This window comes from Idiomarina sp. OT37-5b, from assembly GCF_002968395.1.
Lineage (GTDB): Bacteria > Pseudomonadota > Gammaproteobacteria > Enterobacterales > Alteromonadaceae > Idiomarina > Idiomarina aquatica.
In genome coordinates, this window is record NZ_CP027188.1 from 1,843,578 (window position 1) to 1,958,671 (window position 115,094).

Annotated in this window: 113 protein-coding genes, 11 tRNA genes, 1 other RNA gene and 1 pseudogene (2 of these 126 cut by a window edge); 51 read left to right on the forward strand and 75 right to left on the reverse strand. The window is 51.2% G+C overall.

The window, feature by feature from the left end; genetic code table 11:
* From C5610_RS08615 to C5610_RS08645, 7 genes are all read right to left on the reverse strand, one after another.
* Positions 1-167: the 5' portion of an oxaloacetate decarboxylase subunit gamma gene (locus tag C5610_RS08615; protein WP_105306813.1), read on the reverse strand. Its footprint begins 82 nt before the window's first position; 167 of the gene's 249 nt are visible here — the first part of the coding sequence; its start codon is at positions 165-167; its stop codon lies beyond the left edge, outside the window.
* Between the two features lie 128 nt (positions 168-295).
* Positions 296-372: transfer RNA gene (locus C5610_RS08620), tRNA-Arg, on the reverse strand.
* Positions 373-394: 22 nt separating this feature from the next.
* Positions 395-471, reverse strand: a tRNA-Arg gene (locus C5610_RS08625).
* 25 nt (positions 472-496) lie between these two features.
* Positions 497-589: transfer RNA gene (locus C5610_RS08630), tRNA-Ser, on the reverse strand.
* A gap of 197 nt (positions 590-786) precedes the next feature.
* Positions 787-978 (reverse strand): carbon storage regulator CsrA, encoded by a 192-nt coding sequence (gene csrA, locus C5610_RS08635; protein ID WP_105306814.1) that lies wholly within the window; start codon positions 976-978, stop codon positions 787-789.
* 119 nt (positions 979-1,097) lie between these two features.
* Positions 1,098-3,701 (reverse strand): alanine--tRNA ligase, encoded by a 2,604-nt coding sequence (alaS, locus tag C5610_RS08640; protein WP_105306815.1) that lies wholly within the window; start codon positions 3,699-3,701, stop codon positions 1,098-1,100.
* Between the two features lie 70 nt (positions 3,702-3,771).
* Positions 3,772-4,260: a regulatory protein RecX gene (locus C5610_RS08645; RefSeq protein WP_105306816.1), complete on the reverse strand. Its 489-nt coding sequence runs from the start codon at positions 4,258-4,260 to the stop codon at positions 3,772-3,774.
* A gap of 42 nt (positions 4,261-4,302) precedes the next feature.
* Here C5610_RS08645 and C5610_RS08650 point away from each other — a divergent pair, with 42 nt between their 5' ends.
* Together C5610_RS08650 and C5610_RS08655 are read left to right on the forward strand one after the other, a co-directional pair.
* Positions 4,303-5,031 (forward strand): SIMPL domain-containing protein, encoded by a 729-nt coding sequence (locus tag C5610_RS08650; protein WP_105306817.1) that lies wholly within the window; start codon positions 4,303-4,305, stop codon positions 5,029-5,031.
* A 111-nt stretch (positions 5,032-5,142) separates the two neighbouring features.
* Entirely contained in the window at positions 5,143-6,972 is a 1,830-nt protein-coding gene (locus C5610_RS08655) for a tetratricopeptide repeat-containing diguanylate cyclase (protein ID WP_105307764.1), read from the forward strand.
* Here the strand turns inward: C5610_RS08655 and C5610_RS08660 are convergent.
* From C5610_RS08660 to C5610_RS08695, 8 genes are all read right to left on the reverse strand, one after another.
* Positions 6,911-7,915 (reverse strand): agmatine deiminase family protein, encoded by a 1,005-nt coding sequence (locus C5610_RS08660; RefSeq protein WP_105306818.1) that lies wholly within the window; start codon positions 7,913-7,915, stop codon positions 6,911-6,913. The genes C5610_RS08655 and C5610_RS08660 overlap by 62 nt on opposite strands.
* A 1-nt stretch (position 7,916) precedes the next feature.
* Complete coding sequence (rluB, locus tag C5610_RS08665; RefSeq protein WP_105306819.1) at positions 7,917-8,789, reverse strand: 23S rRNA pseudouridine(2605) synthase RluB; 873 nt, start codon at positions 8,787-8,789, stop codon at positions 7,917-7,919.
* Positions 8,782-9,357 carry an SMC-Scp complex subunit ScpB gene (gene scpB / locus C5610_RS08670; protein ID WP_410054408.1) on the reverse strand — a complete coding sequence of 192 codons (576 nt, stop codon included), beginning with the start codon at positions 9,355-9,357 and terminating at the stop codon, positions 8,782-8,784. The genes rluB and scpB overlap by 8 nt, the downstream gene beginning before the upstream one ends.
* Entirely contained in the window at positions 9,335-10,147 is an 813-nt protein-coding gene (locus C5610_RS08675) for a segregation and condensation protein A (RefSeq protein ID WP_105306820.1), read from the reverse strand. Before C5610_RS08675 ends, scpB begins: the two co-directional genes overlap by 23 nt.
* An 11-nt stretch (positions 10,148-10,158) precedes the next feature.
* Positions 10,159-10,782 (reverse strand): L-threonylcarbamoyladenylate synthase, encoded by a 624-nt coding sequence (locus C5610_RS08680; RefSeq protein WP_105306821.1) that lies wholly within the window; start codon positions 10,780-10,782, stop codon positions 10,159-10,161.
* Positions 10,783-10,796: 14 nt separating this feature from the next.
* A complete protein-coding gene (locus C5610_RS08685) occupies positions 10,797-11,624 on the reverse strand; it encodes a PHP domain-containing protein (protein WP_105306822.1) in 828 nt (275 codons plus the stop codon).
* 1 nt (position 11,625) lies between these two features.
* The gene (locus C5610_RS08690) at positions 11,626-13,650 is read right to left on the reverse strand and encodes an NADPH-dependent 2,4-dienoyl-CoA reductase (protein WP_105306823.1); all 2,025 of its coding nucleotides are present in this window, start codon (positions 13,648-13,650) and stop codon (positions 11,626-11,628) included.
* 69 nt (positions 13,651-13,719) lie between these two features.
* A complete protein-coding gene (locus tag C5610_RS08695) occupies positions 13,720-14,427 on the reverse strand; it encodes a hypothetical protein (protein ID WP_262339833.1) in 708 nt (235 codons plus the stop codon).
* A 120-nt stretch (positions 14,428-14,547) separates the two neighbouring features.
* Here C5610_RS08695 and C5610_RS08700 point away from each other — a divergent pair, with 120 nt between their 5' ends.
* The 12 genes from C5610_RS08700 (at position 14,548) to C5610_RS08755 (ending at position 27,169) form a co-directional block, all read left to right on the forward strand.
* Complete coding sequence (locus C5610_RS08700; protein ID WP_105306824.1) at positions 14,548-16,086, forward strand: S10 family peptidase; 1,539 nt, start codon at positions 14,548-14,550, stop codon at positions 16,084-16,086.
* A 263-nt stretch (positions 16,087-16,349) separates the two neighbouring features.
* Positions 16,350-17,978 (forward strand): anthranilate synthase component 1, encoded by a 1,629-nt coding sequence (locus C5610_RS08705; RefSeq protein WP_105306825.1) that lies wholly within the window; start codon positions 16,350-16,352, stop codon positions 17,976-17,978.
* Positions 17,975-18,601: a glutamine amidotransferase-related protein gene (locus tag C5610_RS08710; protein ID WP_105306826.1), complete on the forward strand. Its 627-nt coding sequence runs from the start codon at positions 17,975-17,977 to the stop codon at positions 18,599-18,601. The genes C5610_RS08705 and C5610_RS08710 overlap by 4 nt, the downstream gene beginning before the upstream one ends.
* Positions 18,602-18,611: 10 nt before the next feature.
* Positions 18,612-19,625, forward strand: coding sequence for an anthranilate phosphoribosyltransferase (trpD, locus tag C5610_RS08715; protein WP_105306827.1), 1,014 nt, complete (start codon positions 18,612-18,614; stop codon positions 19,623-19,625).
* Complete coding sequence (gene trpCF, locus C5610_RS08720) at positions 19,618-21,072, forward strand: bifunctional indole-3-glycerol-phosphate synthase TrpC/phosphoribosylanthranilate isomerase TrpF (protein ID WP_105306828.1); 1,455 nt, start codon at positions 19,618-19,620, stop codon at positions 21,070-21,072. Before trpD ends, trpCF begins: the two co-directional genes overlap by 8 nt.
* A complete protein-coding gene (gene trpB, locus C5610_RS08725; protein WP_105306829.1) occupies positions 21,069-22,277 on the forward strand; it encodes a tryptophan synthase subunit beta in 1,209 nt (402 codons plus the stop codon). The genes trpCF and trpB overlap by 4 nt, the downstream gene beginning before the upstream one ends.
* Positions 22,277-23,077, forward strand: coding sequence for a tryptophan synthase subunit alpha (gene trpA, locus C5610_RS08730; RefSeq protein WP_105306830.1), 801 nt, complete (start codon positions 22,277-22,279; stop codon positions 23,075-23,077). The genes trpB and trpA overlap by 1 nt, the downstream gene beginning before the upstream one ends.
* 29 nt (positions 23,078-23,106) lie before the next feature.
* Positions 23,107-23,649: a septation protein IspZ gene (gene ispZ / locus C5610_RS08735; protein WP_105306831.1), complete on the forward strand. Its 543-nt coding sequence runs from the start codon at positions 23,107-23,109 to the stop codon at positions 23,647-23,649.
* The gene (locus C5610_RS08740; RefSeq protein WP_105306832.1) at positions 23,649-23,951 is read left to right on the forward strand and encodes a YciI family protein; all 303 of its coding nucleotides are present in this window, start codon (positions 23,649-23,651) and stop codon (positions 23,949-23,951) included. Before ispZ ends, C5610_RS08740 begins: the two co-directional genes overlap by 1 nt.
* Before the next feature lie 12 nt (positions 23,952-23,963).
* The gene (locus tag C5610_RS08745; RefSeq protein ID WP_105306833.1) at positions 23,964-24,812 is read left to right on the forward strand and encodes an alpha/beta fold hydrolase; all 849 of its coding nucleotides are present in this window, start codon (positions 23,964-23,966) and stop codon (positions 24,810-24,812) included.
* A 43-nt stretch (positions 24,813-24,855) separates the two neighbouring features.
* The gene (locus C5610_RS08750; RefSeq protein ID WP_105306834.1) at positions 24,856-26,124 is read left to right on the forward strand and encodes an MgtC/SapB family protein; all 1,269 of its coding nucleotides are present in this window, start codon (positions 24,856-24,858) and stop codon (positions 26,122-26,124) included.
* Positions 26,125-26,353: 229 nt separating this feature from the next.
* Positions 26,354-27,169, forward strand: coding sequence for a UDP-2,3-diacylglucosamine diphosphatase (locus C5610_RS08755; protein ID WP_105306835.1), 816 nt, complete (start codon positions 26,354-26,356; stop codon positions 27,167-27,169).
* A 50-nt stretch (positions 27,170-27,219) separates the two neighbouring features.
* Here C5610_RS08755 and katG read toward each other — a convergent pair whose 3' ends face one another.
* The gene (gene katG, locus C5610_RS08760) at positions 27,220-29,484 is read right to left on the reverse strand and encodes a catalase/peroxidase HPI (protein WP_105306836.1); all 2,265 of its coding nucleotides are present in this window, start codon (positions 29,482-29,484) and stop codon (positions 27,220-27,222) included.
* Between the two features lie 243 nt (positions 29,485-29,727).
* Here katG and C5610_RS08765 point away from each other — a divergent pair, with 243 nt between their 5' ends.
* Positions 29,728-31,299, forward strand: a complete 1,572-nt coding sequence (locus C5610_RS08765; protein ID WP_105306837.1) for a methyl-accepting chemotaxis protein — start codon at positions 29,728-29,730, stop codon at positions 31,297-31,299.
* A 3-nt stretch (positions 31,300-31,302) separates the two neighbouring features.
* Positions 31,303-33,357, forward strand: coding sequence for a putative bifunctional diguanylate cyclase/phosphodiesterase (locus tag C5610_RS08770; RefSeq protein WP_105306838.1), 2,055 nt, complete (start codon positions 31,303-31,305; stop codon positions 33,355-33,357).
* Here C5610_RS08770 and arsJ read toward each other — a convergent pair.
* The 4 genes from arsJ to C5610_RS08790 are packed head-to-tail and all read right to left on the reverse strand — an operon-like array spanning position 33,354 to position 37,281.
* Positions 33,354-34,577 carry an organoarsenical effux MFS transporter ArsJ gene (gene arsJ, locus C5610_RS08775; protein ID WP_105306839.1) on the reverse strand — a complete coding sequence of 408 codons (1,224 nt, stop codon included), beginning with the start codon at positions 34,575-34,577 and terminating at the stop codon, positions 33,354-33,356. The genes C5610_RS08770 and arsJ overlap by 4 nt on opposite strands.
* Positions 34,577-35,572 carry an ArsJ-associated glyceraldehyde-3-phosphate dehydrogenase gene (locus C5610_RS08780; RefSeq protein WP_105306840.1) on the reverse strand — a complete coding sequence of 332 codons (996 nt, stop codon included), beginning with the start codon at positions 35,570-35,572 and terminating at the stop codon, positions 34,577-34,579. The genes arsJ and C5610_RS08780 overlap by 1 nt, the downstream gene beginning before the upstream one ends.
* 10 nt (positions 35,573-35,582) lie before the next feature.
* A complete protein-coding gene (arsB, locus tag C5610_RS08785) occupies positions 35,583-36,602 on the reverse strand; it encodes an ACR3 family arsenite efflux transporter (protein WP_105306841.1) in 1,020 nt (339 codons plus the stop codon).
* Positions 36,589-37,281 (reverse strand): metalloregulator ArsR/SmtB family transcription factor, encoded by a 693-nt coding sequence (locus tag C5610_RS08790; RefSeq protein WP_241970643.1) that lies wholly within the window; start codon positions 37,279-37,281, stop codon positions 36,589-36,591. The genes arsB and C5610_RS08790 overlap by 14 nt, the downstream gene beginning before the upstream one ends.
* Before the next feature lie 391 nt (positions 37,282-37,672).
* Here C5610_RS08790 and C5610_RS08795 point away from each other — a divergent pair, with 391 nt between their 5' ends.
* Both C5610_RS08795 and C5610_RS08800 read left to right on the forward strand, forming a co-directional pair.
* Positions 37,673-39,160, forward strand: coding sequence for a SulP family inorganic anion transporter (locus C5610_RS08795; protein WP_105306843.1), 1,488 nt, complete (start codon positions 37,673-37,675; stop codon positions 39,158-39,160).
* 24 nt (positions 39,161-39,184) lie between these two features.
* On the forward strand, positions 39,185-40,036 hold the full coding sequence (locus tag C5610_RS08800; protein ID WP_105306844.1) for a universal stress protein: 852 nt from the start codon (positions 39,185-39,187) through the stop codon (positions 40,034-40,036).
* A 40-nt stretch (positions 40,037-40,076) separates the two neighbouring features.
* On the opposite strand, the gene C5610_RS08805 is transcribed toward C5610_RS08800, so the two are convergent.
* The 3 genes from C5610_RS08805 to C5610_RS08815 form a co-directional block, all read right to left on the reverse strand.
* The gene (locus C5610_RS08805) at positions 40,077-40,721 is read right to left on the reverse strand and encodes a class I SAM-dependent methyltransferase (protein ID WP_105306845.1); all 645 of its coding nucleotides are present in this window, start codon (positions 40,719-40,721) and stop codon (positions 40,077-40,079) included.
* A gap of 39 nt (positions 40,722-40,760) precedes the next feature.
* On the reverse strand, positions 40,761-42,101 hold the full coding sequence (locus C5610_RS08810; protein ID WP_105306846.1) for a diguanylate cyclase domain-containing protein: 1,341 nt from the start codon (positions 42,099-42,101) through the stop codon (positions 40,761-40,763).
* 237 nt (positions 42,102-42,338) lie between these two features.
* On the reverse strand, positions 42,339-42,815 hold the full coding sequence (locus tag C5610_RS08815) for a hypothetical protein (RefSeq protein WP_105306847.1): 477 nt from the start codon (positions 42,813-42,815) through the stop codon (positions 42,339-42,341).
* Positions 42,816-43,022: 207 nt separating this feature from the next.
* Here C5610_RS08815 and C5610_RS08820 point away from each other — a divergent pair, with 207 nt between their 5' ends.
* Together C5610_RS08820 and C5610_RS08825 are read left to right on the forward strand one after the other, a co-directional pair.
* Positions 43,023-44,018, forward strand: coding sequence for a threo-3-hydroxy-L-aspartate ammonia-lyase (locus tag C5610_RS08820; RefSeq protein WP_105306848.1), 996 nt, complete (start codon positions 43,023-43,025; stop codon positions 44,016-44,018).
* The gene (locus C5610_RS08825; protein ID WP_105306849.1) at positions 44,008-45,135 is read left to right on the forward strand and encodes a DSD1 family PLP-dependent enzyme; all 1,128 of its coding nucleotides are present in this window, start codon (positions 44,008-44,010) and stop codon (positions 45,133-45,135) included. Before C5610_RS08820 ends, C5610_RS08825 begins: the two co-directional genes overlap by 11 nt.
* 23 nt (positions 45,136-45,158) lie before the next feature.
* On the opposite strand, the gene C5610_RS08830 is transcribed toward C5610_RS08825, so the two are convergent.
* Genes C5610_RS08830 through C5610_RS08840 form a run of 3 tightly spaced genes read right to left on the reverse strand, consistent with a single transcriptional unit; the run spans position 45,159 to position 49,292 of the window.
* Positions 45,159-46,058, reverse strand: a complete 900-nt coding sequence (locus tag C5610_RS08830; protein ID WP_105306850.1) for a TIGR01777 family oxidoreductase — start codon at positions 46,056-46,058, stop codon at positions 45,159-45,161.
* Positions 46,059-46,111: 53 nt separating this feature from the next.
* Positions 46,112-48,622, reverse strand: a complete 2,511-nt coding sequence (locus C5610_RS08835) for an ABC transporter permease (protein ID WP_105306851.1) — start codon at positions 48,620-48,622, stop codon at positions 46,112-46,114.
* Positions 48,612-49,292: an ABC transporter ATP-binding protein gene (locus tag C5610_RS08840; protein WP_105306852.1), complete on the reverse strand. Its 681-nt coding sequence runs from the start codon at positions 49,290-49,292 to the stop codon at positions 48,612-48,614. The genes C5610_RS08835 and C5610_RS08840 overlap by 11 nt, the downstream gene beginning before the upstream one ends.
* Positions 49,293-49,367: 75 nt before the next feature.
* On the opposite strand from C5610_RS08840, the gene C5610_RS08845 reads away from it, so the two are divergent.
* A complete protein-coding gene (locus C5610_RS08845) occupies positions 49,368-49,925 on the forward strand; it encodes an arylesterase (protein WP_241970644.1) in 558 nt (185 codons plus the stop codon).
* Positions 49,926-50,511: 586 nt separating this feature from the next.
* Here the strand turns inward: C5610_RS08845 and C5610_RS08850 are convergent.
* From C5610_RS08850 to gltX, 6 genes are all read right to left on the reverse strand, one after another.
* Positions 50,512-50,587 (reverse strand) — tRNA-Glu (locus tag C5610_RS08850).
* A 28-nt stretch (positions 50,588-50,615) separates the two neighbouring features.
* A tRNA-Glu gene (locus C5610_RS08855) sits at positions 50,616-50,691 on the reverse strand.
* A gap of 32 nt (positions 50,692-50,723) precedes the next feature.
* Positions 50,724-50,799, reverse strand: a tRNA-Glu gene (locus C5610_RS08860).
* Between the two features lie 32 nt (positions 50,800-50,831).
* A tRNA-Ala gene (locus C5610_RS08865) sits at positions 50,832-50,907 on the reverse strand.
* Between the two features lie 137 nt (positions 50,908-51,044).
* The gene (gene can, locus C5610_RS08870; RefSeq protein WP_105306853.1) at positions 51,045-51,698 is read right to left on the reverse strand and encodes a carbonate dehydratase; all 654 of its coding nucleotides are present in this window, start codon (positions 51,696-51,698) and stop codon (positions 51,045-51,047) included.
* 24 nt (positions 51,699-51,722) lie between these two features.
* A complete protein-coding gene (gene gltX / locus C5610_RS08875) occupies positions 51,723-53,132 on the reverse strand; it encodes a glutamate--tRNA ligase (RefSeq protein ID WP_105306854.1) in 1,410 nt (469 codons plus the stop codon).
* Between the two features lie 215 nt (positions 53,133-53,347).
* Between gltX and C5610_RS08880 the strand changes: the two genes are divergently transcribed.
* Positions 53,348-53,423 (forward strand) — tRNA-Val (locus C5610_RS08880).
* Between the two features lie 36 nt (positions 53,424-53,459).
* Positions 53,460-53,535: transfer RNA gene (locus C5610_RS08885), tRNA-Val, on the forward strand.
* 8 nt (positions 53,536-53,543) lie between these two features.
* On the opposite strand, the gene C5610_RS08890 is transcribed toward C5610_RS08885, so the two are convergent.
* Positions 53,544-54,416, reverse strand: coding sequence for a LysR family transcriptional regulator (locus tag C5610_RS08890; RefSeq protein WP_105307768.1), 873 nt, complete (start codon positions 54,414-54,416; stop codon positions 53,544-53,546).
* A 141-nt stretch (positions 54,417-54,557) separates the two neighbouring features.
* On the opposite strand from C5610_RS08890, the gene C5610_RS08895 reads away from it, so the two are divergent.
* Positions 54,558-55,676, forward strand: coding sequence for an S-(hydroxymethyl)glutathione dehydrogenase/class III alcohol dehydrogenase (locus C5610_RS08895; protein ID WP_105306855.1), 1,119 nt, complete (start codon positions 54,558-54,560; stop codon positions 55,674-55,676).
* A gap of 11 nt (positions 55,677-55,687) precedes the next feature.
* On the forward strand, positions 55,688-56,518 hold the full coding sequence (fghA, locus tag C5610_RS08900; RefSeq protein WP_105307769.1) for an S-formylglutathione hydrolase: 831 nt from the start codon (positions 55,688-55,690) through the stop codon (positions 56,516-56,518).
* A gap of 40 nt (positions 56,519-56,558) precedes the next feature.
* Here fghA and C5610_RS08905 read toward each other — a convergent pair whose 3' ends face one another.
* From C5610_RS08905 to C5610_RS08925, 5 genes are all read right to left on the reverse strand, one after another.
* On the reverse strand, positions 56,559-58,397 hold the full coding sequence (locus C5610_RS08905; protein ID WP_105306856.1) for a methyl-accepting chemotaxis protein: 1,839 nt from the start codon (positions 58,395-58,397) through the stop codon (positions 56,559-56,561).
* An 82-nt stretch (positions 58,398-58,479) separates the two neighbouring features.
* Positions 58,480-58,980 (reverse strand): DUF2919 family protein, encoded by a 501-nt coding sequence (locus tag C5610_RS08910; protein ID WP_105306857.1) that lies wholly within the window; start codon positions 58,978-58,980, stop codon positions 58,480-58,482.
* Positions 58,925-59,119, reverse strand: a complete 195-nt coding sequence (locus C5610_RS08915; RefSeq protein WP_105306858.1) for a DUF2061 domain-containing protein — start codon at positions 59,117-59,119, stop codon at positions 58,925-58,927. Before C5610_RS08915 ends, C5610_RS08910 begins: the two co-directional genes overlap by 56 nt.
* A 100-nt stretch (positions 59,120-59,219) precedes the next feature.
* Positions 59,220-61,253, reverse strand: a complete 2,034-nt coding sequence (gene uvrB / locus C5610_RS08920) for an excinuclease ABC subunit UvrB (RefSeq protein ID WP_105306859.1) — start codon at positions 61,251-61,253, stop codon at positions 59,220-59,222.
* The gene (locus C5610_RS08925; protein WP_105306860.1) at positions 61,246-62,604 is read right to left on the reverse strand and encodes an MATE family efflux transporter; all 1,359 of its coding nucleotides are present in this window, start codon (positions 62,602-62,604) and stop codon (positions 61,246-61,248) included. Before C5610_RS08925 ends, uvrB begins: the two co-directional genes overlap by 8 nt.
* 133 nt (positions 62,605-62,737) lie before the next feature.
* On the opposite strand from C5610_RS08925, the gene C5610_RS08930 reads away from it, so the two are divergent.
* From C5610_RS08930 to C5610_RS08940, 3 genes are all read left to right on the forward strand, one after another.
* Positions 62,738-63,931 (forward strand): pyridoxal phosphate-dependent aminotransferase, encoded by a 1,194-nt coding sequence (locus C5610_RS08930; RefSeq protein ID WP_105306861.1) that lies wholly within the window; start codon positions 62,738-62,740, stop codon positions 63,929-63,931.
* 769 nt (positions 63,932-64,700) lie between these two features.
* Positions 64,701-64,777: transfer RNA gene (locus C5610_RS08935), tRNA-Asn, on the forward strand.
* 29 nt (positions 64,778-64,806) lie between these two features.
* A tRNA-Asn gene (locus C5610_RS08940) sits at positions 64,807-64,883 on the forward strand.
* A gap of 176 nt (positions 64,884-65,059) precedes the next feature.
* On the opposite strand, the pseudogene C5610_RS08945 reads toward C5610_RS08940, so the two are convergent.
* A pseudogene (locus tag C5610_RS08945) lies at positions 65,060-65,908 on the reverse strand (glycosyltransferase family protein); the annotation flags it as partial.
* A gap of 18 nt (positions 65,909-65,926) precedes the next feature.
* The gene (locus tag C5610_RS08950) at positions 65,927-66,475 is read right to left on the reverse strand and encodes a phosphatase PAP2 family protein (protein ID WP_222842993.1); all 549 of its coding nucleotides are present in this window, start codon (positions 66,473-66,475) and stop codon (positions 65,927-65,929) included.
* Positions 66,476-66,660: 185 nt separating this feature from the next.
* On the opposite strand from C5610_RS08950, the gene rsxA reads away from it, so the two are divergent.
* From rsxA to nth, 7 genes are read left to right on the forward strand one after another with little or no spacing between them, the layout of a single operon-like run.
* On the forward strand, positions 66,661-67,245 hold the full coding sequence (gene rsxA, locus C5610_RS08955; protein ID WP_105306862.1) for an electron transport complex subunit RsxA: 585 nt from the start codon (positions 66,661-66,663) through the stop codon (positions 67,243-67,245).
* Positions 67,242-67,826: an electron transport complex subunit RsxB gene (gene rsxB, locus C5610_RS08960; RefSeq protein WP_105306863.1), complete on the forward strand. Its 585-nt coding sequence runs from the start codon at positions 67,242-67,244 to the stop codon at positions 67,824-67,826. The genes rsxA and rsxB overlap by 4 nt, the downstream gene beginning before the upstream one ends.
* Positions 67,827-67,835: 9 nt before the next feature.
* On the forward strand, positions 67,836-69,464 hold the full coding sequence (gene rsxC / locus C5610_RS08965) for an electron transport complex subunit RsxC (protein WP_105306864.1): 1,629 nt from the start codon (positions 67,836-67,838) through the stop codon (positions 69,462-69,464).
* 2 nt (positions 69,465-69,466) lie between these two features.
* Positions 69,467-70,537, forward strand: a complete 1,071-nt coding sequence (rsxD, locus tag C5610_RS08970) for an electron transport complex subunit RsxD (RefSeq protein WP_105306865.1) — start codon at positions 69,467-69,469, stop codon at positions 70,535-70,537.
* Positions 70,527-71,186: an electron transport complex subunit RsxG gene (gene rsxG, locus C5610_RS08975; protein WP_105306866.1), complete on the forward strand. Its 660-nt coding sequence runs from the start codon at positions 70,527-70,529 to the stop codon at positions 71,184-71,186. Before rsxD ends, rsxG begins: the two co-directional genes overlap by 11 nt.
* Complete coding sequence (locus tag C5610_RS08980) at positions 71,179-71,871, forward strand: electron transport complex subunit E (RefSeq protein ID WP_105306867.1); 693 nt, start codon at positions 71,179-71,181, stop codon at positions 71,869-71,871. Before rsxG ends, C5610_RS08980 begins: the two co-directional genes overlap by 8 nt.
* Before the next feature lie 4 nt (positions 71,872-71,875).
* A complete protein-coding gene (gene nth / locus C5610_RS08985) occupies positions 71,876-72,511 on the forward strand; it encodes an endonuclease III (RefSeq protein WP_105306868.1) in 636 nt (211 codons plus the stop codon).
* Here nth and C5610_RS08990 read toward each other — a convergent pair.
* Entirely contained in the window at positions 72,508-73,431 is a 924-nt protein-coding gene (locus tag C5610_RS08990; RefSeq protein ID WP_105306869.1) for a flagellar protein MotY, read from the reverse strand. The genes nth and C5610_RS08990 overlap by 4 nt on opposite strands.
* Positions 73,432-73,589: 158 nt before the next feature.
* Between C5610_RS08990 and rnt the strand changes: the two genes are divergently transcribed.
* Entirely contained in the window at positions 73,590-74,225 is a 636-nt protein-coding gene (gene rnt / locus C5610_RS08995) for a ribonuclease T (RefSeq protein ID WP_105306870.1), read from the forward strand.
* A 52-nt stretch (positions 74,226-74,277) separates the two neighbouring features.
* Here rnt and C5610_RS09000 read toward each other — a convergent pair whose 3' ends face one another.
* Positions 74,278-74,883 carry a peroxiredoxin gene (locus C5610_RS09000; protein WP_105306871.1) on the reverse strand — a complete coding sequence of 202 codons (606 nt, stop codon included), beginning with the start codon at positions 74,881-74,883 and terminating at the stop codon, positions 74,278-74,280.
* Positions 74,884-74,999: 116 nt separating this feature from the next.
* A complete protein-coding gene (locus tag C5610_RS09005; protein WP_105306872.1) occupies positions 75,000-75,341 on the reverse strand; it encodes a Grx4 family monothiol glutaredoxin in 342 nt (113 codons plus the stop codon).
* Between the two features lie 201 nt (positions 75,342-75,542).
* Here C5610_RS09005 and C5610_RS09010 point away from each other — a divergent pair, with 201 nt between their 5' ends.
* Positions 75,543-76,124 carry a superoxide dismutase gene (locus C5610_RS09010; protein WP_105307771.1) on the forward strand — a complete coding sequence of 194 codons (582 nt, stop codon included), beginning with the start codon at positions 75,543-75,545 and terminating at the stop codon, positions 76,122-76,124.
* Between the two features lie 80 nt (positions 76,125-76,204).
* On the opposite strand, the gene fadR is transcribed toward C5610_RS09010, so the two are convergent.
* Complete coding sequence (gene fadR, locus C5610_RS09015; protein WP_105306873.1) at positions 76,205-76,915, reverse strand: fatty acid metabolism transcriptional regulator FadR; 711 nt, start codon at positions 76,913-76,915, stop codon at positions 76,205-76,207.
* Between the two features lie 149 nt (positions 76,916-77,064).
* Here fadR and dsbB point away from each other — a divergent pair, with 149 nt between their 5' ends.
* The gene (gene dsbB / locus C5610_RS09020) at positions 77,065-77,580 is read left to right on the forward strand and encodes a disulfide bond formation protein DsbB (RefSeq protein WP_105306874.1); all 516 of its coding nucleotides are present in this window, start codon (positions 77,065-77,067) and stop codon (positions 77,578-77,580) included.
* On the opposite strand, the gene C5610_RS09025 is transcribed toward dsbB, so the two are convergent.
* From C5610_RS09025 to C5610_RS09075, 11 genes are all read right to left on the reverse strand, one after another.
* Entirely contained in the window at positions 77,560-78,003 is a 444-nt protein-coding gene (locus tag C5610_RS09025) for a YcgN family cysteine cluster protein (protein WP_105306875.1), read from the reverse strand. The genes dsbB and C5610_RS09025 overlap by 21 nt on opposite strands.
* 8 nt (positions 78,004-78,011) lie before the next feature.
* The gene (locus C5610_RS09030) at positions 78,012-79,055 is read right to left on the reverse strand and encodes a lytic transglycosylase domain-containing protein (RefSeq protein ID WP_262339837.1); all 1,044 of its coding nucleotides are present in this window, start codon (positions 79,053-79,055) and stop codon (positions 78,012-78,014) included.
* Positions 79,052-79,297: a YcgL domain-containing protein gene (locus C5610_RS09035; protein WP_105306877.1), complete on the reverse strand. Its 246-nt coding sequence runs from the start codon at positions 79,295-79,297 to the stop codon at positions 79,052-79,054. Before C5610_RS09035 ends, C5610_RS09030 begins: the two co-directional genes overlap by 4 nt.
* A 21-nt stretch (positions 79,298-79,318) precedes the next feature.
* Complete coding sequence (gene rnd / locus C5610_RS09040) at positions 79,319-80,479, reverse strand: ribonuclease D (protein WP_105306878.1); 1,161 nt, start codon at positions 80,477-80,479, stop codon at positions 79,319-79,321.
* Complete coding sequence (gene fadD, locus C5610_RS09045) at positions 80,476-82,146, reverse strand: long-chain-fatty-acid--CoA ligase FadD (protein WP_105306879.1); 1,671 nt, start codon at positions 82,144-82,146, stop codon at positions 80,476-80,478. The genes rnd and fadD overlap by 4 nt, the downstream gene beginning before the upstream one ends.
* 85 nt (positions 82,147-82,231) lie before the next feature.
* Positions 82,232-83,113, reverse strand: coding sequence for an alpha/beta fold hydrolase (locus C5610_RS09050; protein ID WP_105306880.1), 882 nt, complete (start codon positions 83,111-83,113; stop codon positions 82,232-82,234).
* Positions 83,113-83,706 carry a Slp family lipoprotein gene (locus tag C5610_RS09055; protein WP_105306881.1) on the reverse strand — a complete coding sequence of 198 codons (594 nt, stop codon included), beginning with the start codon at positions 83,704-83,706 and terminating at the stop codon, positions 83,113-83,115. The genes C5610_RS09050 and C5610_RS09055 overlap by 1 nt, the downstream gene beginning before the upstream one ends.
* 27 nt (positions 83,707-83,733) lie before the next feature.
* On the reverse strand, positions 83,734-84,033 hold the full coding sequence (locus C5610_RS09060; protein WP_105306882.1) for a hypothetical protein: 300 nt from the start codon (positions 84,031-84,033) through the stop codon (positions 83,734-83,736).
* Positions 84,034-84,106: 73 nt separating this feature from the next.
* Positions 84,107-84,850, reverse strand: coding sequence for a tRNA (adenosine(37)-N6)-threonylcarbamoyltransferase complex dimerization subunit type 1 TsaB (gene tsaB, locus C5610_RS09065; RefSeq protein WP_105306883.1), 744 nt, complete (start codon positions 84,848-84,850; stop codon positions 84,107-84,109).
* On the reverse strand, positions 84,825-86,762 hold the full coding sequence (locus tag C5610_RS09070) for an ATP-dependent DNA helicase (RefSeq protein WP_105306884.1): 1,938 nt from the start codon (positions 86,760-86,762) through the stop codon (positions 84,825-84,827). Before C5610_RS09070 ends, tsaB begins: the two co-directional genes overlap by 26 nt.
* A gap of 145 nt (positions 86,763-86,907) precedes the next feature.
* Positions 86,908-87,165: a hypothetical protein gene (locus C5610_RS09075; protein WP_105306885.1), complete on the reverse strand. Its 258-nt coding sequence runs from the start codon at positions 87,163-87,165 to the stop codon at positions 86,908-86,910.
* A gap of 376 nt (positions 87,166-87,541) precedes the next feature.
* Between C5610_RS09075 and hisG the strand changes: the two genes are divergently transcribed.
* From hisG to hisIE, 8 genes are read left to right on the forward strand one after another with little or no spacing between them, the layout of a single operon-like run.
* On the forward strand, positions 87,542-88,435 hold the full coding sequence (hisG, locus tag C5610_RS09080; RefSeq protein WP_105306886.1) for an ATP phosphoribosyltransferase: 894 nt from the start codon (positions 87,542-87,544) through the stop codon (positions 88,433-88,435).
* 11 nt (positions 88,436-88,446) lie between these two features.
* Positions 88,447-89,760, forward strand: coding sequence for a histidinol dehydrogenase (hisD, locus tag C5610_RS09085; RefSeq protein ID WP_105306887.1), 1,314 nt, complete (start codon positions 88,447-88,449; stop codon positions 89,758-89,760).
* Positions 89,757-90,827, forward strand: coding sequence for a histidinol-phosphate transaminase (gene hisC / locus C5610_RS09090; protein ID WP_105306888.1), 1,071 nt, complete (start codon positions 89,757-89,759; stop codon positions 90,825-90,827). Before hisD ends, hisC begins: the two co-directional genes overlap by 4 nt.
* A complete protein-coding gene (gene hisB, locus C5610_RS09095) occupies positions 90,824-91,900 on the forward strand; it encodes a bifunctional histidinol-phosphatase/imidazoleglycerol-phosphate dehydratase HisB (protein ID WP_105306889.1) in 1,077 nt (358 codons plus the stop codon). The genes hisC and hisB overlap by 4 nt, the downstream gene beginning before the upstream one ends.
* Positions 91,897-92,490, forward strand: a complete 594-nt coding sequence (gene hisH, locus C5610_RS09100; protein ID WP_105306890.1) for an imidazole glycerol phosphate synthase subunit HisH — start codon at positions 91,897-91,899, stop codon at positions 92,488-92,490. The genes hisB and hisH overlap by 4 nt, the downstream gene beginning before the upstream one ends.
* A complete protein-coding gene (gene hisA / locus C5610_RS09105; protein WP_105306891.1) occupies positions 92,484-93,221 on the forward strand; it encodes a 1-(5-phosphoribosyl)-5-[(5-phosphoribosylamino)methylideneamino]imidazole-4-carboxamide isomerase in 738 nt (245 codons plus the stop codon). Before hisH ends, hisA begins: the two co-directional genes overlap by 7 nt.
* Positions 93,203-93,988: an imidazole glycerol phosphate synthase subunit HisF gene (gene hisF / locus C5610_RS09110; protein ID WP_105306892.1), complete on the forward strand. Its 786-nt coding sequence runs from the start codon at positions 93,203-93,205 to the stop codon at positions 93,986-93,988. The genes hisA and hisF overlap by 19 nt, the downstream gene beginning before the upstream one ends.
* A gap of 25 nt (positions 93,989-94,013) precedes the next feature.
* Positions 94,014-94,622: a bifunctional phosphoribosyl-AMP cyclohydrolase/phosphoribosyl-ATP diphosphatase HisIE gene (gene hisIE / locus C5610_RS09115; RefSeq protein WP_105307772.1), complete on the forward strand. Its 609-nt coding sequence runs from the start codon at positions 94,014-94,016 to the stop codon at positions 94,620-94,622.
* On the opposite strand, the gene C5610_RS09120 is transcribed toward hisIE, so the two are convergent.
* The 17 genes from C5610_RS09120 to C5610_RS09195 all read right to left on the reverse strand — a co-directional run bounded on the left by C5610_RS09120 (position 94,619) and on the right by C5610_RS09195 (position 109,188).
* Positions 94,619-95,995 (reverse strand): MATE family efflux transporter, encoded by a 1,377-nt coding sequence (locus C5610_RS09120; RefSeq protein WP_105306893.1) that lies wholly within the window; start codon positions 95,993-95,995, stop codon positions 94,619-94,621. The two genes, hisIE and C5610_RS09120, sit on opposite strands and share 4 nt — an antisense overlap.
* A gap of 16 nt (positions 95,996-96,011) precedes the next feature.
* Entirely contained in the window at positions 96,012-96,794 is a 783-nt protein-coding gene (locus C5610_RS09125; RefSeq protein ID WP_105307773.1) for an alpha/beta fold hydrolase, read from the reverse strand.
* Positions 96,795-96,801: 7 nt separating this feature from the next.
* Positions 96,802-97,218, reverse strand: a complete 417-nt coding sequence (locus tag C5610_RS09130; RefSeq protein ID WP_105306894.1) for an MAPEG family protein — start codon at positions 97,216-97,218, stop codon at positions 96,802-96,804.
* Between the two features lie 76 nt (positions 97,219-97,294).
* Entirely contained in the window at positions 97,295-97,942 is a 648-nt protein-coding gene (gene adk, locus C5610_RS09135; protein WP_105306895.1) for an adenylate kinase, read from the reverse strand.
* 114 nt (positions 97,943-98,056) lie between these two features.
* Positions 98,057-99,970 (reverse strand): molecular chaperone HtpG, encoded by a 1,914-nt coding sequence (gene htpG, locus C5610_RS09140; RefSeq protein WP_105306896.1) that lies wholly within the window; start codon positions 99,968-99,970, stop codon positions 98,057-98,059.
* A 72-nt stretch (positions 99,971-100,042) separates the two neighbouring features.
* Positions 100,043-100,654 (reverse strand): recombination mediator RecR, encoded by a 612-nt coding sequence (gene recR, locus C5610_RS09145; protein WP_105306897.1) that lies wholly within the window; start codon positions 100,652-100,654, stop codon positions 100,043-100,045.
* A 12-nt stretch (positions 100,655-100,666) separates the two neighbouring features.
* Positions 100,667-100,993, reverse strand: coding sequence for a YbaB/EbfC family nucleoid-associated protein (locus C5610_RS09150; RefSeq protein WP_105306898.1), 327 nt, complete (start codon positions 100,991-100,993; stop codon positions 100,667-100,669).
* Positions 100,994-101,008: 15 nt separating this feature from the next.
* A complete protein-coding gene (gene dnaX, locus C5610_RS09155) occupies positions 101,009-102,913 on the reverse strand; it encodes a DNA polymerase III subunit gamma/tau (RefSeq protein WP_105306899.1) in 1,905 nt (634 codons plus the stop codon).
* A gap of 22 nt (positions 102,914-102,935) precedes the next feature.
* A complete protein-coding gene (locus C5610_RS09160) occupies positions 102,936-103,463 on the reverse strand; it encodes an adenine phosphoribosyltransferase (protein WP_105306900.1) in 528 nt (175 codons plus the stop codon).
* A 42-nt stretch (positions 103,464-103,505) separates the two neighbouring features.
* Complete coding sequence (locus C5610_RS09165; protein ID WP_105306901.1) at positions 103,506-103,883, reverse strand: PleD family two-component system response regulator; 378 nt, start codon at positions 103,881-103,883, stop codon at positions 103,506-103,508.
* Positions 103,884-103,925: 42 nt separating this feature from the next.
* On the reverse strand, positions 103,926-104,048 hold the full coding sequence (locus C5610_RS13750; RefSeq protein WP_262339843.1) for a hypothetical protein: 123 nt from the start codon (positions 104,046-104,048) through the stop codon (positions 103,926-103,928).
* Positions 104,049-104,174: 126 nt separating this feature from the next.
* Positions 104,175-105,458, reverse strand: coding sequence for a tetratricopeptide repeat protein (locus C5610_RS09170; protein ID WP_241970646.1), 1,284 nt, complete (start codon positions 105,456-105,458; stop codon positions 104,175-104,177).
* A gap of 15 nt (positions 105,459-105,473) precedes the next feature.
* Positions 105,474-106,088 carry an energy transducer TonB gene (locus C5610_RS09175; protein WP_105306903.1) on the reverse strand — a complete coding sequence of 205 codons (615 nt, stop codon included), beginning with the start codon at positions 106,086-106,088 and terminating at the stop codon, positions 105,474-105,476.
* A 1-nt stretch (position 106,089) separates the two neighbouring features.
* The gene (locus C5610_RS09180) at positions 106,090-106,491 is read right to left on the reverse strand and encodes an ExbD/TolR family protein (RefSeq protein ID WP_105306904.1); all 402 of its coding nucleotides are present in this window, start codon (positions 106,489-106,491) and stop codon (positions 106,090-106,092) included.
* Between the two features lie 12 nt (positions 106,492-106,503).
* Positions 106,504-107,028, reverse strand: a complete 525-nt coding sequence (locus tag C5610_RS09185; RefSeq protein WP_105306905.1) for a MotA/TolQ/ExbB proton channel family protein — start codon at positions 107,026-107,028, stop codon at positions 106,504-106,506.
* A 4-nt stretch (positions 107,029-107,032) separates the two neighbouring features.
* Positions 107,033-108,403, reverse strand: coding sequence for a MotA/TolQ/ExbB proton channel family protein (locus C5610_RS09190; RefSeq protein WP_105306906.1), 1,371 nt, complete (start codon positions 108,401-108,403; stop codon positions 107,033-107,035).
* Positions 108,400-109,188 (reverse strand): DUF3450 domain-containing protein, encoded by a 789-nt coding sequence (locus C5610_RS09195; RefSeq protein WP_105306907.1) that lies wholly within the window; start codon positions 109,186-109,188, stop codon positions 108,400-108,402. Before C5610_RS09195 ends, C5610_RS09190 begins: the two co-directional genes overlap by 4 nt.
* Before the next feature lie 491 nt (positions 109,189-109,679).
* On the opposite strand from C5610_RS09195, the gene priC reads away from it, so the two are divergent.
* Together priC and C5610_RS09210 are read left to right on the forward strand one after the other, a co-directional pair.
* On the forward strand, positions 109,680-110,186 hold the full coding sequence (priC, locus tag C5610_RS09205) for a primosomal replication protein PriC (RefSeq protein WP_105306909.1): 507 nt from the start codon (positions 109,680-109,682) through the stop codon (positions 110,184-110,186).
* Positions 110,187-111,095, forward strand: a complete 909-nt coding sequence (locus tag C5610_RS09210) for a histone deacetylase (RefSeq protein ID WP_105306910.1) — start codon at positions 110,187-110,189, stop codon at positions 111,093-111,095.
* 15 nt (positions 111,096-111,110) lie between these two features.
* On the opposite strand, the gene ffs is transcribed toward C5610_RS09210, so the two are convergent.
* From ffs to C5610_RS09225, 3 genes are all read right to left on the reverse strand, one after another.
* Positions 111,111-111,207: signal recognition particle sRNA small type (gene ffs, locus C5610_RS09215), an RNA gene on the reverse strand.
* Between the two features lie 92 nt (positions 111,208-111,299).
* Positions 111,300-112,046 (reverse strand): enoyl-CoA hydratase-related protein, encoded by a 747-nt coding sequence (locus tag C5610_RS09220; protein ID WP_105306911.1) that lies wholly within the window; start codon positions 112,044-112,046, stop codon positions 111,300-111,302.
* 59 nt (positions 112,047-112,105) lie between these two features.
* Complete coding sequence (locus tag C5610_RS09225; RefSeq protein WP_241970647.1) at positions 112,106-113,140, reverse strand: beta-ketoacyl-ACP synthase 3; 1,035 nt, start codon at positions 113,138-113,140, stop codon at positions 112,106-112,108.
* Positions 113,141-113,340: 200 nt separating this feature from the next.
* On the opposite strand from C5610_RS09225, the gene C5610_RS09230 reads away from it, so the two are divergent.
* The 3 genes in view from C5610_RS09230 to C5610_RS09240 are tightly spaced (at most 21 nt apart) and all read left to right on the forward strand, a layout consistent with a single transcriptional unit that may run on beyond the window.
* A complete protein-coding gene (locus tag C5610_RS09230) occupies positions 113,341-113,880 on the forward strand; it encodes a YajG family lipoprotein (RefSeq protein WP_105306913.1) in 540 nt (179 codons plus the stop codon).
* Positions 113,881-113,901: 21 nt separating this feature from the next.
* Positions 113,902-114,498, forward strand: a complete 597-nt coding sequence (locus C5610_RS09235; RefSeq protein WP_105307774.1) for a peptidylprolyl isomerase — start codon at positions 113,902-113,904, stop codon at positions 114,496-114,498.
* On the forward strand, positions 114,498-115,094 hold the beginning of the coding sequence (locus C5610_RS09240; RefSeq protein ID WP_187346263.1) for an AmpG family muropeptide MFS transporter. Its footprint extends 735 nt past the window's final position; only the first 597 of its 1,332 coding nucleotides appear in the window; the start codon lies at positions 114,498-114,500; the stop codon falls past the right edge of the window. Before C5610_RS09235 ends, C5610_RS09240 begins: the two co-directional genes overlap by 1 nt.

Below are 115,094 nucleotides of genomic sequence, written 5' to 3' on the forward strand. Positions count from 1 at the left end.
TGAGAGGAATCTGGAGCCGAAGATGGCGTGCGCTGCGGCACAGGTTCAGGATGCGGAATTAGCCGCCCCATCAATGCCATAACAACGATCAGTAGTAACAGAAACGCCAGCACGGCGCCCATACCAACCAGCATGATTTCTGCAGCGTTGACAAATAACTCAGTCACGTTCACTCCTGCTTTGGTAGCCTAAAATGTTATAAAAAGATTAAAGACTATGGTAGCAGGCTTAGCAAGCAGATAAAGAGATATATAACCGGTATAAAGAGATAAAATATTGGGGAAAAACTAAGAAATGGCGCGCTCGGGAGGACTCGAACCTCCAACCGCCTGGTTCGTAGCCAGGTACTCTATCCAGTTGAGCTACGAGCGCATCATCGGGGTGTGTGTGAAATTGGCGCGCTCGGGAGGATTCGAACCTCCGACCGCCTGGTTCGTAGCCAGGTACTCTATCCAGCTGAGCTACGAGCGCGCTGATTTCAACGTCTAAACGTTACTGGCGGAGAGGGAGGGATTCGAACCCTCGATAGGGCTATAAACCCTATACTCCCTTAGCAGGGGAGCGCCTTCAGCCACTCGGCCACCTCTCCGTAACGTTGTGGCGTGCATTCTAGCGAGGTTGGAAATAATGTCAATCGCTTTTTTCCATCTCTGCGTTCAAGTGTGGGATATTTAACCATCTCGACCAGTTTTCAGGCAAAACCGGCCAAAAAAGACAAAAGCCAGCTTAACGCTGGCTTTTTCATTTAGTGTTTTTACTCGGGCAAGCGGAACGGTATTGTCTGACTTATTCGTCAGTGGTCTGGCCGTCGTCCTTTTCAGACTGAATGCGCATATAGATTTCTTCCCTATGCACAGACACCTCTTTTGGGGCATTCACTCCAATACGAACTTGATTGCCTTTTACTCCGAGCACTGTAACGGATACATCATCACCAATCATTAGAGTCTCACCGACTCGGCGTGTCAAAATCAACATAACTTGCTCCTTCAATACTGTCCCGCTTCACCACGAATTAGAACGTTTCCCTAAGCTACTGATTGGCAGTCTAACAATATCCGCGACAATTACACTATAACGAAACATATATAATCTCGTTAACTTTTAAGTTCGTTTTGTAACCAACTTGTCGCTGTTGCCAATGCTTCGCTCAGGTGCTCAGGTTGTGAACCGCCGGCTTGCGCCATATCCGGACGGCCGCCACCTTTGCCACCTACGACATTCGCGGCTTGATTAACCAAATCTCCTGCTTTCACGCGTTTGGTTAAATCTTTCGTAACCCCAGCAATCAAGCTCACCTTATTAGCTTGCGCTGTAGCAAGTAATACGACACCTGACCCCAATTGGTTCTTCAAATCGTCGACTAAACCGCGCAGTGCTTTCGGATCAGTTTGCTCAAGTTCGGCAACAATTGCTTTGACACCACCAATGTCTGTTACTTGATTAATTAGACCACCACTGGCCTGTTGCGCAAGTTTTTGCTGCAATTGTTCTTTCTGCCGCTCCAGTTCTTTTGCGCGAGACTGCAGTTGCGCCACTTTCTCCGGAACCGATTCGTGGTCGGTTTTAAACTCTGCAGCCAACTGGTCAAGCAAGCGTTGCTGGCCGAGCGTGTAATCCACCGCCGCTGCGCCAGTAACCACTTCGATACGGCGTACACCCGAGGCAATACCGGTTTCATTGATAATACGGAACAAACCAATATCGCCCGTTGCGCGAACGTGGGTACCGCCACACAGTTCCATCGACACGTCACCCATACGCACCACGCGCACATCGTCATCGTATTTCTCGCCAAACAACGCCATAGCACCGGCCTGTTTGGCGTCTTCAATGTTCATCAGCTGCGTGCTGAGTTCAATATTGGCACGGATCTGCGCATTGATCTGTCGCTCCAGTTCGGCAATCTGTTGTTTACTGACTGGCTCAAAGTGGGAAAAGTCAAAACGCATCCGTTCGGCTTCAACCAACGAGCCTTTTTGGTTTACGTGCTCGCCGAGTAGCTTTCGCAGCGCTGCGTGCAGCAAATGCGTGGCCGAGTGATTGCGGCGAATATTATCGCGTCGCTGTGCGTCAACTTGAGCTTCGACGCGATCATTACGTTTGATTGCGCCATGAGCTTTACCGTGATGCGCAATCGCCTTACCAATGTATTGGGTATCGCTTACTTCAAACTCACCGTCGGCCAGCAACAGCCGCCCGGTATCACCCACCTGACCGCCGCTTTCGGCATAAAACGGGGTTGCTGACAAAATCACGATACCTTCATCACCGGCCGCCAGTTCGTCCACCGACTCGCCATTTTTGAACAGCTCGACAACCGTCGAATGTCCTTCATTGCTGTCATAGCCGAGGAATTCACTCTGCTGCGATGATTTCAGTTGGCTGTTGTAGTCAACGCCAAACTGTGAACTTTGTTGTGCGCGTTGACGCTGTTCTGCCATCGCCTGCGCAAAACCCTCTTCGTCGATGGTCAGCTTCTGCTCGCGGGCGATGTCTGCGGTTAAATCCATCGGGAAGCCATAGGTGTCATACAATTTAAACACCACATCTCCGGGAATCACTGTACCCTCAAGGCCGGCAATTTCTTCGTTCAGAATCGTCAGACCGCGCTCGAGTGTCTTCGCAAACTGCTGTTCTTCACGATGCAACGCATCTTCGATAATTTGGCGCTTTTCACTCAGTTCGGGATAAGCATCTCCCATCTGATTAATAAGCTCAGCCACCAATTTATAGAAAAACGCCTGTTTGGCCCCCAACAAATGACCGTGACGCACAGCACGACGGATGATACGGCGTAGCACGTAACCGCGGCCTTCGTTAGACGGCATAACACCATCGACAATTAAAAACGAACAGGAGCGAATATGATCAGCAATGACGCGCAGCGATTTGCTCTCGGTATCATCCACACCAACCGCCTGTGCAGCCGCTTTTATCAGCGCCTGGAACGTATCGGTTTCGTAGTTACTGTGAACACCCTGTAAAATCGCAGCAATACGTTCCAATCCCATGCCCGTATCAATCGATGGATCCGGTAGGGGTTCTAATGTGCCATCAGCCTGACGGTTATACTGCATGAACACCAGGTTCCAGATTTCGATGTAACGGTCACCGTCTTCTTCCGGCGTACCCGGAGGGCCGCCCCAAACCTCAGGGCCATGATCATAAAACACTTCTGAGCACGGGCCACAGGGGCCGGTATCACCCATTGACCAGAAATTATCTTTTTCACCAATACGGGAAATTCGATCTTCAGGCACTCCGATTTCTTTTGCCCAGATATCATAAGCTTCATCATCTTCGGTAAAGACAGTCACCCACAGCTTTTCTGCCGGTAACTTGAGCTCTTCGGTTAAGAACTGCCAGGCGTACTGAATAGCTTCACGCTTAAAGTAATCACCAAAACTAAAGTTACCCAGCATTTCAAAGAAGGTGTGATGACGGGCTGTGTAACCAACGTTTTCCAAATCGTTGTGTTTGCCCCCGGCACGCAGGCACCGTTGTGCAGAGGTCGCTCGCGTATAGCGGCGCTTGTCGGTTCCCAGAAATACATCTTTAAAGGGCACCATACCGGCATTCGTAAACAATAAGGTCGGATCATTACCGGGAATCATTGACGCTGACGGTACACGTTCATGTCCCCGTTCAGCAAAAAACTGTAAAAACTTCTCACGAATTTGGGCGCTATTCATGCTCATTTAACATCCTATTGAACTTCTGCCTGAACCGAATTTGACTGTCTAGATTATCACGAAGCGAAAGCCTCGCCTAGCGTTCGAGTTCGCCGAGTACGGCGAAAATCTCATCGCCATTGAAGCCTTTTTGCTGCAAGTAGCGCACGCGCTTTGCCCACTGTTTGCGATCCTCCGGTGCCGAGTCACCAAATTTTTTCTGGTGCGCGGCGCGGCAACGACTGCGCCAGTCCGGCTGTTGCTGTTCCAGAACTGCCTCAACCAGTTCGCGCGCAATACCGCGCTGTTGTGTGGCCTGCGCCACGATTTTTAATCGTCCTTGGCCCTGCATAAGTTTGTCGCGAACAAAGCTCTCCGCAAATCGTTCATCGCTCTGCCACCCCTCAGCCTGTAACCAGTCAAGCAGCTCTGCAACCGCTGCGCTTGACCAGCCTTTTTTAACCAACTTCTGACGCAATTCAAAACGGCTGTGCTCGCGCCGGGTCAGTAGCCGAAAAGCGCTGTCTTTCAGTGCTTGAGTATCATCCGATACGGTTTTATCGCTTGCTGAGGAACTTTCATCCATAGCGGGACTCCAACTGATTAAATTAAAAGAAGAGAGGTGATAATGAAACACTCCGATCCATTTTGGAAACCAACCCTGATATTAACAGTTTGTCTGGCGTTGCTCATTTCTTTTACTTCCTTCGCGCAGTCATATTCTGCGAGCGACAACACCCACGGCCTGCGAGTATCCGGTTCCGCCAGTGTCAGTGCGGTACCTGACCAGGCGTCACTGACCTTCACCATCGAACAACGCGGCAATAAACTCAGCTCGTTAAAGACACAAGTCGACCAATATACCACTGCGCTGATTGATGACTTGCGTCAACGTGACATACCGGATCGCAACATTCGTTCCTACCAGTTGAATGTTTATCCGCAGTACGATACCTCCGGCGATGGTAAGCGTGAACAAAGCGGTTTTGTCGTGATGCGGTCACTGGAAGTTACGCTACCGTCACTGGAGCTCTATGACCAAATCATTGATTTAGCACTGGCACAGGGGGTGACCCGTGTTGGTCAGGTACAGTTTGAGGTATCTAATCAACAACAACTGTATCAACAAGCGCTGCAACAGGCCTTTAAGAATGCCCGTCAAAAAGCCACCTTTATTGCTGATACGGCCGGCGTCATTATCGACGGTGTCCTACGCATCGAAGAACAGTCGATGTCGCAGCCAATCATGATGCAAATGGCGGAGCTTGATACTCGCTCAAAGTCTCCCTCATTGCCCGGCGAACAACAGATTGAAGCACGACTGAATGTCATATTTTCCATTAAAAACACAAACTAAGCGGGACAAGCGTATGCCGCTGTACTACAATTTGTTAACAAATCATCTGCCAACGACTCCGTGACGTCAATACCACGCTTTATCGCATTGTATGTTTTAGCATTCGTTGCAATGGCCTTCAGCGTTGCCGGCAGCGCCGCCGAACCCTGGCAGAAATGGCGGGTTGACGCCAGCAATCATCCGCAACGCTGGCTCAATACCACACAGGAATGGATTCAAACATACGATCGTGATCGTCAATTCAAAGACCTCGCCCTCGCTTACGCAATTCGGGTAGAGGCGCTGCGCTATTCCGGTGACGAAGATCATGTCCAGGCTGCCATTGAAGAAGGGCTGCGCTTCGCCAAACTGGCCGATTACCCTACCGCAACATCACTGCTACGGATTAATCAAGGTTGGTATTTTATCCAGCGTGGTATGCTTAAACGCGCCGCCAGCAGTGCCATTTATGCCATCGAAGCCGCAAAAGATGCCGACAACAGTAATCTCATTATCGAAGCGGAAATACTTCAAGCCCAGGTTTTTCATGAGTCCGGTGATGTCGCCCGCGCGCTTGAAATCCTCGAGGCATTGGAGCAACAACGCTACTCCGATCTCCCCCGTCTGCAAATGGAGTTCCATGGGCTGATAGGTGCCATCTACCTTGAAATTGGTGCGTACGATATCGCTTTGCAACACATGCACGATACCCTGTCGATTGCCCAGCAACATCTTGGTGACTGGGATGTTTCGGTCGCTCAGTACAATCTTGGCCGAGCCTATTCGCTCACCTCGGATTATCAGAAAGCCAGACAGTATTTTAATCAGGCGCTGGCGTCGAGCCGCAAAATCGACGACCAATTGGGCATTGCTTATGCGCTGCAACGACTTGCGGAGATCGAAGATACCCAAGGTAATGAGCAACGTGCGCTGCAACTGATAGAACGTGCACTCCCGGTTTTTAAAGCGGCCGGAGCCCACCCGATGGAGGCGCAGGCGTGGCTCGCAAAAAGTGAAATTCATTTGGAGCAACAACAAATCATCAGTGCCGAACAGACACTGCAAGCGGCACAGTCATTAATCAACACGCTCAATGATACCAAGCTGTTACAGCGCCTTTACGAACTGCAATCACGGTTATTCCAGCAACAGCAAGACTATCAGCAGGCACTGGCGGCCTATCAGCAATCCGTCGACTATCTGTTGCAACACCAACAGACACTGCAGAATAAGCAAATTCAGGAAATCATGGTACGTCTGGAGATTCGTGAGCAAGAAGCCACCAATGAGCTACTGCAAAAAGAGAATCAGTTGCAACAGTTGCAATTACAGGAGCAGCGGACCTCCAATTATCTGATGTTATGGCTACTGTTTTCCGGTGCCGCCATCGTTCTGCTGATCAGCTATTTTCTTTATCAACAGATGCGGGCGCGTCGCCGTTATGCCGAGCTTGCACTGAAAGATGATTTAACCGGCGCACCGAACCGTCGTGCCATTGTCCGGCAATGTCAGCTCGGGCTGGAAGCGGTCGCGCACGGACAGCACCAACTTGCTCTAGCGGTTGTCGATTTCGATTTCTTTAAACAAATTAATGACTCGTTTGGCCATGACGTCGGTGACGCAGTGCTGCAACGTTTTGCTGAGGTTACTCAGGATTGTTTACGCAGTCAGGATAAATTCGGCCGTCTTGGCGGTGAGGAGTGGCTGTTGGTACTGTATGATGCAACCGAACAGGATGCGGAACTGATTTTCAACCGTCTACTCAACCGCATCAACGAGCAACCCATCCGCGGCTTGCCCGAAAGCTACCGCATTACCTTCAGTATGGGCTTTGCAACCGCCACGGCATCGGACACCTTCGAGACCTTATATAAGCGAGCTGACGATGTCCTTTACGATGCTAAGGAGCATGGTCGACAACGGTTAAAGATTGCGCCAGCGGCCGCGGTAGCGAGTGACTGATACAGTGTAGTCCGCCACCGCCAAGTACAAACTCGCGCGCATTCACCGTCATTATCCGATAGTCCGGCAGCGCTGACTTCAGTATGCTCAGCGCGATATCGTCCTCAGCCAGTCCGTACTGAGGCAATACCAAATGATGACCGACCACAATCACGTTCACGTAACTGCACAACAACGCCACGGATGTGTCACGTTTCATCACCCCCGCTGCTGATTTCAGTCCCGATCGTTCAGGGGATGTCGGCCATTGCGGGTAAGGCAGCGGCAGCGCAATTTGGCGAATATGATCGGGTAACAGCGCCAGCTGTTGCTGGACAAGCCGGCAGGCAGGATAATCCGGGTGTTCAGGGTCGTCAGTAGCACTGTAGATCAACGTTGTATCATTAATAAACAACGCCAGATTATCAATATGGCCAAAGGTTTCATCAGCGCTGAGACAGGTTTCGATAAAAACGGGTCGCAACGGTGCAAAATCTTCTGCGATGCGCTGTTTCAGTTGTGCGGCGGGATAGCCGGGATTGCGCTTGCACAAACTGGTAAAACCGACCAATAGCCATTCACCGTTATGGCTGAACATGCCGCCCTCACCCGTCCAATCGGTGCCGGTCACGACCTCACCAAACAGCTGCTTTGACAACCTTGCATCCTGCTCAATATGCGACTGTACGCCCCCCCAACCGTCAAATTGCGGTAACAGCCCGCGCCAATCGTCGCGGGTGTCATCAATAAACCATAACGGCAGCGTATCGCGTAACCAGATGTCGTCATAAGCCACCGTTTCAGGGGTTAAACAGCAGACATCGATAACCGCTGACAGATTGTCGCGCAGATTACTCAGGGCTTGTTGAGCAGGTTTCGCCTGGTCACGCCAGACATCATCACGGAAAGGTACGGCGAGCAGCAGTTGCTGTTCGCCGGCATACTCTTTAAACCAATGGCGCATACTATTTTTTCGGCTTGTTTGCGCGTGGCTTCTGTTGTTTTAACTGTTGTTTGCGTTTCGCGGTCGCTTTACGAATTTTACCAAATCGCCGCTGCTTCGATTCTTTGTGGCGAGGATCAATAAATGAACGTTGTTCAGCCGGCAGTTTAACTTGCTTGCGCAAATAGTTAACTTCCTCCAGCGACAACTCTGTCCAGCCCCCCTGCGGGAGCCCCGATTCTAATGGAATGTCGCCATAACGAACACGGATCAGACGACTGACCTGAACTTCCTGAGATTCCCATAACCGGCGGACTTCACGATTACGTCCCTCGCTTAAGGTAACGTGGAACCAACGGTTAATACCTTCGCCGCCAGCCGCTTTGATGGTATTAAATTTCGCCGGCCCGTCTTCCAGTTGCACACCTTTGCGCAGACGTTGCAACATAGCTTCATCCACTTCACCAAAAATACGCACGGCATACTCGCGCTCAATCTGCTGACTTGGGTGCATCAATCGGTTGGCCAGTTCACCGTCGGTGGTAAACAACAATAATCCAGACGTATTAACATCCAGGCGACCAACCGCCACCCAGCGCGCGCCGGACATTTTCGGTAACCGGTCATAAACCGTCGGGCGGCCTTCAGGATCTTTACGTGTACACAGTTCGCCCTCAGGCTTATGATACATCAGCACCCGGCAGATCACGGCCTCTTCCGGCTTAATCTGTACTTCGTGCCCATCAATCCGCACCTGAGCATCGGCATCAATACGTTCGCCAAGTCGCGCCACTTTGCCGTTAACGCGAATGCGTCCGGCAGAAATTTTTGCTTCAATTTCGCGCCGTGAACCGTGGCCAGAACGTGCCAATACTTTTTGTAACTTTTCAGTCATTCAGGAAATCTCTCTCGTTAGTCGCTGTCTCAGCGGTACGTTTTTCATCCGGTGAATCAATCACCGGCAATTCATCCAAAGTTTTTAAATTAAAATCATCTAAAAATTCGTTGGTGGTTGCATAAAGTTGCGGGCGTCCCGGCACCTCTTTTACTCCCACCACTTTAATCCAGCCTCGCTCCTGCAGCGTTTTCATAATATTGCTGCTGACACTGACACCACGAACTTGTTCAATTTCACCACGGGTTATCGGTTGCCGATAAACGATCAGCGCCAAGGTTTCCAATAACGCTTGCGAATAACGTGGTGGTTTTTCCTGCCACAAACCCGCCAGCCGCTGCCCAAGTTCCGCCCGTGTCTGGAAGCGATATCCGGACGCCACCTGCACCAATTGCACACCACGTTCCTGATAGTCTTGTTGCAGTTCATCCAACGCTTTCTTTACCGCCGTCAATGACGTTTCGCTGTCATTCAGCAACAATTGCCGCAATTGTTCCGCCGATAATGGCTGCGGATGAGCAAACAACGCGGCTTCTAATAACTGTTTAAGCTGATTCGAATTCATCATGTTGGCGTTTTAAGCGAATGTGAATGTCACTCATTGGCTCCATTTGCGACAATTCTATCATTGATTCCTTCACAAGTTCCAAAATTGCTAAAAAACTAACCACAGCCCCTGCTCGACCCTCACTGCGTTTGAATAAGCGTGAGAAGCTGACGTAATGGTTGTGTTGTAGCAACTCTAAGACCTGACTCATCCGAGCCCGGGTGGACAACTGTTCGCGTTTGATTTGGTGGTGAGCCTGCAGCTTGATGGTATTGAGTACCCGACTGAACGCCAGCGTCAAATCCTCCAGCGTCACCTCCGGTGGTGGCACTGTTACATAGTCTTTGGCATCGGTTTTTATCTCACTTAACCAACTGTCACGACCAATCTGCGGCTGTTGCTCAATAAATTCCGCACCACGTCTTATCGCCTCATACTCTTGCAGTCGCCGCACCAGCTCGGCGCGCGGATCGTCCTCTTCTTCATCCTCTTGCGGAGGCTTGGGTAATAACAGTCGACTTTTGATTTCCGCCAGCATTGCCGCCATCACCAGGTAATCGGCCGCCAACTCCAGTTTCAACTCTTTCATCATTTCGACGTATTCAACATACTGTCGGGTGATGGTCAGTACCGGGAGCTCAACAATATCCAGTTTTTGCCGTCGGATCAGATACAGCAATAAATCCATCGGTCCGGAAAACGTTTCCAGAATCACTTCCAGCGCATCCGGAGGGATGTAGAGGTCTTCCGGTTTCTCAATGACCGGCTCGCCGCGCACAAATCCAAGTGGTAACGACTGCTGTTCCGGCATGGTGTTGTTGTTCAAAAGTCGAACGGTTCGGTGTCACCGGCGCCTTCACGACGGATGGTCGGCGCTCCCTCAGACAGATCCACTACCGTGGTGGGATGCTCGGCTTTATTACCACCGTCAATGATCAAATCAACCAGCTTTTCCAACCGCGCTCGAATCTGATGAGGATCGGCTTCCGCTAACTCACTGTCGTCCAGGATCAAACTGGTCGACATCAGCGGTTCATTGAGTTCTTCCAATAATGCCAGCGCAATGCGGTTCGTCGGCACGCGGATACCAATGGTTTTCCGTTTGGGGTTTAACAAGCGTTTCGGCACTTCTTTGGTACCCTTAAGAATAAAGGTGTAAGGCCCCGGCGTGTTGTTTTTCAGCAAACGGAACGCATCGTTGTCGACACGAGCATAAATCGACAGTTCCGACAAATCGCGACACATCAGCGTAAAATTATGGTCTTTATCGATATTACGTATCTGGCAGATGCGATCAACACCCTGCTTGTTACCCAGTTGACAGCCAATCGCATACCCCGAATCGGTGGGGTACACCAGCACCCCGCCACGGCGAATAATATCGACAGCCTGCTGTACTAATCGTTTTTGTGGATTATCAGGATGAATTTCAAAATATTGGCTCATTTACGCCTCCAAGCTTAGGTGGGCAACCATTCACTCCATATTGGCACACACTGCTCCGGCAGACAAAGGTTTTTGCCGAGGTCTCGCCAGCCATTGGGGTGATGAAAATCCGAGCCCTGCGAGGCTTTTAACTGATAATCCGTGGCAAATTCAGCCAGTGCATTACGCTGTCCCAGCGGTTGCTGACTGATACTGACTTCGATGCCGTCCAGCCCCCAACTTTTGGCTTCCTGACACAGCTTGCGCAGCCACTTATTCGATAGTTTGTAGGCATGCGGATGTGCCAAAACGGCGTCACCGCCCGCGGCGTGGATAGCGGCAATAGCGGTTTCAATGTCACACCATTGTGCTTTTACATAGGCGCTGTTGCCCTTGCCAATGTATCGGTCAAACGCTTGCTGCGGACGCTCTACCACCCCCTTTTCGACCAGCGCGTCGGCAATGTGCTTGCGGGTCGGCATTGCGCTTATCCGACACTCTTCACGAGTCAGCATCACACCCCGTTTTTCGAGTTTTTCCAGCATCTGCGTAAAGCGTTGTTCGCGAGCCTGTTGCTGGCGCTGCAACAACTGTTGCAGCGCTGGGTGATGACAATCAACGTTTAAACCGACGATATGAATTTCGAACGCATGCCATTGACAACTGAGTTCGACACCGCCAACTAGCGTTAACGGTAACGGCTGTCGCTGCAGATAATCCGCCGCCGCGAGGCTACCGTCGACAGTATCGTGGTCGGTGATCGCCAGTACATCAATGTCGTTGGCAACGGCGCGCTGCAAAAGCTCATCCACCGCCAACTGGCCATCGGAGTAATTACTGTGGCAATGCAGATCAATCCTCATATCAGAGTTCAATCGCCAATTCGGTGCCCTGCCGGATAGCCCGCTTAGCATCAAGTTCGGCCGCCACGTCGGCGCCACCAATAAGATGTACCGACTGCCCGGCCTCCAACAATTGTTGCTGCAAATCACGCATCGGCACCTGACCGGCACAAATGATGACATTATCCACGCTCAGCAAGGTGCGTTCGCCATTGCGTTCGATCTCGATTCCCTCGGGCACAATTCGATGATAAGTGACACCGTTCCACATGTGCACATTTTTGCTTTTCAGTTCGCTCCGGTGTACCCAACCTGAGGTCTTACCCAGCCCTTTACCGACTTTCGAGTCTTTTCGCTGTAACAACCACACCTCCCGCGGACTTGATTCCGGCTGCGGCGCTTGCAGGCCGCCACGTTGCTGGTACGATTTATCGATGCCCCAGCGCCGCGACCATTCAGCTTCATCCAGTGACAGTGATTTTTCGGTGGTCAAATATTCGGAAACATCAAAACCAATACCACCGGCACCAATAACGGCCACTTTAGAGCCCACCGCTTTGTGATCGCGCAGCACATCCAGATAGCCCAATACGTGCGGCAGTTCAACGCCCGGAATATCAATTCGCCGAGGCACCACCCCGGTCGCCAAAACCACCTCATCAAAATTACCTGCCAGCAGTCCATCTGCTGATTGTGCCTGGCCGAGTTTGAGGTGTACGCCGGTGTCCTTCAGGCGCTCAGAAAAATAGCGGATGGTTTCGTAGAACTCTTCCTTACCCGGAATTTGCTTCGCGTAATTAAACTGCCCACCAATCGCATCGGCTTTATCAAATAAATGCACGTCGTGGCCGCGCTCGGCCGCCGTGCAGGCAAACGCCAGTCCAGCCGGACCCGCACCAACCACCGCCACCCGCTTCTTACGTTTGGCTTGGGTGACCACCAACTCGGTCTCGTAGCAGGCGCGAGGATTCACCAGACAACTGGCGCGTTTGTTTTCAAACACATGATCCAGACAGGCCTGGTTGCAGGCAATGCAGGTATTAATTTTGTCGGCCTGCTGACGTTGTGCTTTATTGACGAATTCAGGATCGGCCAGCAGCGGCCTCGCCATCGACACCATATCCGCTTGCCCGGACGCCAGAATGGTTTCCGCAATCTCCGGTGTATTAATTCGGTTTACCGCCACCACCGGCACCGTCAGTTCACGGCGCACTCGCTCGGTTATCCAACTGAACGCCGCTCGCGGTACAGAGGTCACGATGGTTGGTACCCGAGCCTCATGCCAGCCAATGCCGGTATTGATGATGGTGACACCGGCCTGCTCCAGTGCTTTGCCTAACTGCAACACCTCATCCAGAGTATGACCATCTTCCACTAGATCCAGCATCGATAGCCGGAAAATAATAATAAAGTCATTGCCGACCCTGGCGCGTAAGGCATCAACAATTTCCAGCGCCAGGCGCATGCGGTTTTCAAACGAACCACCCCAGCCATCATTGCGCTGATTAGTGCGCGGACACAAAAATTGATTGATCAGATAACCTTCCGACCCCATCACTTCAACACCGTCATAGCCCGCTTTTTGCGCCAAGCGAGCGGCGCGCGCATAGTGTTTGATGGTGTTAGCGATCTGCCGTTCACTCATTGCTTTAGGTTTAAACGGGTTGATCGGTGCTTTTACCGCACTCGGAGCAAGGCTGAACGGATGATAACTGTAACGTCCGGCATGCAGGATCTGCATGCAAATTTTAGCGCCGTATTGGTGCACACGTTCGGTCACCTTGCGATGCTTAGCAACGTGCCACGGACGCGACATTTCACTGCCAAACGGCGCCAAACGGCCACGAAAATTGGGGCTGATACCGCCGGTAACAATCAACCCGACACCACCGCGGGCGCGTTCTTCATAAAACGCAGCGAGTTTATCAAAACCGCCTTTTTCTTCTTCTAACCCTGTGTGCATAGAGCCCATAAGCACGCGGTTTTTCAGTTGCGTAAAGCCCAAATCCAGTGGTTCAAACAGATGCGGATAAGATGATTGTGTCACGACAGCCTCTTTTTAAACGGGTGTTTGATTTTTACCACACTTTACTCGCAACGGCGACGTTGCTCAAGTTTAAAACGCTAATGCTTCACGCATTAAAAACCGCGTCAGTGCCGGTCCGTTAACCTGAATAGTATCTGAACCTTGCCGCCATTGCCGCAATAGCTGTTCAATGATCGGAAAAATCAGTGCTTTAATTTCGGCGTCCGTGCTGTTGCTGCGATCAAGTTCCTCAATAATAAGCTCGGGTACATGCACACTGGCGATTGGTTCACCGCGATCGAACAGATTAATGGTGACATCGGTAAACTGCAGTTGCTCTAACTGCCAACTGACGGGCTCGTCGCTCGCCTGTGCCGGCTGATAGCGAGGTTTCTGTAATTGCTGCAGCTTATCCAACAGTTGGTGAAGATTAGACTGTCCAGTGCCATAGTAGGCCAACGTTAACTGCGCTCCCGATAAACGTAACTGTTTGATCGCAACCCGCTGTTGCCCGAGTGACTGCCAGTCTCCGGCCAGTTCGATCTGGTCGGCAATGATCAATTGATTCAAGGGCTCGGACAATTGTGCCACCCGGGTTGCCAGCCGCACCTGGCGTGCGCTCAGTTCATCGGTCAGTCCATTAACCGTCAGCTCGCCGAGGTGCAGATCGGCATTTAATTGCGTTGCCGCTGACTCGGTCAGTTGTTGAGACAGCCGCTGCGAAATACTTTGCTGGGCATGTCCGGCAAAGCTCAGCAAACTGACGAACAGAAAAAATAAGGAAGTCGCGTATCGCATGGTCTGATTTACCTGTTTGTTGCCACGTATCGTAAAAGCCCGGGTAATAATCGCATAATCTTTGACGCCTGCGCGTAAAAGTTTGTTAATCTGAGACAACAAAAACAAAGGAGAAGCTCAATGAAAACATCTCTCGCGTTAGTTGCCGGGTTGTCACTGCTGGGTTCAGTAGCAACAGCGCCGGTCGCATACGCACAACAAAATCCCGCAGAACACTTGCGCCAAATCGCCATCGAAACCACCTCTGTTACGGAACACAGCGTTGAAATCAATGGCGAAACGGTCGATTACACGGCAACCGCAGGCACCCTGCCGGTTTGGAATGACGAAGGGCATCCGACCGCAACGTTATTTTACACCTATTATCAACGCGAGGACGTTGATAACCGAGCCGAGCGTCCGATTGTTTACTCCTTTAATGGCGGCCCGGGTTCAGCCTCGGTGTGGATGCATCTGGCCTATACCGGCCCTAAAGTCCTTAACTTAAGTGACGAAGGCTACCCAGTTCAGCCTTATGGCGTGCAGGATAACCCGCACTCTATTCTGGACGTTGCCGACATTGTTTTCATTAACCCGGTTAACACCGGCTATTCGCGGGTTTTACCCAATAAAAATGGTGAAATGCCGTCAAAACAACAGCAACAGGACATGTTTTTTGGTGTCAACGCGGATGTCCAGTATTTGGCCGAGTGGATGACAACCTTCACCAGCCGTTACAACCGCTGGCAATCGCCTAAATTCCTGATTGGTGAAAGTTACGGTACGACGCGAGTGTCAGGTTTGGCCAATGCGCTGCAAAACCGCCAATGGATGTACATTAATGGCGTTATTCTGGTCTCACCAACGGACATCGGCATAGACCGTGACGGTCCGGTAAAAGACGCCAATCAGCTGCCTTACTTTGCCGCTGCGGCCTGGTATCACGATGCCTTGCCGGAAGACCTGCAGAGCAAAGATTTACTCGACGTTCTTGCCGAAGTTGAAGATTATACCTTTGACACCTACCTGCCGGCATTGGCGCAGGGAACCCGTCTATCCGAACAGCAACAGGATCAAGTCGCCACCGCCGTTGCCCGCTATTCTGGCTTGTCAAAAGAAGCGGTGTTATCCAATAACCTGGCACCCAGCACGTCTTACTTCTGGAAAGAGTTATTGCGTGACCGCGACCGTACCATTGGTCGTCTCGACTCGCGCTACCTTGGCATCGACGGCCGCCGTGCCGGTGACCGCCCTGACTATAACGCGGAGTTAAGTTCCTGGCTGCACTCGTTCACCCCAGCGATAAACTATTATCTGCGGGAAGAACTTAACTTCATTACCGACGTAAAATACAACATGTTTGGTCCGGTGCACCCATGGGATCGCAGCAACAACAATACCGGTGAACAACTGCGCCAGGCAATGGCCGCTAACCCGTATTTGAACGTGCTGATTCAGGCAGGTTATTTTGACGGTGCAACGAACTACTTTGACGCCAAATACACGATGTGGCAACTGGATCGCAGTGGTCTGATGAAAGACCGCATTGGCTTTAAAGGCTATCGCAGCGGTCATATGATGTACTTGCGCCGTGCTGATCTGGAAAAATCCAACGATGATTTGCGCGAGTTCATCCAGCAGTCGTTACCGGCTGCGGGTGTGCCAGCGGAATATAAATAGCCCGAACTGGGGGTTGACAAGCTGACCACAACTGGTTAGTTTGTCAATCAATAAGTAACTATACAAGTTAGATGAGAGCAATGCTGAATACGCAAATCCAAACGACTGTACAACATTGGTGGTGGCACTTCTCGCAAGAGCGGGTCGTGACGTCGTGCGTATAATTTACTCATCGTAGTCAACAAAAACCCGCTCCATCGAGCGGGTTTTTTTATGTCCTTCGATGGAGCAACCGACAAAAATTTCAGCTTGGAGTATGTAGGGTGAATAACGAACAAATCGAAGGACAGGTTGACAGCTTACGGGTTGATCTCCCCTATCAGGCCGATACCGACAGGGTCTATCAGGCACTGTGCAGCAATGATGATGGCGCCGGCACAGGCCGCCACCTATTGCTCGACTCCGCCGATATTGGCACTAAGCGTGCACTCAAAAGCCTGTTGCTTATTGATACCGCGCTGACGTTAACGTGCCGCGGCCAACGGGTCATGGTCGAGGCCAACAGTGATAATGGTGCACAACTCCTGCCGTTTCTGGCCGCCACACTGACACCGTCGATACAACGTGAGCAAACAGCCACCACGCTGGAACTTGAGTTTCCGCAGCCGACCTTCGATCAAACCGAAGAACAACGTTTAAAAGCGTTATCCAATATGGAACCGCTGCGGCTATTACAGCAACGCCTGACAAAAGCTAATGACGAAGCTCGCAACAACCCTTTTTCTATCTTCCTGGGAGGTGTGTTTGGCTACGACTACGTTGCCAGCTATGAGCAACTGCCGCCGGTAGCCGAGGGCGAAAACAACTGTCCCGACTATGTTTTTTATCTGGCGGAAACCCTCTTAGTCGTTGATCATGAGCAACAGCGTAGCGAGTTAATTGCCAGCTTCTTCAGCCAGGGTGGTGCTCGCAACGACAGCGACCAACAGCGCTACCATCAACTGACACAGCGGATCGGTCAACTGGCTGCTCAATGCCAGTTACCGTCGCTGCCAATGTCTACGACGGCACAACCGCCAGCCACACCGGCGATCACTGAAGTGAGTCCATCGGCTGACCGTTTCCGGCAGATAGTGATGCAGCTTAAGGAAAACATTCTTGACGGTGACATCTTTCAGGTGGTGCCATCGCGTCGCTTTAAACTGCCCTGCAATAATCCATTAGCGGCCTATCAGCGACTGAAGCAGAACAACCCGTCTCCCTATATGTTTTTTCTTAGCCACCCGGATTTCTGTTTGTTCGGCGCCTCGCCCGAATCCGCGCTTAAATATCAACAGCAGAGTAATCAGGTTGAGCTCTACCCTATTGCCGGTACTCGTCCTCGCGGACGCAATGCGGATGGCTCAATTAACCTGGATATTGACGGCAGAATGGAGCTGGAATTACGGCTCGACGAGAAAGAGCTCTCCGAACACCTGATGCTGGTTGATTTAGCCCGTAATGACCTGGCGCGAATTTGCCAACCCGGCAGTCGTTATGTCGCCGATCTATTGAAAGTCGACCGTTATTCACAAGTGATGCACCTGGTATCACGCGTGGTCGGCCAATTGCGGCAGGATTGCGATGCGTTACACGCTTACCGCGCCTGTATGAACATGGGAACCCTGACCGGAGCACCGAAAGTCAGTGCTGCACGCCTGATCCGTGAGGTTGAACAACAGGGACGCGGTAGCTACGGCGGAGCGGTAGGTTATCTGGCCGGAAACGGTGACATGGATACCTGCATCGTTATTCGGTCAGCGTTTGTTAAGGATCAGCAGGCCATCGTGCAGGCCGGCGCCGGTGTGGTCTATGACTCTGATGCCGATGCCGAGGTCGCAGAAACTGAAAACAAAGCCAAAGCGGTGCTGATGGCGATTCAGCAAACATACGCTGAGGAGGGAGCCTTATGAATAACGTTAACTCATCCGCCACCGTTAACGCGCGCATCGTACTTATCGACAATATTGACTCGTTTTCATACAACTTAGTTGATGAGCTGTCGCAGCTGAATTATCAACTGGTGGTGTATCGAAATACCGTACCGGCTGAAACTGTCATCGCTGACCTGCAACAATTCAACGGTCCACAAGTGGTCTGCCTGTCGCCCGGCCCGGGCCACCCGCGCAGTGCCGGCAACCTGATGACGCTGCTTGAATTTTGCGCCGGGCGTTACCCGCTACTGGGCATTTGTCTGGGCTTTCAGGCACTGATTGAGTTCAGCGGCGGTCGGGTCGCCCGCTGCGGTGAAGTGGTACACGGCAAAACCGCCGACATGACCACCCGCGAACATCCGATCTTTACCGGTGTCAGCAGCAATAACCGCTGTGTTGTCGCGCGCTATCACTCCCTCAGCGGCTATGACCTGCCTGCCACCGTTAACGTTATCGGCGATGTTAATGGCATCCCGATGGCGGCCGAATTCAGCGCCTGTCAGGCGCTTGGCTTTCAGTTTCATCCGGAATCTCTGTTAACGCCCAAAGGCAAGCAGTTACTGGCCAACAGCATGACCTATTTATTGTCACAACAGGTGTAGGAAAGACAGTATGAAAAGTTTAGATCAACTTCTTAATGGACAAACCTTGTCGCAACAGGACAGCAAAGCGTTTTTCCAGCGCCTGGTAAAAGGCGAACTGAATGATACGCAGATCAGTGCCGCGCTGGTCGCCATGAAAATGCGCGGTGAAACACCGGCCGAACTAGCCGGCGCTGCGGAGGCGGTGCTGGAAGTGTGCAAACCGTTCCAACGTCCGCAACAAACCGTTGTCGACAGTTGCGGTACCGGTGGTGACGGCAGCAATACCATGAACATCTCCACCACTGCCGCGTTGGTGGCAGCCTCAATGGGCGTTTGTGTGGCCAAACACGGTAATCGCAGCGTTTCCTCCCGCTCCGGCTCTGCCGACGTGCTGGAAACTCTGCAACTGCGTACCAACCTGGATCCGCGTGATGCCGCACGTCAACTCGACGATAACCGTTTCTGCTTTCTGTTCGCTCCGCACTATCATCCCGGTATTAAATACGCCATGCCGGTGCGCCAGACACTAAAAACACGTACACTGTTCAACCTGATAGGACCATTGGTCAATCCGGCGCGTCCGGACGCTCAGTTGCTGGGGGTCTACAGCCCCGAGTGGGTGCGGCCAATGGCTGAAACCTTGCAACGGCTTGGTGTTAAACGAGCCATGGTGGTGCACGGCAGCGGCCTTGACGAACTGGCATTGCATGGCCCCAGCCAGGTGGTTGAATTAAAGGATGGCGAATTGCACGAGTACCCGTTGAGCCCTGCTGATTTTGGTTTACAGCAGGCCGACCTGAGTGAGCTAAAAGGAGGCGACGCTGACTGTAATGCGCGCATCTTAAAACAGGTATTGGCCGGCGCCGGCAGTGTTGCCCAGCAACAGTCGGTGGCTATGAACGTGGCCGCGTTATTGTGTCTGACCGAACAGTTTGATGATCGGAAACAAGCGGCCGCCGCCACTCTTGAACACATTCAAAGCGGTCAGGCATTAACCCACTTAGAACAAATCCAACAAGCGCAGGAGACCTATCATGTCTGAGAACATCCTGGCAGGCATTGTCGCCGACAAAGTTGAGCAAAACCAACAGCAGGCACAGCGTTATCCGTTGGCGAGCTACCGCGAGCGGTTACAACCGAGTGATCGCAGCCTTTACGCGGCATTATCACAACCTCAGGCCGGCTTTATTCTCGAGTGCAAAAAAGCGTCTCCGTCAAAAGGTCTGATTCGTCCGGATTTCAACCCAGTGACCTTGGCACGAGCTTATCAGCCATACGCGGCGGCCATTTCCGTGTTAACCGAACCAGCCCATTTTCAGGGTAGCCTGGATTATTTATCCGCCGTCCGCGCCAGTGTTCATCAGCCGGTACTGTGTAAAGACTTCTTTATCGATGAAGAACAAGTGTACCGGGCGCGCTACTTTGGTGCTGATGCCGTTTTGCTGATGTTGTCGGTGCTGGACGACGACCAGTACCAACAGTTGGCTGCCGTCGCCGAATCACTGCGGATGGATGTCCTGACAGAAGTGGCCAACGCTGACGAAATGCAGCGCGCCAGCGCGCTCGGCGCGCGTATTATCGGTATTAATCACCGTGATCTGACCAATTTAACCATCAACCCTGACCGCAGCGCCGAATTGGCTCCGCTGGCGCCTGCCGACGCTTTGCTGATTGCCGAGTCCGGTTTTTCCACACATCAGGATATTCGTCGGGTTGCACCTTATGTTAATGGCTTTTTGGTTGGCAGCGCATTAAGCGCCCACAATGATGTTGATGCTGCCTGCCGCACGCTCATTTTTGGCGACAATAAAGTCTGTGGCCTCACCCGCGCCGAAGACGCTCTGAATGCAGCAGCGGCCGGTGCACGCTACGGTGGGCTGATTTTTGCCAAACGTTCACCGCGTTGTGTGTCACTGTCCCAAGCACGTGACATCATCCGTGCAACGGACACCCTTCGGTTTGTCGGCGTATTCGCCGATCAGCCGCTCAATGAAGTGGCACAAACCGCATTAGAACTGCAACTGCACGCCATTCAATTACACGGACATGAGGATCTCGACTACCTCAGTCAATTGCGGCACAAGCTGAAATTGGCGGGCGCCGAGCACATTCAGTTATGGCAGGCTATTCGCGTCGATGATGCGATGGATCTTGAACATTTACCCGGCGCTGACCGTATTGATCGACTGGTGCTCGACAATGGTGCCGGCGGAACCGGCAAAACCTTTGACTGGAATGCGTTGGATAGGTTGCCGGTGAGTGCACGTCAACGCTGCCTGCTGGCCGGCGGTATCAGTCCGGAAAATGTTGCCGAAGCGGTTCAACACGGCATCGCCGGCGTCGACAGTAGCTCCAGATTGGAAGCCGCACCAGGCATCAAGGATGCCGCCAGAATACAACAGCTATTTACTACGATTCGGGGTTATGGTCGCTTTGCCGGACAGACCTCTGCACAATCATCTTCAGACAGTTATCAGGAGGCAGTATGAGTCGCTCTCTCTCAGCCTATTTTGGCGATTTTGGCGGACAGTTCGTACCTGAAATTTTGTTACCGGCATTGGACCAGCTAGAACAGGCCTTTATCGACGCTCAGCAGGATGAAGACTTCCAGGCCGAATTCCGTGGCCTACTAAAAAACTATCTCGGGCGCCCGACACCCTTGAGTTTATGTCGTAATTTGCCGTTAACATCACCGAATAACACGAAAATTTACCTTAAACGTGAAGATCTGCTGCACGGTGGTGCCCACAAAACCAATCAGGTTCTGGGTCAGGCGTTACTGGCCAAACGTATGGGAAAAACTCGGATTATCGCCGAAACCGGCGCTGGCCAACATGGCACAGCCACCGCGTTGGCCTGTGCCCTGCTGGATTTAGAATGCATTATTTATATGGGTAAAAAGGACGCTGAACGGCAACAGCCGAACGTGTTCCGGATGGAACTCATGGGCGCTAAAGTGGTGCCTGTTGATACCGGTAGCGGTACCTTAAAGGACGCCGTTAACGAAGCCTTACGCGACTGGACGGCCAGTTATCCTAATACCCACTACCTGTTAGGTACTGCCGCCGGCGCTCACCCGTTTCCAACCATTGTGCGCGAATTTCACCGCATGATCGGCGAAGAAGCCAAAGCGCAAATCATTGAGCAGGCCGGTCGTCTGCCGGATGAAGTTATCGCCTGTGTGGGCGGCGGTTCCAATGCGATTGGTATGTTTGCCGATTTCATCGATGACGAAGACGTTGCACTGGTGGGCGTGGAACCAGCCGGCAAAGGCGTCGATACGCCACATCACGGCGCCACCCTGACCGCCGGCAAACCAGGCATTCTGCACGGTTGCATCTCGTACCTGATGCAAACGGACGAGGGCCAGATCGAAGAGTCGTATTCCGTTTCGGCCGGTCTTGATTATCCGGGTGTCGGCCCGCAACATGCGCATTTAAAGGCCATTGGTCGCGCCCGTTATGAATCCGTGACGGATGACGAAGCATTAGAGGCCTTTCAGTTGTTATCCCGTCACGAAGGCATCATCCCAGCGTTAGAATCGGCCCATGCCCTGGCCTATGCGTTAAAACGAGCAGCCGAAGCGGATGCGCCGGAGATCCTGCTGATCAACTTGTCCGGCCGAGGCGATAAAGACATTGACCACGTACGTCGCATATTTGCAGAACAACAAGCACAACAGGAGACCCCGTAATGAGCCGTTATGACGCTATGTTCTCAGCTTTAAAGGAACGTCAGCAAGGTGCCTTTGTGCCGTTCGTTACCATCGGTGACCCCAATCCTCAGCAAAGTCTGAAGATCATCAAAGCCTTGATCGATGGCGGTGCAGACGCACTGGAGTTGGGCTTGCCCTTTTCTGATCCGGTGGCTGATGGTCCAGTTATTCAACGCGCCAACTTACGGGCATTAACGGCCAACACTAAATTTCAGGATATTGTCGACATTTTGCGTGAAGTCCGGGCTTATGCACCTAATATCCCAATTGGCTTGCTGGTCTATGCAAACCTTATTTATGCTAAGGGCGCTGACAACTTTTATGCCAAAATGAGCGAAGTTGGCGTCGATTCGGTGCTAATCGCTGACGTTCCCACCAAAGAAGCCGCTCGTTTTGCCGATTTGGCCAAGCAGCACGACATCGATGCCGTGTTTATCTGCCCGCCGGACGCCAGTGACGCCTTGTTGCAAAAGGTTGCGCAGCATTGCTCCGGTTATGTCTATCTGCTCAGCCGTGCCGGTGTAACCGGAGCGGAAACGCAAATGCAGGCACCGGCCGCTGAACTGGTCGAGAAATTAAAGGCCTATGGCGCTCCTCCGGTGTTGCTCGGCTTTGGCATTTCTCAGCCCGCCCATGTCAGCAAAACCATCAGCGCCGGCGCAGAGGGCGCTATCAGTGGCTCTGCGGTAGTTGCGATCATCGAGAAAAACCTCGACAATGAGCCCGCACAGTTGCAGCAGTTGCAACAATTTGTTGCCGAGATGAAAGCGGCAACCTAGATTCGTTATTCACGTGGTAGGAGAAGTCGATGGCCCTGATCTTAGAGTATTTGCCAATTATTGCGTTTTTCGTGTTTTACAAACTGGCAGATATTTATGTCGCAACCGGAGTGCTTATGGCAGGTACGGTACTACAGTTGGTCGGGCTAAAACTGCTAAAACACCCGCTGACAACCCGACACTGGATCATTTTGGCGGTGGTGATGGTGTTTGGTGGTGTTACTCTGCTGCTCCGTGATGACTGGTTCATCAAGCTGAAAGTCTCTATCGTTTATCTGGCTATCGCAGTGATGTTATTGGGCGGCTTACTGTGGAAAAAACGCAGCCCGCTGCAGGCCATGCTCGGTAAAGACATTCAACTGCCGGCGCAAGCATGGAAGCGCCTTACTTACGCCTGGGTTATCTTTTGTGCCGCACTGGCGGCACTCAATCTCTACATTGCCGAATTCTGGAGCCAGGAAGCCTGGGTCAACTTTAAAGTGTTCGGCATTCTCGGTATCACACTGGTGTTTACCATTGGCACTGGTGTGTATATGTACCGCCATGCAGAACAAGAGGAAGCACGGCAATGATGTGGTTTGTCATTTTTGCGGAAGACCATGAAGATTCACTGGCCGCCAGAAAACAGGCGCGGCCGGCTCATTTGGAACGTTTAAAAGCATTGCAAGCCGACGGACGTCTGTTGGTCGCGGGGCCATGCCCTGCCATCGCTGAAAAAGATCCCGGCGCGCTGGGCTTTACCGGCTCCGTCGTCATTGCCGAGTTTGATTCGCTTGAGCAAGCCCAACAATGGGCCAATGATGACCCTTACTGGGCGGCTGGTGTCTACAAAAAAGCAACCGTAAAACCCTTTAACGCCGTGTTACCCGACTGACCAGCATCTTCTATGCAAAGCATTGAGCTAACGGCTGATCAACGCTATCTACATTGCGTTCGCTTTGAGCCGCAACAGCCGCCGTGTGCAACGCTGGTGATTGCCGCAGCGCTCGGAGTTAAGCAGCGCTTTTACCAGCCGCTGGCAAAATGGTTGTGTGAACAAGGCTACCGGGTCATCACATTTGACTATTACGGCATTGGTCAGTCGCTCGACAAACCCATTCAGCGCATCGATACCGACATCATCCAGTGGGCAGAACAGGATATTAACCGCGTACTTGCGTACGCCATCGACTGTCAGGACGATGAACCTTTGCTTTATCTGGCTCACAGCCTCGGCGGTCAAATCGTGGCGTTGGCAGATAATGCCGCCGCCATCGATAAAATGGTCACCGTCGCCAGCGGCACCGGTTATTGGCGTAACGCCAGCCAACAAGTACGCCGAACCTCTTGGTTACTCTGGTATTTTGCGGTACCTATCTCCACCCCGATAGCCGGCTACTTTCCCGGCAAAAAACTTCGCATGGTGGGTGATATGCCGGCCAATGCCATGCGTCAATGGAGCCGTTGGTGCCGCAGTAAAGACTATTTATTTGACCACCTCGATGCACAACAACAGCAACGTTATGCGGCTTTTGACCGTCCCATAACCGCCTTTCATATCAGTGACGACGAGCTGTTAAAGCGTGATAACATCGAGAACTTACTGGCGCATTACCCCAATGCACCCTCAACACTCAATGACTTAACGCCGTCGATGACCCCGCACGAAGGGATCGGACACTTTAATCTGTTTCGCTCCGAATTTAAGCACAGTCTTTGGCAAAATCACTTGCTTCCGGCCTTGCGCCTCGACTAAAGTCATCATTCTGACGATGATTTTTACAATGTGAAGAGTGAGTATGCACTACCAGCTCGAACTTGCACTATCCCTTCTGGCGGCACTGGCGATTGGCTTGATGATCGGTATCGAGCGGGGCTGGAGTGGGCGTGACAGTGGTGACGGTGAACGTCTCGCCGGGGTTCGTACCTTTAGCCTGATTGGTCTTTCGGGGGGTATTTTCGCAATACTGGGTCAACTGTTCGGCAACGCACTGATTGTCACCGGTTTTATCGTCACCAGCCTGCTGATCGCTGCCTCTTACATTGGTCACACACGACAGTCCGATGACTCTGGTATCACCACCGAATTCTCGATGCTCATCACCTTTGCCTTGGCCGTTTGGGCTGCGTCGGGAAATCCGTTACCGGCGCTGAGTGTCAGCGCGGTCGTCGTGGCGTTGCTCGGCCATAAGCAACGTTTGCATTTATTGTTAAAAAAAATCACCCCCCAGGCATTTTATTCCGGTATTACTCTGTTACTGATTTCGGTGGTGTTGCTGCCACTCCTTCCCGATAAAGGCTACGGTCCCTGGCAGACGCTCAATCCCTACTGGACCTGGTGGATGGTGGTGCTTATCTCGGGTCTGTCGTTTGTCGGTTATTTGCTGACACAGTTGCTGGGGCAACGACGCGGCACACTGTTAACCGCTATTGCCGGCGGCTTAGCCTCGTCCACCGCGGTTACGCTGACCATGGCTCGCTTTGCGCAAAAGCAACAGGGCAACGTGCTTTATGTTATCGCCATGCTACTGGCGTCCAGTATTATGTTTCCACGTGTCCTGATTGAAGTGTTTGTGGTCAACCGTCAACTGCTTGCATCACTGTGGTTACCGGTTGCCCTGATGCTGGCCGGACTGATACTGGTATTACTCTGGTTATATCGTTTACACCAACGCAACGGTCAACCTGAGTCGCCGGAGCTGGAGCTGAACAACCCTCTGCAGCTATCGACGGCATTAAAGTTTGGCATATTCCTGGCACTCATCATGTTATTGGCCGAAGCCATGAAAACCTGGTTTGGCGATGCCGGTGTTTACACGCTGGCGGTTGTGTCCGGACTCATGGACGTCGATGCGATCACGTTGTCGCTGTCAAAATCAGCACAGAACGATCTGGCTGATCGAGTGGCAGCGCTGGCCATTGTCCTGGCCTGCGCCAGCAATACACTGTTGAAAGGCTTTGTCTTCGCGGCCATTGCTGGCTTCCGACAACACCTTCGCTACGCCTTGTTGATGTTACTGGGCATCACACCGGGAGTGATCACAGCATTGATCCAACTTACCCTGTAAACAGTAATAATTTAGTGAATGGATTGTCGTATTTCTGTCACATAACTCTGGCAGACTGTTGCTCGTTAAAGACAATCCACTCCCTGGATTAGACCTTTTCGCCCCTTACCTTTTTGTAAGGGGCTTTTTTATTTCCGCGCGGATTTCATCACAGCATCATTTAACTGTCATGCGACTGTCACCTTAGTCAGTGAAAGTAATACAGCGAGCACAGCAACGAGGAATGAGCATGCCTTATTCAGCGCCAAAATACCGCGTCAACGCACTGTTTTTATCCGATTTGCACCTTGGTACTTCATCCTGTCACGCCGAATCGGCGATGGAATTACTGAATAGCATCGATTGCCGGCAACTGTACTTGGTTGGCGATATACTCGACCTTTGGGTGATCAAACGCCGCAGCCTTGGACTGCCCGAAGCTCACCTGCAGGTAATAAAAAAGATTTTATCGCTAGCCCGTGACGGCACTGAAGTTATCTACATTACCGGTAATCATGACGAAGGCTTTCGCCATGTTCTTAAGGCCTACCCATTTGATTACGGCTTAACCAATATTAAGCTATGCAATCGTCACGACTACGTCAGCCGTTGCGGCGCGCGTTACCTGGTTATTCATGGTGATCAGTTTGACAAGGACGTGCACTGTCACCCTTGGCTCAGTTGGCTGGGAGACTCAATTTACAGCGCCTTATTACGAATTAATCGTTGGTGGAATAAAGCCCGTACCCATAAAGGGCATGGCTACTGGAGCCTGGCATCCGCGGTTAAGTCACGCTCGGCGCGTGCATTAAACTACATTAACGACTACGAACTCGCAGCCAGCGAATTTGCCAAACGCAAAGGTTACGACGGCATCATCTGCGGCCACATTCACGTTCCGGCCGATAAACAGCTTAATGACACTCATTATTTGAATACCGGCGACTGGCAGGATTCCTGCTCTGCCGTGGTTGAACACTGTAGTGGTGAGTTCGAGTTGCTGTGCGCCCAGAGCTGGTTGCGCAGCCGCGCTAACCAAGAAGTCTTACTGGCGCGCGTGGTATAAAAAAGCGGCCTGCGAAAGCAGGCCGCCGTTATGTTTTACCCGTTGGTTTGCTACGATTTGTTTAAATCGAAACGGTCCAATTGCATCACTTTGGTCCAAGCTTGCACGAAGTCATTAACAAACTTCTCTTTACTGTCGTCTAACGCGTAAACTTCAGCCACAGCACGAAGCTCCGAGTTCGAACCAAAGATCAGATCAACGGTGGTTGCGGTGTATTTTTGCTCACCGGTGTTGCGATCGCGGCCGACAAAAATCGACTCGTCATTCGCTGATTTCGACCATTCGGTGTCCATGCTCAGCAGGTTGACGAAGAAGTCGTTGCTCAGCGTACCCGGTTGATCGGTGAACACACCATGATCCAACCCGTTATAGTTGGCGTCCAGAGCGCGTAAACCACCAATCAAAACGGTCATTTCAGGCACCGTCAGATCAAGGGTATCCGCTTTATCGACCATCATCTGTGCGGGATTCAGGCGGCTCTCATCACTGTAGTAGTTACGGAAGGCATCCGCAGTTGGCTCCAGGAATGAGAACGAATGCACGTCGGTGAGCTCTTGAGTGGTGTCATTGCGACCCGGAACGAAGGGCACACTCACCTCATAACCGCCATCTGCAGCGGCCTTTTCAATCGCTGCGGCACCAGCCAGCACAATGGTGTCGGCCAGTGAAACTTGTTTATCACCGGACAAATCATCATTGAAGTCGGCGCGCACCTCTTTCAGTGTGGCCAGTACCCGCTTTAACTCTTCCGGGTTATTGGCTTCCCAGTTAAGTTGTGGCTCCAGCGCAATGCGAGCACCGTTGGCACCACCGCGCAAATCCGTAGCACGGAAGCTTGACGCCGCTGCCCAGGCAGTACGCACCAATTCTGAAACCGTTAAACCAGAATCCAGGATACGCGCCTTCAATTCGGCTACGTCATTGTCATCGATGAGGGTATAGTCGATTTCAGGAATCGGATCCTGCCACAGGAAATCCTGCTGCGGCGCATCATCACCTAAGTAAACCGCTTTTGGACCCAAGTCACGGTGAGTCAGTTTAAACCATGCGCGGGCAAAGGCCTGCTCGAACTCTTCCGGGTTTTCCTGGAAGCGTTTTGCAATCTTGCGGTATTCAGGATCGAATTTTAGCGACAAATCGGTGGTAAACATGATCGGCGCTGAGCGTTTACCTTCGACATGAGCGTCAGGTACTAAGTTGGATGCCTGACCATCTTTCGGAATCCACTGAATCGCTCCGGCCGGGCTGCGAGTCTGTTCCCACTCAAAATTAAACAAGTTATTCAGGTATTGCATCGTCCACTGGGTCGGTGCGGCCGACCATGCCCCTTCCAGGCCACTGGTGATGGTGTCTTCCGCATTTCCTTTACCACAGTTGTTTTTCCAGCCAAGACCTTGTTGCTCGACCGGTGCCGCCGCGGGTTCTGCTTCCAGACATTCCTCAGGACTGTGAGCGCCGTGTGCTTTACCAAAAGTATGGCCGCCGGCAATCAAGGCAACCGTCTCTTCATCATTCATTGCCATGCGCGCGAAGGTGTCACGAATGTCTTTCGCTGCCAACAGCGGATCCGGGTTACCATTAGGACCTTCCGGATTCACATAAATCAAACCCATCTGCACCGCTGCCAGTGGGTTTTCGAGCTCGCGATCGCCTTTATAGCGTTTATCGCCTAACCACTCTGACTCTGGTCCCCAGTAAACAATATCCGGCTCCCACGCATCAACGCGGCCACCGGCGAAGCCAAGGGTTTTAAAGCCCATGCTTTCCAACGCAACGTTACCGGTCAGGGTCATCAAGTCACCCCAGGAAATCGAACGGCCATATTTTTGCTTGATTGGCCATAACAAGCGACGGGCTTTATCCAGGCTGACGTTATCCGGCCAACTGTTCAGCGGTTCGAAACGTTGTTGACCACCGGAGCCGCCACCACGGCCGTCCTGTACCCGGTAGGTACCAACACCGTGCCACGCCATACGAATGAAGAACGGGCCATAGTGACCCCAGTCCGCCGGCCACCAATCCTGTTCGGTGGTCATCAGCGTTTCAATATCCTTCTTCAGTTGCTCCAAATCCACCTGCGAGAAGGCTTCCGCGTAGTCGAAGTCTTCCCCCATGGGGTTCGATTCCGGGCTATGCTGACGCAAGGGTTCGAGGTTTAATCGGTTCGGCCACCAGAAGCTGTTTTCTTTCGCTTCCTGCATCGCGCCATTGTGATGGTATGAGGGTTTGTCCTGAGCGTGCGCAGAACCTGCTGACATCGCCATTGTCACCGCCAGCGCGACCGCCGACAGTACCGGTATTTTTTTTGCGTTCATGATTGAAGTCCTTTCGGTTATTGGTTTAATTACAACAACGTTACAGCCACGCAAATACTATAGACGACCGGTGGAAAAATGAGAGTGCAAAATTCATTGGAAAAACAGATTGTCCTAATCGACAGCTACTTCAAAATTTATTAAAAATTATTTCAATAAAAGCTCAATAAAAGATTGATTCAGCCGAAATGAATACTATAGTGCAACAGTGATATGACATACATCAAAGGCGACTTGTAACATATGCGCAACAATCAACCGGTTACCCAAACGGAATATCGCTTCCCTGAAAACCAACGCTTAATCTCTTCCACCGACCGACGCGGCAATATCGAATACGTGAATGATGCCTTTTTGGAAGTCAGTGGTTTTAGTCACAAAGAACTGATTGGCGCGCCTCACAATATTGTCCGTCATCCCGATATGCCACCGGCGGTTTATGAAAATATGTGGCAGACCATCAGTCAGGGCAAACCCTGGATGGGGCTGGTTAAAAATCGCCGCAAGAATGGTGATTATTATTGGGTCAGTGCTTATGTCACCCCCATTTTCGAAGGCAACACCATCACCGGCTATGAATCGGTACGCGTGTTACCGAGCGAGGAGCAAAAGCAGCGGGCGGCACGGGTTTACGCGCGCATGCGCCAGGGCAAAAAGCCGTTCTCGTTGTTTGACTTTATCCGTTACTACACCCGTCAATTAGCACCGGTTTGGTTACCCGCCCTAGTCGCTATCATAATCAGCCTGTTGCTGATTGGCTGGAGTGCGGCGGCCATCCTATTGGTGACGGCGATTGTAACCTGCATAACCACCTGCTGGCATCACGAAAGCGCCTTCAAACAACTCATAGCGTTGCGCCCTGACGCCTTCACCAACAGAATTGTGGCATACACCTACTCGAAAGACGGTGGCGCCAAGGCACAGCTGGAAATGATGATACGCAGCGAGGCCGCGCGCTCACGCACCGCCATTACCCGCGTTGAAGACTCGGTTGAGAAACTGGGCAGCATTGTCCGCGCCACCCGCGAGCAAGCCGCTGCCAGTAATGCACTGATTGAAGAACAGACCAGTAAAACCCAGGACGTTGCATCGGCGATTAACCAGATGTCCACGTCCATCCAGGAAGTGGCCGACAGTGTCGAGAATAATGCGGAAAAATCAGAAACCGCAGCCCGTAACGTTGACACGGGCGTCGCCGTTGCGGGACAGGCGTTGCAAGCCATTAACCGCTTAAGCGACTCGGTCGCTACCATCGCCAAGACCGTAGAAGAACTGTCGGGTTCCACCAACGAAATCGGTAAAGCAGCGGATCTCATCACCACCATTGCCGAACAGACCAATCTGCTTGCCCTAAACGCTGCCATTGAAGCGGCTCGGGCCGGTGAACATGGCCGCGGTTTTAGTGTGGTAGCCGATGAGGTACGTACACTGGCCACAAAAACCCGCAATTCAACCGAAAGCATTCATAAGATTATTGAAAACCTGATGCAAAAAGCTCAAAATGCGGTACGCGTTTCGCAGCAGGGCGAGGACGCAGCCAAAGAAGGCGTCGAAATGGTTGGCAAAACGGAAACCGCACTGGAAGAAATTCGCCGCGCGGTACAATCAATCAATGAAATGACCATCCAGATGTCATCAGCCGTTGAGCAACAAAGTAACGTGGCCGAACACATTAACCAACAAGTAACGGATATTGCCGACAGCTCTCGTACAGCGCGCGATAACGCGAACGAAACGTCACGCTCAAGTGAACGTCTGCAGCAAACAACGGATGAATTACACCAATTGATTCAACGATTTAGCAGTAAACACTAAACCATGATGAAACGCAGTAGCTGGCCGGTATCGGCTGAACAGCTGTTACAACAGACCGAAGTCCTTACCGGCAGTGGCTCGTGGTGTTTAAACCTCGCGACGAATCAATTGCTTTGGAGCGAACAGACTTATCAATTATTCGAGCGCCCGCTTGATAATCCCATCAACCTCGATGACGCACTCGGCTATTACCCCGACCCCTTTCGCGCACAGGTACTGCAGGCAATCGATGAAGCGTTAACCGGTAAAGAGTCATGGCAGTTTGAGAGTAAAATCATAACCGCCAAGGGCCAGGTTAAGTGGGTAAAAAATAACGGCGCTCTGTATCGAACAGAAGCGGGAAGTCCCTATTTATTCGGTTCCGTGCAGGATATTTCGGTCACCAACGATACCCTTAACCAGCTTAAACAAAGCTCAGCATCACTGAACACCGTTCTTGATAATATTCTCGATGGCGTCATCACCATCGACAGTTATGGCATTATTCAAGGCTTCAGCCGTCCGGCCGAACGCATTTTTGGTTACCGGGCCGATGAGGTGCTGGGAAAAAATATTAAGCTGTTGATGCCAAACCCTTACGCCCGCGAGCATGACCAGTATCTGGCCAACTACCTCTCAACCGGTAAACGAAAGATCATCGGCACCGGTCGTGAAGTCAATGCTCGGCATAAAGACGGTACCATATTCCCTATTGATTTGGCGGTCTCAGAAACCGAAACTCATGAGGGTAAACGCTTTATCGGTACCGTCCGCGATATCACCCAACAAAAAAACACCGCCGAGCGAATCGAATTTCTTTCTTATTTCGATCGCCTGACCGGCTTACCCAATCGCGTGCGGCTGTTGGAACAACTTGAACAATGGCTGGCCGAGGCGGATGTAGCCGTTGGTTGCATTAACATCGACTACTTCCGCCGCATCAATACCGTATTGGGCGAACGCGCCGGCGATGAAGCGCTACAATATGTTGCCCGTACTATCCGCGAAATCGCCCTAAAAGAAGCTATCGTTGCCAAAGATCTCGGTGACCGTTTTATCGTTGCCTGCCGCGCCCCCTACTGCGAGCCTGAAAGTACTGTGGCACGGATTCATGAGCTGTTAGCGACAATACGCGAACCCATTACCCTGAGTTGTGGTACCGATATCCATTTAACCATCAGTGTCGGTGTTGCCTTCGTCAGTCGTTACACCAAAGCTAATGACGCTTTGCTGAATGCGGAGTCGGCGCTGGAAAACGCGCGCCAATCAGGGCGTGACCAGGTGCAGCAGTACCGGGATAAAATGATTTCTTCGATCCAGCAGGATTATCGCCTGGAGAACGCCCTGCGACGGGAACTGGCAAACATAAAAACCGGTAAAGCCAGCGGTTTTGAGTGCTGGCTACAGTCCAAAGTCGACGACAGGTATCGCATCGCCGGAGCCGAGGCCCTGATCCGCTGGCGGCATGACAATGAGTTGATCAGACCCGATCACTTCATTCCGGTGGCGGAGCGGCTCGGACTTATTATTCCTATCGGTGAGTGGATGCTGCGGCAGGTAGCCCCGGTGATCAAGGCGACCGGATTACCGATTGCATGGAACGTCAGTCCCAAACAGTTCTTGCATGAACAGTTTGCCGACACCGTGTTAACGGTGATGCGTGAATACAATGCACCGCTGTCATTGTTATTTATCGAAATTACTGAAAATTTATTACTCCACGATCATGACAAAGTGCGCGCCATCATGCACCAGCTTAACAGTAAAGGTGTGAATTTTTCTCTGGATGATTTTGGCACCGGTTATTCGAACCTTCGCCGGTTACAGTTGTTACCCGTCAGTGAGCTGAAGATTGATCGCGAATTCGTACAAAACGCCTTTGAAAGTCACCGCGACCGCAACCTCCTCGATTCAATGATTTTGATGGCCCGCCACATGCGTCTGTCGATCGTTGCTGAGGGCGTCGAAACGCAGTTACAGGCCGATTATCTACGTGACAGCGGCGTCGACTTGTTACAAGGCTTCCACTTTCACAAGCCCAGCCCGATCCCCGACTGGTTGCAAACCCTCGACAACTAATCGCTTGCTGCCTCAGCAAGCGATTTGCGCGCGGGTAATGCGCTCACGGCAATGGTGGAGCCCAAGAGTAATAGAACCGATACCCCGAGGCAGGCAACCAGCCCCCACTGTTGATAAATCCAGCCGGACAGTATCGTGCCCAGCAACCGCCCGGCGGCGTTGGCCATGTAATAGAAACCAACGTCCAACGAAACACCGTCGCTGCGTGAGTAGGATACGATCAGATAACTGTGCAACGATGAGTTAACCGCAAACAGTGCTCCAAACAGACCCAGTCCAATAATGATGCTGGCGGCAACCGGTGCCGACTGCCACAACGCTATCGACAGCAACAATGGGCTGAGTGTCAGCAAAGCCCCCCAGACAACCGCTTGACGATGGGGCGCGACACGCTGTGACTGAGTAAACCTTGGTGCGAAACTTTGGACAACACCGTAACCAATTACCCACAGCGCCAGAAAGCTGCCAACCTGCCAGTGCGTCCAGTTTAGCTGGCTGGCAAGAAACACCGGTAACGCCACCACAAACCAGACGTCACGTGCACCAAACAGTAAAAAGCGTGCGCCCGATAAAATGTTGATGGGACGGCTTTTTGACAGTAAGTCCTTAAACTTGGGCTTAAACTTCGCCTTACCGGACTCTTTGCGTAAAAACACTAAACTGCCGATCCAGACCAGGCTCAACATGATCGCCATGGCCAGCACCGCGCCCTGAAAGCCAATCACGGTTAACAACAACCCGCCGAGGAAGAAGCCAACGCCTTTGAGCGTGTTCTTCGAACCAGTCAGAATGGCTACCCACTTATAGAGCTGGCTTTGCTGGTCATCCGGCACCAACAATTTAATGGTGCTTTTCGCACTCATTTTATTCAGATCTTTGGCAATACCGGACAGCGCCTGAGCCGCCATCACCCAGACCACCGTTAACCAGGCAGCCGGCACCAGCAACATCGCCAATGCCACGATCTGCAACCCCAAACCGATGTTCATGGTACGGTTAAGTCCCCAGCGCGCGCCCAACCAACCGCCGAACAAGTTAGTAACCACCCCAAAAAACTCGTAAAACAGGAACAGCATGGCCACTTCCAGCGCACTGTAGCCAAGCTGGTGAAAGTGCAGCACCACCAGCATGCGCAGTGCGCCATCGGTCAGAGTAAACGCCCAGTAATTACCGGTAACCAGTAAGTATTGGCGGATTGCCGGAGACAGTTTAGCCAGCATCAGCCCACCTTTTCGACCAGTTCAACAGCACGATTGGCATAGCCCCACTCATTGTCATACCAGGCATAAATCTTCACGTGAGTGCCATTAATGACTTTCGTTGATAGTGCATCAACAATGCTGGAGCGAGGATCGGTTTTATAGTCGATAGAGACCAGCGGCCGCTCTTCATAGCCCAGAATCCCTTTTAGCTCGCCTTCAGCGGCTTCTTTCAGCCAGCCATTGATTTGTTCAGCAGAGGTTGGCTTTTCCACCTCAAACACACAGTCGGTCAGTGATGCGTTGGCCAACGGCACTCGCACGGCATGGCCGTCGATCTTGTCCTTCAGCTCTGGGAAAATCTCTACAATCGCGGTGGCTGAACCGGTTGAGGTCGGAATCAAACTCATGCCACAAGCACGGGCACGGCGCAGATCCTTATGCGGTGCATCCAGAATACTCTGCGTATTGGTCAGATCATGGATGGTGGTTATCGATGCATGTTTGATACCAATGTTTTGCTGCAACACTTTAACCACCGGCGCTAAGCAGTTGGTGGTGCAGGACGCCGCGGTTACGATCCGGTGCTGTTGCGGGTCGAACAAGTGATCATTCACACCCACCACAATGTTTAACGCGCCCGGCTCTTTCACCGGCGCCGAGACCACCACTCGCTTAACTCCCTGGCTGAGGTAGTCGTTCAGTACCTTAACTTGTTTCATTTTACCCGAGGCCTCTAACACGACATCGCAACCGCTCCAGTCGTTATCAGCAATGCACTTATGCTGACTGAAACGAATACGCTCGGATCCGATCATGAGTGCTCCGTCTTCGCCCCGAGCCTCATAGCTCCAACGCCCGTGCACCGAGTCGAAATTAAGCAGATGCGCGAAGGTTTCCGCATCGGCACCGGGATCGTTCACCTGCACAATTTGCAATTCGGGATTGTCCCATGCCGCGCGCAGTGCCAAACGTCCGATACGCCCTAATCCGTTAATACCTACTTTTATCGCCATAATAGCCTCTTCATTTTGTGCTAAACCAATGCTGAGTGCGGTTAGCAAACCACACCAACGACAACATCACCGGAACTTCAACCAACACCCCTACAACCGTCGCTAACGCTGCGCCGGACTGCAACCCAAACAGCGAAACGGCGACCGCTACGGCTAATTCAAAGAAGTTTGAGGTACCAATAAGACAAGCTGGTGCGGCAATCCGATACGGCAGTTTAATCAACAGAGCAATGACAAATGCCAATGCAAAAATGCCATAGGTTTGTACCAGCAATGGGGTCGCAATCATGGCAATATCCAGAGGTCGCGTCAGCAGGATCTCCGCCTGAAAACCAAACAGCAACACCACTGTCATCAACAACCCGACGATAGACCAGGGCTTCATGCCTCGTTCAAAACCTTCCAGTGCCGTTTCACCGCGTTGTAATAACCTACGCCGGGTCATTAAACCGGCCAGCAGTGGCGCCACCACATACAAAACCACACTTAACAACAGCGTTTGCCATGGCACCACAATATCGGTTACCCCCAACAACAGTGCGGCAATCGGTGCGAAAGCAAAAATCATGATCAAATCATTTACTGACACTTGCACCAGCGTATAGTTGGCATCACCTCGGGTCAGTTGACTCCAGATAAACACCATTGCGGTACAAGGCGCCACACCGAGCAGAATGACCCCGGCCAAGTATTCGTTAGCGGTTGACGGTTGAATGTAATCGGCGAAAACACCGTTAAAAAATAGCCAACCAACCAATGCCATCGTGAACGGCTTAACCAACCAGTTAATGATCACAGTCAGTATCAAGCCTTTGGGTTCCTTAGCGATTTGGCTGATGGATTCAAAGTTGACCTGCACCATCACCGGATAAATCATCAACCAGATCAATACGGCAATGACAAAGTTAACCTGCGCAAACTCGAGCCCCGATAACCATTCAAACACGCCGGGGATAATATTTCCTAATACGGTACCGGCGAGAATCGCAATGGCGACCCATAACGACAGCCAGCGTTCAAATACACCCATTTGTTACGTCCTTGATCTGTTGTGGTATTTTTTGCACATGATACGCAGCACTGGTGGCAATCACTTTGGCCATCCAGTCCGGTAACGCCGGATTGATTCGATAGTAGACCCAACGCTGATCTTTCCTATCGGTCAGCAGGCCGTATTCACGTAGCTGGGCCAGATGCCGTGAGACTTTTGGCTGTGACATAGCGGTCGCCTCGACAAACTGACAGACACAGAGTTCACCGTAGTGGTGCAACATCAAAATCATTTGCAAACGTAACGGATCGGCCAGCACTTTAAAAAACTCATGCGGCTCATCGAACAGTTGCGGACGAGTGCTTTGCTTACGCATGATCAGTAAAAACATTTTTATGCGCTCGGTCAGTTCGTGCGCCGTTTTCCGGAATGCATCCTGCTTTTTACTGGCAACCGGGTCGGCAAAATCCCAGGCAATAAAGCGGTGCTCACCGGCTAACGTCTGACACTCGGTGCGGGCTCGATCACACAAACTGATGACGTAATCAAAGTCATTGACGTCAACATCAGCCAACGCTGTCGAGTGCAATCCAGTACAGTCTATTCCGATCGCCTCCAGGGCTTTTAGCGCGCGTGGTTCCGGCTGTGAAGGATGAGTTCCGGCGGACGCCACCTGAAAACGGTCATCCGCCAGGTGGCGAAATATGGCCTCTGCCATCAACGAACGCGCCGAATTAGCAGTGCACAAAAATAACACACGACAGTTTGAGCGAGACACCTCAGACTCCAATACATTCGAATTACCATATATATGGTATTCCATATATTTAACACCAGCAAGATCATTTTACCGATCACTTACCGGTGAGTAATTATCATACAAAGTTTTACTTTCAGGGCTTATCCGTGTATTATCCGCGCAAATTTTGATTTTAGTCACTTTCCCATTTTTTATGAGCGCCCGAATTGCTAATAACAATTTGCTTACGCCACCCTAGCTGCTGACCCCCTGTAGCGCTCGGCGCCCCTGTGCGCCTGTCTGTAAAAAATTTCGCTGTATTCACGACTTCTCAAAGTAACTTTTAACGTTAGCTGGAACACGTCTGTCTATGTTTAAGTATTTAAAAGAACACTGGTTCTTTAACACCAAAAATGATCTGCTCTCGGGTATTGTTGTCGCACTTGCCCTTATTCCTGAGGCCATCGCCTTTTCTATCATTGCCGGCGTTGACCCGAAAGTGGGTTTGTACGCTTCGTTCTGTATCGCAGTAATTATTGCCTTTGTCGGTGGCCGACCGGGCATGATCAGTGCCGCGACTGGCGCTATGGCGCTGCTCATGGTTACCCTGGTCAAGGAACACGGGCTCGAATACCTGCTGGCAGCAACACTGTTAACCGGCGTACTACAAATCGTCGCCGGTTATTTGAAACTGGGTGAATTGATGCGCTTTGTGTCACGCTCAGTTGTGACTGGTTTCGTGAACGCTCTCGCCATTTTGATTTTTATGGCGCAGTTACCGGAATTAACCGACGTGACCTGGCACGTTTACGCAATGACCGCTGCCGGACTGGCGATCATTTATGGTTTCCCGTATCTGCCGGTGATTGGGAAAGCCATCCCATCCCCCTTAGTTTGCATCGTTACCCTGACCATCGTCGCCGTAGCGCTGGGACTCGATATCCGTACCGTGGGTGATATGGGTCAACTTCCGGATACGCTACCGGTATTTTTGTGGCCGGACGTTCCATTAACCTTGGAAACACTGTGGATCATTTTGCCGTACTCAATTGGTCTGACCGTGGTTGGTTTGCTGGAATCGATGATGACCGCAACCATTGTTGACGACCTGACCGATACCTCCAGCGACCGCAACAAAGAGTGTCGCGGTCAAGGCATCGCCAACATTGGTGCCGGCTTATTCGGCGGCATGGCCGGTTGTGCGATGATTGGTCAATCCATTATCAACGTCAAATCCGGTGGCCGAGGTCGCTTATCAACACTCACCGCAGGTGTGTTTTTGCTGATCATGATTTTGGTTTTAGACGAATGGCTCAAGATCATTCCAATGGCAGCGCTGGTTGCCGTGATGATCATGGTTTCGATTGGAACCTTTAGCTGGGGCTCCATTCGCGATCTGAAAAAGCATCCGCTTTCCACCAACATCGTCATGGTGACCACCGTTGCCATCGTTGTCGCCACCCATAACCTGGCGATTGGTGTTGCAGTTGGTGTGTTACTGGCCGCACTGTTTTTCGCCAACAAAGTTGGTCATTACATGCACGTGCGTTCAAGCATTGATAACGACGGCAAGACTCGTCGTTACGACGTCATTGGTCAGGTCTTTTTCAGTTCTTCTGAAAAGTTCATTGCCTCATTTGATTTGAAAGAAGCCGTTGATAAGGTCATTATCGACCTGTCTCATGCGCATTTCTGGGACATTACCGCGGTTAATGCGCTAGATCGGGTGGTCATTAAGTTTCGTCGCGAAGGCGCCGAGGTCGAAGTCATTGGTCTTAACGAAGCCAGCGCAACCATCGTCGACCGTTTTGGCGTGCATGATAAAGCTGACGCCGAAGACATTTTAAGCGGCCATTAAGCACTCAGTCATAAGGAGAACAACATGAGTAACGTAATCGCTTGTATCGACGGCTCGAGTGCGATGTCAGCGGTCGTTGAATCGGCCGCCTGGGCGTCAGCACAGTTAACCGCGCCGTTAACACTGTTGCATGTTATCGAAGAAGGTCATGCCGCAGCACGTCAGGATATGACCGGCCATATTGGCCTCGGTAGCCGTGAACGGTTGCTCGAAGAACTGGCGGAGCTGGATGCGCAAAAAGGTAAACTCCTGCTTGAGCACGGTCACCAACTGTTGGATGAAGCCAAACGTCAGGTGCTCGCTAACAGTAAGGTCACTGATGTTGCCATGCGCCAGCGTCATGGTGCGTTGGTCGAATCATTACTGGCATTAGCAGCTGAAACACGGCTGTTGGTGATGGGCGTTCATGGCGAAGATCATGGCGCTGGCTCACACATCGGCAGTCAGTTGGAAACCGTGTTGCGGCGGGTACATAAACCCATCTTATTGACGCCGGATAAGTTTACCGCACCGAATTCGGTCATGCTCGCCTATGATGGCAGCGCATCAACCAAAAAAGCCATCGAACTGCTCGCTAAAAGTCCGTTATTTGCCGGCATGCCGGTGCATGTCGTGATGGTCGGTGCCGATTCCGATACCAACAACGCAGCCCTTGACTGGGCGCGTGAAGCGTTGCAGCAAGGTGGTCATCAGGTCGAGACCGCTATTGTTGCCGGCGACGTTGAACCAGCATTGCATCAGTATCAGGACCAACACCAAATCGGCATGATGGTGATGGGCGCCTACGGCCACTCAAAAATCCGTCAGTTTTTGGTAGGCAGTACCACCACGGCAATGATTGAAGCCAGTAAAACGCCGTTGCTGATTCTACGCTAATCGACGAATGGCTCGCGCCTCTGGCGTGAGCTTTGAGTTTTTACTCGAAACGCCTGCGTTTAAACAAAACCACGCGTTCACTGAGAACATGGCAGTCTAACTTAAATGCATGCGCTAACCACGCGATGGTTTGGGGGGAGTAAAAACTGACGTGTGTTAGGTCATTTTTATAATGCCAATTCTTAAATTCTGCGATGCCAGCCTTGTTCATCAAGGCGGTCATCACCCCCAGCCAACCATCCGGCTTGACCAGCTCAACGAGTTCGCGCCAACTTTCAGCAGGCTGGCGAAAATGCTCAACCACTTCAGTCGCCGTCACAAAATCATATTGCGACTGAAGTGTTGACTTGTCCGGAAAATAGTACAGATCGTATAAATCCATCGACATGCCCTGCTCTTCCAACAGCAGATTCAGCGTAGGTCCAGGGCCGCAACCAAAATCCAACCCTCGCATACCCGGCGATAAACGCTCGATTAATGGTGTCGATAGCTGCGCTAAAAAGCGACGATAGCCGGGATCGTTGGGGTCGTTCTCATGAAAGTCATAGATAACTTTTTCATCGGCGGCGGTTAAGCGCGATTGAGGATCAGCAAACACCAGGTCGCAGCTGCCACAGCGAAAATAACGGCGCTTGCGATCCCGGCAGTATTCCACGGCCGTTGATGAACAAAGAGTGCATTGCATTGGCGTATATTACGCTAACGCATTAATTACCGTCAAAGCCTAGTGGCCTGTTCGGTGCGCGATCTTCATCTTATACATGGCGGCATCCGCTTCCGACAGTAATGCCTCACGCGATTTTTTACCATCGGAAAGCGCGAAGCCAACACTCAAGGAGGGGTAAATAAGCTGGTCTTTATACGGCAACGGACTGCGCTCGATATTCGCTTTTAATGTGTCTACAAACTGCCTAACCGAGGCTTCTTCGGTTATTCGATTCAACACAATAATGAACTCATCACCACCAATACGTGCCACCAGATCCGTCGCCCGAACCTGCATCAGCATGAGTTTTGCGATGTGTCTGAGTAACGCATCACCGGCATCATGTCCTAACTCATCGTTCACTTTTTTGAAGTGGTTTAAATCGACATTAATGATGGCAAACTGTGGTGGTGCTCCCCGGCGCGAAATTAAGCCCTCGATGTAATTCATGAGGAACCGACGATTGGGAAGCTTAGTCAGTTCATCATGAAGCGCATGTTGGCGAGCCGCATGGAAAGACCGAAACAGGGTTAGGATAGCGAGGTAAATTAACAGCGCTAACGCCGCGCTGGCTACCCACAAACCATAGAGCAGTGTTTGTTCGTTGCTATCGAGCGCCAGGTTATATTTTGCCGCCATTTGCCAACGACCCGAGGGAAGCGTGACGGGCAGCGTAAAGTCTGCCGTCTCAAAGGTTTCAGGACGACCAAAAAAGACACTCTGCTGTTGTTGGTCTTGATCATGTCGCAGTGCCACTTCAACGCGCTCAAAATCGTTAAAGCCGGCTTCTTTCATGATGGCATCATAATCAATCACCACACTGACGACGCCCCAGTATTCCAGCGAAATCGGATAGTCACTGAAAATCGGAAAGCGGACGATCAAACCAATACCGCCCTGAATCAATTCGCGAGGGCCATCAATAACCACTTTACCGCTGCGCTGCGCGCGCTGCACATATTCAAACTGGTCGGGACGATCCTGATAACGAAAGCCGAGTGTTTGCTCATTCCCGGCTAACGGATAAATGTATTGAATGGTATTGTCAGGCGCCATGGCTACATTGCGAACATGTGAGGAATCGGCCATCAGCTTTTTGGAAATGGACTGCCAGTTATCGATGGCAAACTGAGGCTCAATATTGACGACGGTGGCAAGACTGTCTGCAAGATAAACGTCTTTGAACAGGATGGCTTCAAGGGTCGATTTCGCCAGCGAAACCTGTTGTCGAGCCTGCTCCTGCTGCGCAGAAAATCGCGATGAGACATAAGCATTGGCGGCATAATTGGTGACCAAAAACCACACCACAACATAAACGCACGATACGCTAAGCACTGCAATTTTCGCACGTTTATTCATGGCGTCGGCTACCTCATCGTCACTTAAGCTAACGTTAAACTAAAATTAACAGTTACGCAACAAATGAAGGTAACACAGCCCTAGGTTTGCGAAGACCTTCTGAATAGCCCGAACCAAAATAATAGTTCAAACAGCGCGCCCGCAAGCGCAAAACTGAGCGCCCCGCTTGCCATCCCGGCACCATAAAAGAGCAATGCGACGATTAAACAAACCGTTAATGGTAGCCACCGCTTAAGCTTAACTGTGGACATAATGTCCCTCCGTTTCAGTGCCATTAAGCTGCCGTAAATGCGAACAAAGACGCTGGTAATAAAGCAACTCAGCGACTACCGAAAAGCCAAACCCATACACCGTCAATTGATAGTGGCTATCGCCGTAGGTCATTGTGTGCAAAATGACGGCGAGCCAAGCAAGCAGGAACAACATCGGTAATATCCGCCAAAAAACGACCCATGACAATGAGATAAAGCGTTCCAGAAACTGATCACCCTGCGAACCTCCGTTAGCACGATAAGCCATTACAGTACCACTAACCATAATCACCAGTAACGCCCAGAGTGAGGCCTGATCCCACGCGGTAGTACCATCACCCAACTGTCCGATGGGCAGATACCACAACACCAGTAGCGCAACCAGATAGCTGAGCGCATGAGCTTGAGTCAATTGTTTGTCGCGCAATTGCTGTTTTAGCGCCTCGATATTAAAAAAATACATGGCTATTTCCTTATACTGTCTATCCCATAACCAGCATAGAACAAATCGGCACTCGATCCACTGCTAAAATGTAAGAAGTCTTGAAAAACCAACCCTGGGTTATTTGCTCAGTGACGGTTAAGCCAGACCAACAGTAGCTAGACGCAGGTATTGGCTGTTAGAATCCCAATACCATTAACGACAAGTTATCCCGTAGTTGAGAAACCGATGAGCCTGAAGTTACCTACGTATAAAGACGTTGAAGCTGCCGCCGCGCGTATCGAGGGTTATGCCCACCGGACACCGGTGATGACCTCGCGCACCGCAAATGAACTGTGTGGTGCTGAATTATTTTTCAAGTGCGAGAACTTTCAGCGCATGGGCGCTTTTAAGTTTCGTGGCGCCATGAACGCGCTTTTGCAGTTTACCGAAGAGCAGAAAGCGGCCGGCGTCATCGCCTTTTCCTCAGGCAACCATGCCCAGGCTATTGCACTGGCAGCACAACGACTGAGTATCAAAGCAACCATCATTATGCCCGAGGACGCACCGACAGCAAAAGTTGCAGCCACCCGGGGCTACGGTGCTACGGTTATCAGCTACAACCGCTACACCGAAGACCGTGAACAAATTGGTCGTCAACTGGCCGAGCAACACGGCTATACCCTCATTCCACCTTACGACCATCCTCACATTCTGGCTGGTCAGGGAACCGCCGCAAAAGAGCTGTTCGAACAAGCCGGTTCGCTGGATGCTCTGTTTGTCTGCCTGGGGGGTGGTGGTTTACTCTCTGGTTCGGCGCTGGCAGCACGGCATTTTGATCCTGCCTGCAAAGTTTATGGGGTTGAGCCCGCCGCAGGTAATGACGGTCAGCAGTCATTCCGGCGCGGTGAAATTGTCCGTATCGAAACACCAAAAACCATCGCTGATGGCGCCCAGACGCAGTTTTTAGGGGAGTACACCTTTCCGATCATACGTGACAATGTCGATGATATTTTAACCGCCACAGACGACCAACTGATCGACGCCATGCATTTTTTCGCAGAGCGCATGAAAATGGTGGTTGAACCGACCGGCTGCCTGAGCTTTGCCGCAGCCCGTGCCATGCAGTCAGAACTGCAGGGAAAACGCGTGGGTATTATCGTCAGCGGTGGTAATGTCGACATCAACCGCTACGCCCAACTGCTCTCATCCCACTCAGCAAGGAGCTCACTCAATGACCGCTAATCCTGCTTGGGTAAAAAACCTGGATACCCCCTATTTACTCATCGATGAGGCTAAGTTACAGCGCAACATTGATCGTCTCAGGGAGCGTATCAGCGCTTTGGGCTGTCAGTTACGGCCGCACCTGAAAACGCTACGCACATTAGAAGCCGCCGCTTATTTGTTGCCCGATAAAAACGCACCCGCCACAGTATCGACCCTGGCGGAGGCAGAAGCCTATGCACAAGCGGGTTATACCGATCTGCTCTATGCCGTTGGAATGGCTCCGGCTAAACTGCCAAGGGTCGCCGCAATACGCCAGCATGGCGTTAACTTACACATCCTGCTGGATACGCCCGAACAGGCAACAGCCGTGGTCGATTACGCCAGTAAAACACAACAGTCGTTTTCGGTATTTATTGAAATTGACAGTGACGACCACCGGGGCGGTATTAAACCTGACGCCCCTGAATTAACGGCGATCGCTGCACAACTGGGCAGTCATTTCAGCGGTTTAATGACACACGCTGGCGGCTCCTACGGTTGCTCAACACCTGAGGCTTTGAAAGACTTTGCCAAACAGGAATGCGATGCCGTGCGACGCGCCCGCGAGCGACTATTGCAAGCGGGTATTGAGTGCCGCATAAGCAGTGTAGGTTCAACACCAACGGCTCATTTTGGAGAGGACTTTAGCGACATATCCGAAGTCCGCGCCGGTGTTTATACCACCTTTGATTTGGTGATGAAAAACATTGGCGTGTGCAACATTGAGGATCTTGCCATGTCGGTTGTTACCAGCGTCATCGGCTATAACAAAGAAAAGAACTGGCTGCTAACGGACAGCGGTTGGATGGCATTGTCGCGCGATCGCGGCACTGCTGGTCAGGCTCAGGACTATGGCTACGGACAAGTTTGCAGCATCGAGGGCGAGGTACTCGACGGGCTTTGTGTCAATAGTACCTCACAGGAGCATGGCGTCATCGAGCTGAGCGGGAATCACTCAATCAGCGACTTCCCGGTCGGTACAACATTGCGCATATTGCCGAACCACGCCTGCGCCACCGCCGCCATGCACAACGTCTATCATATCGTTATGGCGGACGGTTCTCACAGTCAATGGCAACGGATCCAGGGCTGGTAAAGGGTGACCTCAGTAAGCGGCGGTCACTGCCGCTCACTGATGTCCGTCAACGCCTCACGAAGGGTGGGATAATAAAACTCAAAGCCATGCTGCCGCAGTTTGTCAGGCACCACCGCCTGACCTTCCAATAGCATCGACGCCATCTCGCCCATTGCCATATTCAACACAAAGGCTGGCACTTTAAACACATGAGGTCGTTTCAGCACCGACGCCAGCGTGCGACTGAAGGCTTTATTGCTGACAGGACCTGGTGCGGTCATATTAACCGGTCCGGACAATTCCGGTTCGGCCAACAAATAGTCAATACCCCGCACCATATCGTCAATATGAATCCAGGACATCATCTGCTCGCCGCTGCCAAGCGGACCACCAAGTCCCAGCTTATAAGGCAGCATCATTTTCGCCAAGGCTCCACCGTGCGGCGCCAGCACTACGCCGGTTCGTAGTAACACCACCCGAGTACTGTCCTTGGCAGCTAATGCCTTCTGCTCCCACTGCCGGCACAACTCGACCGCAAAGTCGACGCTATTGGCGGTGCCGTCCTCATTCACCGGAGCCGCATCACGCGGACCGTAAACACCAATGGCAGAGCCACTGATAAACACCGTCGGCTTGGTTTGCGCCCGGTTAATCCTCTCGGCGAGCTGTTCGGTTATTTGCCAGCGGCTGTTCTGCAACACCTGTTTTCGGTGAGCACTCCAGCGCTTATCAGCAATACCGGCACCCTGTAAATTAATGACGGCATCGTAGCGGCCGATATCCTCAACCTCATCCAGCGACGCAATGACCTTAACCTTGTCACCTAATTGCTGTCGCGCTTTAGCAGGCGTTCGCGAGGTCACGGTAAGCTCATGTTTGTTGCCATATTTTTTAATGAAATACGAACCAATTAAGCCTGTACCACCGGTCATCAAGATGTTCATAATATCTCCTTGTTGCAGCCGCCAACCTTACAACCAGGCCGGCGGACTGCGGGTTAGGCCAATTTGCGGATCAGTTGCGCGGTATTTCTGCGAATTAACCGAGCGCACGACAAACGTCCCAACACACCTACAATAATAGCACCGCTCAGCGGTCCAACAAGCCATAACCGCCAGTGCCAGGTAGCGTCCATTCCAAATGCCTGGGTTTGTAAAATCAACAGCGCAATGTCCATCGCAATGGTGGCGATAAAGCCACTGATGGCCCCTAAGACCAGGAACTCATAAGTGATACTGCGACTCAGTAATTTACCCGGCGCTCCCAGTGTTCTCAGAATCACCAACTCTTTCTGGCGCTCATCCATACTCGCCTGAACTTGAGCAATCAACACCAAGGAGCCGGCAATAATCACCAGCACCAGCACAAATAAAATCGCCAGACTGACCTGTGCAATCACCTCACGGATTTGATCAATGATCGCATCCAGGTCGATCAGCGAGGCTTCCGGAAAGGGCCGGAATAACTGATACAACTCGTCCTTGCGCTCTTCATCGAGATGGAAACTGGTGATATAAGTGGCCGGAAAGTCTTTCAGGGTCGCTGTGTTGAATATCATGTAAAAGTTCGGCTGTAACGTGCTCCAGTCAGCTTCACGGAGACTGGTAACCGGTACCGTAAACTCCTCACCACCAATATTGAACGTCAGCTCGTCACCGACCTGAATATCGAGACGCTCAGCAGCGTTCAACTCGACCGACACCTGCGGTTCAGCGTCCTCGCCCCACCAGGATCCAGCCACAATATCATTATTGGGTGGCAGCGTATCACGCCAGGTCATCGACAATTCCCGGCCAAAACCTTCCCTGCCCTGCTCTTGCTCCTGCTGCGCTTCACGATCTTCTTTAGTGACTTCTGCCAGCAGTCGTTCACCGTTGTGATAGGTGACTCGTCCAGGCACAATTGGGTATTGGTCGGTTGAACGTATATTTTCCCGTTCAAACATCGCCTGCAATTCCGGCACTTTTTCTTCGGCAATATTGAGCGCAAAGTAATTCGGCGCATCCTCCGGCAATTGCCGCTGCCAGTCAGCCAACAAGTCGTTACGCAGCACAATGACCAGCAACAACAACATGATCGCCGTGGAAAACGCCAGCATCTGCACACTGTTTGCGGCCGCGCGCCGTTGCAGTCCGGCCATCGCCAGACGCCACGCACTGCCCGCCTGCATACCGGCTTGACGACTGGCCCGGATTAACAGACGACCAATCCCTAACAGCAGCAGCGCCGCAAAAGCACCACCGGCAAATAAGGCAGTGGACAACCACCACTGTTGAGAATAGAGCACCAATAACGCATAGATGGTGCCACCGCTGAGCAACCATTGCAGCCAGCGCACCGCCTGCGCCCCCACCAGTTGCCGGTGCAGTACCCGTAAAGGAGGAATTTCCACCAACCGGAACAACGGATAGAGCGTAAACATCACCGCACTGATAACACCGGTTGCCGCCGCTAACGCATAAGGCTTCCAACTTGCCCCGGGCAATTCAGCGTCCAACTGCTGGGCAACCCAGTCTATTACAAACGACTGCACCAACCAGCCTAAGATCATTCCGATGCCGACACTGAGCGCGGTCAGCAGCAGTAAGTGAAGAATAAAAATACGGCGAATTTGCTGGCGGCTAGCACCTAAGGTTTTGAATATCGCCACCACATCATAATTGCGCTGACAATAGCGCTGTGCAGCAACCGCAACCGCCGTTGCTGCCAGCACCACACCGAGCAAACTGGCCAGCATCATAAAACGCTCCGCCCGGTTTAACGAGCGCGCCAGTGGACTATCGCCGTCTTCAATACTACGCCAACTGTGGGTATCATCATTCAGCCGCGGCAACAGCCAACGTTCATAGTCTGCCAAAGCCTGCTGCGATCCCGCCATCAGCACGTTATAACGAACACGACTACCCGGCTGAATCAAACCCGTTTGTTCCAGTTGAGAGTAACGGATGATGACATTAGGACTGTCGGTAAACACCGAAAAGCCCACATCGGGTTCGTAAGTCACCACCTTGGTAACTTTAAACTCGCTGTTCCCCACTTCGATGGAATCGCCCAACTCAATCTGTAGCGCCTGGAATAATGACGACGCGACCCAAGCTTCACCCGGTTCAGGCAAGCCTCGTGCAACCTCCCCTTCAACAAACGGTTGCTCCGCCACGCGCAGTTCTCCGCGCAACGGATAACCGTCGGAAACCGCTTTAACATCAATCAGTTGCAATGAGTCATTGGCAAACGCCATGGAATTAAACACCACCCGCCAGGCCGTTTGGATGTCACGACCTTGCGCTTCATCCAACCATTCCTGCGGAATGTCACGGCGTGAACTGAGCACCCGATCCGCCGCCAAAAACTCACTGCTGCGTTCAAGCAACCCCGACTGCAGGCGCTCACTGAACAACGATAACGACAGTACCGCGGTAACTGACAAAATAATGGCCAGCGCCATAATGGTCAGTTCACCTCGTTTCAGCTCCTGCTTTAACAACCGAAACGAAATTTTATGCCACATCCTGAGTCGCCTCCGTTAATTTACCGGCGTCCATACGCAACACGCGCTGGCATTTCTCAGCCAGTTGATTGTCATGGGTGACCATGATCAGAGTCGTGCCATAATCTTTATTTAAGTCAAACAGCAATTGCTCGACTTTTTCACCCGTGTGGGTATCCAAATTACCGGTCGGCTCATCGGCAAATAAAATTTTTGGCTGACCAACAAACGCACGGGCAATCGCCACACGTTGCTGTTCACCACCAGAAAGCTGATTCGGATAATGATGCCAACGATCCGCCAGCCCCACTTTTGCTAACAGCTCCCGCGCCTCCTTCTCGGCACCTTTATGCCCGGCCAGCTCCGCCGGCAACATGACATTTTCTAAAGCAGTCAGGCTGGGGACTAACAAAAACTGCTGAAAGATAAAGCCAATTTTATCCGCACGCACTTTTGCACGCTGCTCTTCATCCAATTCGCTGAGTTTTTCGTTCTCTATGAGAACGTCTCCGGCCGTTGCGAGGTCCAACCCTGCAAGTAATGACAATAAGGTGGATTTACCAGAGCCGGACGCACCAACGATGGCAACGGTCTCGCCAGCGTTGATTGATACGTTAATTGGCTGCAGAATCTGTAGCTTACCTTCTGAGGTATCGACGATTTTTTCCAGTTGTTGGGCTTGAATGAGCATATGATGAAAAACTTCCTTTTTAAATTAAGTCTTGTAGTCGTTCTGTTACTGTCTATACGTACGGTTTCAGCAAATGTGTCACTGGTTGTATTAGGAGATAGCCTGAGTGCCGGCTATGGCCTCTCCAGCCAACAAACCTGGGTCGCTGAATTACAACGTCGCTGGCAACAAAGCCACCCCGACTATGCCATTATCAACGCCAGCATCAGCGGCGAAACCACCACCGGCGGCCTGCGTCGGCTAGAAGGCATTCTCGAACGTCATAAGCCCGATGCATTATTTATCGAACTCGGAGGCAATGACGGACTTCGTGGCTTTAACCTCAGCACAGTACGCGCCAATCTGGAACAAATTATCGACCAAGCTCGTGCAGAAGGCGTTAAAGTGGCCTTAAGCCAAGTGATGGTACCACCTAACTATGGCCAACGATTTGCACAACAGTTCACGGGTTTGTATGAGGACATCGCAAAAGAAAAAAACGTACCACTGATCCCATTCTTCATGCAGCCCTTAATCGAAGAAAGTAGCGACTACGTACAAAACGATGGCATCCACCCCACCGCCGAAGCACAACCCAAAATAGCCGACTTCCTCGAGCCCCACCTACTCGAGCTACTGCAACGCGCGAAGTAGCTCGCGCCTTCGGCGCGAGGGTTGGGTATAGCTTAACAAACACAGCAGCATAGCGGCCCTTTGGAACGGACGAGCTTTATCAGGCTTTACGTCCTCGTTTTCAAAGGGACGCTGCAAGTACATCCATGTACGCTTGTTTCCGGCCATCCATGGCCTCCAACACCCTTTGAAAACGAGGACGCAAATCCTGACGCTCGCCCATACCAAAGGACCGCTATTATGGATTTTATTCGTTAAGCTATCAGAGCGTTTCCGTATTACAAAGGCTTGGCAGAGGATTAAATGGCGTTGGTAAAAAAATTGCAGCGATGCAATGGTATGGGCTAATTGCGTGGTAGGTATCGAGGGGGCTTTAGCCAGAAATGTTGGAGGCCATGGATGGCCGGAAACAAGCCACACGGATGTGCTTGGAGCGGTTTCTGGCTAAAGCCCCCTCGGTGCCTGCCAAAAGCAATTAGCCCATACCATTGCTTCAGCTCAACTTTGTGAGAGCAGCCATTTAATCCCCTGCCAGGCCCCCTCGCGCCAAGGCGCGAGCTACGGATTTTGGGCACAAAAAAACCGCCGGATGGCGGTTTGTGCAGTATGGCGTCCCCTAGGGGATTCGAACCCCTGTTACCGCCGTGAAAGGGCGGTGTCCTAGGCCTCTAGACGAAGGGGACCCGGACTGTGGTTTGATGCGTTACGAAGTGGCGTCCCCTAGGGGATTCGAACCCCTGTTACCGCCGTGAAAGGGCGGTGTCCTAGGCCTCTAGACGAAGGGGACGCAATCTCGTATTGCATCTGCTGTGGATGAAGTGGCGTCCCCTAGGGGATTCGAACCCCTGTTACCGCCGTGAAAGGGCGGTGTCCTAGGCCTCTAGACGAAGGGGACGCAGTTCATTCACAATACTGTCGCAGTAGGTTTGGTGGAGCTAAGCGGGATCGAACCGCTGACCTCTTGCATGCCATGCAAGCGCTCTCCCAGCTGAGCTATAGCCCCTCTACCTTGGCAGCAAAACTGCCCTGACAGCGGGGCGCATTCTATTGCGAGGGGCGTTAATGTGTCAACTGTTTTTTGAAAAAAACCATCTGTTTGATGAAAAATATCGCAATCTGCACAATTAACGTTCAAATTGCTTAACGAACGCCCTTTGGCAGGTTTTTATGGTAAACATGATAGACCTGTTCCAAACCTTCGCGGCTTGCAACAGAAACGTTCATGTCATTCACTAGTCCATTATCAAGGCGATATACCCAGCCGTGGATATTCAGTTCCTGACCGCGGTCCCAGGCTTCCTGCACCATATTTGTTTTGGCCAGGTTTTTGACCTGTTCAATCACGTTCAATTCGCACAGACGATCAATCTGAGCCTGTTCATCCAGCGCTTCGAGCTCCACCGCATGTTCACGGTAAATATCACGGATAGGATAAAGCCAGTGATCGACTAAACCGTGTGGTTTGGATTCGATTGCTGCTTTTACCCCGCCGCAGCCGTAATGACCGACGACCAGTACGTGCTTCACTTTTAACGCTTCGATCGCAAACTGAATAACCGACAAGCAATTAAAGTCGGTTTGTATCACCTGATTCGCGACATTACGGTGCACAAACAACTCACCGGGATCCATACCAACGATTTGATTCGCCGGCACGCGGCTGTCAGAACATCCAATCCAAAGGTATTCCGGCGACTGTTGACCCACCAGTCGCTGGAAAAACTCGGGATCGCGCTCGACTTGCTGTCGAGCCCATTCACGGTTGTTGTCAATTAAATGTTTTATGGTTGGCATGTGACCTCGGTTAGCCGCTACAGCTTAGCTGTTTGCTTCACGTTCAGAGATAAATTGTAAAGCAAGGTCGATACGCTGCAATACACTCTGTTGGGGTATAAGTTCCAGGGTCACATCTAACGACGGAGAGTTACCTCCTCCGGTTGCGGCTACCCGTAATGGCATACCCACTTTGCCCATACCCACTTCAAGCACTTCTGCGGTCTGGTTAATCGCGGCCTGGATATTGGCGGCATTCCAGTCGCTGACAGCGGCCAGCAGTTCTCTGGCTTTTTGCAACGGCTCTTTAGCAACCGGGCGTAGATGTTTTTTCGCGGCCTTTTCTTCAAACTCGGTCACGGCCTGGTAGAAATAACGGCTGATATCCGCCATCTCTTTTAACGTCTTAACACGGTCAGCCTGCAGGCCAATCACTTTTTCCAGCGCTGGACCATTGCGAGTATCAATGCCGAGTTGATCAAACTGCCATTGCAACTGCGGCGCAATCTGCTCTGCTGGCAGGGTTTTCATGTAATGCTGATTCAGCCAGTTTAGTTTTTCGGTGTTGAACGCTGACGCCGCTTTATTAACGTCGTCCAACTTAAAATATTGGATCAGTTCTTCAACACTGAAAATTTCCTGGTCGCCATGTGACCAACCCAAGCGCGCCAGATAATTGATCACCGCCTCCGGCAGATAGCCATCATCACGATACTGCATGACGCTGACGGCACCGTGGCGTTTGGACAATTTCTTGCCGTCGTCGCCTAAGATCATCGACACGTGTGCATATTCGGGTACCGGTGCACCGAGCGCTTTCAGGATATTAATCTGACGCGGTGTATTGTTAATGTGATCTTCGCCGCGAACAACATGGGTAATGCCCATATCCCAGTCGTCCACAACAACGCAGAAGTTGTAGGTTGGCGTACCGTCAGAACGGGCAATAATCAAGTCATCCAGCTCTTGGTTAGAAAACTCGATGCGACCGCGAATGTGATCATCAAATACTACGCTGCCTTGTTGCGGATTACGAAAACGCACCACGTATTTGTCACCACTGACATTCGGATTATCACGGCAATGGCCGTCGTAACGCGGTTTTTGTCCGGCGGCCATTTGCTCTTCGCGCATTTTTTCCAGACGTTCTGTGGAGCAATAACATTTATAGGCTTTATCTTCGGCAAGCAACTGATCGATCAATTCTTTATAACGATCGAAACGTTGAGTCTGATAGTAAGGACCTTTGTCCCAATTCAGACCCAGCCACTGCATTCCTTCTAAAATGGCATCAATAGCCGGCTGCGTTGAACGCTCACGGTCGGTGTCTTCAATGCGTAATACAAATTCACCTCCTTGTGCCTTGGCGACTAACCAAGAATACAAGGCGGTACGAGCACCACCAACGTGTAAATACCCAGTCGGGCTGGGCGCGAAACGCGTTACCACACTCATGCTAACTTCCTTTGAATTGATTCGTTCAGAAAAGACAATAATTGCCGCGAAGTTTAGCAAGAACTGGCGGCTAAAGCATCTGCCGAACAGCAGACAATCGCAAAAACGATTAAATTATCAGCACTTAAACAAAACTTTCAAAATTTTGTTTGACAGTTTTGTTCAGCTCCCTATAATGCCACCTCGCAACGACGCAGAAGTGTCACAGTGAAGATGGTTGCTTAGCTCAGTTGGGAGAGCATCGCCCTTACAAGGCGAGGGTCACTGGTTCGAGCCCAGTAGCAACCACCACTCACTTCATCCCCATTCGTTGTAACCCTTTAGAGTGGTTGCTTAGCTCAGTTGGGAGAGCATCGCCCTTACAAGGCGAGGGTCACTGGTTCGAGCCCAGTAGCAACCACCATTTCTTTTTTACCTTTGCAAGTTATCAACGAGATAGTCAATCAGCACCCTAACTTTAGGTATCTGTTGCCGGCTTTCCGGGTACAGCGCCCAAATGCCGTCGTCGGGCTGTCGATAATCGGCCAGCACTTCCTGTAACTGACCAGTTGCCAATGCATCCTGGACATAGTAATCGGGTAACATGGCCAGACCTAATCCTTTGAGCGCCGCGTCTCGCAAGGCAATACCGTTATTACAATGAATATGACTGAGCGGGGTCAGCGCTTGTGCTTTGCCATTAACCATAAAACGCCACTGTTTTACCGTACCGGTAAAACAACGGTGTTGTGACAAGTCTTCCAGTTGTAACGGCATCCCAAAGCGCTGAAAATAGCTGTCAGCACCGACCACAAAATGACGCCGGCTACCCAGTCGCCGGGCGCGTAACCTGGGGTTGCCTAAATGGCCCAGCCGAATCGCCAGGTCATAACTGCCTTCCACCAAATCGACCGTGTCATTGGTTAAATTCAAATCCAGCCGCAAGTCATCGTATTGCTGCATAAAATCGTTGAGCAACGGTGCAATAATTTGTTCACCAAAGTAAACCGGTGCGGTGACTCTTATCAGCCCCTGCGGTTGCTCATTGCGTTGCTGAATTAACTGGTTTGCTTCGCGCAGAGCCGCAACCAAGTGCTGACAGTGCGGCAGGTACAACTTGCCCTCTTCGGTTAAACTGACACTGCGGGTGGAACGATACAACAACTGCATTTTGAGCCGACTTTCGAGGGCGGCAATGTTGCGACTGACTTGCGCCACCGACAGACCCAGACGCTGCGACGCCGCGGAAAAGCTGTTAGTTTCGGCCGTGGCCACAAATTCACTGATCCCTTGCCATTCTTTCACGCGCCAATCCTTTTTCATTAATGCAAAAGTTATTTGTATAAAACCAAGATTACCTTTAAATCAGAAAAAGTTAAACTTTCGCTATTGTTATGCGTATAAACGACACAAGGCTAACAAGCCTCATTGACACGGGAGTAAGTTATGGAAACCATCAAATCAAGAGCAATGGTCGCCTGGGGACCGGGCGAACCGCTAAAAGAAGAAATTATTGACGTTGCGCCTCCCGAAAAAGGTGAAGTGCGGGTTCGAATTGTCGCCACCGGCGTTTGCCATACCGATGCCTATACTCTGTCAGGGAAGGATCCAGAAGGTATTTTTCCGGCGGTGCTGGGTCATGAAGGTGGCGGTATTGTTGAAGCCGTAGGTGAAGGAGTAACCTCGTTACAGGTAGGTGACCATGTTATTCCTCTTTATACCGCCGAGTGCGGTGAGTGTAAGTTCTGTACGTCCGGTAAGACCAACCTTTGCCAGGCTGTCCGTGCGACTCAGGGTAAAGGCCTGATGCCTGATGGGACGTCACGTTTTTCTAAGGACGGCGAAACCATTTATCACTACATGGGTACCTCAACGTTTTCTGAGTATACCGTGTTACCGGAAATTTCGTTGGCGAAAATTCCTAAGCAAGCACCGCTGGAAAAAGTTTGCTTGCTCGGCTGTGGGGTAACAACCGGCCTGGGCGCCGTCAAAAACACCGCTAAAGTACAACAAGGCGATACTGTTGCGGTATTTGGTCTCGGCGGCATTGGTCTGGCGGTCATCATTGGTGCCGTACAAGCTGGTGCCTCTCGCATTATTGCCGTTGATGTTAACGAAGATAAGTTCGAGATTGCCAAACAGCTCGGAGCGACTGACTTTGTCAATCCAAGCCAATACGATAAGCCGATCCAGGAAGTGATTGTCGAGATGACCGATGGCGGTGTCGACTTCTCCTTTGAATGTATCGGCAACGTCGACGTGATGCGGGCGGCACTGGAGTGCTGTCATAAAGGCTGGGGGGAATCGGTCATTATTGGTGTGGCCGGTGCCGGCGAAGAAATCAGCACTCGCCCCTTCCAACTGGTTACCGGACGCGTTTGGCGTGGGAGTGCCTTTGGTGGCGTGAAAGGCCGCAGCGAGTTACCTGATTATGTACAGCAGTATATGGACGGTAAATTTGACTTGGATACTTTTATCACCCATACCATGCCGCTGGAAGACATCAACAAAGCGTTTGAGTTGATGCATGAAGGGAAATCCATTCGTTCGGTGATTCATTACTAATGGAGTCGAGCATGAAAAAAGTGAGTGATGTGCGCTGCTTCGGCGGTCGCCAGATCCGCTTTGAGCACGATGCTAAAACACTGAACTGCGTTATGCAGTTCAGTGTTTATCTGCCTGAAGCGGCAACACAGCAGCCCGTACCAGCCGTTTATTTTCTGTCGGGACTAACCTGCACCGATGAAAACTTTGCCACCAAAGCCGGCGCTCAGCGCGTCGCCAATGAGCTCGGCATCGCGTTGATAATGCCGGACACCAGCCCCCGCGGGGATGACGTCCCGGATGATCCGGAAGCTGCCTACGACTTTGGCAAAGGTGCCGGCTTTTATGTGAACGCAACACAAACGCCCTGGTCAGAACATTATCAAATGTATGACTATATCGTCAGTGAGCTACCTGAACTGGTCGAGCGGGAGCTGCCGATAACTGACCGCCGTGCCATTGCCGGACACTCTATGGGTGGCCACGGTGCATTGGTGATTGGATTACGAAACCCACAGCGGTATCGCAGTATTTCGGCCTTTTCTCCGATCACCCACCCGACGGATTGTCCCTGGGGTGAAAAAGCCTTCAGCAACTATTTGGGTGACGATCGCCAACAATGGGCGCAATACGATGCCGTGGAACTGATTAAAGCCCATGGCCAACCCTTACCTATCCGCGTCGACCAAGGGCTGGCGGACGGTTTTCTTGATGAACAGCTAAAACCACAGGCGCTACAGGCGGCTATCGCTGAGGTCAATGGCGACGCTGAAATTCATTTACACGAAGGCTATGACCACAGCTACTATTTTATCTCGAGCTTTATTGAAGCGCAGTTGCGCTTCCATGCGCAGTATCTTTAGTGGTGTGTTTATCGGAGTGATGGCGCTTTGCCGCCATCACTCAAATCCGGAATTTCATCACCGCCTCGTGTAACTTCTGCGTTTGTGCCGTGACTTGCTGCATGGCTTCGGCATTTAGCTTGGCATCATTAGCAGCCTCTATACCCGCATCTCGCACACGGGTGACGTTTTCTGCGGTTTCATCGACCACGGCCGATTGTTCTTCGACCGCCGTAGCAATCGAGGCCGATCGATCATTAATGTTCATCAGTTCCTGATGGATTAACTTGAACAATTGATCGGATTCATCAGAGTGCTGTGCGCTTTCTTCGCCAAGCTCGTTGCAGTCGTTTAAGGTCGAAACAATGATATCCGTCTGTTGATCCAGCTGTTTGGTGATGGATTCAATCTCGGCAATCGACTGCTGCGTTTTCGATGCCAGCGTTCTTACTTCATCGGCGACCACCGCAAAACCGCGTCCTTGTTCACCGGCACGAGCCGCTTCAATCGCAGCATTCAGCGCCAGCAGATTGGTTTGCTCTGCGATGGCATTGATAACAGTAACAATTTGTCCGATTGCGCCACTTCGCTCCGCCAAAATGTTGGCTTCATTAACACTGCCTCTCAACCGCTCTGATAAGGTGCGGACTTTTTCAACACCAATTTGCACGGATGTCCGGCCACTTTGCGCGCGAGTCGAAAGTTCATTGACCTGATTGGCCGTTTCTTCCGCATCATTTGCTATACCATGCGCGGTGGTGCCCATTTCGTTCATAGCCGTCGCCACCTGGTCGACTTCCAGCGACTGGTTTTCCAGACTGGAAGAGGTGTGTGCCACGGTATCATTTACGCTCGCGGTCAATTCATTCACTCGATCCACTGAACGATTAATGTGCTGTATCACTCCCTGAAAATACCCCAACAACTCGTTAAAGCTATCTACCAGCTCACCGAATTCATCGTCCCGGTATTTACTTGAACGCAAGGTAAGGTCGTGTTTACTTCTTACCTTCCTCATGTCAGTTCTCAGTTGCTGAAGCGGCTTGTTAATCGAACGAATAACCCAGATCAACAAGCCCATCACTATACAGCCAACAACAATAAACAAGGTTGCGGGTACCCAATTCATCTGTGCCCGACGCTTAGCCAGACGGTCATCGACTTCTTTATCCAGTTCAATCAGATCGTGCTCAATATTTGCAGCGGCCTGACGCAACTTAGCTTTCGCACCCTCGTTCTCGGTTAGTCCGATGGTTTTACTCAAATCCACATAACGATTAAATTCCTTACGATAATCGTTAACGCGTTTCTGCAAGCTTCTGTCAGAACCCAACTGCTGGCTTAACTGTTGCAGTAACGCTTCCACCTTGAGCGGGTACTTGTTATCAAACCGCAACATAAAATCTTTCTCACTACGGCGGATTTGCAACAGCGTAATCAACGCGTTGTCCTGACCGTTTGCGGCGACTTCCCGTTCCAACTCATGAGTTGCCTTGCGTAACGCGCCATAAGCACCTTGGTTTTCATCCAGACCGCGCTGTTCAAAGGCTGTTATCAGCTGATTAAAGGCTCGCTGATACCCGTCAATATCACGCTTCAGACTATTAATAAGGGTAGCCCCACTGGCTGAACCCAGCAGCAGTTGCAACTGCTCAAGCTGCTGTTCAACCTTCGCTGCGACGTTATTCAAGCGCTCTTGTTCTGAGCGATCTTTGCGCATCAAAAAGTTTTTTTCCGCACTGCGTAACTCAAGCAGGTTGGTATTCACTTCCTGCCGTAACGCATTAGCCTGATGCAATTCACCAACCCGGGACTGAAATAACATCATTAATAACAACAGAGCAATAAAGGCGAGGCTGGTAGCGCCGCCGACCAATAGCAGTTTACTTCTAATCGACATCGTAGGGGGGACTCTCTTTACAAAACTGGCGGAATAATAGACAGTTTTGGGTGTTCAAACAATGATCAATTTTGTTAAATGATCACACCATTTTTTCACGCGTTGCCAAATGGTTACGGTAGAAACGCCAGTGTCTCGATTTGAGCAAATACCAGAGCGAAATAAACCAACCCATGATGATACCCGCGCGCCCAAACGAGAAATGGCCTTGATGCTCAATGAACAGCCAAGCGATCAAAAAGGCATCCAGGAACAGCGAAAATAACAGCAAAGGCTGTGCGATTGCCATAACCCGGTTGCCCCAGTTACGGTCGTCTTCCGCGGCAAAAGCACTGGCCAGCAACACCAGTAGCGACGGCAAACCGACCAGTAGCATCAGGCCAAACTGCTCGGCATTGCTGTAAAACAAGTTTAACAACCGCGTACGGTCTTCCGAGAAGGTAAGTGAAATGATACCGGCAACGTAACCGCGCATTTGGTACAAAATCACCAGCATCAACACCAGCGGTATACTTGCCCGCCCTTCTTTATCCAGATAGCGCACCTTCTCCACGAACGCTGTCGCGTTGCCAGATCTTTTCATGGAAGTAATAACCTACCGTATTTACTAAGGGTTCAATCAGCGCTACTGCGCCTCCAAGCACAACATCACCCGTCATTATCCAAACCACGCCAAAGGCAATGGTAAAGTGCATTACTGCGAACGAACATGTCTTTTTCATAACCTTATCCCTTAATGCTTCCTGTCTAAGAGATAATATTATCGATTATTACGGCGATATCTAATTGTAAATATCGATTAACCTATTCGCTTTACCACGCTTACACAGCACGTTTAAGTTGTTCACGCATTTTGGCGACCTCGTCGCGTAGCTGCGCAGCCTTCTCAAACTCAAGGTTTTGGGCCGCTTCGTACATCGCCTTCTCTTTCGCCTCGAGCTCTTTCATCAATGCCTTGGTGTCTTTAACCACCGTCACCCGTGGATCATAGCCCGCCGCCACTTCCGCAATGGCGCTCGAGGATTTCGATTTCTTCTGGCGCGCCGGCCCCTGACCGAGATCCATGACGTCAGTAATGGATTTATTCAGTCCTTTTGGTGTAATGCCGTGTTGTTGGTTAAATTCGATTTGCTTAGTACGGCGCCGATCGGTTTCTTCGATGGCCCGTTGCATCGAGCCGGTAATCCGGTCTGCGTACAAAATGGCACGGCCGTTCACGTTACGGGCCGCCCGGCCAATGGTCTGAATTAACGAACGATCAGAACGCAGGAAGCCTTCCTTATCGGCATCAAGGATTGCCACCAGTGATACCTCCGGCATATCCAGACCTTCCCGTAGCAAGTTAATACCAACCAGCACATCAAACTCCCCTAACCGCAAGTCACGAATGATTTCCATCCGTTCCACGGTATCGATGTCGGAATGCAGGTAGCGTACCTTAATGCCGTGCTCATCGAGGTAATCACTCAAATCTTCCGCCATTTTCTTGGTCAGCGTGGTGGCCAGCACCCGCTCGCCTTTCTCGACCCGAATCCGTACTTCGGACATTAAATCATCGACCTGAGTCGCTACCGGGCGTACTTCGATAATCGGATCGACCAGTCCGGTCGGACGCACCACCTGCTCAACCACCTCACCGCTACTGCGTTCAAGCTCGTATTTACCCGGTGTTGCCGAGACATACAGCGTTTGCGGTGCAATGGCTTCAAATTCATCAAACTTTAGCGGCCGGTTGTCCAGCGCCGAAGGTAGCCGGAAACCGTATTCTACCAAATTCTCCTTGCGCGAACGGTCGCCCTTATACATGGCCCCCACCTGGGAAACGGTGACGTGCGACTCGTCGATGATCAACAAGGCATCATCGGGTAGGTAATCCATCAGCGTCGGCGGCGGCTCACCGGGCGCACGCCGTGACAGATAGCGAGAGTAGTTCTCAATTCCCGAACAGTAGCCGAGTTCGAGCATCATCTCGATATCAAACTGTGTGCGCTGAGCAATTCGCTGTTCCTCAATCAATTTATTTTGTTTGATCAAAAACTCGCGCCGTCCCTTCAGCTCTTCCTTTATGTGCTCAATGGCATCCACCAATACTTCGCGCGGTGTTACATAGTGCGTCTTAGGATAAATCGTGGTTCGCGCAACATCGGCATCGGTGACTTTGCCGGTTAATGGTTCAAAATAACTGATACGGTCGATTTCGTTGTCAAACAGTTCAACCCGCACTGCCATGGCTTCTGATTCTGCCGGGAAAATATCAATCACTTCCCCACGCACCCGATAAGTAGCGCGCTCGAACGCAGCATCGTTTCGTTTGTATTGCAGTTGCGCCAGACGCCGCAGAATATCTCGTTGATCAATGATGTCACCGCGTCGCAGGTGCAGCATCATTTTCATATAAGACTCAGGGTCACCCAAACCATAAATGGCGGAAACCGACGCCACCAGCACCACGTCTCGTCGCTCCATAAGGGCTTTGGTGGCGGATAATCGCATTTGCTCGATATGGTCATTTATCGATGCATCTTTTTCGATGAACGTATCGGTGGTCGGTACATAGGCTTCTGGCTGATAGTAATCGTAGTAAGACACAAAGTACTCCACCGAATTATTCGGAAAGTACTCTTTCATCTCGCCGTACAACTGCGCCGCCAGGGTTTTATTATGCGCCAGAATTAAGGTGGGTCGCTGTGACTTTGCGATCACATTGGCCATGGTAAAGGTTTTCCCGGAACCGGTAACCCCAAGCAAGGTTTGATGAGCCAGGCCGGCGTCCAGATTATCGAGAATTTTTTCGATCGCCGCGGGCTGATCACCCGCCGGTTGGTATTTAGAAACCAGTTCGAATGATTTACTCACCAAACCTCCTCAATTCACGCGAGAACCAAAAGTACGCAATGCTGGCCGTGATCAGGTTGGCGAGCACGCCGCCCATGAACAACCCTGTTAAGTCGGCCAACAGACTGCCCAAGTACGATAGTGGTACGAAAAACACAAACAAGCGGATGATACTCAGCCATAATGCCCGCATCGGTTTGTGAATGGCATTGAAGCTGGAGTTGGTTAGAATAATCCAGCCCTGCAGACCATACCCCAGAGGCATGATGTAAATAAACAGCTCGACGATTTCCGCAACTTCCTGCTCCTCAGCAAACGCCGCGGCGATCCAGGGTGCCGTTAACACCAGCAACAGGTAAATGCCCGCCTGAATTAACAGCACTGCTTTTAGCGCGGTGTTGTAGGCGTAACGAACCCGGGTAATTTTATCGGCACCAAAGTTTTGACTGATCAGTGGTGGCAGCGACATCGAAAGTGCCAAAATGATGATGCTGGCCAATGACTCTAACCGGGTCCCCACACCGAATGCGGCGACCGCCGGAGCACCATAGGCGGCAATGATTGCCGTCATCACTGACATTGCCAGCGGCGTCAGCATATTCGCACCCGCTGCCGGCATGCCGATTTTTAAAATTTCGCGGGCTGATTTTAGCCAGGCGGCAGCAAAGCTGAGGCCATTAGCGGGACGAAACGCGACCAGCTGTTTACGTTTCAGTAACCAGAAAATCAGCAGTAGTCCACTCGCCCACGAAATCACACTGGCAAGCGCCGCCCCCTGTACACCCATGGCCGGGATAGGCCCCCAGCCGAAAATCAAGATGGGGTCAAAAATGGCGTTGGCCAGTCCTCCCGATGCCATAATGATCGAGGGCGTACGGGTATCTCCTGAGGCTCGCAATACCGCGTTGCCTACCATCGGTGTCACCAGCATCACGCAGCCGGCATACCACAACGACATGTAGTCACGGATCAACGGCATCAATCGCTCATGAGCCTGTAACAAACTGAATATCGGTTCCATTAACAGGTAGCCAATGAATGCCAGTATCAGCACCAATAATGCCGACACGGACAACGCCCCGAAGGCATCAAAGTGAGCCTCCGCGGGTCGGTCACTGCCATATTTACGGGCGATAACCGCTGAGGTACCAATGCCCAAACCAATGGTTAAACTGACCACCGTGAAGGTGACGGGAAAGGTGAAACTGACCGCTGCCAGTGGGTCGGTGCCGAGTAAACTGATGAAGAAGGTATCGACAACATTAAAGCTGATTAATGTTGCCACGCCAAAAATGACGGGCCATGTCATTTCCCATAGGGTTTTTCCAACCGGCGCATGAATTAAGCTACGTGAAGCGTCGGCTGATGACATGTATACCTCCTCTAAAAATGAGCGTTATAGTCTACCTTATCTGCCCGTCTCTTGGCTATGCCGATAGACTTTCGTTGACCGCGTACGTATTATAGAGAGCTCATACGAACCTACTTTGATAAAAGGATGTGCCGTGGATTATCAACTGTCGGATCGCGTCAATTCGATCCAACCTTCGCCGACCCTCGCTGTCACTCAAAAAGCCAATGAACTGAAGCAACAGGGTCATGATGTGATTGGGCTTGGTGTGGGTGAACCGGACTTTGATACCCCTCAGTTTATCAAAGATGCCGCCATCAAAGCGATTCAGGATGGCCACACTAAGTACACTGCTGTTGATGGCATCAGTGAACTGAAACAAGCCATCATTGATAAATTTAAGCGTGACAACCAACTGACTTATCAGGCTGATGAAATCATTGTTTCGGCCGGCGGCAAACACAGCATTTTTAATTTACTCAGCGCCTGGCTTAACCCGGGCGATGATGTCGTGATCCCGGCACCTTACTGGGTTTCTTATCCGGACATGACCAAACTGGTCGGTGCCAACCCAATCATTGTCAGTGCCGGTATTGAGCAACGTTTTAAAATTACCCCACAGCAGTTGCGCGACGCCATTACCCCTAAAACACGGTTAATGTTCATCAATAGCCCTTCAAACCCGAGCGGTACAGCTTACACGGCAGAAGAGTTAAGCGCGTTAGCTGACGTCTTGCGTGATTTCCCGCACGTTCTTATCGCCACTGACGACATGTATGAACACATTTTATGGCCGGAAAACACCTTTGCGAATCTGGCCATGGTTGCGCCCGACTTAAAAGACCGTATCGTTATTTTGTCGGGTGTTTCCAAAGCTTATGCCATGACCGGATGGCGAATTGGCTACGCAGCAGGTCCTAAAACCATTATTGCGGCAATGAAAAAAATCCAGTCGCAGAGCACCTCAAACCCAACCAGCATCAGCCAATACGCTGCGGCAGCAGCTCTCAACGGTGACCAATCCTGTATTGACACCATGATCACTGAGTTTAAAAAGCGCCATGACTATCTGGTCAATGCCCTGAATGACATTGACGGCATTCGCTGTGTCGCCGGTGACGGAACGTTTTATGCCTTTGCCCACATTGAAGAACTGATGGCAAAAGCCGGTGTCAGTACCGATGTTGCTCTTTGTGAAAAGCTATTAACGGAAGCGAAAGTGGCATTAGTACCGGGTTCAGCTTTTGGTGCCGACGGCTACTGTCGTTTATCGTTTGCGACCAGCCTGAGCGTGCTACAGGAAGCGGTTAAGCGGATCAGTCAGTTTGCCGCTGCACAGGCCGGTTAAGTCTGAGAAAACAAGATAAAATACTCATGATAGGCAGTTAAGACGATTAACTGCCTATTTTTTTGTGTTTAATTTAAGCTTCGCAGACGAAAAGAAGCATTTTATCCGCCGTTTTCTTGCGACATTTTTATTACAATTTAACAATTTATTTTCATCGTTTCGTTTTCGTTAACGCTTCCTTCAACACCCGCCCATCGCATTTATACGACGCTCCTAATGGCATAATCAGCGGTTAGAAAAACAACAGTTTTTATAAGAAATACACAAGTTGCTGAAACTTCATGCTATCTAGCCGGAGTCCGCGAGTTGTCAATAGCGAATTCCAGAAAAATAATCTAACTAATTGTTTTACAAGCATATATTTTAATTAAGCCAAAATCTAACCAGACCAAAATTATCGCTGCATCCCGCATCAAACATACTCTTTCACAGAGTTAAACACAGGGTTATCCACAGAATCCGTGGATAAGATCCTGTAGGCTATTGCTGACAAAGGATTCAGCGAACTGTGGATAATAAACATCCAACAGCCTATATGATCATGATCATAGTCAGCTTTGTGACAGAACATTGACATTGTCTATTAATCGGATTAATAGAGGCTACGATACAAAACCCATCTTTTTGTAGCTTAAAGTAGACATAACAACGTCTGGGCTTTAGTAACGGAGAAATATTCGCCAATCAAACCAAAAGCAGCAAAAAATCCATTGCTAGTAGTTGACACCCCCGCCCAACCTCTTTAATATTCGCAGCCGTTGAGAGTTGTTCCCCAGTAGCTCAGTTGGTTAGAGCGGTGGACTGTTAATCCATGTGTCGTTGGTTCGAATCCAACCTGGGGAGCCAATCACTCCCGACATCATCTCAATAGCGATTCCCCAGTAGCTCAGTTGGTTAGAGCGGTGGACTGTTAATCCATGTGTCGTTGGTTCGAATCCAACCTGGGGAGCCACTCCAAAGTGTATTACACAAATCCTGTTTAGATTGCTTGGCACCATCGGCAAGCCACTCAGCGACGGCTTTATCGACATAACTCCACTGTAATGCCGCAGGCGCAGCTTTATGATTTATTTGTGCTAACCAATCACCAATCACCGTATCGTCTATCCGTGTTAAAATCTGTGCGCGATGATCCTGCGCTAACAGCCTTGCATTCCAGGCTTGCTCAAATTGTCCGGCTAATGGCTTAACCGCTAATTGCTTCCCTTGATTTAACGCCTCACAGGTGGTTTCAAAGCCCGCATTGGCAATAACTCCTGACGCCAGCGCCAGTTGCTCTGCGAAGGTTTCGCGAGATCCCGGAAACCCCATAATATGGTCACTGGCGAAATATTTTGCCCGATGAATGGCAGGATGAAATACCGAAAACGAGTAATCGGTATAGGGCAATAAGGCGTCAATCACCTGATACAGATCCTCGAACGGTAAATAAACCAAGATCTGCTTTTCTGATACCGGCGCCTGCTCATGACGACGCACCACCGGCGGTAAACAATCGCCCAAAGGTTGCCAATGCATACCTAACCACTCTGAGGCCGGAGCAAAGTAATCAATGATGCTGCGATGCCAGGGTTTTAACTGGCGATACAGAGCCGCTTCGCGAAACGCATACTGCCGACCCAAACCAATACAACGTTTATGCTGCAGCTTTGCTGCCCAAGCCGTTACCGGCTCAAAATCAGAAACCACCAGATCATAAGCCGAGAGGTCCAACTGGCGCACTTCGCTCATGAATTGTGGCAATGAATTACTCATTAGCGTTTTCATCGGCCTTAAACGTCCGCGCTCAGTTGCAAAGGTCAGCCCCCGACGGTGACTGAAGTGACCAAAAACTTCGGTACTGAAAAGCCGCGATGGCTTGCGTCCGGAAATCAAATAATCAACGTCGACCGGCAAATCTTGTAGCTCGGTTGCAATTCGATGGCAGCGGCTCAAATGGCCGTTTCCTGTTCCCTGGATGCCAAATAGGATGCGCATAGCAACTCCGTCGGTTGGTTAGAACAATGGGTAGGTAGCGATAATGAACAAGGTGAATTCAGCAATTGCCGTACCGAGGCAGGCTCCGGCGACAACATCGGTCGGGTAATGTACGCCAACAGCGACCCTTGAAATGCCGATGGCGGTCGCCCATATCCATGACAATGGCGCAGCGTCGGGAAAATGGAGCGCACTGACCGTTACAAAGACAAACGCGGCGCAGGTGTGTCCGGAAGGAAAGCTAAAGCGGTCGTGGGCATTGAATAATGCCTTTACCGGTAGTGCATGGGCTGAGGGACGGTCGCGTTTAAAACTGTTTTTCAGTACCCAATACAACGGGCGCTCAATCGCGAACGCTAAGGCCAGCGTCAGAAAGTACTGCCAGCTCAATTGCAGCGACAGCGTAATGACCAGTGCCAATATCCCATACCAGTAGCCATCGCCGGTTGCTGATAACAGTCGAAACGCACCGGCGCCAAAGCGGCGGGTTCGCCAGCGTGAGACGCGAAAAAACAGGCGTTGATCCCACTGATGAACACGACGTTGCAACGCCAATAACATCAACATGATGATTCCTCGAATTGCACGTTCGTAACGGTACTATGCGAGGCAGATATTGCATTAGGGCGACACTTTGTTGACAAAATCGTGACAAATCCACAAAAAACCCGGTAGCGCGGCGTTCTGTCTGTTGTTTATCCGCGTTAAAACACCGATAATACGCACTGTTTTTTAACCATTCGGAAGGAGCCATGACCGACTATCTACTGCTATTGGTTGGGACCGTACTCGTCAATAACTTCGTGTTGGTGAAGTTTTTGGGATTGTGTCCGTTTATGGGGGTTTCTAATAAACTCGACACCGCTATTGGGATGTCGGCCGCCACGACCTTCGTATTAACCCTGGCTTCGGTCTGCAGTTATCTGGTCAACCAATATTTATTGGAGCCATTGGATCTGATGGCGCTGCAAACACTGAGTTTTATCTTGGTCATTGCCGTTGTGGTGCAATTTACCGAAATGGTTGTGCATAAAACCAGTCCTACATTGTATCGCCTGTTGGGCATTTTTCTTCCACTCATCACCACCAATTGTGCGGTACTGGGTGTCGCTCTCCTGAACATCAACGAACAACACAATTTTGTCCAGTCCATTGTTTACGGTTTAGGGGCTGCGTTGGGTTTTTCACTAGTTCTTATTTTATTTTCTGCATTGCGCGAACGCTTGGCAGCAGCGGATGTGCCTCAGGTATTTAAAGGGTCTGCTATTGCCATGGTAACAGCGGGATTAATGTCACTGGCATTTATGGGCTTTAGTGGTTTGGTGGTTAGTTCATGAGTATTGTCGTGGGATTGATAGCGATCGGTGTTCTGGCACTGATCTTTGGCATTATTTTAGGCTTTGCGGCGGTTAAGTTTAAGGTCGAAAGCGACCCCATCGTCGATCAGATCGATGAGATTTTGCCGCAGACACAGTGTGGCCAATGTGGCTACCCCGGCTGCCGTCCCTACGCTGAAGCTATTGCCAATGGCGATGACATCAACAAGTGTCCACCCGGTGGTGAGGCAACCATTAAACAACTTGCCGATCTCATGGGCGTGGAAGCAAAACCCCTCGACGCTGCACACGGTACCGAGGACGTGAAAAAAGTAGCCGTGATTCGGGAAGATGAATGCATTGGCTGTACCAAATGCATTCAAGCCTGTCCGGTCGACGCCATTCTTGGTGCGGCCAAGCAAATGCACACCGTCATTGAACACGAATGCACAGGTTGCGACCTTTGTGTTGAACCCTGCCCGGTTGACTGTATTGACATGGTACCGGTAAAAGCGAAGCCGGAAACCTGGCAATGGGATCTCAAGTCAGTGAAAGCTAATGTATCGATGGCAGATAACATTCCGGTCAAAATGGTGGAGTAACGGAACGGTATGCGAGATATAAAGTCATTTGTCGAAGCCGGCTTGATCGGACAATTCCCGGGCGGCATTCACCCGCCGGAACGCAAATCACCGGCCAACCAGCAACCCCTGCGACGCCTGCCATTACCGGCCGAACTGGTGTTACCACTGCGTCAGCACATCGGTCCTTCCGGTCAGTGTTTGGTCAAGGTGGGCGACAACGTCTTAAAAGGACAGCAACTGACCGAAGCAAAGCTCAGCCAGGGATTGCCATTGCACGCACCGACCTCCGGCACCGTCAGCGCTATTGAAGAACGTCCGACGGCCCATGCATCGGGGTTACCGGAAATGGCGATAGTGATCACGCCCGACGGTGACGACCGCTGGGGACCCAAACAGCCGTTGCCGGACTTTCGGCAACAGGATCGTGCCACCCTCATCGAACATATTCAGGCTGCAGGCATTGCCGGCCTGGGTGGCGCCGGCTTTCCGACGGCACAAAAACTGGCGTCGCAAAAGCCTATCCAATACCTCATCATTAACGGTGTTGAGTGTGAACCCTATATTTGCGCTGATGACCGGCTGATGCGTGAACAGGCCGACGAGATCGTCAGCGGCATTCAGATTCTGCAATACGTCAGTAATGCGGAACAGGTTTTGTTAGCCATCGAAGACAACAAACCGGAAGCGATCGAGAGCATGCGTAATGCCATTACCGGCATCGACGATATTAGCTTGCGCGTGGTGCCGACAAAATACCCTTCAGGCGGTGAGAAGCAATTGATCGAACTGCTTACCGGTGCTCAAGTGCCGCACAATCAGCTGCCCCTCGATGTCGGTCTGTTGATGCAGAACACCGGTACCGCCTACGCCGTAAAACGCGCAATCATTGACGGCGAACCCTTGCTGGAACGCGTGGTGACCCTAACCGGTGAGTGCATGCATAATCCAGGTAATGTCTGGGCTTTGTTAGGTACCCCCATCGACCACCTGTTGCAACAGGGTAATTTTCAGGCCGAGGAAGAAACCCGCGTTATCATGGGCGGGCCTATGATGGGCTTTACGCTTCCGGTGACGGCTGTTCCGGTGATTAAAACCACCAACTGCATTCTGACACCAACGCTGGAGGAATTACCGCCGGCGCAAGCGGAAATGGCCTGCATTCGCTGTGGCTCCTGCGCTGAAGTCTGCCCTGCTACGCTGCAACCGCAGCAGTTGCAATGGTTAGCCAAAGCCAAAGATTACGATGCGCTTGAGCAGCATAATCTGTTTGACTGTATCGAATGCGGTGCCTGTGCCTATGTTTGTCCCAGCGAAATTCCGCTGGTGCATTACTACCGCAAAGCGAAAGCGGAGATACGCAACATTGCCCGTGAAAAAGCCAAAGCAGAACTGGCCCGGCAACGTTTTGAACGCCGTCAGCAACGGCTTGAACGGGAAAAACAGGAGCGTCTTGAACGCCACCGTAAAGCCGCCGAAGCGCGTAAAAAAATGCAACAGGAAAAGGCACAACAATCTGCGCCAGCCGCAGACCAACCTGCCGCTACCAAGCCAGCGCAGGATAAATCCAGCGCGGTAGCCGCGGCCATTGCCCGCGCTAAAGCGAAAAAAGCGGCACAGCAAGCCGCTCAGCAAGAATCCAGTGATAAGGACACCTGAACATGAGTTTTCGCATTGCCGCCGCCCCGCACGGGCATAGCCAGCAAAGCACCAGCGGAATGATGCGTTGGGTATGCTATGCCCTGCTACCGGGCCTTTTAGTACAAAGCTATTTTTTTGGTGCCGGTGTTTGGTTTCAGTTGATCCTTGCCATCGTCACCGCTTATCTTGCTGAAAGCTTGTGCATGATGGCCCGCAATCGTGATGCACGCTCAGCGCTGCGCGATAATACCGCGCTGGTCACCGCCGTACTGTTGGCCATCTCCATTCCTTCCCTCGCCCCCTGGTGGATCATCGTCATCGGTACCGCCTTTGCGATCATCGTCGTAAAACAGTTATACGGAGGAATGGGACAGAACTTGTTTAATCCGGCAATGGCCGGCTATGTGTTGCTGTTGGTATCCTTCCCCGTACAAATGACCAATTGGCTGCCGCCTGCAACCATCAGCAGCCACGACTTAAGTTTATGGCAGACACTGCACACCATCTTGTTTGAATACACGCCGGCGGGCTACAGCGTCGAGCAACTGCGCACCAACATCGACGGAGTGACCATGGCAACCCCGCTCGATAGCGTCAAAACCGCTCTCTCGCAAAGCTATACGTTGGACGAAATCTTTCAACGCCCGCAGTTTGGTGTGCTCGCCGGTGTCGGCTGGCAATGGGTGAACTTGGCCTTTCTGCTTGGCGGGGCAATCCTGCTGCAACGGCGGATCATCAGTTGGCATATTCCGGTCGGCTTGCTGGCCGGCTTATTAATCCCGGCTTTCGTTGCTCACCTGTTGGCCCCATCGGTGATGCCCGGAGTGCTGTTTCACGCGCTCAGTGGCGCCACCATGCTTGGTGCGTTTTTTATTGCGACCGATCCGGTCTCAGCGGCTACCTCACCGAAAGGACGCCTGGTGTTTGGCCTGTTGATTGGTTTCCTTATCTGGGTGATTCGAAGCTGGGGCGGCTATCCTGATGCCGTTGCCTTTGCCGTCCTGCTGGCGAACCTGAGTGTGCCGCTGATCGATCGTTACACTCGGCCAACGGTCTATGGTCATGCGCGGGGAGATCATAATGGCAACTAAAACAATGCAAAAAAATGGGCTGTTATTAGCGCTATTTGCGATTATAGCGACGTTTTTGGTGTTGGCAGTAGAAGCACTCACCGAGGATCGTATAAAGGCACAGCAGCGCGCTCAGACGCTTCGTAGTCTTAATGAAATTATTCCATCAACCTTACACGATAACGATCTTTATCAGTCTTGCCGGCTGATCCAAGAACCGGCGTTGGGCACATCAGAGCCTACCGCTCTGTATCGTGCATTTAACGATGACCGACGCAGTGCGTTGGCCGCTGAAATTATCGCCCCTAACGGTTATTCAGGGGCTATTCGTTTGCTGTTGGCTATCGATCCCAATGGCACCGTGCTGGGCGTTCGCACGTTAGAGCATCAGGAAACGCCGGGACTGGGTGACAAAATAGAAACACAAAAAAGCGATTGGATCCGTTCCTTTAGTGGTAAACGGGTTCGTTCGGCCGACGATAAACGTTGGGCAGTGCAACGTGACGGTGGCATGTTTGACCAATTTACCGGTGCCACCATCACACCTCGTGCCGTCGTTCAGGCGGTTAAGCGGGCAACATTATTTTTACAGCAAAACAGCGACACGCTGTTTGCCGCCGACTTGCCCCGCTGTCAGCAGGAGCAGGTAATGGAGGTCAGCGATGAATGAATTTAAAGAACTTACCCGCCAGGGGCTGTGGGAAAATAACCCGGCGCTGGTGCAACTGCTGGGGTTATGTCCACTGCTGGCGGTCACCGCTTCAATCACCAACGCCATGGGCTTGGGCTTAGCCACCTTGTTCGTACTGGTCGGCTCGAATATTACCGTATCGCTGGTACGCCAATGGGTACCACAAGAAATTCGAATTCCAGTATTTGTGATGGTCATCGCAACCTTTGTTACCATCATCCAACTGCTGATGAACGCCTATGTTTACGAGTTGTACCAGTCACTTGGCATCTTCATTCCATTGATTGTGACCAACTGTGCGATCATTGGTCGTGCTGAAGCCTACGCCTCGAAAAATCCATGGCCCAAAGCAGCCTTTGACGGTTTGGTTATGGGCGTCGGTTTTGCCTTAGTGTTGATGTTACTGGGTGGAATGCGGGAGATTATCGGCAACGGCACCCTGTTTGACGGTGCTGAACTGTTGCTTGGCGACTGGGCAGCGCAGCTGCGTATTGAATTATTTGAAGTCAATTACCCGTTGCTGCTGGCGATCTTACCACCGGGAGCCTTTATCGGGCTGGGTTTTATTATTGCCGGTAAGAACTGGATTGATGCCAAACGTGAGGCTAAAGCAGAAAAAATTGAGAAAACGGTCACTCGTGCACGAGTCACCGCAGAGTCGTAACAGTATGAATAAAGAAAAACGTTATCAAATTTTAAGTCGCTTACGGGAACACAACCCAAACCCCACCACCGAGCTGGAATACGAAACGCCATTTCAGTTGCTGATTGCGGTGTTATTGTCGGCGCAGGCAACGGATGTCGGTGTTAATAAAGCCACCCGTAAATTATTTCCAGTCGCGCCGACCGCCGAGAAAATGCTGGCATTAGGCGTTGATGGCATCAAGGAACACATTAAGACCATCGGCTTGTTTAACTCGAAAGCCGAGAATGCCTATAAGACTTGCAAGATCCTGGTGGAAAAGTATCAGGGCGAGGTACCAGAAAGCCGCGAGGCACTCGAAGCACTGCCCGGTGTCGGGCGTAAAACCGCGAATGTCGTTCTCAATACCGCTTTCGGCTGGCCCACTATCGCCGTTGACACGCATATTTTCCGCGTGTCGAACCGTACCCGACTGGCTCCGGGTAAAAACGTCAAAGACGTTGAAGAAAAGCTGATAAAAGTAGTGCCCAAAGAATTTAAAGTGGATGTGCACCACTGGCTGATCTTACATGGCCGTTACACCTGTGTCGCGCGGAAACCCCGCTGCGGCTCGTGCGTGATCGAAGACCTCTGCGAATTTAAGCAGAAAACCAGCGACTAGAGCTGCACCCCGGTAGGTTTTGACAGCCGCACCACCACGCGGCGGTTTTTCGCCCGATCCAGCGCATTGGCATTGCCGGCTATTGGCCGGTCTTCGCCATGCCCAACCGTTTCGATGCGTTGTTCCGCGATGCCACGTTCGACAAAGAAATTTTTAATTTCTTCCGCGCGTTTCTCTGACAATTCCTGATTGGGTTCTCGGGCGCCAAGGGCGTCGGTGTAGGCATTCACCAGTACCAGCTCCAATTCGTCGTCTACGGCGAGATACTGACTGATCTGTTCCAGTTTACGCTGCGACGCCGGCGTCAGTTTTTCACTGTCATCTTCATGATTCAACACCGTGTAAGCAATGTCTTCAAAACTGAACGGCAGTAACGCGTTAATGCAACTGCGAAAGGCATCATAGGCATCTCGGAAATTAACCGAGGACAAAGCCACGGCTACGGTATCAGTTTGGTTATACCAATCTTGATAATAGAACGTGGGGTAGCGTCCTTTTTCCAATTCAGACAACAGTGTCCACGCCATTTGCTTTTGTATCTCACCGTCAAACTGTTTGTAAAACTGCATATCACCGAGCGCGTAGGTCGCTTGTCCTGGCTGCCAACGCGGCGCTACCGACTCAATTTTTGCAACCCCATAACCATCTGGCAGTTGCTGCATATCCAGTTGCATACGCAGATTGAGCTGCTTACCCGCTTCGCTGTTAAATTCTACTTTGCCATACCGCGGAATGGTGTGCTCAAGACCACACTCAAGACGGCTGTTTTCGGCCAGATACCACATAGAGTTGTCGAGGTTAGCGCTATAATGGCGTACCGCGTTTGCCGAACCTGCAGGAACAGTCAGCAACCCCAGCACCGCAACAACCGTGTTGGCGACCAGAGTGTGTTTGAGGCGACAGTTTTTAATTACTGGCATATTGGTTCCTACCGTACAAATTAAATGCTTAAGCTCACCGGTTTTCTATCAGTGCTATCGGCCGTCACCGCGAATCCTTTAACGGTTAAGGCGACAACCACCGGTGGTTTTTGGCATACTATGGCAACTTTCGTAATTACCAGGCAAATGGAGCGCGCATGTCCGACTCAACAGAGTCTTTAATGAAACAGCGATTTAGAGGTTATCTACCGGTTGTTATTGATGTCGAGACCGGCGGTTTTAACCCCCGCCAGGATGCGTTACTGGAGATCGCCGCGGTGTTGCTGGACTTCGACGATGACGGTTGGTTAAAACCAACGGAAACGTTGCATTACCATATTGAGCCCTTTGCAGGTGCCAACATCGAACAGGCAGCCATTGATTTTAACGGTATCGACCCTCACTCACCGCTGCGCGGTGCCATCGCCGAAGATGTGGCATTAAAAGAAATGTTTAAACCCATTCGTAAAGCGCAGAAAGCGGCAGGTTGCCAACGTTCAGTACTGGTCGGTCACAACGCCAACTTTGACCACAGTTTTATGATGGCAGCCGCTGAGCGGAGCAACATTAAACGCAATCCGTTTCATCCCTTTGTGAGCTTTGATACCACCTCGTTGGCGGCTTTAACTCTGGGCCAGACGGTGCTGGTAAAAGCGTGCAAAGCGGCAGGCATTGCCTTTGATCAACAACAGGCTCACTCGGCCATTTATGACACCGAGCGCACTGCAGAGCTGTTCTGTTGGATGGTCAATGAGTGGAAAGTGCTGGGTGGTTGGCCACGCGCCAACGACTAGACATAAAAAAACGCCGCTCATCAGCGGCGTTTCTTATCAACTCAACACTAACTTACAGTTTGTCAGCGTTCTTCGACAGGTAAGCAGCAACACCTTCAGGGTTGTCTTTCATACCTTCTTTGCCTTCTTCCCAGCCCGCAGGGCAAACTTCACCGTGCTTCTGATGGAAGTTCAGAGCATCGACCATGCGCAGCATTTCGTCGATGTTACGACCTAATGGAAGATCGTTAACAACCTGGTGACGCACAACGCCGTCTTCGTCGATCAGGAATGAACCACGGAAAGCAACACCGGCTTCTGGGTGCTCAACATCGTACGCTTTGCAGATGCTGTGACGAACGTCAGCAACCAGTGGGTACTTAACCTGACCGATACCGCCAGCGTCAGTTGAAGTGTTACGCCATGCGTTGTGAGTAAACTGAGAATCGATAGAGACACCGATTACTTCCACACCACGTTTGTTGAATTCTTCTAAACGCTTGTCGAATGCGATCAATTCTGAAGGGCATACGAACGTGAAGTCCAGCGGGTAGAAAAAGATTACCGCTTTTTTGCCTTTGATGTGGTCAGACAGTTTGAAATTCTCAACGATTTCGCCTGAACCCAATACTGCTGCGGCAGTGAAATCAGGTGCTTTACGACCTACTAATACAGCCATTGATTCTCTCCATTTGTTGATATGAAAGTAGCTTAACTAAAGCGTTAAATCAGTACAGTACGAGGATGGGGGTCAGTTGGATCGATTTCAAGACCCGCCCCAACCTGTTTGCTGATTTATTCCTTTTCTGTTGGCTCCGGGTGGCGCTCAGCAACTTCTGTGATCAATTGTTGTAGTTCGCCATTCTGGAACATCTCAATAATGATATCACATCCGCCAATTAACTCACCCTCTACCCACAGCTGTGGAAACGTTGGCCAGTCAGCATACTTCGGTAATTCGGCGCGAATGTCCGGATTTTGTAGAATGTCGACATAGGCAAACGGCTGACCACAGCCCATCAGCGCCTGTGAAGCTTGCGATGAGAAGCCGCAGCTTGGTAGCTTAGGCGAACCTTTCATGTATAAAAGAATTGGGTTCTCAGCAATTTGCTGTTTAATCTTATCGATGGTTTCCATAGGACCTCTATTTCTAACGTCTCGGTGACTGCTAATGGTTGATTAAAATACTCAAGTATTATAGCAGACGCAAGTTACAATTTCTGCCTTGAAAATGAAACCAATCGTCCCTATATATCGTAGTGAGTACTACTAATGAGCTTGCACTTTCGCTATTGTGTAAGTTGCTTTTTGCAAAAAGAAAACTATGGAGAGGACATTATGGCATTTGAACTTCCCGCTCTTCCCTACGAGAAGAACGCCCTGGAACCGCACATCTCTGAAGAAACGCTTGAATACCACTATGGCAAGCACCACGCTACTTATGTAAGCAAGCTCAACGATGCCGTTAAAGGTACTGATTTAGAAAGCAAATCACTGGAAGACATCATCAAATCTGAAAAAGGTGGTCTGTTTAACAACGCCGCACAGGTTTGGAACCACACCTTTTACTGGAACTGTCTGTCGCCAAACGGCGGTGGCGCTCCTACTGGCGCAATCGCTGATGCGATCAATGCCAAATGGGGTTCTTTCGAGAAGTTTCAGGAAGAATTCAACGCCAGCGCGGCCGGTAACTTCGGTTCAGGCTGGACGTGGTTAGTGAAAAAATCTGATGGCTCTGTTGACATCTTGAACACCGACGATGCCGACACCCCAGTGGCTCATGACGGCGTAGAAGCGCTGCTGACGGTTGATGTTTGGGAACACGCTTATTACATCGACTATCGCAACTCACGCCCTAACTATCTGGAAGCGTTCTGGAAACTGGTTAACTGGGACTTCGTGAACAAAAACTTCGCGTAATCCCCATACCGTAACTTGCGCCGCCAGGCGCAAGTTACCTATACCGCGAAGCCCACACCGCGCAGCCTAAAGCGCAAAGCCTAATCGACCAAATCTTCCGGCATATCACCACGTAAGCTGTGCCAAATTTCTGCCGATTCGTAACCGTAACGACGCACCAGATTAACTGACTCGTTGTAATCACCACGTTTGGCCACCGCCGCCAAATTCGCGTAATAATCGCGGGCGAGCTGACGCGCTTCCGGCGAGGAAAAATAATATTGACCAATGCGCGAATAAAGCCCTTTAAAGCCATTAAGGATAAGTACGTAAATCGGATTATCAGCCGCCATGGCCATGTCGTGGTTCAACTGATAATCAAATTCCGCAAATACGGTTTCGTCATCATCCAGATCCGCGGCCTGCTCTAACAATGCCAGAGCCCGCGCCGGGTTATGACGAATTGCAGCACGAATGTAAATAGCACTGATGTTGGTGCGTGCAGATAACAGTTGATCAACCAGTTCCGGCATGCCGTCTTCGTCCAGCCGTGCCAGCGTTTCCAAAATATTAAGGCCGGACGTTTCCCAGAAGTTATTCACCTTGGTCGGTTTGCCGTGCTGAATGGTCAGCCAACCGTCACGGGCTAACCGCTGTAATACCTCGCGCAACGTGGTTCGAGTAACACCAATCAACTCTGACAGCTCGCGTTCGGCCGGCAAAATGGTGCCCGGTGCAAAATGACCATTCCAAATTGATTTAACAATATATTCTTCAGCAAACCCCGCGGGGCTTTTTGCTTTTATAATCATTCTTTTGCCTGTCTGCGAAACAATACCTGAATTCTACCAGCCTTCTATGAGGTCGGACAAGCAAGGCGCACGCTTTATATCGACATCATGACGTCAGTTCGGTAAGGTTTAGGCGCATTTTTATAACCAAATCAACAAAAGGACTGATCATGACCCCGCTTGCCCAATGGCCTGCCCGCCAGACTCCCTGGCTGCTGCTTTTTCTCGGCACCATGTTGCTGTTTGTTATCGCACTGTATTTTCAACACGGCATGGGATTGGAGCCCTGCGTAAAATGTGTGTATCAACGTGCAGCGGTGTTGGGTATTGCACTGGCGGCACTGGTTGGCGGCTTAGGTTATAAATTTTGGCTGACACGTTGGCTGGGTCTTTTAGGATGGGGCTATGCCGCATTTGAAGGCCTGCGCATCGCCTACGATCACTGGGATTTACAAACGTCGAAAAACGCATTCTTTGCGGTGTGCGAAAGCGCGCCTAATTTTCCGGCCTGGTTACCCTTACACGAGTGGATTCCTGGCTTTTTTGCCGCACCGGGCCTGTGTGGCGATATCGACTGGGCCTTTTTAGGGATGGGCATGCCCGGCTGGATGACCTTTATCTTCGCCGGCTTGCTGAGCTTAGCGGTGATTGTTGCGTTACTGCACTTAATCCGAGGCCGGCAGTAGCGGCCAGGTCACAATCCGATCCTCAAGTTCGCCAGCAAACTCGGACTCGCTGATGCAACGGCCGGCAACGTGGTAGCCGGCCTTTTTCATTGGCGTTTTATCTCCTCCATGCCGAAGCGGATGCCAATCGGGAAGTGCTTGACCCTGCGCCCGCAATCGATAAGCACAGCTTTTCGGCATGAAATACACTTGCGCCAGATTATCGGGGCTTAACGGCACACATTCCGGCACCCGTTGGGTGCGGTTTGCATAGTCTTTGCAAAGTGCTTTGCCGGTATCCAGCAAACGACAAGCGACATCGGTTTGATAGAGGTTGTCCTGCTCGTCCTGCAGTTGATTTAAGCAACACTGCCCACAGCCGTCACACAGCGCCTCCCACTCATCGTTGGAGAGGCGCTCAAGTGGCTTGTCATACCAGGCCATTACCGCCACTATCGAGGAAAGCGAATACGGTCAGATAAATAGCCAACCGCGGCAACGAAATAATGTGAACGGTTCCAGCGCATCAGCGCGTCGTAATTAGCATACGCTAGATAAACGCGTCCTTCTTTATCGTCAGGAATCACCACAGAAGCTTTGATATCATTACGGTTAGGCAGTGCCGAACCATCCATGCGCGTGATCCCTAGTGCCTGCCATTCATCCAGTGACTTTTTGACATCCAAATCCGCCAGCGTGGTATCGAAATTTTCAGGCAACTGTACCTGCCGGCCCCAGGTGACGTCATCACGCCAACCAACGGATTTCAGGTAATTCGCCGCCGACGCGAACACGTCCCCGTAACTGTTCCAGATGTCCTTTTTACCGTCGCCGTCATAATCGACCGCATAGCTCATAAACGAGCTCGGCATAAATTGGGTTTGTCCCATAGCGCCGGCCCATGAGCCTTTCATCTGTTCAGGCTTAATGTGCCCTTCTTCAATGATGGTTAACGCTTCCCATAACTGCTTCTTGAAAAACGCCTCACGACGGCCGTCGAACGCCAGCGTGGTTAACGCAGAAACCACCTTAAAGCCACCGGTGAACGACCCGAAATTGGTTTCGATCCCCCAAAGGGCGACGATAAAGCGAGGCTGAACCCCATACTCTGCGCCAATTTTTTCCAGCAGTTGCTGATGTTCACGGTATTTTTCCAGCGCTTTGTCGGCTTTCCATTCTGGCACTGCGCGCGGCAGATAGGTGTCCAACGTCAGTTTAAATTCCGGCTGATTCTTATCCAGTTCAACCGCTCGCTGATAGTACTCAACGTCGGCGAAGGCTAAATCCAACGTTTGCTGCTGATAGCCGGCTGCCAGGGCTTCCTGTTTGAGCTTGGCAACATAGTCGTTAAACTGTTGCTGAACCTGTGCTTTATCCTGTTCGTGACTGTGTTTTTCACCGTCTTCAGGATCGTGCCCTGCGGCATTCACTAATGGCATGACCAATAATTGCGAGGCGACCACCGCCGCCGCGCCTAACATCGAAAATTTATTCACTTGAGTGACTCCTGCTGAGGGGAGAGTTGAAGATAAAACCCAGTTTCTTTGAGGTGTTTTATCAAATCCGCCGAAGAAATTCGCGCCAGTTGATCGCGCTTGGCTAAGTTAACCGTCAATACTTTTGTCGGTGGCCCAAAGCTCTCTCGCAGCGCTTCCGGCACATCGTCAAAGTCAGCGCCATGCTGCAAATACAGATAGGTATCCGCCTTACGCCGACTGCTAAATACGTCACACAGCATCCGTGGTACCTCCCGTACAACCTAAATTAAACCACTTAATTCTGCCTCAAGAAGGCGCCAGCGCCAACCCTGCTTTAAATCTGGCTGCGGTAGCCGTTGTTGTTGATGCGATGAAAATTGCCAATGGAAGTTTAAAAAGTCATTGATTTGCTTGCGTGAGGCAATCAGCACCGGGTCAACATCCAGTTCCGTCGCCACTCGCTGAATACCCTGTTTTATTGTTTTCACCGCGTCTTTGTAGCCCGGCATGTCATCTAAGCGTTGCAACGGCGCCGGATAGTCGCTCTGCGGCCGTTGTCGGCTATCCTGAATCACTTCTATCAGTTCGGCACCGGAATACTTCCGCGTCAACGGTGGCAGTCCATCAATCCCGTGCAGTTGCTTCTCTGAGCTCGGCTGACGACGCGCCAACTCCAGCAGCACGCCATCCTTGAAGACAAAGCCAATCGGCATATCACGACTTTGTGCCTTACGCTGACGCCACGCCGTTAAGCGCTGTAACACCGCTAGCTGTTGCGGGTTCAGTTGCCAGGCATTGCCAATGAACAGATAGAGTAAATCCGGCGCGATTTCCTGAGTACGTTTTTCGACTTGCAGCCGACTTTCCGCCAGCACAATGTCCAGTACGTCTTTATCTTCACACAAGCGCAGCAAATAGGGATACATCGCTGATAAGTAACTGGCATCGGCAGCCGCATAGTCCAATTGTTGCGGGGTTAACGGGCGCCGCAGCCAGTCGGTGCGCGATAAACTTTTATCCAACTCCACTCCGCCACACAATTGCTCCACCAGTTTGGCGTAGCCCATGGCACTACCGAGCCCGCAAAAGCCCGCAGCAATTTGTGTGTCAAAAATACGTTGCGGCGCGTTACCGGACTGATTGTAAAACAGTTCAATATCTTCACCACCCGCGTGCAATACGGACGTCACAGCCGGGTCCGCAATCAACTGCCATAACGACGCCAAATTCAGTTTCACTAACGGGTCAATCACCGCCGTGGTGCCGGCCGCATGAACCTGAAGCAACCCCAGTTTGGCGTAATAGGTACGTTGTCGTACAAATTCACTGTCAATTGCAAACCAGCCCGCAGAGCGGGCTGATTCACAAAAGTCCTGCAAGGCATCGGTCGTATCGATTAACTGATAATCAAGTACCGACTTAGGAACATCTATCAGACTCAAGCGTTTTCCTCATCGCGCAATTCTTTACGTAAAATTTTACCGACGTTCGATTTCGGTAATTCATCGCGAAACTCAACCAGTTTCGGCACCTTGTAGCCGGTCATGTTTTCTCTCGAGAACTCAATGACTTCACGCTCGGTCAATGATTTGTCTTTGGCAACAATAAAGACTTTTACCACTTCACCCGATGACTCGTGTGGTACGCCGATGGCTGCCGACTCCAGAATTTTTGGATGCTCCGCCAGCACGTCCTCGATTTCATTAGGGTAGACGTTAAAACCGGACACCAAAATCATGTCTTTTTTGCGATCGACAATTTTGAAGTAGCCGCGCTCGTCACAGGTGGCCATGTCGCCGGTTGCAAACCAACCGTCCTTGATGGATTCTGCAGTCGCGTCAGGGCGGTTCAAATAGCCGACCATAACCTGTGGACCTTTTACGTGCAGTTCTCCCGGCTCGCCAATTGGCAGTTCTTCACCCGTTTCAGGATCGCAGATTTTCATCTCCGTACTGGGTACCGGCAAACCGATGCTACCGGTATAGTGCTCGATGTCGTATGGGTTAACGGTAACTACCGGCGAGCACTCAGTTAAGCCATAACCTTCCAGTAAGCGCGACTTGGTTACCCGCTCCCAGTGTTCAGCGACTGCTTTTTGTACCGCCATTCCCCCGCCCAGCGCTACCTTCAGATTGGAAAAGTCCAGGTCTTTGAAGCCGCGGGTATTCAACAGGCCGTTGAACAAGGTATTCACACCAGAAATCATCGAGAATTTGTACTTGCTAAGCTCTTTCACAAAACCCGGCATATCACGTGGGTTTGTGATCAAAATATTGCGCCCGCCGTGTTTAATAAAAGTCAGGCAATTCGCGGTTAACGCGAAAATATGATACAGCGGTAACGCGGTGATGATGATCTCTTCACCGTCGCTCATAATCGGCGTAATAACCGAGGAAACCTGTTCCAGGTTCGCCACCATATTACGGTGCGATAACATCGCGCCTTTGGCCACGCCCGTGGTGCCACCGGTGTATTGCAGAAACGCTAAATCGTCACCGCTAATTTCTGGTCGCTGGTAAGACGCCGAAGCACCTTTCGCCAAGGCTCCGTTGAAGTCGATGGTTTTTTTAAGGTTGTGTCCTTCTACCATACGTTTCACGTACTTAACCACAACGTTGACGATCCAACGCTTGGGCGCCGGTAACATATCGCCAATTTGTGTGGTAATCACCTGCTGCAATTCGGGAATTTCAGCCCGCACTTTATCCAGGGTATGCGCGAAATTTTCCAGAATCACGATGCCTTTCGCATGGGAGTCGGTCAGTTGATGCTTGAGTTCCCGTGGCGTGTATAGTGGATTCACATTAACCACCGTCATGCCTGCCGCCAGAATACCGAATAAAGCGACCGGGTACTGCAACAAGTTAGGCATCATTACGGCAACGGCGTCACCCTTTTTCAAGCCCGTACTTTGCAAATACGCTGCAAATTGCTGAGCTTTTTCACCCAACTCGGCAAAGCTCATCTCACGGTCCATGTTGACGAAAGCAACTTTATCAGCGTACTTGTCTACACTCATTTCGAGAATATCAACGAGCGAGGCAAAGTGGTCTGGATCGATAGTTTCTGGCACCCCTGCAGGGTAGTTTTTCAGCCAAATTTTATCCATATCAGGCTCCGAATCGAATAGTTTCTATTATTATGTTTATAGTTGTACGCGCATCATCGCATATCCGACCAGTTAATCCTAGTTGCTAAGATGCAGTAATATCGGCGATAAGCCGCGCAAAAGGCTCTGGATTTTCCATATGTACATGGTGTCCACCGGCAACGCGGTGAACGTTCAATTGTTCCACGCAATGTCCCCAGCGAGCGATCGCCGGTTCCACTTTGTCATAGCCTTTTTCACCGCGAATCAAGGTGATAGGGGTAGAAATTTGCTGAAGTAGTTGCTCTACCGTCGACGCCGGCAAACGGTACGGTGAAGTCGCTTTTACCCGGGGATCGGCGCGCCATTGCCAGCGCCCCTGCGGGTTTCGATAGCAACCTCGCTGCACCAGTATTTCGACCAACGGTTGAGAAAAATCGGCAGATTTCATCCGCGCTTCAACCGCGCTGCTCAATTCACTGTAGTCCCGCCACTTAGACCCGCTGAGTTTTTGCCGTGACTGAAATCCGCTGAGCAACTGTTGATGCGCGTCTTCACCGTCACTGACCAGTAACCCAAAGGCTTCGATCAACAACAGGTGACGCAATCGTTGTGAGCATAAACTGGCCACCACATTACTGACAAAACCGCCCATCGAGTGCCCGACTAATACGATATCCTGCCAGTTCTGTTGTTCCAGCAATGTCCACAGATCATAGGCATAATCAATAAAATGGTAATGTGTGCCGGGCGGACGGTGATCGGATAACCCATGTCCGGCCCAGTCTAACGCCAATAAACCACCCTTTCTGCGTGACCAGTGATGTGCTATGGGTAAAAAACTGTGGGCGTTATCAAGCCAACCATGAGTACAAATAACCCGTACTTTTTTAGGATCTCCCCAGCAAAGTCCGCGTACCGTTCCCCACGGCAACTTATAGCTCACCGCCGTCGCGGCGGCGAGCGTTTCACGAAACTGTCCAGCCATTAGTGACGGTTTTTACTCGGACTTCCAGAGTTTTTATCTGACCCACCGTCGTTGGAAATGGGCGGCCGCGGGATATAATAAGGACGATACGGGTAAGGGGCATAAAAGTTATGCCGGAACCACAGTGGTGAGTAATCGATTTGCGCCTCAATTTTTGGTTTTTCCTTCGGCCACAAATAGTACCCTGTCGCCTTCAACACCGGATAGCGATAGGTATATTCATCAATCTTACCGATACGCGTTTCCTGAACGGTGCCTAACACCGTTAAGCTGCGTCCCGGTTGATACACTTCCGGATCGACAAAACCATCGATAATGGCAAGAAACCGACCATTACTGTCATCACTGACCAACGGACGTCCCCAACTTTTCAACGAGAAGTTAACCATTTCGATAATGGTTTCATCTTCAGCGTTGCGTACATCCGCGATAACACCGCCCCAACGCGCCTGTTGCCCGACCACTTGTTCGGGGTTATTCAGCGCGGCGGAATAGCTCACTAACGGTACGTCTTCCGCTGTGTTAATAGGTTCAGGAATCGTGGTACAGCCCGCCAGCAAAAGCGCCGTAACAAAAATCAAGCTGTTCTTCATATAACCACCCTTGTTGATGACGACCTGTCAGGCGTAGAGATCAACGCCAAACATTGATTTCACTTCTTCTCTGCGCTCGTTCAACTGGACGCCCTGATAGGCTTCCAGCGCGCGCCGCGATGACGGCGGAGGTGCATCATAAAATGTATTAAGCTGTTGCCAGCGTTGTGCGCGCTGACGACCGTTATCAGCCGGCCCAACCACATCGTTGCGCCGTGCCGTTTCCGATGCGCGTTGCTCAGCGTTATCAGCAACCGGCTGCACTCGCTGCGGTGCCTTGGACGCAAAGCGATCAACGGGTTGTAGGCCAATACTGTTTATATTCACCGCTCGCTACTCATTACTTTGACTGATCTCATTATGGCGAGTTCCGCTGCTTATGCCAAGTCATCCACAAAAATTAACGTCCGGGTAGCTTTTTCCAGGTCACTTCGTTGCGTACATATAAAGGCTCCAGCGCCTCCGCATCAACCGCATTCGCTTGTCCGGCCTGAGCCAACGTCAACATATCGCGCGCTTCGGGCAAACGACAATCGTTGCTTAAATTGACGCTTAACGGTAAATCAGCCGTCAGTAGCTCACTGTAGTTATCCCACCCGGTTCCGGCGGTGGTTACCTTCTCGTCACCGTTCAGATTCAGCGCCAGCAGCGGTTCCCTGAACAACGCCGCGGTAGGTTTGGCGACGGCCGGTTCGGTTATCGCCACGGCAATACCATTTACGTTTTCGTACAGCGCGTAATAAACTTCTGACATCCGCGCGTCAATACAGGCTAACACCAGTTGCGGCGGCTGATGACCTTTGTCAACGGTAGCCGCGCTGTTACAACGAATGCTCTTTTGCGCCAGCGCCTGCAGACTCGACACCGGATACACGGGAAACTGACCACTAAAGGCTAACCCCTGACCAACCGACACGCCTATACGTACGCCGGTAAAACTGCCCGGGCCACTGCCAACCACCAGCCCCTGCACATCCGCAAGAGTTAAGCCGGCTTCATCCAATACGTCATCCACAAAAGGCAACAGCCGTTGTGAATGTTCCCGCGGACTTTCTTGTACCCGCTGATAGAGTTGATCGCCGGCCAACAGGGCAACCGAACAATTTTCGGTTGAAGTATCAATTGCCAGTAGTGTGTTTGTCATGGTTGCTCTCGTCTAAAAAATCTAAAGCTTTCTGCAGATCCCGGGTGCGCGCCATCGGCGGCAGGCTTTTTAAAAATCGTGCGCCGTAATAGCGGTTTACCAGCCGGTTATCGCAGACAATCAGCACACCGCGATCACGCTGGTCACGGATTAACCGTCCGGCCCCCTGCTTTAACGCGATAATAGCCTGTGGTAGCTGGATGGTACTGAACGCGTCGACGCCACGTAAGCGCGCGTCTTCAACGCGGGCATTTAACAACGGATCATCGGGAGATGCAAAGGGCAGTTTATCGATAATGACGCAACGTAACGCATCGCCACGCACGTCGACCCCTTCCCAGAACGAGGATGTTCCCAGTAATACCGCGTTGGCGGCCTTAGTGAACTGATTAATCAACTCCGTTTTACCGGCGTCGCCCTGCACCAGTACTTTACGGTCAATACGATCGCGTAAAAAGTCCGCCATTTGCTGCAGCATTCGGTGGCTGGTAAATAACAAAAAGGTACCGCCGTGATTATGGTCTATGCACTGCTGCGCAATATCAGCCAGCAGCGTATGACGATTATAGTCATTGGCTTCCGGCAAGTAGCGCGGCAGACACAACAGCGCCTGCTCGGCAAAATTGAAAGGACTGGCTAATAATAACGTTTCAGCATCGTAGATACCGAGCCGATGGGTAAAGTGCTCAAACTTTTCGTTGACTGCGATGGTTGCCGAGGTAAATACCCAGGAACGCTGGCTATGCCGCACTAAGCCGCCGAATTTTTTTGCCACACTTAACGGCGTCTGGTGCAGCACCACATGCCGAACCGTGGTCTCAAACCAGTAGCTATAGCCGGTTTCGTCGGTATCCATTAACTGCTGCCACAAGCTTAAATATTCTTCGGCTCGTTCAATCAGGTTATCCATGTCTTTGTGGCGACCACGTGCCGTCCGCAGCACTTGCACCAAGGTTTCTAATTTTTCCTGAACCCGACTGGTGGCTTCTTGCATGGCATCCTGCTGCCGCCATTCCCGCCAGTTGCCGCGCATTGGATCGCGGGGAAACTGCAGTCGCCAATCCTTCACCACCTGTTCAAAGGTACGTGCCATTTGCGTCGCCTGAGACAAATCTTTCAGCTCAGTCAGACACAAACGAGTTACTTCTTCACACAGTTCGGTGAGCTGGCGTGATGATATCGCATCGCCAAAATACTGACTGGCAATGTCCGGTACCTGATGCGCTTCATCAAATACCACCACATCACTGTTAGGAATAATTTCGCCAAAGCCGGTATCTTTCACCGCAAGATCCGCAAAAAACAGATGGTGATTGACGACCACAATATCGGCTTTTTTGGCTTCTTCTCTGGCGGTAACCAGGTGACACTCGTCGTAAACCGGACAGTCACGGCCCAGACAATTATCTTTGGTGCTGGTAACCAGCGGCATCACCTGTGCGTCTTCCTGCAGTTCGTTGAGTTCGCCAATATCGCCACTGCGGGTCATGGTTGACCAGCGCTTAACTTTTAACAACTGGTGCTGGGTTGTTTTTGGCAACTGCCCTGCCTGCTGCTGCGCCTGTTCCAGCCGATAAATGCACAAATAATTGGCACGGCCTTTTAGCAGCGCAATCACTTTCTTTGGGGCAAGAATTTTACGCAGCGTTGGCAGGTCGCGATGAAACAGCTGTTCCTGCAGGTTTTTAGTGCCCGTCGAAACAATGGCTTTTTCTTTGGCAAGCAGAATCGGCGCCAGGTAGGCAAAGGTCTTACCGGTGCCGGTTTCGGCTTCCACCACTAACTGACGGCCGGCGCGAATGGTCTTTTCTATGGCCGTAGCCATCTCAAGCTGCGCATCGCGCGGCTGAAAGCCATCAATAGCGGCCGACAGTTGCCCACCCGGTTTAAACACGTCGGCGACTTTACTCATAACAGGCACTGCTTCCTAAGGTCTTATCTGAACACTCAAATTAGGCGGGCATTATGACACAGCAACACGCGTGATCGAACTGGCAATTGTGTTTATTGATTCGAGCCGCCCTGGCTCGGTTGACGGCAGATAACGGGAGAATGGCTTAGGCGTAGGTATCAATATGACCATCATTATCGCCGTCAGCATCCTGCTGCGGCGCATTTTGCTGCTGTTGTGACCCTTGCTTGCCGGACTGACGACGAGCGTCGTTATCGGTGATGGTATTGCTTTCCTCATCACTGATTTTAGCCACTTCTTTGGTTTTTTCTACCTGATTGACGCGCAATTGCTCGCGATCCTGATCGATCGGAATACGCGCATCACGCGGAATCAAAGGTACCATTGCATCGAAGTTTGCCACGTTCGTTCTCTCTGCTGACGGGTTGCCTCGGTAGGACTGAGCTCAGGCTCAGACCTCGTTTTCAGTATACAGACCCTTTTCCATTTGTACAAATTTTAACCGGCTCTTTTCAACCTTATCGGCTGGATTAAATTTAACCTGAGGGTTGCATTTATCCTGTGAGTCGTTATCATGCTATACAACTTATTTGTTAATCACCCACATTGGAGTCGCGAAATGCAAACTGAAATGCGCCAGCACCACCATCATCATTGGTTTTACATGGGCTAGCCATCAGTTTGTCTATGGGCTAGCCGAATAACGCTAGCCTTTCGCATGACTATACAACCCTTCGAAAGGCCGACTTTCGAAGGGTTTTTTAATTTTAGGAGCAATTATGACCGAACGTTTAACCATCGCCATTCAAAAATCGGGACGACTGAGTAAAGAGTCGCTGGCACTGCTGAACGCCTGTGGCGTTAAGTTCAGCATCAACGAAGCGCGTTTAATTGCTCACAGCACCAGCCACCCTATCGATCTATTGCGTGTACGTGATGATGACATTCCGGGTCTGGTCATGGACGGCGTCGTCGACTTAGGACTGGTCGGCGAGAACGTATTAGAGGAAGTTCGCTTAGAGCGCGAAGCCGTCGGCGACGCTGCCGAATACAAGCCGCTACGGCCACTGGAGTTTGGTGGTTGCCGGTTATCCATCGCCGTGCCCCGCGAAACGCCGTTTGAAAAGCTGTCTGACCTTAACGGTAAGCGTATCGCCAGCACCTACCCCTACCTGTTGCAACGTTATTTAAAAGACAACGGCGTCAGTGCTAAGAACGTCAACCTTACCGGTTCCGTTGAAGTGGCGCCGCGCGCTGGGTTAGCTGATGCTATCTGTGATTTGGTGTCTACCGGAGCCACGCTGGAAGCCAATGGCTTGGTGGAAAAAGAAGTTATTTTCCGTTCGCAGGCGCAATTGATTCAAAGTAACGAGCCGTTATCACCGGAAAAACAGGCAATGATTGACCAATTACTGCCACGAATCGATGGTGTACAACTGGCAAAAGAAAGTAAGTACATCATGCTGCACGCCCCCAAAGCCGCGCTTGACGAAGTGATTGCCTTATTGCCGGGCGCGGAAACCCCGACGGTGTTGCCGCTGAGCCACACCGATGAACAAGTTGCGGTACACATGGTCAGTACCGAAAAGCTGTTCTGGGAAACCATGGAAGATCTTAAAGCGATTGGTTGTAGCTCGATTCTAGTGCTGCCAATTGAGAAAATGATGGGCTAAGGAGGTCGTCGATGTCCGCATTAACGATTTCAGTTGAACGCTGGAATGAGTTATCCGCTGAACAACAATCTGCGCGTCTTGCACGCCCGGAACAAAGTCGTTCAGCACAGCTAAAACAGAGTGTCAGCGACATTCTGGCACAGGTTCGCGAGGGTGGTGATGACGCCGTACTTAAGCTGACCCGCCAGTTTGATGACGCCAATGCCAGTCAACTGCTGATGACAGCACAACAGCGTCAGGCATTAATTGCTGCGCTGACGCCTAAGGTCAAAGCGGCCATCGATACCGCTTACGCAACCATCCGTCGGTTCCACCAGCAGCAACGTCCCCGTGATCTCAAGGTTGAAACGGCCCCAGGCGTAGTCTGCGAGTCACGTTACGTTGCCTTGCAGTCGGTCGGGTTGTACATTCCCGGTGGTACCGCAACATTGCCGTCAACCGCACTAATGCTCGGTGTACCGGCGCAGATTGCCGGTTGCCAGCGTAAAGTGTTGGTCACCCCTCCGGCCAAAGACGGTTCGATTCCGGCAGCCATTGCCTATGTTGCCGAATTGTGCGAGATCGATGACATCCTGCTATGCGGTGGCGCTCAGGCGATCGCGGCATTGGCTTACGGTACCGAGTCGGTCGAACCCGTCGATAAGATCTTTGGCCCGGGTAACGCCTTTGTCACTGAAGCCAAGCAACAGGTCAGTCAGGATCAAAGTGGCGTCGCCATTGATATGCCGGCCGGCCCTTCAGAGCTTTTAGTTATCGCTGATGACAGCGCCAGTCCGGCGTTTGTTGCGGCAGATTTATTGTCGCAGGCAGAGCATGGTGCTGACTCGCAGGTAATCCTGTTAACACCGTCAGAATCATTAGCGGCTCAGGTTCGCGAGCAATTGCTGCAGCAATGCGCACAGTTGTCACGCCAACACATTGCCGCTCAGGCACTAACCAACAGCCGGTTGCTGGTTACTGATTCGCTACAGCAAGCATTAACGCTGTCTGAACGTTATGCGCCGGAACACTTGTCGCTACAGTTTAATGATGCCCGCGAAGCGTTGCCGCAATTAACACGTGCCGGTTCCGTCTTTGTTGGTCACTACACACCGGAGTCCGGCGGTGACTACGCCACCGGTACTAACCACGTGTTGCCAACCTACGGTTATGCCCGCAATTACAGCAGTTTGGGACTGACCGACTTTTACCGTCGCTATACGGTTCAAGAAGCCAGTCGCGAAGGTTTGCAAGGTCTGGCTGATGCGATTACCACACTGGCCGAACTGGAAGGTCTGGATGCCCACGCCCGAGCTGTTACCATCCGTACAGAGGTGAACTCATGAAGTTAGCTGATAAACTGCAACGCCCGCACCTGGCTGAGCTGGTGCCATACGCCTCCGCCCGTCGCAGCATGAGCGGTGGCAACGTTTGGTTAAACGCCAATGAATCACCCTACTGTAACAGCTACCAACTGGATGACAGTCAGCTCAATCGCTACCCGGCGTTTCAATCCAGCGCACTGAACCAGGCCTATGCCGATTATGCCGGTGTCGAGCAGGACCAAGTTATGAGCTGCCGTGGCTCCGATGAAGCCATCGAGTTACTCATCCGTGCCTTTTGCGAGCCAGCCAGGGACGCGGTAGTTATTTGCCCGCCGACCTACGGTATGTACGCCATTTCCGCACAGACTCATGGCGCGGAGGTGATCGAAGTACCTTTACTGCAGGACAATTGGCAACTGGACATGACGGCGCTGATCGCCCGTGCCGCTGCGGCCAAACTGGTATTTTTGTGCTCACCTTCGAATCCGCTCGGACAACGTCTGGCGGCTGAAGACCTGCATAGGGTATTGACGGAATGTCCGGATACCCTGGTGGTGGTTGATGAAGCTTACATCGAATTTTGCCCACAAGCATCGGTTGCGCAACAACTGAACCAATACCCCAACCTGGTGGTATTGCGTACGTTATCGAAAGCCTTTGCGTTAGCCGGGGCTCGCTGTGGCTTTGCGTTAGCGAACAGTGACGTCATTAATGTTCTGAAAAAAGTTCTGGCGCCTTATCCGTTGCCGGATCTGACCGTACAAGTTGCCACACAGGCATTGAGTCAACAGGGGCTACAACGTTTAACACAACAAGTTTCCGCCTTGGTCACCGAGCGCGAGCGTCTCACATCGGCATTAGACCCATTACCCATGCGACGGATTGCCGATAGCGATACCAACTTTTTATTGTATGCTGTCGACAATGCCGAGCAACTTATCCAGGCTCTAGCCGGCCAGGGTATTTTGATCCGCAACCAGTCAGCGCAGCGCAATCTGCCCTCATGCGTGCGCATCAGTATTGGTGATGAAGCGCAAAACCAGGCACTTTTAAACGAATTGAATGATTATTTTGGAGTATCAGCATGAGTAAGCAGCGTTGGTTATTTATCGACCGCGACGGCACCCTGGTAGAAGAGCCGCCGGTCGACAAGCAACTGGACCGATTCGACAAACTGGTGTTCGAACCTAATGTGGTTCCCGCCTTACTTAAATTACAGCAAGCCGGATACCAACTGGTAATGGTGAGTAATCAGGATGGGCTGGGTACCGACAGCTTTCCGACGGCTGATTTTGAAGGTCCTCATCAATTAATGATGAGCGTATTTGAATCGCAGGGCATTCGTTTTCAGGACGTGTTGATTTGCCCACACTTTGATGACGATAACTGCAGTTGTCGTAAACCTAAATTGGGCCTGGTACAGCGCTATTTGCAGGAAGGTCTTATCGACTTCACCGACAGCTACGTTATCGGCGATCGGGAAACCGATATGCAACTGGCGCAAAGCATGGGCATCCGCGGTATTCGCTACGATCGTAAGCAATGTGACTGGGACGCCATTTGCCGGCAACTGATTACTCGCCCGCGTACCGCACAGGTTACTCGTACCACGCACGAGACCGATATTTTTATCGGCGTGGACCTAGACGCACAGGGACCGCGTGAGTTTGCCACCGGCATTGGTTTCTTCGACCATATGTTGGAGCAAATTGCGACCCACGCAGGTTTTGCCTTACAGGTAAAGGTGCAGGGCGACTTACACATCGATGATCACCACACCGTAGAAGATACCGCGCTGGCTATCGGGCAGGCACTGCGGCAGGCACTGGGTGATAAGCGTGGCATCGGCCGCTTTGGTTTTGCACTGCCGATGGACGAGTGCCGCGCCGAATGTTTGATCGATTTATCCGGCCGTCCTTATCTTAAGTGGGACGCTGAATTTAGCCGCGATAAAGTCGGTGAACTCTCAACCGAAATGGTTGAACACTTTTTCCGTTCACTGACCGACGCCATGGCAATGAGCCTGCACCTTTCAACCACTGAGGGCAACAGCCATCATCAGGTCGAAAGTCTGTTTAAAGTGTTTGGTCGCGCGCTACGTCAGGCCATTGCCCGTACTGGCGACAATCAATTACCGTCGAGCAAAGGAATGTTGGCATGAAGGTCGTCATTGTCGATACCGAATGCGCGAACTTGACCTCGGTTAAGTTCGCTTTTGAGCGACTCGGTGTGTCACCGCTGATTACCGATGACGCAGCGCTCATCGCCGCGGCTGATCGGGTGATTTTACCGGGTGTTGGTACCGCCGCCGCAGCGATGCGCAATTTGCAGCGTAAACAACTGGTGGCACCACTGCAAAACCTCACCCAACCAGTACTGGGGATTTGCCTGGGAATGCAATTGATGACCGCGCACTCAGAAGAAGGCGACGTCGATTGTTTAGGCGTTATTCCGGCGCAGACCAAACGTATGCAGGCCGAAGGACTTCCTCTGCCGCATATGGGTTGGAATACCATCAGTGCGGTTAATCAAAATCCATTGTTGGCCGCCGCGGAAACGCCCTACTGTTATTTTGTTCACAGTTATGCCGTGGCCGAAGATCAGTACACCATTGCCCGTTGCAACTATGGTGAACCTTTTGCCGCAATGATCAAAAAAGACAACTTTATCGGGGCGCAATTTCACCCCGAACGTTCTGGCGCAGCCGGGCGTCAATTGTTGAAACAATTTTTGGAGCTAGGTACATGTTAATTCCTGCGCTTGATTTAATCGATGGTCGTGTTGTACGCCTTTTCCAGGGTGACTTCGCACAGAAGACGGAATACCCTCTGGATCCCGTTCAACAGGCTCAAGCATACAAAGCGGCGGGCGCTGAGTGGCTGCACTTGGTCGACTTGGACGGCGCCAAAGATCCGGCCAAACGCCAACAGGCGCTGTTAAAAGAGATTACCCAACAATCCGGACTACGCTGTCAGGCCGGTGGCGGTATTCGTACTCAGCAGGATTTAGACGACCTCTTTGCCGCCGGTATTGAGCGTGTCGTGATAGGCTCAACCGCCGTCAATCAACCTGACCGCGTCCGTCACTGGTTTACCGAGTACGGTACCGACGCCATTGTACTGGCTCTGGATGTCAACATTGCCGATGACGGCAAAGCCATGGTCGCAACGCACGGCTGGCAGCAGAGCAGCGAACTGACCCTTGACGACGTGTTAAACCGTTTTCTTGATGTGGGTTGTCGCCATGTACTCTGTACCGACATCGCTAAAGACGGCACTCTAAGCGGCACCAATGTGGCGCTCTATCAGCGCTACAAAGCGCTGTACCCACAAATTCAGTGGCAGGCATCCGGGGGCGTCAGTAATCTTCAGGATTTGATCGATTTGAAACGCGTCAATTGTGATTCCGCCATTTTGGGCAAATCTCTTTTAACCGGACAGTTTGAGCTGCAGGAGGCGATCGCATGCTGGCAAAACGCATAATTCCCTGCCTTGATGTTCGCGATGGTCAGGTGGTCAAAGGCGTTAAGTTTCGTAACCACGAGTTAATCGGTGACATTTTACCGTTGGCGCGACGGTATGCCGAAATCGGTGCTGATGAGTTGGTGTTCTATGACATCACAGCGTCTTCCGATGGCCGTACGGTCGACAAGTCCTGGGTAGAGCGTGTTGCGCGCGAGATTGATATTCCCTTTACCGTCGCCGGCGGCATCCGCAGTAAAGCCCACGCACAAACGTTATTGTCGATGGGCGCGGACAAAATATCGATAAACTCACCGGCACTGTTAAACCCAGATTTGATCAATGAACTGGTCGATGAATTTGGTCAGCAGTGTGTGGTGATTGGTATCGACAGCTTTTTCAACGCCGAGAGCGGCGAGTACGAAGTCCACCAATTCACCGGCGACGAGAGTAAATCACGTCGCTCCGCCTGGCAAACCAAAGACTGGGTGAAAGAAGTGGTCGCCCGCGGTGCTGGTGAGATCGTGCTGAACTGCATGAATCAGGATGGCGTCCGCCAAGGTTATGATATCGAACAACTGCGTACGCTTCGCGGGCAATGCGATATACCGTTGATCGCCTCCGGCGGTGCCGGTAGCATCGAACACTTTATTGATGTGTTTAAACAGGCGAATGTGGACGGCGCATTGGCGGCCTCGGTGTTTCATAAAAACATCATCAGCATGGCAGAACTGAAGCAGCAATTACTGGCCAATCATGTGGTTGTACGCCCGCTTGAGCAGCCTTAAAAAACGCAGACAGGAAGGCATTTTCATGAAGTTAACACAACAAAACCAGGCGCAGTTGGGCTGGGACAAAATGGACGGCTTGTTGCCCTGTACCGTACAGCACGCGCTGACCGGTGAGGTTTTGATGCTCGGCTATATGTCGGCGGAAGCCGTCACCGCCTCGCTGGACAAGGGGCTGGTGACCTTCTACAGCCGCAGTAAACAGCGCCTATGGACCAAAGGTGAAAGTTCCGGGCATACACTGGAGCTACAGGGCTTGTACAGTGATTGTGACAATGACGCGTTGCTGGCGCTGGCGCTCCCGAATGGCCCGACCTGCCATCTCGGTACCCGTAGTTGTTTCGCCGAAGCGCCGGCACCACTGCTGCAGCAACTTGACCGCTTGATCGGCTCACGCAAAGACGCCGACCCGAGCGAAAGTTACACCGCTAAGCTGTTTGCCGCCGGCATTAAGCGGGCCGCACAAAAAGTCGGCGAGGAAGGTGTTGAAGTCGCCCTCGCCGCCACCGTTCGTGACATCGACGAACTGCATAACGAGAGTGCCGACTTGCTCTATCATTTGCTGGTGGTACTGCAAGCCTCAAACACGGATCTGGAAGCCGTGCTCAAGGTGTTAAAGCAACGCCAGAGCTAGTCCGCATTGAGTTGCTGTTGATAGTGACGGCGCTCGTAGTTGCTGGCGATATGACGCAGTCGTATCGTCAGTAGCACCGCCGCAACGGACAAACCGCTGATAAAACCAATCCAGAAACCAGCCGCTCCCATCGCCGGTACAATCCAGTCCGTCAGCCCCAGCACCACCCCAACGGTGAGGCCAAACGGCCAGTATGAGATAAACGCCATGAGCATCGGGTACTTGGTATCCTTATAACCACGCAACGTGCCCATCGCCACCACCTGAAAGGTGTCCGATAAGGTAAAGATTGCCGCCAACCCCATCAGGGTCCCGGCCAGCTCAATGATCTCGCGATTAGGCGTGTATAAGCTGGCCAGCCATTCGCCGCCTAACCACATGATCAGACCGTTAACCGCGGCAAAAACGCCACCTATCCAAAGCGCCATACGAAAGCTCAGCATTGCATTTTTCGGGTCTCCGGCGCCCAGCGCAAAGCCCACTCGTAAGGTAACGGCCATGGAGATACTGAGCGGTACCATATAAACCAATGAGCTGATGTTCAGTGCAATTTGATGCGCCGAGACCACGGTTGGGCCAAGCGGCGAGATCAATAGCGCCACAGCCGCAAACAAACTCACCTCAAAAAACAGCGACATCGAAATCGGAAAGCCCAGTCGCATGATATAGGTTACATCATCAAAGTTCGGCGGATACCAGCGTCGTAACAAACGCAGTTTGCGATAGCGCTTGGCGTAGAGTACGTACACCGCCATCGAAATCGCCATGCCCCACAACACCAATGCCGACGCCAGACCACAACCGGCCCCACCCAGTTCGGGAGCGCCAAAATGGCCATAAATAAAAATGTAGTTCGCCGGAATATTGATCATGAGACCAATAAAACCAATCACCAACGATGGCATGGTGTTCGATAGGCCTTCACAGAAGTTACGCAGTACCGCATAAACAACAAAGGCAGGCACACCAAAAGCAATGTAAAACAAGTAGTCGAGCGTCGTTTGCCGGAACTGTTGCTCAACTTCCATCGCATCCAGGATGTAAGGCGAGCCACTCATCAATAACAACGTCAAAAGACCGATAATGGCGCAGGCGTAGAATCCCTGTTGCAGCATATTGGCAATGCGGCGGTGCCGACCCGCTCCGTCAAAGTGCGAAATGACCGGAGCTAGTGCCAGCGCGAGGCCAAAAATCAACAACGTCACCGGCACAAAAATACTGCCACCAACGGATACCGCAGCCAAATCTACGGCGCCTTTACGGCCGGCCATAACCGTATCAACCACACTCATCAACATTTGCGTCAACTGCGCGATTAAAATGGGTCCGGTGAGGCGCGCAAGTTTGGTTATTTCAGTTGTTGGTCGGGTCATTTAACGACATCACTCTCTAAATAAAGTCGGATAACAAAGGAGATACCTCAGCCGGATGCGTCAGTGGTCCCATGTGCCCAGCCGCAACCTGCTGTTCCGTCAGGTTAGGTAATACCGAGCTCAAGGCCCGGACGACGGCCTGTGCACTGCGCCGGGTATATTCGCCGCTGATCAATAATACCGGCTGCTTTATGCGGGCGTAATCATCAAGCTGCAATGGTTCGTTCAGTAAGGCGTCAAAATCGAGGCTGACTTTTTCTGCCTGACTTACCATCAGCGCCTGAATCTTAGCCGGCAGCGCGTCAAAATAGCCCGGTTGATTCCAATAGTCGACAAAAGTACGGGTGCATGCGGTTGCGTCTTTTCCGTGCATCGCATCACTGATGGCGCGAATTTCCATCATGCCGGGCGAGTCCTCCGGCAACACATGAAATGAAACCGGCTCGTATACCGCCACCTTGTTTACGGCTAGCGCTTGGTCGGCGACAATTTTTAACGCCAGCGCACCACCATAAGAGTGACCAACGACCGTTAACGGCTGTTGCACCGCCGCCGCGGCAATGGCTTCCTGCACCCGAGGAATCTCATGTTGTAAACGAAAATGCGTCGTTATCGATGCCTGTGGCGCATTGCCGTAGCCCAGCAAATCCACCGCCAGCACGTTCACCCGCTCACCCACCGTCTGAATGAAATGACGCCACTGCGAGCTGGCACTTTGCGAACTGTGTAACAGCAACACCGTATCGGCATCCGGCTGCGCTGCCGGACGATAATACACACCTGCCTGCAATTCCTTCATCACCACCTCACCATAGTGTGCCAATATAACGACCGATCAAAATCCCTGCTTCCAGTATCAACACGGCGAACGTTCCTGCAACCCCAATGGCGCGGGGCGTTGACGCTCCGACCGTACGAGTGAGCCCCACCGCATGAGCCAACCGCGCGATCACCAGCACGATACCTATCCCATGTACCCACAGCGTCGCGATACCACTGAATTCGATAATGGCTAACAGAATCAGCGCCAGTGGTACGTATTCAATGAAGTTACCATGCACGCGCACGGCGGCTTTCAAATCCTCGGCCTGACCGGTACCGATACCCACGCGGTGCTTCCATCGCAGACGGATAATTCGTACAGCCAGAATCAGATAGAGCAGCGTTAACAGAGCGGCGTAAAAGCCGGTTATGGTTAACGAAGGAGTGAATGACGGTGTCATCGTTTGTTCCTTTTATGTAAAAAGGCCCACCTGCGGTGAGCCTTTCTGGTAAGGTTAAGTCGGTTAAACCCCGGGATTACTGCTGAAGCAATTCACCCAGCTCTTTACTGACTTGCTCAACAGCTTTGGTACCATCGATCTTATGGTACTCAGTATCTGTTTCGTTAGCCAGTTTTTGATAATACTCAACCAATGGCTCTGTCTGCTCGTGGTAGACCGCCAGACGTTTACGCACCGTCTGCTCCTGGTCATCCGGACGAACGACTAATTCTTCACCGGTAACATCATCTTTGCCTTCTTCTTTCGGCGGATTATGCTCAACATGGTAAACACGGCCTGAGCCAGGATGGACGCGACGTCCACTCATGCGCTTAACGATAACATCGTCCGGCACGTCGAATTCAAGCACATAATCGACCTCGATTCCGTGCTCTCGCATAGCGTCAGCTTGTGGAATGGTGCGCGGAAAGCCATCCAATAAAAAACCGTTTTGGCAATCGGGTTCAGCGATCCGTTCTTTCACCAGTTCAATAATGATCTCATCCGACACCAACTGGCCTGCATCCATCACCTGCTTTGCCTTTTTGCCGAGTTCTGAACCCGACTTGATGGCAGAACGAAGCATATCGCCTGTTGAAATTTGTGGAATACCAAACGTGTTCATCAAGAACTGAGCTTGAGTTCCCTTCCCGGCTCCGGGAGCGCCTAAGAGAATGATGCGCATATACAGCCTCATTTTTTGATTTAAAAGTTTGTTGGGAACTTTACCCCGATGAAGCCGTTATTACAAGCAAGAAGCGCCGTCGCAGCGCGGTTGCTGCGACGGCATTAAGGTGGGTTAAGCGTCAAGCATTAACTTATTCAGCTTAGTGACAAAAGACGCCGGATCTTTAAGACTACCGCGCTCTGCAAGGGTTGCCTGGTCCAGTAAGACCTCCGCCCATTGCTTAAACGCATCGTCATCTTTTGCCGTCATTTTTACGACTAAAGGATGATTCGGGTTAACCTCAAAAATGTACTTGGTCTCAGGTACTTTTTGTCCGGCCGCTTCCATCAGTTTCGCCATTTGCGTGCTCATATCGTGTTCGTCGGTAATGATACACGCCGGCGAGTCGGTCAAACGGTGGGTTACCCGCACCTTTTTCACCTTATCACCCAGAGCCGTTTCAAAACGCTTCAACTGATCTTTAAAGGCTTCTTCGGCTTTTTCCTGTTCTTGCTTATCCTGTTCATCATCCAGTTCACCCAAGTCCAGATCGCCACGGGTGACCGACTGCAACGGTTTGTCTTTGAACTCCGTCAGGTGACTCATCAGCCACTCGTCGATGCGGTCAGACAACAACAACACTTCAACCCCTTTCTTACGGAAAATTTCCAGTGCCGGGTTGTTTTTCGCCGCTTCATAGCTGTCAGCAACAATATAGTAAATCTTATCCTGACCTTCTTTCATGCGCTCAATGTAGTCATCCAGACTGACCGTTTGAGCCGATGAATCGCCATGCGTTGAGCTAAAACGAAGCAACTCGGCGATGCGCTCTCGGTTGGCGTGATCTTCCGCAGGGCCCTCTTTCAGGACATTACCAAAGGTATCCCAGAACTGCTGATATTGCTCGCTGTCATCTTTCGCCAGCTTCTTCAGCATTTGCAGTACCTTTTTGGTGCTGCCGTTGCGCATCGCACGGGTGATCTTGTTATCTTGCAAGATCTCACGTGATACGTTCAACGGTAGATCATTGGTATCAATGAGGCCTTTAACAAAACGCAAATACGTTGGCATCAGCTGCTCTGCGTCATCCATGATAAAGACGCGTTTTACATAAAGCTTAACACCGTGCTGTTGTTCACGGTTCCACAGATCCCATGGCGCTCGTTTCGGAATATACAGCAAGCTGGTGTACTCAGTGGTACCCTCAACTTTGTTGTGACTCCAAAGTAACGGATCATCAAAATCGTGCGCAACGGTCTTGTAAAACTCTTTGTATTCGTCGTCGGAAATCTCGGCTTTGTCACGTGTCCACAACGCTTTACCTGAGTTAACGGTTTCCCATTTACCGGGTTCTGCCGGGGTCTTTTCACCGTCTTCGCCTTCCTGTTCAGGAACCGGTTCTTTCCACATTTGTACCGGAATACTCAGGTGCTCGGAATATTTATTAATGATACCGCGCAAACGGAATTCATCCAGAAATTCATCCTCGCCTTCTTTCAGGTGCAGGATAATATCCGTACCACGTCGAGCTTTTTCGGTTTCAGTGATTTCGAATTCACCTTCACCCTTTGAACGCCACTCAACGCCTATACTGCCTTTATCAAGCGCCGAACGAGTGCGCACCACCACCTCGTCTGCAACGATAAACGCCGAATAGAAACCCACACCAAACTGACCAATCAGCTGGCTGTCTTTAGCTTGATCACCCGACAGCTGTCCAAAAAATTCAGCCGTGCCCGATTTTGCGATGGTACCGAGGTTGTTCATCACCTCATCACGGGTCATGCCAATACCGTTATCGCTAATGGTGATGGTGCGAGCGTCTTTATCCAGTGAAATCCGCACATGCAGTTCACTGTCATCGCCGTATAGTGAATTGTCACTCAGCGCTTTAAAGCGCAATTTATCAGCGGCATCAGAGGCATTTGATACCAGCTCGCGCAGAAAAATCTCTTTGTTGGAATACAACGAATGGATCATCAAATGCAGAAGTTGTTTTACTTCTGTCTGAAATCCATGTTTTTCGGTTTGACCGGCTTCCGCCATAGTGGTTTTCTCCTATCATCTCAGCAATCTGCTGTAGAAATGGGGATGAGTCGGAGAAATTCAAGCGTTTTGTTAACGAGAAAATTGCTTTCGACCGCTAAATGCGTGTCCTAAGGTGGTCTGATCAACGTAACCCAGCTCACCGCCAACCGGTACCCCATGGGCGATACGCGTGGTGTTGATGTTTAACTGCTCAGCAATATCGGCAATATAATGCGCCGTTGCGTCGCCCTCGACGGTTGGGTTAGTGGCCAAAATGATTTCCTCTATCGGCCCTTGTTTTAACTGTAACTCAAGTTCATCCAAACCAATGTCGGCCGGACCAATGCCATCCAGCGGTGACAAATGACCCATTAGCACGAAATAACGTCCTTTAAACTGCGACGTTTGTTCAATGGCTAACACATCCGCCGGCGTCTCAACAATACAGAGGACGCCGCTCTCACGACGCCCGGGGTTGGCACAGATGCGGCACAGCGGCTCTTCGGTCAGAGTTCGGCATTGTTGACAATGACTGACCTGCTCAACAGCACGCTGCAGACTGCTTGCTAAACTCGCAGCACCGGAGCGATCCCGCTCGAGCAAGTGAAAGGCCATACGTTGCGCTGTTTTCTGACCGACACCCGGCAAGCGCTTTAGGTCATCGACTAATGCGTCAATTGCCGGACTGATACCCTGTGCCATGCTGTACTGTCCTTAAAACGGCATTTTAAAACCCGGGGGTAAACCCATACCGCCGGTCACTTCGCCCATTTTTTCTTTGCTGGTCTCTTCGACGCGGCGCACCGCATCATTGGTTGCAGCGGCGATCAAATCTTCCAGCATTTCCTGGTCATCGTCCATCAGGCTAGGGTCAATACTGACGCGCTTGACATTGTGGTTGCCAAGCATCGTAATCTTAACCAGTCCCGCGCCTGCTTCACCGGTGACTTCCAGGTTGGCGATCTCTTCCTGAGCTTTCTGCATGCGCTCCTGCATTTGCTGCGCCTGCTTCATCATATTGCCCATACCACCTTTAAACATGTTGTCTTCCTCTTTTTAAACGGCTTTAATCGTTGATTCATCAACTTCTGCGGCAAAGCGCTGTTTTAATTCCAGCACCGCTGCATCGTTCTGTACCCATTCTACCGCAAGCTGATGGCGATAGGCATCGATATGTTGTTGAATCATTAATGGGGTTGGTACCCGGGGCTCTTCAACCCTAAACTCAAATTTTCCTTGTGCCGCCAGACTTTGTTGCAACGCCAGTCGCACCGATTCAGCCGTCGCGTCGCTCAGCAGGCTTTGCTGCGCAGGGGCGACATTAATCAGCCAATGGTTGTCGGCGACCTTCACCAAATTTGAGTTTAACAACAATTGCCGCCCTAACCCGCTGATATCCATCGCCGCAATTAATGCCGACCAATCATCGACTTGCTCCGCGAGTCGAATATCGGGGGTGAGTTGCGGTAACAGCGACGTGAGCTCAGGTTGATTCGGTACGGCCTCCGGATCCGAGGCTGTTGTTGTTACCGGTGATGGTGCCTGAGGCGACGCAACAGGCGTATCGGTTACGGATGTGGCCTCTACTGTGGCCGGTTCAATGTCGTTTTTTTTTTCGCCGTCGGTCTGACCACGATCAGCAGAACGCAACTGCTCTCGCATCTGCAATAAATCACTTAAGTCCCCGGCAACCTCAGTTTCCGGCGGAGTGTCCGGCGCTGGCGGTGTCGACGCTGCCGTCGGGCTCGCCGACGGCGATGGGCGAGCTGGAGGCGATGGCTCAGGAGTCACTTCAGCGACCGCATCGGAGGATACCGCAGAGGGTGTCGCGGTTGTGCGCTCATCCGTTTCGTTGATCGTAGCATCGACCGTTAGCCCGTCGACCGGACGAAACGCCAGTAGTCGTAACAGCGTCATCTCAACACCGCTACGGTCATCAACGCTGTGCGGTAACTCTTTACGGCCTTCAAGTACCAATCGATAATAGAGTTGGATGACTTCCGCAGGAAGTTGTCTTAACAGCTGTTTAAAGCCGCCCTGCTGCTCCTCATCCGTTGCCAGTTCCGGTAACTGCTGAACTAACGCCAGACGGTGTAATAACGCCTGTAATTCAGCCAATACCATGCCAATATCAGGCACCAGCGCTGCCATTTCATCAAGCAGCGCGAACGCACCGTTGGCGTCGTTCGCGGCGATCTTGCTCAATAAGCCAATCATATCCGCGCGCGGTACGTTGCCGAGCATTTGTTGCACACTTTGCAGGTTAACCGCACCACTGCCCTGGGCGATGGCTTGGTCGGTCAAACTGAGTCCGTCCCGCATACTCCCTCGCGCGGCGCGGGCCAATAGCGGCAATGCCTCAGCGTCGTAGTCAATGGTTTCGGCGGATAATACCGTTTGCAGTTGTTGTGTGATTAAATCTGGCGTTAATGCGCGCAGATTAAACTGCAGGCATCGTGAAACCACGGTAATCGGCAATTTTTGTGGGTCTGTCGTCGCCAGCAAAAATTTGACGTGCTCGGGGGGCTCTTCCAGGGTTTTTAACAGTGCATTAAAACTGTGCCGTGAGAGCATATGCACTTCGTCAATCAGATATACTTTAAAACGACCCTGAGAAGGCCGATACTGAACGTTGTCCAACAGTTCTCGGGTATCTTCGACCTTGGTCCGCGACGCCGCATCGATTTCTAACAGATCGACAAACCGGCCTTCGTTAATTTCACGGCATGACTGACAGGTTCCGCAAGGCGTCGCCGAAACCCCTTGCTCACAGTTAAGCGCCTTAGCCAGAATGCGCGCAATGGTCGTTTTCCCAACACCTCGCGTACCGGTGAACAAATAGGCGTGATGCAGACGATTGTTCTCCAGCGCATGACGCAATGGCTCTAACACGTGGGTTTGTCCTACCACTTCATTGAATTGTGACGGACGCCATTTTCGTGCCAGCACCTGGTAGCTCATGTTTGCTTAGCTCACTTAATCGTTAAAACCGACACAAGGTATAGCATGCTAACCCTTGTTGCTGCAATTTTTGTTCACCCGGGAGACCATCAAGGGTGACTAAAAAAGCCGCTTCGTGAATCCGTGCCTGTGTCTGTTTAATGAGTTTTGCGGCCGCTTCTACGGTACCCCCGGTCGCCAGCAGGTCATCGACAATGAGGACGTTATCAGACGCCTTCAACGAGTCCGATCGCATTTGCAACTGATCTTCGCCGTATTCCAGCTGATAGCGTTGAGTGATGACGTTACCCGGCAATTTCCCCGGTTTGCGCAGCAGTGTCAGCCCACAGCCTAGTGCCTTGGCAATCGCGGCACCGAAAATAAATCCGCGCGCTTCAACGGCAGCAACCTGGGTAATGCCCTGTTGAACGTAACGCTCGACAAAAAAATCGATACACGCTGAAAATGCCTCAGCATTTTGCAGCAGTGGTGTAATATCACGGAAGGTGATACCCGGCTTAGGATAATCTTCAATCGCAGCAATGGTGTTTTTGAGTTGCTCAAGCGTCATGACCCGGTAGTTTCCCTTGTCGTTAAGACGATAATTAAATGATCAGGCGACGGAGCGTTGGATGTGCGTTTTAATCTGTTCACGCACCGGCTCTGCCTGCAATGGCTTACTAAAACAGGCGGTTGCGCCGGCCTTGAGAGCCTTGGGTTCAACCTCGGTTAAATCCTGAGTGGTCATAAAGAATATCGGTGCGTCTCGATAGGACTCAAGCTCACGCAGATTTTTTAATAAGCTTAAGCCATCCATCACTGGCATCTTATGATCGGTGAGGATCATATCGAACGACTCAGTCTTGGCTTTGCTCAAACCATCAAGGCCGTCTTTGGCCGTAACGATATGGAAGTTGAGTGGCGCTAATACATCGAGCACATGCTCGCGCGTACGGTCTTTATCCTCGACAACGAGTATAGAGACTGACATGTCAGTATTCACCTATTAAGTGCGATGGTAAAACGGGATGTTTTACGCTGAGAAAAATTGGACAATCCGAAGTACAAGCGGCAGGCAACTAATGCCCACAAATAAAACCAATCCAGCCAGTAAAAACTTGAAGCCAGCAGGTTCTTTATAATTATCGGCAGCCATAATACATTCCTCTTATGAAAGTCGGCGCAGATCATACTCGATAATCTCCGATTTAACAAACCGCTTTACAAAGAAAAAGCCCCGCCATAAGGCAGGGCTTTTTTATCGTTGAGCGACTTTCAATCGTTACAGCTTAACGCCTTTGCGCTCCGCTGTTGACTGAATGAAGCCACGCCAGCTACGGGCGCTGCGACGCTGTCCGTCAAACTCTGCTGCGCGGTTTACTGCGCGCAGGGCTTCCGGGTACTGTTCACTGTAGAAATAAGCTTCTGCCAGTGACATGTACACACGACCCTCGTCAGCACCTTCTAGGTAGTCAAGCGCACGACGTAGCGGAGCTACTGCCTCAGCATACTGCTCGTTAAGCATTAACAAGTTACCGCGTTTACGATAGTACTCGCCTTTGTCGTCAGCATCTTCAGCGGCTTCAGCAGCGCGAAGATACCAAGCCACAGCTTCATCGAACTCTTTCGCACGGTGGAAACTGTTGGCAACGGTCGCGAAATTCTTCGCCGTTCCCTCAATATCACCGTTGTCGATGTGCTTCGCCATGGTTACTGCAGCTTTATATGGAATACCTGAGTTGTCATAAAGTTGAACCAGCATTTTGTATTGGTTCTCTTTATCCAGGTAACCCGCCAGATAGGCGATTTCCATCGTAGCCAGCGACTTGTCGTAGTTCTCTTCAATCATGTAGAACTGCGCCAATTGAGGCCACCACTGCGTAACGCCAGGTAACTTATTGATACCCTCTTCAAGAACTTCGATTGCTTGAGGATACATCTTACGTTCGTAGTAAGACGCCATCAGCAACGTATAAATGTTCTTGTCAGCTTCTTCAGAGTTGTTCAGGGCTGCACGTGCAAACGGCACCACTTCAGCAAACTCTTTCTTCTGATAGTAAGCGTTCGCAACGAAAGTCAGAATTTGCGGGTCAAGATCACCGGTAAACTCTAACCAACGCGTCAGGTAGTCGATCGACATATCGTAGCGTTCTTCCTGAAGTGCCAACTGACCAACCAATTTCAATACCGCGGCCTGATCGTTCCAACCGAGAATATCTTGGTCAGCCGAGTTTTTCAGGATATCTAACGCTCGTTTTGTCTGCTCGTCTTGCGCATACAGGGTACCTAAGAAGCGACCCATGTAGGCCTGGTCGTAACCAGGGTCCAGATCGGGGTACTCTTCTTCAAGAATGGCAATCGCCTCTTGAAGTTGCTCTTGCTCGTACAGCTCAAAAGCATCCATAATCGCCCGCCCGGTACTCTGACCTGCGGCTTGGTTCTTACGGTTTTTCTTTTGCGCCTCTACGGTTTCTTTGCTTGGGATATCAAGTCCCAGGTCCTGTGCTGCAACCGGAGCGGTCGCAAGCACAGAGGCAAAGGCAAGGGCACTAACAAATGTCTTCATTGCTGCTTTCATTTCTTATTGCCCATCCATAGTGAAGTCGAGCTGCACGGTCATACCCGGTTGACTAACCGCTTTACCATCTATGACCTTAGGCTTGTACTTCCAACGCAATAATGCGCGGCGTGCCTCTCGGTCAAAAACTCGACGTGGTTCAGAGTCTATGACTTCAACATCGGTCACACTACCGTCAGGTGCGATGGTGAAACGCAGTTGTACCCAACCTTCGGTGCCGTTACGGGCAGCTGATGGTGGATAACGCGGTTCAATACGCACGATCGGTGTTGCGTCACCGTCTTGATTCAGAAGGTTGCCTGGACCCGATAAACCGGTGTCAGCACCACCTACATCTACGTCAAAGCCCATATTCATGTTCATACCACTGTTGTCGCTGGTATCAGGTTCTGCCTGAGGTGTCTCAGGAGGCTGCTCCGGCGGCGGTGGTGGCGGCGGTGGTGTCCGCTGCCGTTGTTGAACGTCGGACTCAGGTGGCGACGTTACGATCTCGATGACCGGCGATGGGGGCGGAGCTTCATTACTTTTCGCCCCCCCGCCGATTAAGTAAGCCATAAAAGCAAACAGAGCAAACGTAACGGCGGCACCTAGTAGTAAAGATACTAAAAAGCGCACCATATTAGTTATTCTCCGCTGCTATGGATATCTTATCGATACCCGCTTCCTTAACTTGGTCCATAACTTCAACAACACGACCATGTTCAGCTTGTTTGTCTGCCTGGATAACAACAAGATCCGTTGGCTGCTCAGCAAGCATACGTTCTAAGTTTGCTGCTACGCGTTCAACATCAACCTGACGTTTATCCATCCAGACTTCACCGTTATCGCGAATCGCGATAAAGATGTTAGCTGAAGGCTCCTTGTTCGCTTGGTTAGCTTCAGGTTTATTGACCTGAATACCCGCTTCTTTAACGAAAGAGGTCGTTACGATAAAGAAGATCAACATGATGAAGACGATGTCCAACATCGGCGTCATATCAATCGCCGCATCTTCCTCTTCGCGAATACGATTACGTGCCATAATTTTACTCTCTTAGTGATGTGGCAGACTGTCGACCAGGCTTTGCTTCGCGCGACGCACTTTACTTTCTAAACGTGTCGCGAAAAACATACCGGATAACGCTGCAACCATTCCCGCCATTGTCGGGATTGTTGCCATCGAAATACCCGACGCCATCAAACGGGGATTACCCGTACCCTGCACTGCCATGATTTCAAATACCGTAATCATACCGGTCACAGTACCTAACAGCCCTACGAGAGGACAAAGCGCAACACAGGTTTTAATCAACAGAATACGTGCATTCAGTTTATCGTTAGCTTCGGAAATCCATGCTTCACGGATTCTATGTGCGTACCATGAGGTGGTGTCTTTCCGGGCGTCCCACTCCGCAATAATTTTCTTGCGGAGTTTAGGGAACGAGCCCGATAGGAACCAATAACGCTCAATCATTAGTACCCACATTAGAAAGAGTACCCCCATGATGATGTATAAAACATCACCACCGGTCGCAATAAAATCCCTGATAGATTCCCAAAGTTCCATCAGGTAAAGCATGGGATTACTCCTTCTCCGAGTGAGCCGCTACGATACCAGCAGCCTGTTCGTCCAGGATGTGAACGATAGACTTGCTGCGACCTGCCACAATACTGTGAGCCAAAATCAATGGGATTGCTGCGATCAGACCCATAGCCGTTGTTACCAACGCCATTGAGATGTCGCCTGCCATGATTTTCGGATCACCGGTACCGAATAGTGTGATTGATTGGAAGGTACCAATCATACCAACTACCGTACCCAATAGACCTAATAACGGAGCGATAGCTGCAAAGATCTTAACAACGTTAATGCCGCTTTCGATCTTAGGCGTTTCTTTAAGAATCGCTTCGTCAAGTTTCAGTTCAAGGTTCTCAGCATCGCTGTTCTTGTTCGCATGATAAACTTTCAGGACACGACCCAGTGGGTTCTTGTCTGAAGGGTTATCGATGTTCTTAAGTTGCGAACGCATCTTGCCGCCAACAGCCGTCAGTGTGACCAGCTTGTAAACTGCAATCAATAGACCGATGATCAGCACAACAGTGATAACATAACCTACCGTGCCACCTTGGTGATAACGCTCTTCAAGCGTTGCTTTCTGTGTTAACAGACCCAGGATTTGGCCACGTGAAGGGTCGAGGTAAAGACCTGCATAACCTTCTGATGTACCAGTGAATTCGCTGTTTTGGCCAATAACATAACCTTCAGGCTGACGGCCTAATGGCTGAACCTGTTCAGTTGTGTCATTGTAAGTCAGGTATTCACCGTTCTGAGCGACTAAGTTGAATACACCAACACGAGTCACTTCTTTATTTTCAACACCGCCATCCAACTGGAATACGTCTGTGTTGTAAGTCACCACTTTGCCTGACTGGATCATTTCCGTCAGCAATGCCATCCAAAGCTCTTCAAGTTCAGGCAGTGTAGGCAATTCTTTTGCTTCTGCTAAACTTTCCAGAACGTCTTCACGACCTGGGTATTGAGAGCTAACAATTGACGTCGCGATACGACCGATGGTTTCAGTCGCTGCACCACGAACAACACCGAACATTTCACCCAAAGTGCCTTTGGCATTTTCAAGTTCTTGTTCTTTGTTTGCCAATGTGATCTCGTTTTCAGAGAACTGGTTTTGCAGACGCTTACCACGAGCTTCCTCATCAGAAAGCTGCTTTTTCGCCTGGTTTAACAGCGCTTGCTTGTCAGCACGAGCCGCTGTGAATTCAGCTTCACGCTCGGCACTCAATTGACGCGAAGACACACGGTTTTTCTCAACCAGCTGCATCAGCTCTTCCAAGCTTTTCGCTTCTGTGTTGTCCTGCGCGTTAGCAGCGAGAGTCGTACCTGCAGAAAGGCTGACTGCTGCTGCAATCATTAACGATTTTACTAATTGTTTCATTCTGCACTCTCCGCTGCGAATACTGGAAGTTTCACAAGATCGAAAGCTGTTTGCTTACGAGACATACGAATCGCTGTCGTCAGAGGGTTAAGGTACTCATCTTCAAGCGCTGTCCACTCACCGGATTCGTTGTTGTAGATCCAGGCATTTTTCAAGTCCAGAGACTGTGCCAGGAATGCAACGCGACCCATGTGGAAGAAGTCAACAGCAACCTCTTGACCGTCAACATTCAGGTTACCCTGATACGAGATCAAACCTGAACCATAATCCAGCTCAGCCTGGTAGGCTTCGATGATCTGACGGAATTTTTCAGAGGTTGAAACGTTTGAGTTACCCATGATGTCTTGCAGACGGGCAACACGCTCCAGACGCTTCTCTTTTTGGATTGGTAAGTCAAGTTCGACAAACTCTTCCAGGGCGTCGATCATCTCGTACATCAATGGTACGACACCTTGTTTCGTTTCTTCGATACCATCGATTTGACGCTGCAGCGAGTCGATTGTTGCCTGCTGGTCAGCAACCAGTTTAGCAACGTGGTCGTTGTAGACCTTCAAGTTCTCGTACTCCGCAACAACTGAGCGATACTCGATCAGCAGATCCTGGCTTTGTTCAAACAGAGAGTTGATTTTCTCTTGAGATTGTTCTTGAGCCTTTAGAATCTTTTGCTCTTCGTTCTGTAGCTTCGCTACATCAACTTGCTGTGCAGCGGCAACGCCGGTGCCAGCAAACGCCATCACACCCATCAGGGTTGCAGCGAGTTTGGTTCTCTTGATTACTTTGGTCATAGTTCCCAACCAATTTTAATTAACTTCCGCTTCAACGCCGTTGATGGCGTGAAACACCAGTTTTGAGTGACGAAAAGATCAAATCCAATAGTTGCTTGCTTTAGCTGAACAAGCAATAACTCAAGAATATTCCCACGATGGCTATACGCTGTCAACCTGACGATGACCAGCGTCAACTGCGTTATAACAGCCGTGGGCTAGGTGATACCCGAGTTTTTATGCCAGCTAAAACAGCATTAGATAACATCCTGTCATCTCTATTTGGTAACATTCCAGTGTTAGTGTGGCACAAAAACCACCCACTTCTGGATACTGCTCCTACTCGCATAGTATCACTTTTTGATCGGCGGACAACAGCTCGTTACAAATTTCAACGTAATTTAAACATCTTTATTTTTAACTATGTTGAATGTAAAGATGACTTTGTTTCGTAGCAGCGCTCCGGTACTATAAAATACGGTTGAAATGTTAATAAAAGAAGCGATTAGCGCGTGCAACAATTGAGTAACATCTTGCAAAACTTAATGCAACAGGCGGAGCAATTGGATGCCGACAATCGTCGTCGCCACAAGCAATTGAGCGAACAATGGTTTGCACATAGCCTTTTTAAATGCCGCTCTAATCTCGCGGTAGACTATGTTGCAGAAACCCAACGCTTGGTCACGCAGCTCGAGCACAGTAATAATGAACACATTCGGACGTTTATCGCCGAACAGATAAGCCAGCAGCTAACCGCATTATCAACCGCATTAAGGGGTAATCAATTACCGCTCGAAAAGCGTGATAGTCGTCTGCGTCAACAATCCCGCATCGCCGCGCTGCACCAAAAATTGGTGACTTACCGCGGCTACGAACAACGATTGCTTGATAACGTGAAAGCGTGCCGCGACCGTCACGATACACTGGCAGCGCAACAGCAGGAAAAACGCTTAAATCGTTGTCAGCAGGCTATCCAGGCATTGGAACAAGACATTCAGCGCTTAGAAGAGGGACGCTAGATGCCCGTACCTTTTATTTATCATCCACGCTACAGCGCGCTCGCATTGCCGCCGCGTCATCGCTACCCGATTCAGAAATATCAGTTGTTAAAAGCGTGGGCCGATGCACATGGTGCGCGCCGTTCGCAGTGGGTTCAGCCAGCGCCCATTAACTGGCAAACGGTGGCTACCATGCATGCCCCCCACTACATCGCCGAGCTCGCCAATAACCGGATGGATAAGCAACGCTGGCGGCGCATCGGTTTTCCCTGGTCTGAACAGTTACTACTGCGCACACTGACCTCCGCCGCCGGCACCATTCGTACCGCTCAACTGGCGTTAGAGGAAGGCTGTGCGATTCATTTTTCGGGTGGTTATCACCACGCCCATCACGACTGGGGCAGTGGCTTTTGTTTGATCAATGATTTGGCGCTCGCTGCCCGTGCGGTGCTTGACCAGCGCCCCTCCAGCAAGATCTTGATTTTTGATACTGATGTTCATCAGGGTGATGGCACAGCGACGTTATTTGCCAACGAGCCGCGGGTGACTACCTGTTCAATCCATGGGGCTAACAACTTTCCCTTTACCAAAGCGGTTTCAGATGTCGATATTGAGCTGCCTAAAGGCACCACCGATAACGATTACCTTGAAACCGTTGACCATGCGTTGCGAGCATTAATTGAGCGCGAGCAGCCTGATTTAATCCTTTATGACGCCGGTGTCGATATCTACCGCCAGGACGATCTGGGGCACTTGTCAATTAGCCTTAACGGTATTTTTGCCCGCGATTTTGGGGTGTTGAAGCTGGCCCGTGAACAGAATATCCCGCTCGCAGCCGTGATTGGCGGAGGCTATCAACGTAAGTTAGATCGATTAATAAGAGCCCATGCTCAATTATTAAGAGCGGCTTATGAAGTATGGAAAGCTTAAGAAATTGGGTGGCGACTCCACCAGCCACACCCCGGCACACACATCCCTGACTACGGCTGCTCCCTTCCGGGCCTGACCGGGTTCGCCAGTTAGCGTTGCGAGGGGACCCGCAGAGTCACCATAACGCTTACGAATAAGCGTGACTATTATCACTCACTCGCACGGCAGATACAAGGTTTGTCTTTGTCTACCCTAGCCGAATGCCTACTTTTTCTGCAGCTTTGCCGCTATCGCCTCGCGTGCCTCAGCAGAACTGAGTGCTTTCGCAAAAAAGCCGGCTTCGTGACTGATGCGCTCGGCCACCGACTGCTGCGGGGCTTTCAGTAATTGTTTACTGGTTCGCAACGCCTGTCGTGACAGCGTGGTTAACTGCGTCAGCACCTGCTCGGTTCTGGCATCGAGTTGTTCCGCGCTGAGTACCTCATTCACCAAGCCTAACTGCTGCGCTTTATGGGCATTGAAGGTATCGCCCAGTAGCAACAATTCTGCCGCTTGCTGATGTCCGCAAAGACGCGGCAGTAATAAACTTGAGCCGGCCTCAGGCAACAGTCCCAGTTTGACAAAAGGTAAAGCAAATACCGCCTCATCGCTGGCATACACCAGGTCGCAGTGCAGTAACAACGTCGTACCAATGCCGATTGCAAGGCCATTGACTTTCGCTACGATAGGCACATTGACTTTATTCAGAGTCTGCAGAAATTTAAACGGCGGCGCGCTTTCGTCGAGATTCTCGATGGCGAGAAAATCATTGAGGTCATTGCCTGACGAAAAGCTATCACCGGTACTTTCAAACAGTACCGCTGAAATATCCTGATGTTGTTCGGCGTCGATTAACGCTTGCTCACAAGCACTATACATAGCCTGAGTGAAGGCGTTCTTTTTCTCCGGGCGGTTTAAACGAATGCGTGTAACACCATCTTGATGGGTCACCACAACGTGTTGTTCTGCCATAAAAAAACCTCGTTCGTAACTGGTTGTACCTGTTACGAACGAGGTTATCAGCTTTTCAGTCAGAGTTCACGCTTTTGCCAGGCCGCTGCCGTTTTTTCGTGTAATGGCACGATCATGTCGAGTGCAGAGAGATCGCCGGGCTCTAACTGCAGTTGATTATCACGCTTAGGAGTCACCCGATCACCCCACTGGATAAGACCGGCACCGCAGGTTAAACCACCACCAAATACGGCCGACATGATTTTATCACCCGGCTTAATGGTACCGTTATCTGCGGCTTCAGCAAAGGCAATCGGCAAGGTTGCGGAAGAGGTATTGCCGTAATTTTGGATATTGATTACGGTTTTTTCACTTGGCACTTTGCATAACTTGGCCAGATAGTCGATCAGCCGCTTGTTCGCCTGATGCGGAATCAACGCATCGATATCGTCCGTCGACAATCCTGTCTGAGCGAAAACATTTTCCACCGCCGCATTCATGCCTTTCACTGCGCGTTTAAAGATTTCCTGACCAACAAAGTCAAACTGCATAATGCCGTCAAATCCGAAACGATCAAAACTAAGCCCGAAATCAAGGCTCAGCACGTCACGGGCTTCCGCATCACAACTGATATGACTGGCCAGTAAACCACATTCTTTGTCGGTGGCTTCCAACACCATCGCACCCGCACCGTCGCCAAACAGTACTGCACTCTCACGTTTGGTCCAGTCGAGAATTCTCGTCAGGCGTTCCGCACCAATCAGCAGTACCCGCTGGTGCGCCCCGGTTCTAATCGCCTGTGTCGCCATGTGCATACCATAGAGAAAACTGCTGCAAGCGGCGTTCAAATCAAAGGCTGCGGCATCCTTGGCACCGATATCCCGCTGTACCGCTGAAGCGACATTCGGAATGATTTCATCCGGTGTACAAGTACCGACAATAATTAAATCAATACTGGCGGGATCCAAGTCAGCTGCGGCCAATGCGTTTTTGGCCGCAATCGTTGCCAGTTTTGAAGTGCCGACGTGGCTGACCCGGCGCTCAGAAATGCCCGTACGGGATACGATCCACTCATCTGAGGTATCAAGAAACGTCGCCAGGTCGTCGTTTGTCATAACAGCTGGAGGTAAACATTTCCCCCAACCGGTAATTTCTGCGTATTTTTTCACGGCTAAACCTTATTACTTCTGCAATTGGTTGCTTTTACACACATCGCGGCAGAAAAACCGAATGAAAGCATTTAAGCGCAACACCTTTTTACCGTATCATAGCACGAATGTTATTCAGTTGAATGATCATGTTCGAGGGAATCACAATGATCCGATCTGTTCTGTCAGCCATTGCACTTATCGCGGCGACCATCCTCGTCAGCGGCTGTCAAAGCCCACCGCAACCACTTATCATCGGCGCGGTTCAGGTGAACGACCCGCTCAATCAACCGGTTGCGCAAATTAGCGTCACCGATCAACGTCCGCACGCCTACCTTTATCGCATCACGCATGCCGAGGATAAAGCCGAATTTGCGCCGCCGCAGCAACCACTGACAGAAGTGATCTCGAACTCACTAACAAACCTGACGTCATCTCAGGCTGGCGAGCTTAGTTGGCAAATCAGCATTGACGAAGCCCTCATCGATGGTCAACTGGGTGCTTTTAATTATGAACTGCAACATACCATAGTACTGCGGGTCGAAGCACAACGAGGAAACCGCACCTACAGCAACAGCTATCGTGGTCGCTTGCAGTCAAAAGGTGTCGGTCGCCCGGATGAGGCGGTCGTTGAGCGGGAGTTTTCTCAACTGCTGCGTTCCGTGCTCGCGGACATCAGTAACGACCCAAAACTACGTAATCTTTAATCAGGAGGCACCATGCGTTTCATGTCGCTCGTTAAAACTATTGTGTTAAGTGGGCTGGTATTGGTCAGCGCAAGTTTCAACAGTCATGCACAGGTTCAGCCTGATAATCCTTTTCCACGGGTCGTATTCGTTACTTCCGCCGGCGATATCACCGTTGAGTTAAACCGGGAAGCGGCACCTTTGACGGTAGAAAACTTCTTTCGCTACGTCAAAAAGGCGCAGTACAACGACACCATCTTTCACCGACTGGTGCCGGATTTCGTTTTGCAAGGCGGTGGGTACGACAAAGACTTTCAGGAAAAGCCAACCTTTGAAACCATCGTCAACGAATCGGGGAATGGTCTGCTGAATGAGTACGGTACCATCGCCATGGCTCGAGAGCGCGCGCCGCATACCGCCACTCGACAGTTCTTTTTTAACCTCAACGACAACAGCTCCTTGAACCCTGATAACGGCGATTGGGGTTATACGGTCTTTGGCCGTGTTGTTGAGGGCCTCGATGTGCTCGAAAAGCTGGCTCAACTGGAGTCGTTAGCTTATGACAAAGAAACCGGTTGGCGCGATGTGCCGGCACAACCACCGGTATTAAAGCGGATTGAAGTTGTACCGGCCAACTGATGGCTGTTAAACCGTCGTTCCGGGACGATCTGCGCGTTTATCTACAACCGCGGGTACTGGTCATTTTTATTCTTGGCATTGCCAGTGGCTTCCCGTGGGTCATGATCGGCTCGGCGTTATCAGCCTGGCTGCAGGAAGAAGGCCTGACCCGCTCTGTGATTGGCTATTTCGGTGCAGTTTTTGGGGCTTACTCAATTAACTTCCTGTGGTCCCCGCTCGTCGACTCAATAAAGATTCCCATACTGACCCGTTGGCTGGGTCAGCGCCGCAGTTGGATATTGTCCTGTCAGCTCATCATTGTCGCTGCTTGTTTTGCACTCTCGCAACTGCAGGTTAGCGAGCACTTACACTTGGTCGGTTTACTGGCGATGGCCATTGCCATCAGTTCGGCCACACAGGATATTGCCATCGACGCCTACCGCATCGAATCCTTTGCGGTAACCGAAGGTCGGTTGCAAAGTGCCGGTGCGGCGATGGCGACCGCCGGCTGGTGGACCGGCTATGCCGGCCTGGGCGCAATTCCCTTTTTTATCGTCGACAGCCAACAGTGGTACTGGCAGGACGCCTACGCCATCCTGGGCTTTATCATGTTGACC

Excerpts from the sequence above, each read along its gene's own strand:
- C5610_RS09120 (WP_105306893.1), bottom strand. The coding sequence starts at position 95,995 with ATGACCCGACCAACAACTGAAATAACCAAACTTGCGCGCCTCACCGGA.
- C5610_RS08840 (WP_105306852.1), bottom strand. The coding sequence starts at position 49,292 with ATGCTCATTCAAGCCCAACAACTGGAAAAAATCGTCGATACCTCAGAA.
- fadD (WP_105306879.1), bottom strand. The coding sequence starts at position 82,146 with ATGGATAAAATTTGGCTGAAAAACTACCCTGCAGGGGTGCCAGAAACT.
- C5610_RS09000 (WP_105306871.1), bottom strand. The coding sequence starts at position 74,883 with ATGGCTGTATTAGTAGGTCGTAAAGCACCTGATTTCACTGCCGCAGCA.
- C5610_RS08895 (WP_105306855.1), top strand. The coding sequence starts at position 54,558 with ATGGAAACCATCAAATCAAGAGCAATGGTCGCCTGGGGACCGGGCGAA.
- katG (WP_105306836.1), bottom strand. The coding sequence starts at position 29,484 with ATGAACGCAAAAAAAATACCGGTACTGTCGGCGGTCGCGCTGGCGGTG.
- tsaB (WP_105306883.1), bottom strand. The coding sequence starts at position 84,850 with ATGACAAACACACTACTGGCAATTGATACTTCAACCGAAAATTGTTCG.
- C5610_RS09210 (WP_105306910.1), top strand. The coding sequence starts at position 110,187 with ATGCCCGTACCTTTTATTTATCATCCACGCTACAGCGCGCTCGCATTG.
- C5610_RS09050 (WP_105306880.1), bottom strand. The coding sequence starts at position 83,113 with ATGGCTGGACAGTTTCGTGAAACGCTCGCCGCCGCGACGGCGGTGAGC.
- rsxD (WP_105306865.1), top strand. The coding sequence starts at position 69,467 with ATGAGTTTTCGCATTGCCGCCGCCCCGCACGGGCATAGCCAGCAAAGC.
- rluB (WP_105306819.1), bottom strand. The coding sequence starts at position 8,789 with ATGACTGAAAAGTTACAAAAAGTATTGGCACGTTCTGGCCACGGTTCA.
- C5610_RS09180 (WP_105306904.1), bottom strand. The coding sequence starts at position 106,491 with ATGGCACGTAATCGTATTCGCGAAGAGGAAGATGCGGCGATTGATATG.
- trpCF (WP_105306828.1), top strand. The coding sequence starts at position 19,618 with ATGTCTGAGAACATCCTGGCAGGCATTGTCGCCGACAAAGTTGAGCAA.
- C5610_RS09130 (WP_105306894.1), bottom strand. The coding sequence starts at position 97,218 with ATGACACCGTCATTCACTCCTTCGTTAACCATAACCGGCTTTTACGCC.
- gltX (WP_105306854.1), bottom strand. The coding sequence starts at position 53,132 with ATGAGTGTGGTAACGCGTTTCGCGCCCAGCCCGACTGGGTATTTACAC.
- C5610_RS08805 (WP_105306845.1), bottom strand. The coding sequence starts at position 40,721 with ATGCAATGCACTCTTTGTTCATCAACGGCCGTGGAATACTGCCGGGAT.
- C5610_RS08950 (WP_222842993.1), bottom strand. The coding sequence starts at position 66,475 with ATGTTGATGTTATTGGCGTTGCAACGTCGTGTTCATCAGTGGGATCAA.
- trpD (WP_105306827.1), top strand. The coding sequence starts at position 18,612 with ATGAAAAGTTTAGATCAACTTCTTAATGGACAAACCTTGTCGCAACAG.
- rsxG (WP_105306866.1), top strand. The coding sequence starts at position 70,527 with ATGGCAACTAAAACAATGCAAAAAAATGGGCTGTTATTAGCGCTATTT.
- hisF (WP_105306892.1), top strand. The coding sequence starts at position 93,203 with ATGCTGGCAAAACGCATAATTCCCTGCCTTGATGTTCGCGATGGTCAG.
- C5610_RS08650 (WP_105306817.1), top strand. The coding sequence starts at position 4,303 with ATGAAACACTCCGATCCATTTTGGAAACCAACCCTGATATTAACAGTT.
- C5610_RS13750 (WP_262339843.1), bottom strand. The coding sequence starts at position 104,048 with ATGGCTGCCGATAATTATAAAGAACCTGCTGGCTTCAAGTTTTTACTG.
- hisIE (WP_105307772.1), top strand. The coding sequence starts at position 94,014 with ATGAAGTTAACACAACAAAACCAGGCGCAGTTGGGCTGGGACAAAATG.
- C5610_RS09005 (WP_105306872.1), bottom strand. The coding sequence starts at position 75,341 with ATGGAAACCATCGATAAGATTAAACAGCAAATTGCTGAGAACCCAATT.
- C5610_RS08820 (WP_105306848.1), top strand. The coding sequence starts at position 43,023 with ATGAGCCTGAAGTTACCTACGTATAAAGACGTTGAAGCTGCCGCCGCG.
- alaS (WP_105306815.1), bottom strand. The coding sequence starts at position 3,701 with ATGAGCATGAATAGCGCCCAAATTCGTGAGAAGTTTTTACAGTTTTTT.
- nth (WP_105306868.1), top strand. The coding sequence starts at position 71,876 with ATGAATAAAGAAAAACGTTATCAAATTTTAAGTCGCTTACGGGAACAC.
- fadR (WP_105306873.1), bottom strand. The coding sequence starts at position 76,915 with ATGATTATAAAAGCAAAAAGCCCCGCGGGGTTTGCTGAAGAATATATT.
- hisB (WP_105306889.1), top strand. The coding sequence starts at position 90,824 with ATGAGTAAGCAGCGTTGGTTATTTATCGACCGCGACGGCACCCTGGTA.
- C5610_RS08755 (WP_105306835.1), top strand. The coding sequence starts at position 26,354 with ATGCCTTATTCAGCGCCAAAATACCGCGTCAACGCACTGTTTTTATCC.
- dsbB (WP_105306874.1), top strand. The coding sequence starts at position 77,065 with ATGACCCCGCTTGCCCAATGGCCTGCCCGCCAGACTCCCTGGCTGCTG.
- C5610_RS09070 (WP_105306884.1), bottom strand. The coding sequence starts at position 86,762 with ATGAGTAAAGTCGCCGACGTGTTTAAACCGGGTGGGCAACTGTCGGCC.
- trpB (WP_105306829.1), top strand. The coding sequence starts at position 21,069 with ATGAGTCGCTCTCTCTCAGCCTATTTTGGCGATTTTGGCGGACAGTTC.
- C5610_RS08700 (WP_105306824.1), top strand. The coding sequence starts at position 14,548 with ATGAAAACATCTCTCGCGTTAGTTGCCGGGTTGTCACTGCTGGGTTCA.
- C5610_RS08980 (WP_105306867.1), top strand. The coding sequence starts at position 71,179 with ATGAATGAATTTAAAGAACTTACCCGCCAGGGGCTGTGGGAAAATAAC.
- C5610_RS08790 (WP_241970643.1), bottom strand. The coding sequence starts at position 37,281 with ATGGCAGAGGCCATATTTCGCCACCTGGCGGATGACCGTTTTCAGGTG.
- C5610_RS09195 (WP_105306907.1), bottom strand. The coding sequence starts at position 109,188 with ATGACCAAAGTAATCAAGAGAACCAAACTCGCTGCAACCCTGATGGGT.
- C5610_RS09125 (WP_105307773.1), bottom strand. The coding sequence starts at position 96,794 with ATGAAGGAATTGCAGGCAGGTGTGTATTATCGTCCGGCAGCGCAGCCG.
- hisA (WP_105306891.1), top strand. The coding sequence starts at position 92,484 with ATGTTAATTCCTGCGCTTGATTTAATCGATGGTCGTGTTGTACGCCTT.
- C5610_RS08645 (WP_105306816.1), bottom strand. The coding sequence starts at position 4,260 with ATGGATGAAAGTTCCTCAGCAAGCGATAAAACCGTATCGGATGATACT.
- C5610_RS08905 (WP_105306856.1), bottom strand. The coding sequence starts at position 58,397 with ATGTCGATTAGAAGTAAACTGCTATTGGTCGGCGGCGCTACCAGCCTC.
- htpG (WP_105306896.1), bottom strand. The coding sequence starts at position 99,970 with ATGGCGGAAGCCGGTCAAACCGAAAAACATGGATTTCAGACAGAAGTA.
- hisC (WP_105306888.1), top strand. The coding sequence starts at position 89,757 with ATGAAGTTAGCTGATAAACTGCAACGCCCGCACCTGGCTGAGCTGGTG.
- hisH (WP_105306890.1), top strand. The coding sequence starts at position 91,897 with ATGAAGGTCGTCATTGTCGATACCGAATGCGCGAACTTGACCTCGGTT.
- trpA (WP_105306830.1), top strand. The coding sequence starts at position 22,277 with ATGAGCCGTTATGACGCTATGTTCTCAGCTTTAAAGGAACGTCAGCAA.
- rsxB (WP_105306863.1), top strand. The coding sequence starts at position 67,242 with ATGAGTATTGTCGTGGGATTGATAGCGATCGGTGTTCTGGCACTGATC.
- C5610_RS09235 (WP_105307774.1), top strand. The coding sequence starts at position 113,902 with ATGTCGCTCGTTAAAACTATTGTGTTAAGTGGGCTGGTATTGGTCAGC.
- C5610_RS08695 (WP_262339833.1), bottom strand. The coding sequence starts at position 14,427 with ATGCGATACGCGACTTCCTTATTTTTTCTGTTCGTCAGTTTGCTGAGC.
- C5610_RS08660 (WP_105306818.1), bottom strand. The coding sequence starts at position 7,915 with ATGCGCCATTGGTTTAAAGAGTATGCCGGCGAACAGCAACTGCTGCTC.
- rsxC (WP_105306864.1), top strand. The coding sequence starts at position 67,836 with ATGCGAGATATAAAGTCATTTGTCGAAGCCGGCTTGATCGGACAATTC.
- C5610_RS08830 (WP_105306850.1), bottom strand. The coding sequence starts at position 46,058 with ATGAACATCTTGATGACCGGTGGTACAGGCTTAATTGGTTCGTATTTC.
- C5610_RS09190 (WP_105306906.1), bottom strand. The coding sequence starts at position 108,403 with ATGAAACAATTAGTAAAATCGTTAATGATTGCAGCAGCAGTCAGCCTT.
- fghA (WP_105307769.1), top strand. The coding sequence starts at position 55,688 with ATGAAAAAAGTGAGTGATGTGCGCTGCTTCGGCGGTCGCCAGATCCGC.
- C5610_RS08675 (WP_105306820.1), bottom strand. The coding sequence starts at position 10,147 with ATGCCGGAACAGCAGTCGTTACCACTTGGATTTGTGCGCGGCGAGCCG.
- C5610_RS08780 (WP_105306840.1), bottom strand. The coding sequence starts at position 35,572 with ATGGCGATAAAAGTAGGTATTAACGGATTAGGGCGTATCGGACGTTTG.
- C5610_RS09010 (WP_105307771.1), top strand. The coding sequence starts at position 75,543 with ATGGCATTTGAACTTCCCGCTCTTCCCTACGAGAAGAACGCCCTGGAA.
- C5610_RS08925 (WP_105306860.1), bottom strand. The coding sequence starts at position 62,604 with ATGTCATCAGCCGACGCTTCACGTAGCTTAATTCATGCGCCGGTTGGA.
- C5610_RS08990 (WP_105306869.1), bottom strand. The coding sequence starts at position 73,431 with ATGCCAGTAATTAAAAACTGTCGCCTCAAACACACTCTGGTCGCCAAC.
- C5610_RS08800 (WP_105306844.1), top strand. The coding sequence starts at position 39,185 with ATGAGTAACGTAATCGCTTGTATCGACGGCTCGAGTGCGATGTCAGCG.
- rsxA (WP_105306862.1), top strand. The coding sequence starts at position 66,661 with ATGACCGACTATCTACTGCTATTGGTTGGGACCGTACTCGTCAATAAC.
- C5610_RS09150 (WP_105306898.1), bottom strand. The coding sequence starts at position 100,993 with ATGTTTAAAGGTGGTATGGGCAATATGATGAAGCAGGCGCAGCAAATG.
- C5610_RS08680 (WP_105306821.1), bottom strand. The coding sequence starts at position 10,782 with ATGAGCCAATATTTTGAAATTCATCCTGATAATCCACAAAAACGATTA.
- C5610_RS09165 (WP_105306901.1), bottom strand. The coding sequence starts at position 103,883 with ATGTCAGTCTCTATACTCGTTGTCGAGGATAAAGACCGTACGCGCGAG.
- C5610_RS08915 (WP_105306858.1), bottom strand. The coding sequence starts at position 59,119 with ATGAAAAAGACATGTTCGTTCGCAGTAATGCACTTTACCATTGCCTTT.
- C5610_RS08740 (WP_105306832.1), top strand. The coding sequence starts at position 23,649 with ATGTGGTTTGTCATTTTTGCGGAAGACCATGAAGATTCACTGGCCGCC.
- hisD (WP_105306887.1), top strand. The coding sequence starts at position 88,447 with ATGTCCGCATTAACGATTTCAGTTGAACGCTGGAATGAGTTATCCGCT.
- C5610_RS08685 (WP_105306822.1), bottom strand. The coding sequence starts at position 11,624 with ATGAGGATTGATCTGCATTGCCACAGTAATTACTCCGATGGCCAGTTG.
- can (WP_105306853.1), bottom strand. The coding sequence starts at position 51,698 with ATGCCAACCATAAAACATTTAATTGACAACAACCGTGAATGGGCTCGA.
- arsJ (WP_105306839.1), bottom strand. The coding sequence starts at position 34,577 with ATGCTGGCTAAACTGTCTCCGGCAATCCGCCAATACTTACTGGTTACC.
- C5610_RS08825 (WP_105306849.1), top strand. The coding sequence starts at position 44,008 with ATGACCGCTAATCCTGCTTGGGTAAAAAACCTGGATACCCCCTATTTA.
- C5610_RS08835 (WP_105306851.1), bottom strand. The coding sequence starts at position 48,622 with ATGTGGCATAAAATTTCGTTTCGGTTGTTAAAGCAGGAGCTGAAACGA.
- C5610_RS09175 (WP_105306903.1), bottom strand. The coding sequence starts at position 106,088 with ATGGTGCGCTTTTTAGTATCTTTACTACTAGGTGCCGCCGTTACGTTT.
- scpB (WP_410054408.1), bottom strand. The coding sequence starts at position 9,357 with ATGATGAATTCGAATCAGCTTAAACAGTTATTAGAAGCCGCGTTGTTT.
- dnaX (WP_105306899.1), bottom strand. The coding sequence starts at position 102,913 with ATGAGCTACCAGGTGCTGGCACGAAAATGGCGTCCGTCACAATTCAAT.
- C5610_RS08795 (WP_105306843.1), top strand. The coding sequence starts at position 37,673 with ATGTTTAAGTATTTAAAAGAACACTGGTTCTTTAACACCAAAAATGAT.
- C5610_RS08745 (WP_105306833.1), top strand. The coding sequence starts at position 23,964 with ATGCAAAGCATTGAGCTAACGGCTGATCAACGCTATCTACATTGCGTT.
- recR (WP_105306897.1), bottom strand. The coding sequence starts at position 100,654 with ATGGCACAGGGTATCAGTCCGGCAATTGACGCATTAGTCGATGACCTA.
- csrA (WP_105306814.1), bottom strand. The coding sequence starts at position 978 with ATGTTGATTTTGACACGCCGAGTCGGTGAGACTCTAATGATTGGTGAT.
- C5610_RS09170 (WP_241970646.1), bottom strand. The coding sequence starts at position 105,458 with ATGAAGACATTTGTTAGTGCCCTTGCCTTTGCCTCTGTGCTTGCGACC.
- C5610_RS08815 (WP_105306847.1), bottom strand. The coding sequence starts at position 42,815 with ATGTATTTTTTTAATATCGAGGCGCTAAAACAGCAATTGCGCGACAAA.
- C5610_RS09230 (WP_105306913.1), top strand. The coding sequence starts at position 113,341 with ATGATCCGATCTGTTCTGTCAGCCATTGCACTTATCGCGGCGACCATC.
- C5610_RS09025 (WP_105306875.1), bottom strand. The coding sequence starts at position 78,003 with ATGGCCTGGTATGACAAGCCACTTGAGCGCCTCTCCAACGATGAGTGG.
- C5610_RS09225 (WP_241970647.1), bottom strand. The coding sequence starts at position 113,140 with ATGACAAACGACGACCTGGCGACGTTTCTTGATACCTCAGATGAGTGG.
- C5610_RS09220 (WP_105306911.1), bottom strand. The coding sequence starts at position 112,046 with ATGGCAGAACAACACGTTGTGGTGACCCATCAAGATGGTGTTACACGC.
- C5610_RS08770 (WP_105306838.1), top strand. The coding sequence starts at position 31,303 with ATGATGAAACGCAGTAGCTGGCCGGTATCGGCTGAACAGCTGTTACAA.
- ispZ (WP_105306831.1), top strand. The coding sequence starts at position 23,107 with ATGGCCCTGATCTTAGAGTATTTGCCAATTATTGCGTTTTTCGTGTTT.
- arsB (WP_105306841.1), bottom strand. The coding sequence starts at position 36,602 with ATGGGTGTATTTGAACGCTGGCTGTCGTTATGGGTCGCCATTGCGATT.
- adk (WP_105306895.1), bottom strand. The coding sequence starts at position 97,942 with ATGCGCATCATTCTCTTAGGCGCTCCCGGAGCCGGGAAGGGAACTCAA.
- hisG (WP_105306886.1), top strand. The coding sequence starts at position 87,542 with ATGACCGAACGTTTAACCATCGCCATTCAAAAATCGGGACGACTGAGT.
- C5610_RS08710 (WP_105306826.1), top strand. The coding sequence starts at position 17,975 with ATGAATAACGTTAACTCATCCGCCACCGTTAACGCGCGCATCGTACTT.
- C5610_RS08765 (WP_105306837.1), top strand. The coding sequence starts at position 29,728 with ATGCGCAACAATCAACCGGTTACCCAAACGGAATATCGCTTCCCTGAA.
- C5610_RS09055 (WP_105306881.1), bottom strand. The coding sequence starts at position 83,706 with ATGAAGAACAGCTTGATTTTTGTTACGGCGCTTTTGCTGGCGGGCTGT.
- C5610_RS09185 (WP_105306905.1), bottom strand. The coding sequence starts at position 107,028 with ATGCTTTACCTGATGGAACTTTGGGAATCTATCAGGGATTTTATTGCG.
- C5610_RS08655 (WP_105307764.1), top strand. The coding sequence starts at position 5,143 with ATGGCCTTCAGCGTTGCCGGCAGCGCCGCCGAACCCTGGCAGAAATGG.
- rnt (WP_105306870.1), top strand. The coding sequence starts at position 73,590 with ATGTCCGACTCAACAGAGTCTTTAATGAAACAGCGATTTAGAGGTTAT.
- C5610_RS08910 (WP_105306857.1), bottom strand. The coding sequence starts at position 58,980 with ATGAAAAGATCTGGCAACGCGACAGCGTTCGTGGAGAAGGTGCGCTAT.
- C5610_RS09035 (WP_105306877.1), bottom strand. The coding sequence starts at position 79,297 with ATGCTGTGTGACGTATTTAGCAGTCGGCGTAAGGCGGATACCTATCTG.
- C5610_RS09160 (WP_105306900.1), bottom strand. The coding sequence starts at position 103,463 with ATGACGCTTGAGCAACTCAAAAACACCATTGCTGCGATTGAAGATTAT.
- C5610_RS08750 (WP_105306834.1), top strand. The coding sequence starts at position 24,856 with ATGCACTACCAGCTCGAACTTGCACTATCCCTTCTGGCGGCACTGGCG.
- C5610_RS08810 (WP_105306846.1), bottom strand. The coding sequence starts at position 42,101 with ATGAATAAACGTGCGAAAATTGCAGTGCTTAGCGTATCGTGCGTTTAT.